Source organism: Massilia sp. UYP34 (genome assembly GCF_056279385.1).
In genome coordinates this window covers 111388-224462 of the sequence record NZ_JBWBRF010000004.1, presented here as the reverse complement: position 1 = coordinate 224462, position 113075 = coordinate 111388, and the positions used below count along the sequence as shown (strand labels likewise).

Below are 113075 nucleotides of genomic sequence, written 5' to 3'. Positions count from 1 at the left end.
TGATGGCCAAGGCCATGCGCAAGGGCTACCAGGTCAACGTCCATGCGATCGGCGACGCCGGCAACAAGCAGATCCTCGACATCTACCGGAAGGAGCTGGCTGCCACCAGGAGCGGCAAGGGCGGCGAAAACCCGCGCCACCGCATCGAGCACGCCCAGGTCGTGACGCCTGCCGACATCCCGCGCTTCAAGACGCTGGGCATCATCCCGTCGATGCAGCCGACCCACGCGACGTCGGACAAGAACATGGCCGAAACCCGCATCGGACCCGATCGCATCAAGGGCGCCTACGCCTGGCGCAGCTTCCTGCACCAGGGCTCGCGCATCGCCTGCGGTTCGGACTTCCCGGTCGAGTCGCCGAACCCGTTCTTCGGCATCCACGCCGCCGTCACGCGCCAGGACGCGCAAGGAGAGCCGGTGGCCGGCTGGTATCCGAACCAGGCGATGTCGCTCAAGGAAGCCTTCCGCTGCTTCACGCTGGATGCCGCGTATGCCGGGCACCAGGAAAAAGACCTGGGTTCGCTGGAGCCGGGCAAGCAGGCCGACTTCATCGTGATCGACCAGGACCTGTTCCGCATGCCGACCTACGACATCCACAAGACTGGCGTGCTGGAAACCTGGGTGGCAGGGCGCCAGGTATTCAAGAAATGAGTCGTAGGGTCGGCGGGTTTCCCGCCGACGCGGCGATGGTTGGCAGCGCGGTCATCCGGCACGATAGCGAAGCCGATAAATGCGTTGACTTGGTTGTATAGACAACTTAGACTTCAGAGCAGCTTTGCGGCGCGCGAGGGTAGTGCGCGCCGTATCCCCGACCGAAGGAGCCGCCATGACCACCGATTCGCCCCGCCTCGACGCAGCTGATCCAGACCCCCGTTTCGACCCTGCGCGCATCATCCAGGCCCCGCGCGGCAGCCAGCTCAGCTGCAAGAGCTGGCTGACCGAAGCCGCCTACCGCATGATCCAGAACAACCTCGACGCCGAGGTCGCGGAAAACCCGCAGCGCCTGGTGGTCTATGGCGGCATCGGCCGCGCCGCCCGCAACTGGGCGTGCTATGACCAGATCCTGGCCTCGCTGCGCACGCTCGAGGACGACCAGACCCTCCTGATCCAGTCCGGCAAGCCGGTCGGCGTGTTCCAGACCCACCCGGATGCGCCGCGCGTGCTGCTGGCGAACTCGAACCTGGTGCCGAAATGGGCCGACTGGGAACACTTCAACGAACTCGATCGCAAGGGCCTGTTCATGTACGGCCAGATGACGGCCGGCAGCTGGATCTACATCGGCACCCAGGGCATCGTGCAGGGCACCTATGAAACCTTCGCCGAGGCCGGCCGCCAGCACTTCGGCGGCGACATGGCAGGTCGCTGGGTGCTGACCGCGGGCCTGGGCGGCATGGGCGGCGCCCAGCCGCTGGCGGCGACCTTCGCCGGCGCCGTCTCGCTGACGGTCGAATGCCAGCAGAGCAGCATCGACTTCCGCCTGCGCACCCGCTACCTGGACCGGCAGGCGCGCGACATCGACGAGGCGCTCGCCATGGTGCGCCGACACAAGGACGCGCGCGAGGCGGTCTCGATCGGCCTCCTCGGCAATGCGGCCGAGGTGCTGCCGGAGCTGGTGCGCCGCGCGCAGGAGGGCGGCCTGGTGCCCGACCTCGTCACCGACCAGACCTCGGCCCACGACCTGGTCAACGGCTACCTGCCGATCGGCTGGAGCGTGGAAGCGTGGAAGGCGGCGCAGCAGGACCCGGGCCAGCACGCGCGCCTGCGCAAAGAAGCGGCGCGCTCCTGCGCCGTGCACGTGCGCGCGATCCTCGACTTCAAGGCCATGGGCGCCCATGCCGTCGACTACGGCAACAATATCCGCCAGGTGGCCAAGGACGAGGGCGTGCAGGACGCCTTCGACTTTCCGGGCTTCGTGCCGGCCTATATCCGGCCGCAGTTCTGCGAGGGCCGCGGGCCGTTTCGCTGGGTGGCGCTGTCGGGCGACCCGGAAGACATCCATAAAACCGACGCGAAAATCAAGGAACTGTTCCCGCACGACGCGCGGGTGCACCGCTGGCTCGACATGGCGCGCGACCGGATCGCCTTCCAGGGCCTGCCGGCGCGCATCTGCTGGCTGGGCCTGGGCGAGCGCCACCTGGCCGGCCTGGCCTTCAACGAGATGGTGCGCACGGGCGAACTGAAGGCGCCGGTGGTGATCGGCCGCGACCACCTCGACACCGGCTCGGTGGCCAGCCCGAATCGCGAGACCGAGGCCATGCGCGACGGCACCGATGCCGTCTCGGACTGGCCGCTGCTGAACGCCCTGCTGAACACGGCCGGCGGCGCCACCTGGGTCTCGCTGCACCATGGCGGCGGCGTGGGCATGGGTTACTCGCAGCATTCCGGCATGGTGATCGTGGCCGACGGCACCGACGCCGCGGCCAGGCGCCTGGCGCGGGTGCTGGTCAACGACAGCGCCTCGGGCGTGATGCGTCACGCCGACGCCGGCTATCAAAGCGCCATCGACTGCGCCAGGCGCAATGGCCTGAACCTTCCAATGATCAAATAAACGTAGCAATCATGAACGACACTATGCAACGCCTCACCCTGCAACCCGGCGAACTGGCGCTCGGCGACCTGCGCGCCGTCTGGGCCGGCCACCGGCGCCTCGACCTGGCCGCCAGGGCCTGGCACGACATCGCGGCCTCGGCCGCCACCGTGGACGCCATCGTCGCCAAGGGCGACCCGGCCTATGGCATCAACACCGGCTTCGGCATCCTGGCCAAGGCCCATATCCCGATCGAGCAGCTGGCGACCCTGCAGCGCAACCTGATCCTGTCGCACGCGGTCGGCACCGGCGAGCTGTTGCCCGACCCGATCGTGCGCCTGATCCTGCTCACCAAGATCGGCAGCCTGGCGCGCGGCTATTCTGGCGTGCGGCCGATCATCGTCGAGACCCTGATCGCCCTGTACAACGCCAACATCATGCCGGCCATCCCCGCGCAGGGCTCGGTGGGCGCCTCGGGCGACCTGGCGCCGCTGGCCCACATGACGCTGGCGATGCTGGGCGTGGGCCAGGTGCGCCACGACGGCGTGCTGGTGGACGCCGCCGACGCCTTGCGTACGGCCGGCATCGCGCCGGTTACCCTGGCGGCGAAAGAAGGGCTGGCCCTGATCAACGGCACCCAGGTCTCGACCGCGCTGGCGCTGCACGGCCTGTTCATGGCCGAACGCCTGCTGGAGGCGGCGATGGTCACCGGCTCGCTGTCGGTCGATGCGGCGCGCGGCAGCGATGCGCCGTTCGATGCGCGCATCCACGCGGTGCGCGGCCAGCCGGGCCAGATCGCCGCGGCCAGGATCTACCGCGAACTGGTGGCCGGCAGCGCGATCCGCGCCTCGCACCTGGTGGGCGACGAGCGGGTGCAAGACCCGTACAGCCTGCGCTGCCAGCCGCAGGTGATGGGCGCCGTGATGGACCTGATCGCCAACGCCGGCCGCACCCTGCTGATCGAGTCCAACGCCGTGACCGACAATCCGCTCCTGTTCGAGGGCGGAGAAATCATATCCGGCGGCAACTTCCACGCCGAGCCGGTGGCGTTCGCCGCCGACACGCTGGCGCTGGCGATCGCCGAGATCGGCGCGCTGGCCGAGCGCCGCATCGCGCTGCTGATCGACGCCAACCTGTCCGGCCTGCCGGCCTTCCTGGTGCGCGAGCCGGGACTGAACTCGGGCTTCATGATCGCCCACGTCACCGCCGCCGCGCTGGCCTCCGAAAACAAGTCGCTGGCCCATCCGGCCAGCGTCGACAGCCTGCCGACGTCGGCCAACCAGGAAGACCACGTGAGCATGGCGACCTTCGCTGCGCGCCGTCTCGACCAGATGGCGCACAATACGGCGGTCATCGTCGGGATCGAGCTGCTGGCGGCAAGCCAGGGAATCGAATTCCACCGCCCGCTCAGGAGCTCGGAGACGCTGGAGTCGGTGCATGCCCAGCTGCGCCGGCACGTCGCCCCCTACGACGCCGACCGCTTCTTCGCGCCCGACATCGAGGCCGCGCGCAGGCTGGTGGTCGACGGCGCGCTGTCGGCGTCGTGCAAGGAGTTGTTCACCGTGCTGCACCCGTAAATTCTTACCATAGGAGTCGCGATGGAGTTCCGGTTCAAGGCAGGCAGGCTTCCCATGCTGGTGTCGATGCCGCATGCGGGCACCGACATTCCCGACGAGGTGGCCGACACGCTGGCGCCCTGCGCCGCGGCGCGCGCCGACACCGACTGGCACTTGCCGCAGCTGTATGGCTTCCTGGACGAGATGGGCGTCTCGACCATCTCGGCGCGCTGGTCGCGCTACCTGATCGACCTGAACCGCCCGCCCGAGAACACCAACCTGTATCCGGGCCTGGACACCACCGGCCTGTGCCCGCTCGACACCTTCGACCGCGAGCGGCTCTACAAAGAGGGCATGGAGCCCGATGCGCAGGAAGTGCAGCGGCGCCTGGCGCGCTACTGGCGGCCCTATCACGAACAGCTGCGCGCCGAACTCGAACGCCTGAAGGCCGAGCATGGCCGCGTGGTGCTGTGGGAAGCGCATTCGATCGCCTCGGTCGTGCCGCGCTTTTTCGAAGGCAAGCTGCCGGACCTGAACTTCGGCACCGCCGAAGGCAAGTCCTGCGACCCTGGACTCGAAGAGGCCGTCCTCGGCGTGGCGCGCGCGCAGGAGCGTTACACGATCGCCCTGAACGGCCGCTTCAAGGGCGGCCACATCACGCGCCACTACGGCCAGCCGGCGCGCGGCGTGCACGCGATCCAGCTCGAGAAATGCCAGTGCCTGTACATGGACGAGGCGCCGCCGTTCGACTATCTGCCCGACGTCGCCGGACAGTTGCAGCCGCTGCTGCGCGACATGGTCGCGGCCGCGGTGAACTGGGTGCGTTCATGACAAGGTCCCTGTTCGCGCGCCATGCGCTGCTGCCGCAGGGCTGGCAGCGCGACGTGCTGCTCGAATGGGATGCGAATGGCGACCTGACCCGGGTGGCGCCCGGCGCCACCGCCGCCCCCGGCGCGCAGCAGGCGCAATACGTCCTGCCCGGCATGGTCAACCTGCATTCGCATGCCTTCCAGCGCGCGCTGGGCGGCCTGACCGAACGCGCCGGCGACGGGCCGGACAGCTTCTGGACCTGGCGCGAGCTGATGTACCGCTTCGCCGCCCGCATCACGCCAAGCCAGATCGAAGCCATCGCGGCCCAGCTGTTCGCCGAGTGCCTGCGCCACGGCTACACCGCGTTGTGCGAGTTCCACTACCTGCAGCGCGACGTCGATGGCGCCGCCTATGCGCGCCCGGCCGAGACGGCCGGGCGCGTGGCGGCGGCGGGGCAGGCGGCCGGCATGGGCCTGACCCTGCTGCCGGTGCTGTACAGCCACGCCGGCTTCGGCGAACAGCCGCTGGCGCCGGCGCAGGCGCGCTTTCGCACGAACGTCGACGAGGTGCTCGGCATCGTCGAGGCCCTGGGCCCGCTGCGCGGCGGCCAGCTGGAGGTCGGCGCCGCGCCGCACTCGCTGCGCGCCGCCAGCATCGCCCAGATCCGGGCGCTGGCGAGCGGCCTGCCGGCGGGGCGTCCGCTGCACATCCACATCGCCGAGCAGCAGGGCGAGGTGGAGCAGTGCCTGGCGCATGCCGGGCGGCGGCCGGTCGAATACCTGATGGACCACGTCGCGCTCGATGCGCGCTGGTGCCTGGTGCATGCGACCCATTTGAACGAGGCGGAAGTCGCGGCGCTGGCTGCCAGCCACGCGGTCGCCGGCCTGTGCCCGACCACCGAGGCCAACCTGGGCGACGGGCTGTTCCCGCTGGCGCCCTTCATCGCCGCCGGCGGCCGCTTCGGCATCGGCAGCGACAGCCACGTGTCGCAAAGCCCGGTGGAAGAGCTGCGCTGGCTCGAGTACGGCCAGCGCCTGCGGCACCAGCAACGCAACGTGGCGCACACGCCCGGCCAGCGCGCCGTGGCCGACTTCCTGTGGCAGGCTGCGCTTGGCGGCGGCGCGGCCGCCGCGGGGCGGCGCGTCGGCCGGCTCGAGGCCGGGAGCCGCGCCGACCTGCTGGTGCTGGACGACGATCATCCGAATCTCGATGGCATCATTGAGGCCGAAGTGCTCGGACGTGTTGTATTCTGTGGCAACGACAACCTGGTGCGCGACGTGTTGTGCGGCGGCCGCTGGGTGGTCGAGAACGGGCGCCACATGGCGCAGGAGGCGATCGCCGGGCGTTACCGGCAGGCGCTGAAGGAGTTGCGCGCAGTGTCCCAGGAGGTGGCGAAATGACTGTCTTGATTCCCTTTGCAGGCTTGTCCCCGGTGCCGTGGAAGAACGGCGGCGGCAGCACGATCGAGATCGCGATCGGCCCGCCTGAAGCCGGCTTCGACGATTTCGACTGGCGCGTCAGCCTGGCGACCATCGCCGAGGATGGCGCGTTCTCGCGCTTTCCCGGCGTGGACCGCACCCTGGCGCTGGTCGACGGCCATGGCCTGACCCTGCAGATCGACGGCGAGCCGACCCTGATCAGCGACGCCGAACCCGTGATCGCGTTCGACGGCGATTCCGAAGTGCAGGCCCGGCTCAATCGCGGGCCGACCCTGGACTTCAACGTCATGTCGCGCAGCGAGCGCTGCTGGCACCAGTTCGGGCGGCGCCGCCTGAGCGGCGACTCCACCTTCGTGGCGCGCGCCGAGGTCACGGTGCTGTTCCTGGCCGAGGGCGACAGCCTGCAGCTGGCCAGCGACGACGAGCGCATCGGCCTGGTGCGCTACGACGCCGTGATCCTCGACCAGGGCACGGTGTGGTCGCTGGAAGCGGGGCAGGCCACCATCTTCATCGTCGACGTCCATTACTACTCCGAGGACGACGACGAGGCGATGTATGATTGACATGGAAGGTCGGCCTGACTGCGTGTTTTCCAACGTCCACCTGGCGACGATGGAGAACGGCTACGGCGAGCTGCCGGACGCCGCGCTGGCGGTGAAGGATGGCCGCATCGCCTGGATCGGCAAGCGCGCCGACGCCCCGCAGGCCAGCCGGGTGCACGATTGCGGCGGCGCCTGGATGACGCCGGGCCTGGTCGACTGCCATACCCACGTGGTCCACGCCGGCAACCGCAGCGACGAATGGGAAGCGCGCCTGAATGGCGCCAGCTACGAGGACATCGCGCGCCAGGGCGGCGGCATCATGTCCACCGTGCGCGCCACGCGCGCGGCCGGCATCGACGACCTGGTCGCGGCCAGCCTGCCGCGCGTGCGCGCCCTGCTGGCCGAGGGCGTGACCACGCTCGAGATCAAATCCGGCTACGGCCTCGAATACGGGGCCGAAGAGCGCATGCTGCGCGCCGCGCGCCGCATCGGCGAGCTGCTGCCGGTGCGGGTGGCGACCACCTTCCTCGGCGCGCATGCGCTGCCGCCGGAATTCGCCGGCCGCCAGGACGACTACGTGCTCGAGGTCTGCGAGCGCATGCTGCCGGCGCTGGCCGCGCAAGGCCTGGTCGACGCGGTGGACGCCTTCTGCGAACGGATCGGTTTCACGCGCGCCCAGGCCGAGCGCGTGTTCGACGCCGCGCGCAAGCTCGGCCTGCCGCTCAAGCTGCACGCCGAGCAGCTGTCGGACCAGGGCGGGGCGGCGCTGGTGGCGCGCTACCGAGGCCTGTCGGCCGACCACCTGGAACACCTGGGTCCGCAGGGCGTCGCGGCGATGGCGCAAGCCGGCACCGTGGCGGTGCTGCTGCCTGGCGCCTATTACTTCCTGCGCGAGACCGTGATGCCGCCGATCGGCGCGCTGCGCGACGCCGGCGTGCCGATGGCGGTGGCCACCGACTGCAACCCCGGCACCTCGCCGATGACGTCGCTGCTGCTGGCGATGAATATGGCGTGCACCCTGTGGCGCCTGACGCCGCAGGAAGCCCTGCTCGGCGCGACCGCGCATGGCGCGCGGGCCCTGGGCCTGCAGGCCGAGATCGGCACTCTGGCGGTCGGCAAGCGCGCCGACCTGGCCTTGTGGAAGATCGCCCGTCCCGCCGACCTGGCGTACGCGATCGGCTTCAATCCCTGCCAGGCCGTGGTCAACGGCGGGGTCCTGCGCGCGCCCCATCTCCCTGCCTAGTCGGCAATATTTGTACCCTTGCCGCAACACCCACAGCCACAGTGGGTAGGCGATTGATCGCCCTCAAGTCTGGCTTTTGCACCTGGCAGATGATGGATTCAACGCGCAATAACAACGAACCGTTACTGCGACAGTTGCAGCGGTAAGCAAATGTAAGCCTTAATGGATCATTAAGAATGGCCAACTATAGTCATTCATGTGATTCCCATCTCCCCTCCCCATTTGCCAAAATGGGTTTGCCCACGGTGCCAAGGCCCGTGGGCTTTTCTTTGTGCGTCGCGTTTGTCTGCCGCCTCTATGGGACCTGGCGGCGCTGCGCGAGCGACACCAGGCTGTCGCCGGTGACGCGGCAGATGCGCCAGTCCGGCATGACGTCCGCGCCCATCGCCTTGTAGAACTGGATGGCCGGCTCGTTCCAGTCCAGTACCGACCATTCGAAACGTGCGCAGCCACGTTCGACCGCCAGCTGCGCCAGGCGTTGCAGCATCTGCGTGCCATAGCCCTTGCCGCGATGCGCTTGTTTTACGTACAGGTCTTCCAGGTACAGACCCTTCCTGGTGAGGAAGGTCGAGAAATTGTGGAAGAACAGGGCGAAGGTGACGACTTCGCCGTTTTCCGTGCCGACGATTGCTTCGCACGACGGATGCGCGCCGAACAGGCCTTCGTGCAGCAGGGCTTCGGTGGCGACCACCAGGTGTTCGAGTTTCTCGAACACGGCCAGCTCCACGATCATGGCATGGATGTGGGCGACGTCTTGCGGCTGGGCGGGACGGATGGAGAAGGCGGTATGCAGGTTCATGGCGATTCGATCAGATTGTTCAGGTTAGCGGCCTTTACGCTCCTGGCGGCAGGCGCGCGCACGGCCCAGGCGACGCTGGCCAGGCACAGCACCATGCCCAGGAATTCGAGGGGGCCGGGGCGGTAGTCTTCGAGCTGGACCGACAGCAGCACCGACAGCACGGGCGTGACGACGCCGATGTAGACGGCCTTGTTGGCGCCGATGCGGCCGATCAGCGTGAAATAGGCAAAGAAGGCGATGACCGAGCCGAAGATCGACAGGTAGACCAGGCCCGCCCAGTAGGTGGGGCTCGCGGGCAGGGTGAAGGCGTTGCCGTTGGCAAGCGACCATAGCGCCACCATCGACGCGCCCCACAGCATCGACCAGGCCATCGTCAGCGGCAGGTTGGAAGAGTGTTCCTTGACCTTGTTGACCACGATGCTGCCGGCCGAGCTGGCCATGGTGGCGGCCAGCGCCAGCACCACGCCGGCCAGGAAGTGGCCGTCGCCGCCCGTCTTGATTTCTTGCCAGGCATCGCCGATCGCGTGCCAGAACAGCAGGGCCACGCCGACGGTGGCGACGGCGCCGCAGGCCCAGGTGCGGCCCGTGACCGCCGTGCCGAAGAAGATGCGGCTCCAGATCGGCGTCCAGAACACCATCAGCGCGAACATCACCGCCACCAGGCCGGACACGATGTGCTGCTCCGATGCATAGGTGCAGATATACGAGATGCCGAAGGTCAACCCGCCCTGGAGCGCCATCCAGCGATGGGTGCGCCAGGGCAGGCGCAGGCTGTCGCGGCGCACCAGGCAGATGACGAACAGGGCGGCGGCGGCCAGGAAGAAACGGTAGGCCACCGACACGGCGGGAGCGGCATGTCCCAGCTGTAAGGTGATGGCCCAGAAAGTCGAACCCCAGATCAGCGAGGCGACGATGAAGAGGACGGGAGAGGACATCCGCGGGAGTATAGTCCTCCCGCTTTGTTCCTGGCGGCATCTTCCTTGGGGCGCTGAAATTTTGTGTCCAAATAGCAACGTCGGGCTGGCGACCACGCCGCCGACCCTACCAGCGCAGACGAACGCGCCGGTAGCAAAAGCTCAGCACGAACAATGGCCCGATCAGCAGGAAGCGCAGGTCGTCGAAGAACGACGGTTTCTTGCCCTCGATATGGTGGCCGATGAATTGCCCGATCCAGGCCAGCACGAACACCCCGATCGAGGTGACCAGCACGGCGCCCTCCGGCAGCATGTTCAGCAGCCCGAGCATCGCGGCGGCCATCGCCGCCATCCCGAGTGCGAACGGCCTGGACAGCCTGGCGTAATAGGCCAGCGCGGCGGCCACGACGGCCAGGGGCACGACCGGGTGAATTGCCCACAGGATGCCCACCAGGCTGAACACGATGGCCGGGATGCAGACCAAGTGGATCAGTTCGTTGACGGGATGGCGGTGGCTCTCGCCATAGCGGGCCAGCAGAACGTCGATCTCGCGCGGCGTAGAAGTCAATTCCATGACGGCGTCTCCGGTAGTCGTGTCGCCGATTCTACGCCCGCTTCAGGCCACCTCGTGCCCTTCAATCGCCTTGTCCGGCTGGCCGCGCGCTTGACGGCAGTGGCGGCACGGGCGCCGCGGTGTCGGCCGGCTGCAGGCGCAGGTTCGGATGGTTCGCGAACAGTTCCGAGATCCATTCGACGAACACCCGCACCTTGGCCGACAGGTGGCGGTTGTGCGGATAGACGACGTGCACCGGCAGCGGGTCGCAGCGCCATTCGGGCAGCAGGCGCACCATCTTGCCAGTGGCTAGGTGCTCGTTGAGCAGGTAATCGGTCATGTTGATCACGCCCAGCCCCGACAGGCCGGCCTGGATATAGGCGCCCGAATCGTTCAGGGCGATCACCCCGGGCAAGGTCATGTCGATCCGCTCGCCGTCGCGGGTATAGTCCCAGTTGGAGATCTTGCCGTTCTTTGCCGAGAAATAGTTCACGCAGCGGTGCCGTTCCAGGTCGCGCGGGTGCATGGGCATGCCGTAGCGTTCCACATAGGCGGGGGAGGCGCAGGTGACGAAGTTGATCACCCCGACGCGGCGCGCGATCAAGTTGGTATCGAGCAATTCGCCGGCGCGCACGGCGCAATCGACGCCTTCCTCGATCAGGTCGACCGGGCGGTCGGTGGTGCCGAGCTCGAGCGTAATGTCCGGATAGCGCTCGAAGAAATCGGGCAGGGAGGGAATCAGGATCTCGGTCGACAGGCCGGTCGGCGTATCCACCCGCAGCCGTCCGCTGGGGCTGAAGCGGTGGCGCGACAGCGATTCCTCGGCGTCGCGCACGTCGGACAGGATGCGCACGCAGCGCTCGTAATAGGCGGCGCCGTCCGACGTGACCGACACGTGACGTGTTGTGCGGTGCAGGAGCTTGGAGGCCAGCGAAGCTTCCAGCGCCTGTACCAGGGTCGACACTGTTGCCTTGGGCAACTGCAAGGTTTCGGCCGCGCGCGTGAAGCTGCCCGCGTCCACCACTTGCACGAAGACTTCCATGGCCTGGAGTTTGTTCATGTCCTGCTCTCCGGATCAAAGGGAAAAAATGCAGCGATTGTTCAGCAATCTGAACAATCAATTCGGCATTGCCATCTTTATCTGATTGTAGATGAAGACTATTATGTGTGCATCGCAACATATATTTACCAGGAAGACGGAGCAGGCCATGAGCCATCGGAACATTCAGAACGGAATCTTTACCACGGTCGCAGTCGCCCTGAGCGGCGTCGCACTGGCGGCACTGCTCTGCACCGATGCCTACTCGCGCGCCGCCGGCGCCGAGGCGCGTGGCTTCCATGCACTGTCGCTGGAAATGCAGATGAGCTGCGCGGGTGACTGCGCCGACGTCGATGAACGCATCGTCCAGCTCCAGAAACAGGGGGCCGCCCGATGAACGCGGTGCCAGCGGCCCTCGACCGCACCCTCAAGGTGCGCGAGCTCGAGGTCGGCGGCGCCGCCGGCCCGCTGGCCGCACGGCTGTATGCCGCCGGCCCGGCCGCCAAGCGCGATTTGCTGGTGGTGCACTTCCATGGCGGCGGCTTCGACAGTGGCGACCTGGACGAGTGCGACGACTTCCTGCGCAGCCTGGCCGAATGCGATCACCTGCCGCTGGTGCTGGCCTCCACCTATACGCTGGCGACCGTGCAGCCGTTCCCGGCCGCGGTCGAGGACGCCCACGCGGTGCTGCAATGGGCCAAGAAGAACAAGACCAAATTGGGTTGGAACGGCAAGCTGCTGGTCACGTCCGGCATCGAAGCCGGCGCCAACCTCGCGGCGGTGTGCGCGCTGATGTCGCGCGACCGTGGCGGCCCGGCCCTGGCCGGCCAGATCCTGGTCATGCCGATGCTCGACCCGGCCCTGTCCACCGGGTCGATGCGCCAGATGACGTATTGCGCCGATCGCGAGAAGGCGGCCGCCGTGTGCGCGGCCGCCTACCGCGGCTACCTGCCGCACGCGGCCGACCGCTCGCATCCGTATGCGGCGCCGCTGCATTCGAGCCGCCTCAAGAACCTCGCGCCGGCGCTGATCCTGTCGGCCGAGGACGATCCATTACGCGATGAGGCTGAACAATACGGGGCCAAGCTGATCAACGCCGGCATCCGTACCACCGTGCGGCGCATGGCCGCACCCGACCTGCAGGATCCGAATGGACGCAACGAGTGCGCCTGCAAGGTGCAGGCAACGCTCGAAATTTCCAGCTTCCTCGCGCGGCTGGAAGGGCGCGGGGGCGCCTGACCGCTCAGCACCAGTCAATTCCAATGCCTGGCCGCGCCGGCCGGGTAAAACCAATCGCATCGCAAGACGCCAGCGCCAAGTGCACTGGTGAGGGAATCGCTTTGACTGCGTCTTTCGCAGTTTGTGCGAGTAATTAAGCGTCAATTTTCAATGGAGGGTCGCCATGCAGCACAACGAACGGGCACGTGGCCGGCGGTTGCACGCAGCGCGCGACTCTCCCCGGGCCTAGGCCCGACGCCGCCGGCATGAACTGACCGGCTGCGTTTTACCCATTCCCTGAAATTTTTCCACGCCCAGCGTGGGGGGCTTCTTTTTGCCGGCGTTTCGCACGACACGACAAGTCGGCGACGCCGGACGGGGCTTTATTGTCTATTTAATCGTCGTTAATAAGAAAGGTTAATCATGAATAACCAACCAGAATCGGGCAGCCTGAAAGGCGACACGCGGGGCAAGCTGCGTGTGATGGTCGCCGCACTGGCGCTGAGCGGCCTGGTCGGCGCCGGCCTGACCGGCTGCGCCGACGCCAACAGCAACGATGCGCCGGCAGTGCCGGCCGCGCCGCCGGTATCGGCCGCCGTGGTGGTGCAGCAACCGGTGCTCGAGACCCAGGAATTCTCGGGCCGCCTGGAAGCGATCGAGGTGGTCGAGATCCGTTCGCGGGTGTCGGGCTACATCACCGCCGTCAACTTCAAGCCCGGCGCCGAAGTCAGGAAGGGCGACGTGTTGTTCGTGATCGACCCGCGTCCTTACCAGGCCGAGGCCGACCGCACCCAGGCCACCGCCGCCGCCGCCCGCGCCAGAGCCGACCTGGCGCGGCTGGAACTGCAGCGCGCCGAGCGCCTGCTGGCCGACAAAGCGATCGCCCAGCGCGAATTCGACGAACGTGACGCCGGCCAGAAGGAACTCGACGCCAGCGCCCGCGCCGCCGCCGCCGAGTACGAGGCCGCGCGCCTGAACCTGGCCTACACCCGCGTCACCGCGCCGATCGACGGCCGCGTCTCGAAAGCCGAGATCACCCTCGGCAACCTGGTGGACGCCAGCGCCGTGCTGACCTCGGTCGTGTCGCTGGACCGCATCTATGCCAGCTTCGACGGCGACGAAGACACCTATCTGCGCGTGAGCCGCCGCACCCACGCCGGCCAGCCGGTCGAGGTGAAGGTCGGCCTGGCCGGCGAAGAGGGCTTCCCGCACAGCGGCAAGCTGGAATTCGTCGACAACCAGCTCGACAGCCGCAGCGGCAGCGTGCGCATGCGCGCCACCCTGGCCAACGCCGACCGCCAGCTGGCGCCGGGACTGTTCGCCCGCGTGCAGGTCGCCGGTGGCGTGCCGAAGCAGCAGATCTTGATCGTCGACCGCGCCGTCAACACCGACCAGGACCGCAAATTCGTCTACGTGGTCGACAAGGACGGCAAGGCCGAATACCGCACCGTCAAGCTCGGGCCGCTGAACGATGGCCTGCGCGTGGTGCGCGACGGATTGAAGCCAGGCGAGAAGATCGTCGTCAACGGCCTGCAGCGCGTGCGTCCCGGCGCGCCGATCGCCGCGCAGACCGTGCCGATGGTGGCCCCGGCCGCGCCTGCGGCCAAGGATGCCAACGTGGCGCTGGCCGACGTCAAGGAGTAATCGACCATGAACTTTTCCAGATTCTTTGTCGACAAGCCGATCTTCGCGGCGGTGCTGTCGGTGATCATCTTCGTCGGCGGCCTGATTTCGATCCTGCAGCTGCCGATCTCGGAATACCCCGAAGTGGTGCCGCCATCGGTGGTGGTGCGCGCCCAGTATCCGGGCGCGAATCCGAAGGTGATCGCCGAAACCGTGGCCACGCCATTGGAAGAACAGATCAACGGGGTCGAGGACATGCTGTACATGTCTTCGCAAAACACCTCGGACGGCGCGCTGGCGCTGACCGTCACCTTCAAGATCGGCACCAATGTGGATCAGGCCGAGACCGCGGTGCAGAACCGGGTCCAGCGCGCTTTGCCGCGCTTGCCGGAAGAGGTGCGCCAGATCGGCGTGACCACGGTGAAATCGTCGCCCAACCTGACCATGGTGGTGCACCTGAATTCGCCGAACGGCCAGTATGACGACCTGTACCTGCGCAACTACGCGGTGCTGAACGTGAAGGACCAGCTGGCCCGCATCAAGGGCATGGGCGAGGTGCAGCTGTTCGGTTCGGGCGACTACGCGATGCGGGTCTGGCTCGATCCGCAGAAGGTCGCCGCGCGCAACCTGACCGCGGGCGACGTGGTCGATGCGATCCGCGAGCAGAACGTGCAGGTCGCGGCCGGCGTGATCGGCCAGGGACCGGCCAAGGACGCCGACTTCCAGCTGACCGTGAACACCCAGGGCCGCCTGCAGTCCGTCGAGCAATTCGGCGACATCGTCCTCAAGACCAATGCCGACGGCGGCACCACGCTGCTCAAGGACGTGGCGCGCCTGGAACTGGGCTCCAGCTCCTATGCGCTGCGCTCGCTGCTGAACAACAAGTCGGCGGTCGCGGTCCCGGTCTTCGCGGCCCCTGGCGCCAACGACCTGCAACTGTCCGCCGACGTGCGCGCCACCATGGCGACGCTGGCCGAGGACTTCCCGGAGGGCGTGGAATACTCGATCGTGTACGACCCGACCCAGTTCGTGCGCGAGTCGATCGACTCGGTGATCAAGACCCTGCTCGAAGCCGTGGTGCTGGTGGCGCTGGTGGTGATCATCTTCCTGCAGACCTGGCGCGCCTCGATCATCCCGCTGCTGGCGGTGCCGGTCTCGGTGGTCGGCACCTTCGCCGTGATGCTGGCCTTCGGCTTTTCGATCAACACCCTGTCGCTGTTCGGCCTGGTGCTGGCGATCGGCATCGTGGTCGACGACGCCATCGTGGTGGTGGAAAACGTCGAGCGCAACATCGCCAACGGCTTGACGCCGCACGACGCGACCATCCAGGCGATGCGCGAAGTCTCGGGTCCGATCATCGCGATCGCCCTGGTGCTGTGCGCGGTGTTCGTGCCGATCGCCTTCGTGGCGGGCCTGACCGGCCAGTTCTACCGCCAGTTCGCCCTGACCATCGCGATTTCGACCGTGATCTCGGCCTTCGTGTCGCTGACCCTGGCCCCGGCGCTGTCGGCCTCGATCCTGCAGCCGCACGGCGCGCCGAAGGACCGGTTGACGCGCGCGATCGACGCTGTTCTGGGACGCTTCTTCCATGTGTTCAACCGCTTCTTCGCCCGCTCGTCCGAGAAGTACGAAGGCGGCGTGAAGAGCGTCCTGCGCCGCAAGAGCGCCGCCATCGGCGTCTACCTTCTGCTTGCCGTGGGCGCGGTGTTCATGTTCAAGGCGGTGCCGCCGGGCTTCGTGCCGCAGCAGGACAAGGCCTACCTGATCGGCTTCGCCCAGCTGCCCGACGCCGCCTCGCTCGACCGTACCGAGGCCGTGATCCGGGAAATGTCGAAGATCGCCCAGGAGATCCCGGGCGTGGAATCGTCGATCGCCTTCCCGGGCCTGTCGATCAACGGCTTTACCAATGCGCCGAACGCGGGCATCGTGTTCACCAGCCTGAAGCCGTTCAGCGAGCGCAAGGGCAAGGAGATGAGCGCGGACGCCATCGCGGCCGAGATCAACAAGCGCATGGGCTCGGTTGAAGACGCCTTCGTGATGGTGCTGTCGCCGCCGCCGGTCAACGGCCTCGGGACCACGGGCGGCTTCAAGATGATGATCGAAGACCGCGGCAACGTGGGCTACGAAGAACTGTACAAGGCGGTGCAGAACCTGCAGGCCCGCGCCTGGCAAACGCCGGAGTTGGCCGGCGTGTTCTCGGGTTACCAGATCAACGTGCCGCAGCTGTTCGCCGACATCGACCGCGTGAAAGCCAAGCAGCTGGGCGTGTCGCTGTCCGAGATCAACCAGGCCCTGCAGGTCAACCTGGGTTCGGTATATGTGAACGACTTCAACCAGTTCGGCCGCACCTACCAGGTGCGCGTGCAGGCCGACGCCGAGTTCCGCTCGCACCGCGAGCAGATCGACCAGCTGAAGGTGCGTAGCGCCAGCGGCGAGATGATTCCGCTGTCGTCGGTGATGCGCGTGAAGGACACCTATGGTCCTGACCGCGTGACCCGCTACAACGGCTACGTCGCGGCCGAACTGAATGGCGGCGCCGCCCCGGGCATCTCGTCCGGCCAGGCCCAGGCCATCATGGAGCAACTCGCGAAAGAGACGCTGCCCAAGGGCGTGTCGTATGAATGGACCGAGCTGACCTACCAGGACATCCTGTCGGGGAACACCCTGATCTATGTGTTCCCGCTGTGCGTGCTGCTGGTGTTCCTGGTGCTGGCCGCGCAGTACGAAAGCTGGACGTTGCCGCTGTCGGTCATCCTGATCGTGCCGATGTCGATCCTGTGCGCGCTGGCCGGCGTGAAGCTGTCGGGTGGCGACAACAACATCTTCACCCAGATCGCCCTGTTCGTGCTGGTGGGGCTGGCCTCGAAGAACGCGATCCTGATCGTGGAATTCGCGCGCGAGCTGGAGCACGATGGCCGCAGCGTGATCGACGCCGCCCTGGAAGCGAGCCGCCTGCGTCTGCGTCCGATCCTGATGACGTCGATCGCCTTCATCGCCGGCGTGGTGCCGCTGGTGTTCTCGAGCGGCGCCGGCGCCGAGATGCGTCACGCGATCGGCATCGCCGTGTTCTGGGGCATGCTGGGCGTGACCTTCTTCGGCCTGTTCCTGACGCCGCTGTTCTACGTGCTGCTGCGCATGCTGGCCAAGCGCTTTGAAAAACCTGCGAAGGCGCCCGCCGTGGCGCGCAGCGCGGAAGGAGTACATTGAGATGAGTAAGTCAATCACACGCGGCGCGGCTCCTTTCCTGACGCCGCTGCTGGCAGCCTTGTTGTTGACCGCCTGCGCAACGCCTGATTTCGTGCAGCCGCACGTGGCGACCCCGGCCGCCTTCCGCGAAACGCAGGCCCCCAGGGCGGCCGACGTGGAAGTGGCGGGCGCCGACGGCGCGCGCTGGAAGCCGGCGCAGCCGGCCGAAGCCCAGCCGCGCGGCCAGTGGTGGCTGGCCTTCAACGACCCGGCGCTCACCGCGCTGATCGGGGAGGCCGCCGCCAACAACGCCAACCTGGCGGTCGCGGCCAGCCGCGTCAAGCAGGCGCGGGCCATCGCCGGCATCGCCGAAGCCGACCGTATCCCGCAGGTGGGCATTGGCGTCGGCGCCCAGCGCGCACGCCTGTCGCCGCTGGAAGCCGGCCAGGCGCAGGGCGCCGATGCCGAAGCGCGCACCAGCTATACGGCGCGCCTGTCGGCCAGCTACGAGGTCGACCTGTTCGGCCGCGTGGCGGCCGGCGTGTCGGCGGCGCGCGGCGACGCGGCGACCTCCGAGGCGAACTTGCGCTCGGTGCTGCTGGCGCTGCAGGCCGACGTGGCCCAGACCTATTTCAGGCTGCGCGCGCTGGACGCCGAACTCGCGACCGTGGACCAGACCGTACGCCTGCGCGAGGAGAGCGTGAAGGTGACCCAGCGCCGCTTCGAGCTGGGCGACATCGGCGAATTCGACCTGTCGCGCGCCCGCACCGAGCTGGCCACGGCGCGCGCCGAAGCGATCGGCGTGCAGCGCCAGCGCGCCACCACCGAACACGCGCTCGCGGTGTTGCTGGGCAAGCCGGCGGCCGACTACGTGGCCGGTCCGAGCCCGCTGCTCGACGCGAGCCTGATGCCGGCGATCCCCGCCGGCCTGCCGTCGTCGCTGCTGGAGCGCCGGCCCGACATCGTCGCCGCCCAGCGCGCGATGGAAGCGGCCAACGCCCGCATCGGCGTGGCGCGCGGCGCCATGTTCCCGGCACTGATCATCAGCGCCGACGGCGGCAGCGTGGGCGGCGTGTTCTCCGAAGTGTTCAAGTGGAGCAGTCGTTCGTGGGTGGTCGGCGCGCTGGCCTCGATGCCGCTGATCGACGGTGGCCGCAACCGCAACAACGTGGTGCGCAGCGAAGCGGCGCTCGAGGAATCGGTCGGCACTTATCGCCAGAGCGTGCTGGTGGCGTTCGCCGAGGTCGAGGACAACCTGGCTGGCCTGCGCATCCTGGCCGGCCAGTCGGCCCAGATCGACGCCGCCGTGGTCGCGGCGCGCCGCTCGGCCGACCTGGCGCAGAAGCTGTACGACGCCGGCCGCTCGAGCTACCTGGAACTGCTCGACGCCCAGCGCAACCTGGCGGCGGTGGAACGCACCGCGGTGCAGCTACGCGGCGACCGCGCGCTGACGACCGTGGCGCTGATCCGGTCGCTGGGCGGCGGCTGGGATGCGCCGCAGGCGGAAAGTCTTGCCCTGGCGCGGCAATGACCTGATTACGCTGGAACGTTGTTTGCCCTTTGCGGCGGTGCGTGCAAGCGTACCGCCGCTTTTTTATGCAGGTAGCAAAACTACATATTTTATGCGTGTTGAATTGACACGTTTACGGGCCGGGCAGAGACTCACGCTGTCAGCCTCGTCGGAAGAGCGATTCTTGGAACAGAAAGGTAGTTTATCTACCTGATGCGTCGCTCTTGATGAGCGTGACAGGACGATGATTTTTGAAGGAACCCATTCCAACCGAAAAAAATTGGAGGAGACAAATAATGAAGAAGAGCATCATCGCCATGCTGGCGGCGAGCGCCCTGGCCGTCTGCGCCGGCGCCGGCGCCGCCACCCCGCCGGCCCAGTCCGGCAACAGCCAGGCCGTCCTGCTGCAGGGCTTCCACTGGAACTCGTCGGGCTACCGCAGCCCGAACTGGTACAACACCTTGCAGGGCAACGTGGGCGACCTGAAGACGATGGGCTTTACCCACGTCTGGTTCCCGCCGGCGTCCGATTCCGCCGCCTCCCAGGGCTACCTGCCGCGCCAGCTCAATGTGCTCAATTCGAGCTATGGCAGCTCGGCCGAGCTGACCAACGTGGTGCGCGCCTTCACCAACAACGGCATCAGGGCGGTGGCCGACATCGTGGTCAACCACCGCGTCGGCACCACCAACTGGTCGGATTTCACCAATCCCAACTGGACCCTGCACACGATCGTCAATAACGACGAATGCAACTGCGGCCTGGGCAATCCCGACACCGCCCTCGGCTTCGACGGCGGCCGCGACCTCGACCACCGCAACGTGGGCGAAGTCCAGAACGGGATCATCAACTGGCTCAATTACACGCTCAAGCCGGTGGGCTTCAGCGGCATGCGGATCGACTACGTGCGCGGCTTCAGCCCGAGCTATGCCGGCCAGTACGCCAATGCCTTCGGCGCCGAATTCTGCGTCGGCGAGCTGTGGAACGACATGAACCTGAACAATATCGACGCCCACCGCCAGGAAATCATGAACTGGATTAACGGCACGGGCAACAGCTGCGGCGCCTTCGATTTCACCACCAAGGGCCTGCTCAACGATGCGCTCGCCAACGGCAACTACTGGCGCCTGCGCGATGCGTCCGGCAAGCCGCAGGGCGCGCTCGGCTGGTGGCCGGCGATGTCGGTGACCTTCGTCGACAACCACGACACCGGTCCGTCCGAAAGCTGCGGCAACGGCCAGAACTACTGGTCGGTGCCGTGCGGCTCGGTGATGGAAGGGTATGCCTATGTGCTGAGCCATCCGGGCATCCCGACCGTGTACTACCCGCACATCTATAACTGGAACCTGAAGACGCCGATTTCGGCGCTGATGGCGGCGCGCCGCAATGCGGGCGTGCATTCGACGTCGCCGGTGGCGATCCAGCAGGCGACCCAGGGCCTGTATGCGGCGATCATCAGCGGCAATACGCGCCAGCTGGCGATGAAGATCGGGCCGAACAGCTGGAGCCCTGCGGGCAGCGGGTGGACGCTGCAGACGTCGGGGAGTAATTACGCGGTCTGGATCAAGTAACGCCGCTTGCCGTCACCGGCTGCCGTCCATGGCGGCCGGATCGAGCGTGCGCGATGCGATCGGGCGCTAGCCGTGGAAGCCAACGGGGCAATATTGCGCCCCCGTGGTGATGCGCGACGAGGTTTGTCCGGTGTGGATGTCAAACCGACCTGGAAGCCGCGCGCAGTCGCGCTCTGACTCATCTATACAGTTAGAATCTGGAGACGAAGTGTTCATTTCGCACGTCGCTACGTTTAACTTACTACAAGCGAAGTCGTCCCTATGCTAGTTGGCTTGCCTCCCGTTCTTAATCAGCAAACCCGTATTGTTATTCTTGGAAGTTTTCCTGGGGAGGCTTCGCTTTCGGCAAAGCGATACTATGCACATCCAAGGAATCAGTTCTGGCGCCTTTTGTCTGCCGTGACAAACGAGCCTCTTGCGGAGATGGATTACGACGAGCGATTGACTCGCTTGCTCGCTCACCAAATCGGCTTGTGGGACACCATCGCTGCCTGCAAACGCGAAGGAAGCCTGGACGCTGCCATTCGCCAGGCACAGGCCAACGAATTCAGCGTTCTGCTACGGCACAGTCCTCATCTTTTCCGCGTCTGCTTCAACGGTAAGACCTCCGGCAAATCCGAGCAACGCTTCAGCGCGGCAGGGTTCGAGACCCTTGCATTGCCCTCGTCATCGCCAGCCTACGCTCATATGTCTTTTGAAGATAAGCTGGCCGTCTGGAAGAAGATCGTAGAGCCACAATGGTCGCCGCGAGATTGAGGTTCTCGGACCGACTGATCCGATTGTTGCCCGCGCACGGGTGATCCGGATAGCGATCGAAGCGAGCGAAGCGCTGGCACCAATCGCCGCGTACCATCGGGGCTGCAGCCGTTGCTGCCACCCTGGCCTCGATCCATCGATGCTTTCCCGAGTGAGCGTGGAGGATGGGGATGAAGCGCTCCACGGCGTCATTGGGCAGGACGCCAAACGCAAGCCGGAGGCGCGCATGGATCGATAGTCAGGCTCAGCACGGCTTTGCTTGCCTGGGGTCTGCTCAGCGGGTTCACAGGCAGGGGGTCCCTTCCGGCATGGAGCCGAAAGACTCAACGACGTGTATGGTTGTCGACCGTGGGATGTCGACTGTCAGTGATAAGAGGGGAATGATGGGTGTATAACGGACCGGACTGCAGTTGGTTCCTCCTTCGCAGATCCTGGCGCGCACGAAGCGGATGCAGTTAGCTGCGTTTGGATTGTTCATGCAAACCCGCCGGTTCTCTCGAGGACATGTCGGTAGTGAACCTTCTGGAATCTCAGTCAGGGTGAGGCTGCTGCCATCTCTGACCAGCGCCATGTAGTCGATCCGGACACTCTGGTCTGACACGGGAGCCCCGAAAACGAGGGACCCGGGCGAGGTCCTGAAGACCGCGTTCTGGCGAATGCGATTTAGAGCGGCAGTATCCCGATGGCTCACCAAACTGGCTGCGCTGGCTGCTCGCCTGGTCGATTCCTGGACGGTGTTAAAGACATACATCATTCGGGCAGTTTCAATGACGCCGAAGACGACCATGAAGAACACGAGGGCAAGCAAGGCCACCTCGATCGCTGCCACGCCACGTTGATGCCGGTGACCCAATCTCCTAGCCATGGCCGCTCTAGTTGCCGACATAACGCATCTCCGCTACTGCCTGTAGGGGAATTCCATACCGGCCCAGATTGAAGAACCCTGTTGGGTCGAGGAAGTCGACCTGGACAACAACCTTGACTGTCGAGGGCAGGGGGCGAGAACCAACGCCGCTGCTGCAGCTGACGTTGTTGCAGAGAATTTCAACGGCCCGCGTGGACGAGCCCCACCTCAGGTCTGCCAGTTCCTCATTTACGATGGTGCGACCGACGTTGGCCGCGGCCGTGGCAAGAGGTTGGTCGCGCATCTCCTGCGCCGAGATCGTGGACATGTATCGAGCAGTGTCCTGAGCTGCCTTTTGCGTGACCGTATAAGCCCAGAACAGGCGGCCCAAGGTAAGTGGGACGAAGATCAGCAGCACCAATATCGGAAGAATGAATGCTAGCTCGACAGCGGCTGCACCACGTTGCTGCTTGAGGGAGTGGGGAATCGGCTTCATGGATAGAGTGTTACCTGGCCAGGAATAGTGGACTCGTGTGCGATCCCCACAAATTCGGCAAACAAGCTGGTAGGTGTTGCTGGGACCGTCATAAAAAATTTGCCGACAGCTAAGGCAGTGGCGCCAACGTTGGTGCCCGCAGAGACAGGGCACGACAGTAAGGGGATATGTAGTACACGTCGGTTCTGCTCCGAAATTGATAGATGCGTCGAGCGCGGCGCCAAGTACATATTTCCTGAGGTTGCGAAATATGGATTGGAGGAAGGGTAGGATGTTGCGCTCGGCCCGGACGGATAAAGTTTTGACCAGTCTGACGTTGCAAAGCGTGGGTACCCTCCGGTTGGCTCGGCAACCCCTTCCCTGTATGTAGAGAATTTCACTGCCCGTGCATAAGACCAGAGAGGGCCGTACATGCCGGCACTGGCAGGAGCGCTCGAGGAATCGGCGACCGTTTGAAGTCTGGCTCCGTCGACCTGGGGCGCGGCGCTGTGCGATGTCGGCTTGGGATTCATCCACGGAATGCCGTTCGTGACATCATAGGCGTAAGCTTTGATGTTGAAGTCAGGCGGGGCGCCATGCGGATTGCAGCTGCCGCCGCTGTAGTCGTCAAAGCGCGAGTTGAGGTGCTGGTAGAGCGAACCGATTGGAAACGGAGAGGTAACCCTGATGGCCCCTCCCGTCACGCGCGGTGTCCACATGCGACCGGTGCAGATGAAGGGTGCGACTGTGCCAGCGCTGGTGTTGTCGGTAGCGCCCAGTCCTCCTGGCGGAGAGACGGGATCTACCACGAAGTTAACAGGAGTCGTGCCGTTTGGATTCAGTGCCATCAGATCGTAGGTGACACCTCGCCGAAACCCGTACTCGACCAGCTCACTATTACCAGTGGAATTCGTACGTCCAGCGCCAGGAACCGCCGACATGGCGCATACCGCGAAAGGGGTGACGTTGAGTGCGGATCGTCCCGCAACCGCTTTGTCACTAACCTCACCCGATCCGATAGCGCCGTAAATGACCGGCATAAAAATGGTTCCCACTGTTCCTACGGCACTATCCAGTGCTGAGGTGTCGACCTTGACGTAGAAGACTGCGGCCGGCCGCGACCTTGCGGTGGCGTCGCTTATCCATTCTGCACCCGGCCCTGGTGTAGTACTGAACGAAATTGCGCTGTCCAGCCATGGAATGGCCACACCGTAACGGTAGGTATGAGCGCTCGCGGCAGTCCTTCCTGCACCTAATGCCCTGGTGATGCCGTCCGCGGTGCCGTCCAGCTCCCGTACCGCTGCGAGCGCAACCGTCTTGGCAATCCCATGAAGCTCGACCTTCCGGTTGTAGATCATTCCGATATCGATTGCCAGCCCACACATGGCCAGCATGACCAGCATGGCTGGCACGGACATCACGGCAAAAGCCCCCCCCTGGTGTGGCCGATATCGGGGACGGCCCTGAAGTGCGCCGCCGAAGGTGCCAGTCGGCCTGGCGAGATGACGGACAATTCTTTCAGCCAGCGGCGCCATGTTCTCTCCCGTCTAGTCGCGTCACACGCTGTGCGCCATAGGTTCATTCTAGGAAGGGGGCCGTGGGAAACGTTGAGAATTCGCAGCCTTTCCGACTCACGCAGCAGGGAGGCAGTGCTCCTTCATTGATCCACATTTAGCGCTATCCCATCATTTTCCTGCTTCCAAGCTCGTTGGTTCGAGCGGGCGAGTTGGCGGCAACGTCGAGCGACACGCGCGCCCATCATCCTGAAGCTGAATGCCCGGTACTATCACGGCCGGGCGGATCGGCCAAGCGTCATACGGCAGCGGGAAGAGCGATGGCTCGCGCATGCCGCGGCCGACCCGGCGTTCGACGAATGGGAAGCGGTGGTGCTGCAATAAGGCGAGGCATCCTGTGGCGGCCAAATCGGTTCGAGGCGGCGCGCAGCTGTTGCGGTCGATAGACCACGACGCTGTTCGTCAGCCGTTCCTGGGCACTTGGATGAGCCGGCTGGAATCCACTGTGGGAGGAACAGTAACGTGTAGTCCGTGAATCGGACGCTGTTAACGAAACCGTGTCCCCGTCCCCGCCACCTTGCGCAAATGCGCCAGCTTGGCCGAATACACCTCGCGCATATCCCCGCGCGTGCTGTGATCGACCGCCAGCGCGATATGCTCGCGCGCATCGCCCATATGCCCGAGCTTGAAGTGCGCGATCCCCAGCCAGAACCTGAACTCGTCGTTGTACGGCGAGCGTTTCACCTCGCGCCCGAAGTGCGCCACGGCCGCGTCGAAGTCGCCGGCCTCGAGCGCCGCCATGCCCAGGTCGAAGTAGTGATACGGCGGGGTCGGCTCGATCGAGGCGATCCGCCTGGCCAGCGCCTGCGCTTCCAGCGGCCGGCCCAGCGCCAGCAGCAGCAGCTCCAGGTTACGCAGCACCGACAGGTTCTCGGGCTCGCGCGCCAGCGCGGCCTGGAAGGCGCGCTCGGCCAGCGCCAGCTCGCCGTGACGGTGGTAGATCACGGCCAGGGTATTGAGGGTGCTCGCCGTTCCGGGACGCGCCGCCACCGCCGCGCGCGCCCACCAGTAGGCATCGATGATGCGGCCCTGTATCAGCGCTTCGGCGGCGCGGTTGTTCAGGTACAGGGCGACGACGTCCTGTTCGTCCAGCTCGCGGGTGCGCAGGCTCGCGGCTTGCTCGCGCGGGATGAAGTCCACCACCAGCACCCGGTCGGGGTCATGGCCGCGCAGGACGTCGGACGCGTGCTGTCCCAGGCCGATGTTGATGTGGGCGCTCGACAGGTAGATGCCGGCGGTGCGGCTCCAGCTGTCGGCCACCTCCACGCTCTGGAAACGCACCGGCATCCCGAGTTCCTTCGCGAAGGCGGCCGTCATGATGACCAGCGACAGGCAGTTGCCCATGCGCGCTTCGTAGGTTTCGCTGGCGGTGCGCGTGATGCGCGACTCGTATTCGAGCTTCAGGTCGGTCTTGCTGTACAGCGCGTCCACCAGGCCATGGCGCATGCCCTTGGCGTGCAGGCGCTGGGTGAAGGCGGCGCTGTGCAGGTAGTCGCGCATCGCGGGGCTCAGTGCGAACAGGTCCTGCGCGCCGACCGCTTCGGACGGCGGCGCGAAGCGCTCGTCGGCGAACAGCGCCGATGGCGGAACGGAAGAAGGGGAGGGAGAGGTGCTGGCGCAGCCGCCCAGCAGCAGGGACAGCGACAGCAGTCCGGTCACGAGGCGCTTCATGTCTCCTCCCTGTACGCGCGGGTAGTGACTTTCCAGTATCCGCTTGCGTCAGGCAGAAGTCAAAAGGCTTCAATCCTCGTGAAAGGCTTCAGTCTTCGTGGAAGGCTTCCAGCAGTTCGTCGAGGATCTCGGCGGTTTCCTCGCTCGACAAGCCCAGGTAGGCGCAGGCCGCGGCGCCGCCCTTGTTCCACTCGGTCGATTCGGCGTGGCCCTGGTAGCGGCAGATCGCGTTCTCGGCCAGCAGCGACAGCGCCACCAGCGAGCGCACCGGCGAGGCCGTCGACGCGTCGTCGATCACGGCGTAATCGTGGTGGTGCAGGATGGCCCACGACACGTGGTCCGACAGCCCCCAGTTCCGCGCCAGCAGGCAGCCGACGGCGGCGTGGCTGGTGTCGTGGCGTTCTACTTCGAGCGCGGTGAAGGGACGAACCGCTTCGAGCGAGGCCGCGCCATAGGTGACGTTGTAATCCTTGAAGCGCTCCATCAATAGCGGCACGCCGGTATCGCAGAACAGGCCGAAGGTGTGGGCCACGTCCGCCTCGCCCATGCGCAGGCGGCGCGACAGGAACACCATCGCCTGCGCGCGGCGCGTCGAGATGTCCCAGAAGCTGGCCAGGGCCGCGCTGTTGGCCGGAATCGCGCGGCGCGCCAGCAGGCCGGTCATCAGCGCCGCCACCTGGTTAATGCCGAGGAACAGGATGGCCTGCTCGACCGACTTGGCCTTGCGCCGGCCGCCATAGATCGACGAATTGGCAAGTTTCAGGAGGGCGCCGGACATGCCGACGTCGCTCGCCACGATCGTGCCGATGGCATCCAGCGAAGGATCTTCCGCCGTCAGTTCGCGCTGCAGGTCGGCGAGCAGGCTGGGCCGAGGCGGGATGCGGATCGACTTGATCAGGGCATCGACCTGGTCGATCTGCGGAATGGGCTCGACGACGGTGTTCATGGAAGTGGAGGCGCGGATAGGCTTCGCGGAAATACGGAGGACGCTGTCACTATACCCGACTCATTTAGTTATTGCAGCAAGGCAATGCCTTCATTGCTCTGTTCTTGTATCAATTTCACCAAAACGGCGGGTCATGCTGTCCCACGCTAGAATCTTCGCATGGCTATCTCAACCATTGCAGGAATCGATTTCTCAAAGCCGGCGCACCTCGTGGCGCAGCAGCTGATCGGCGTCACGGTGCTGGTCGACGGCGTCGGCGGCCGGATCGTCGAGACGGAAGCCTATGACCACGAAGACCCGGCCTCGCACGCGTATTCCGGGCCGACCGAGCGCAACGCGTCGATGTTCGGCCCGCCCGCGCATGCCTATGTTTACAGATCGTACGGCATCCACTGGTGCCTGAACTTCGTGTGCCAGGAGCCTGGACACGGCGCCGGCGTCCTGATCCGGGCGCTGGAACCGGTGGCGGGACTGGATCGCATGCGCGCGCGGCGCGATGCGCTGGACGCACGTTCGCTGTGTTCCGGGCCGGGCAAGCTGTGCCAGGCGCTGGGCGTGAACCGTGCGCACGACGGCATGGCGTTGGCGCAGCAACCATTCGAACTGCTGCCGGCCGCACCAAGCCTGCCGCTCGTGGCCGGCCCGCGCATCGGCATCTCGAAGGCGGTCGACGTGCCCTGGCGGTTTGGGCTGGCCGGCTCGCGTTTCGTCAGCCGGCCGTTCCGCTAGCCGCGGCGCGCGGAATGGCCGCGCCGGGTCGCGCGTCAGGCGCGCCGCCGCGCGGGCGCCGCGGGCAGGGCGCGCATCGGGCCGCCGCGCATCGCGCTGCCCGAGGCGCGCCGCTCGCCCACGCCCTGGAAGCCCGATTCCGGCGCGTCTTCCGCGATCGTCTCCTGTTGCGTTTCGACGCCCGCCGCGTCGGCGTCCAGGTCTGGCGCAATGCGGAAGATCGCCACCGCCTTGGCCAGGTTCACGGTCTGCTCGTGCAGGCTTTCGGCCGCCGCCGCGGCCTGTTCGACCAGGGCCGCGTTCTGCTGCGTCATGCCATCCATCTGCCCGACCGCGCGATTGACCTCGGCGATGCCGTCGGCCTGCTCGGTGCTGGCGATGCTGATGCGGCCGATGATGTCGTTCACCTGGCGCACCGAGGACACGATGTCGCCCATGCTGGCGCCGGCCTCGCTGACCGAGGCGTTGCCGCGCTCGATGATGTTCACCGAATCGGCGATCAGGCCCTTGATCTCCTTGGCCGCCGCCGCCGAGCGCTGGGCCAGGGTGCGCACCTCGGAGGCCACCACCGCGAAGCCGCGTCCCTGTTCGCCGGCGCGCGCCGCTTCCACCGCCGCGTTCAGGGCCAGGATATTGGTCTGGAACGAGATGCCGTCGATGACGCCGATGATCTCGACGATCTTGCGCGAGCTGGCCTGGATCGATTCCATCGTCGTCACCGCCTGCTGCACCGCCTGGCCACCGCGCGATGCCAGTTGCGCCGCTTCGGCCGCCAGCTCCGACGCCTGGCGCGCATTGCTGGCATTGTCCTTGACCGCCGTGGTCAGGGTTTCCATGGTGCTGGCGGTCTGCTCGAGCGAGCCGGCCTGCATCTCGGTGCGGGTCGACAGGTCGAGGTTGCCGCTGGCGATTTCCTGCGACGCCGTGTCGATCGAACGCACCGCGTTCATCACGCTGTGCAGGGCGGCGTTCAGGCGCGCGATGGTGTGGTCCAGCGCGCGCGCGGTGTCGTCGATCTCGTCGCGGCCTTTCGCGTGCAAGGGCGGCGCGTCGAGCCGGCCCTCGGCCAGTTCGCCGACCGTGCGCGCGATCGCATTGATCCCGCCCAGCATCGAGCGCCGCACCAGCATCGTCACCGCCAGCGACAGCCCGATCGACAGCAGCACCAGGCCGGCCATGCTCAAGCCCAGGCTGCGGAACTCGGCCTTGGCGGCGGCGTGGGCGGCCTCGCTCATCTTCTTCTCGAGCTGGGCCAGGCGCGTCAGTTCGGCGTCGAGGGCGACGAACTGCTGCTCGGCCTTCTGCATCGAATTGGTGGCGATCGACTGGTCGACCGACGCCATTTCGATCGTCTCGCCGACTGCCTTGCGGTAGCGCGCCAGCGCCGCCTGCGAAGCCTCGATCGGCGCGCGCTCGTGCTGTTCGGCGGCCTGCGCGAACTTGTCCAGCTGTTCGCCGATGGCGGCGTGCCTGCGCCCGATATCGGCGGACAGGGCGGCCAACCGGTTCTGGGCGAAGCTGCCATTGACCCAGGCCAGGAACTGGTAGGCGTTGGCATGCGCGAAGCGCGCCTCGCCGGCCACGTCGGCCACCGCCTGCAGGCGCGCGGCGCGCACCTGCACCATGTGTTCGAGCGACGCGTTCTGGCGCACCATGCCGTAGTAGGCGGCCGCCGAAAGCAGGGTCAGCAGGACGAGCACGAGGCCCGGGGCCAGCAACAGTTTCTGGCCGATCCGCAGTTTGTTCAGCATGGGAGTCACTCCTAGAGGCGCGCAGCGTGGACGGCGGCGCCGTCCACGCGACGCGAACCGCAATTATTTCTTATAGATGCCGGCTTCGAGCACCACGTCGTCGACCAGCAGGATATACGTGGTCTTGGGCTCGATCTTGCCGGTGCTCGGATTCTTGTACTGGTAATCGACCCAGCCCTTGCCCTTGGCGGCGGCCAGCTCGATGATCTCGCGCCGGTATTTTTTTCCGTTCGCATCCGGCACGTCGGTCAGATCCTTGCCGACGATCGACGGGTTGTACGGGTGGGCCAGCACGATGCCGGTCTTGACGTCGCGCAGGTCGACATACAGCGAGCCCTGGACGAAGCTCGGATCCTTGGCGTTGATGAGCCTCATCATCTCGGCCTTGCCCTTGGCCTTGATGACAGCGGCGCCGCGCTCGGCCATCGCGATGGCGTCCTTTTCGGTCGGTTCGTTGGCAAAGGCGGTGGGAGCGGCCAGTCCCAGGCAGAGGGCGGCGGCGGTAGCGAACATCTTCATGGGTGGCTTTCCTTTCGGGTGTGTTCAGTAGGATATTTCTCAAGTGCACGACTAATGTACCGAGCCGCGACGGCGCCGGATTGCGTTCGCACAACGACAGAGGTCGCGAGCCCATCGCGTTGTGTCCTTGCGTCACTTCGCCGGACTACATCACAGGTTTGTTTTAAAGCGAGCCGGAGAAGCGATGACGTTGATGGAAGGCAATTCCAGTTGCATACAGGCTCCCTAAGATGAGTGCTTACCGGCAACTTGCCGCCTGTCATCTCACTGGAGAATTCTCGTGACCACGACTGCATCGACGCCTTCCAAGTTCAAACCATATACTCGCCAGTCCATCGTTACAGCGCGCCAATGGGAATGGCTCACGCCCGAGCTGCAGGAAGCCGTGCAGGTGGTATCGCACGTGCTGCCGTTTCGCACCAATGCCTATGTGATGGATGAGCTGATCGACTGGAAGCGCGTGCCCGACGATCCGATCTACCGCCTGACTTTCCCGCACCGCGACATGCTGCCGGCCCACGAATACGAGCAGTTGCGCGATCTGGTGCTGTACAAGAAGGACGACGCCGCGATCGCGCGCCTGGTGCACGACATCCGCATGCGCATGAATCCGCACCCGGCCGGCCAGATGACGCACAACGTCCCGCGCGTGAACGACGCGCCGCTCAAGGGCCTGCAGCACAAGTACAAGGAAACCGTGCTGTTCTTCCCCAGCGCCGGCCAGACCTGCCACGCCTACTGCACCTTCTGCTTCCGCTGGCCGCAGTTCGTCGGCATGGACGAGATGAAGTTCGACGCGCGCGAGTGCGGCGAGCTGGTGAGCTACCTCAAGATGCATCCGGACGTGACCGACGTCCTGATCACCGGCGGCGACCCGATGATCATGAATACGCGCTCGCTCGGCGAGTTCCTCGAACCCCTGCTGGCCCCCGAGCTGGCCCACATCCAGAACATCCGCATCGGCACCAAGTCGGTCGCCTATTGGCCGCAGCGCTTCGTGTCGGACAAGGACAGCGACGACCTGATGCGCCTGTTCGAGAAGGTGGTGGCGAGCGGGAAGAACCTGGCCATCATGGGCCACTACAACCATGCGGTCGAGCTGCGCGCGCCGATCGCCCAGCAGGCGGTCAAGCGCATCGTCGGCACCGGCGCCACCCTGCGCATGCAGGGCCCGCTGATCCGCCACATCAACGAAGACCCGAAGAGCTGGGCCGAACTGTGGACCACCGGGGTGCGCCTGGGCGCCATCCCCTATTACATGTTCGTCGAGCGCGACACCGGCCCGCGCGACTACTTCTCGCTGCCGCTGGCGCGCGCCCACGAGATCTTCCAGGAGGCCTATTCGATGGTCTCGGGCCTGTCGCGCACCGTGCGCGGGCCGTCGATGAGCGCCTTCCCCGGCAAGGTCGTGATCGACGGCGTGGTGACCATCAACGGCGAAAAGCTGTTCGCGCTGCAGTTCCTGCAGGCGCGCAATCCCGAGTGGGTGCGCCGCCCGTTCTTCGCCAGGTTCGACCCCGACGCCACCTGGCTCGATCATTTGAAACCCGCGTTCGGGCGCGACCGCTTCTTCTTCGAAATGGAAAGCGGCGGTCCGCTGCGCGGACCCGGCGGCCGCGTGATCCCGCTGGTGCCAATGGGCCAGCGCGGCGAAGCCCAGCCCGACGCGGCCTGATGCCAGGCGCGGGGCCGATGATGCAGCCGGGCGCCGTGGCTTGCGCGGCGCCCCTGCGCCTGTCCGGCGTGGGGGTGTTCGTCTACGTGTTCCTGCCGTTCGCGCTGGGGCACTTCCTGTCTTCGCTGCTGCGCAACGTGAACGCGGTGCTGGCCTCGCACCTGGTGGGGGCGCTGGCGCTCACGCCGGGCCAGCTCGGGCTGCTCACCAGCGCCTTCTTCTTCGCCTTCGCCCTGGTCCAGCTGCCGGTGGGGATGGCGCTGGACCGCTACGGGCCGCGCCGGGTGCAGGTGGTGCTGCTGCTGCTGGCCTCGTGCGGCGCGCTCCTGTTCGCGAATTGCGACGGCTTTTATGGCCTGCTGGCGGCGCGCGCCATCATGGGCTGCGGCCTGGGCGGCTGCTTCATGGCGGCGGTCAAGGCGATTTCCACCTGGATCGCGCCGAACCGGCTGCCGTCGGTGCACGGCTACCTGATCGCGGTCGGCGGCATGGGCGCCGCCAGCGCCACCATGCCGGTGCGCGCCGTGCTGGAATACACCGACTGGCGCGGCCTGTTCTGCCTGCTGGCGGCGCTGGTGGCCTGCACTGGCCTACTGATCGCGCTGCTGTATCCAAAGGCCACCGGCGCGGTCGCGCAGCGCGGCCCGCTGTTGCCGGCCCTGCGCGAAGTCTGGCGCGCGCCGAGCTTTCGCGCGGTCGCCTCGCTGGTGCTGATCCCGCATGCGGTGTTCTTCGGCGTGCAGGGCCTGTGGATCGGGCGCTGGCTGCTCGACGTCGGCCGCTATTCCGAGCCCGCGGTCGCCTATCTGCTCTACCTGGGGATGGCGGCGGTGGTGTTCGGCGCGATCGCGGTCGGCATGGTCACCGAATGGGCCGGGCGGCGCGGCATGCCGCCGCTCGACGTGGCGGCCGCCGGCATCACCTTCTTCGTGCTGGTGCAGGCCGCCATGGTCATCGGTTACCGGCCCAGCTTCGCGATGCTGTCGGTGATGTTCACGCTGGTGGGCACGATCACCGGCATCGAGTACGCCATCGTGGCGCAATCGATGCCGCGCGAACTGACGGGACGCGCCGCGACTTTCCTGAACCTCTTGATCTTCATCGGCGCCTTCCTGGTGCAGGCCGGCTTCGGGCTGGTGATCGGCCTGTGGGAGCCCGACCTGCTCGGCCGCGCGCCGCCCGAAGCCTACCGCGCCGCTTTTGCCCTGCTGGTGGCGATCCAGCTGCCCGGCCTGTGGCGTTTCGCGCGCCGGCGCACGGCCCTTGGGACTTCTCAGCCGTGACATACACGGTCGCGTTGTCATATACACTTCCCCCATTCTATTTTTGGGGGAAGTCATGCATCAACCACTGCCGTTCATGGTCGCCGGCGCCGCCGTGCTCCTGCTGGCCGCCTGCGGCGACAAGTCGACCTTGCCGGCCGGCGCCGACATGGGGTCGCAGCCGACCCTGACGGAGCCGAACAAGACGCTGGTTCCGACCGTCCACATCGCCCCGGCCAGGAGCTGGCCGGCGAACACGGCGCCGGTCGCGGCGCCGGGCCTGGCGGTCAACGCCTTCGCCACGGCGCTCGACCATCCGCGCTGGGTGTATGTGCTGCCCAATGGCGACGTGCTGGTGGCCGAGACCAACGCGCCGGAGCGTCCCGCCAAGAGCGGCATCGGCAACTGGGTGACGAGCAAGGTGATGGCGCGCGCCGGCGCCGGCGTGCCGAGCGCGAACCGCATCAGCCTGCTGCGCGACGCCGACGGCGACGGCGTGGCCGAGCTGAAACGCGTGTTCCTGAAAGACCTGAATTCGCCGTTCGGCATGGCGCTGGTGGGCGACACGCTGTACGTGGCCAATACCGACGCGGTGGTGCGCTTTCCGTACCAGGAGGGCGCGACCGAGATCCTGGATAAACCGCAGCAGGTGGCGCCGCTGCCGGGCGGTCCGCTGAACCACCACTGGACCAAGAACATCATCGCCAGCAAGGACGGCAGCAAGCTGTACGCGACCACGGGCTCGAACAGCAACGTCGCCGAGAATGGCATGGACGAGGAAAAGGACCGGGCCGCGATCCTGGAGATCGACGTCGCCAGCGGCCAGACGCGGGTGTTCGCGTCGGGCCTGCGTAATCCCAACGGCATGGCCTGGAATCCCGAGACCGGCGCCTTGTGGACCGTGGTGAACGAGCGCGACCTGATCGGCAGCGACCTGGTGCCGGACTACCTGACCTCGGTGAAGGATGGCGGCTTCTATGGCTGGCCGTACAGCTACTTCGGCAAGAACGTCGACACGCGCGTCAAGCCGCCGCGTCCCGACCTGGTGGAAAAGGCGATCGTGCCGGATTATGCGCTGGGCGCCCACGTGGCGGCGCTGGGCCTGGCCTTCTACGAAGGCTCGCTGCTGCCGGCGCAGTACAGGAACGGCGCCATCATCGGCAACCACGGCTCCTGGAACCGCAAGCCGCGTTCGGGCTACAACGTGGTGTTCGTGCCGTTCAAGGATGGACGGCCGGCGGGCAAGCCGGTGGAAATGCTGACCGGTTTCGTCAATCAGGATGGCGAGGCCCATGGCCGGCCGGTGGGCGTTGCGGTCGACCGCAAGGGCGCGGTGCTGGTGGCCGACGACGTCGGCAACGTGATCTGGCGCCTGGTGCCGGAGCCGGGTTAATTCGTAGGGTTGGCGGCTTTGCCGCCGACGCGGTGATAGCTGGCGTCAAGATCACCCGGCGCGAAACCGGGATCGTGATCGATCACCGCGTCGGCGGCGTAGCCGCCAACCCTACGCACAACCCGCCACTAACAGGACTGGAATCCCGGTCCACGCGATTGCCACGAACGCCAGCACGGAGCTGGCCGCGGCCACGTAATCCACGAATTCGGTCGACCCCTGCCGCAGTCGCTTGCCGCCGGCGGCGCCGCTCCATGCGCAGGCGGCCAGCGCCAGCAGCGTGGCGCCGCCCAGCAGCCAGGGATTCGGCCCTTCGGGCCGCCAGGCGCCCGGCGTGCACTGGGCCGCGGCCACGATATAGCTGAAGCCGAAGTGCGCGGCCCAGATCAGGAGGGGAAGCGAGGCGCGCGTGGCGCGCTGGAAGAAGCGGTCGTCCATATTCAATCCATCACCAGCAGCAGGCCGCGGATCACCACCATGGCGGTGATGCCCTGCAGGGTCACGTAATGCCAGATCAGCGCGATGTTGTCGCGCGTGGCGCGGTTTTCCGGCTTGACCAGGCCGCGCCAGGCGCGCACGCACAGGTAGGGCGCCGCGAGCAGCAGCACGAACACCATCACGCCCTGGAAGCCGAGCATGATCGAGATCGAGGCGCTCCACGCGTCGCGGGTAGAGTCCAGGTGCACCAGGCGCCAGCTGTGCACGTCGAGCAGGAAGGCGGCCGTGGTGCAGGCCAGCGCCGCAAGCGTGGTCCAGGCCATGCCGTGGCCCTTCAGGCGGCCGCTGAACCAGACCAGGACGGACCCCGCCAGCAGCAGGGCGGCGGCGCCGATGGTGTACATCCCATCGGGCAACGACGCGCCCGGCGGCGGGCAGATCTCGAGCCGCATCGACGTATGGATATAGGTGTAGGCGAACGACCAGAAGATCGCGTAGAGCACGATCAGCATGATGAAGGTGCCCCACCACGAATGCGAGGCAGTGCCGACCGCGCCGATCGGCAGCTTGATGCCGCCGCCGATCGACGCATGCGTCATGTTGACGCTGCGGTCCGATTCCCACAGCCAGCTGATGATGCAGACGATCGCGATGAAGCCGCAGATGAAGGCCGGCACCACCGCCTTCACGGTCAGCAGCAGGAAGAAGCCGGCCGTGCCGGCGGCGCCGATCACGGTCAGCCAGCTGTCGCCGGGCAGGATCATCAGGTAGTTGGGCTTCGCGGCGACCGGGCTGGTGGAGATCGTCTCGCGGCGGCCGGTGACGGTATTGGGCAGGTAATGGCGGCCTTCCGCCACTTCCTTCGACAGGGTCGGCTGGTCCCACAACGGGTCGTCGGACGTGACGATCGGGATGCTGCGGTTGCCGTAGTCCTCGGACGGCAGCCATTCGAGCGTGGCCGCGTTCCATGGATTGCCCACTTCTTTGGCCGGGCGGCGCAGGGTGCGGGTGGCGTCGACGATCATGGCCACGATGCCGAGGGCGAACATGAAGGCGCCGACGGTCGAGAGCATATTGAGCCAGTCCCAGCCCATCTCGTGCGAGTAGGTATAGACGCGCCGCGGCATGCCGTACAGGCCGGTGATGTGCATCGGGAAGAACGTGAGGTTGAAGCCGCCGAACAGCAGCCAGAAGATCCACTTGGCCCAGCGCTCCGACATCTGGTTGCCGTTGACGAGCGGCAGCCAGTAATAGATGGCGGCGAATACCGGGAACACCATGCCGCCGATCAGCACGTAATGCAGGTGGGCGACGATGAAATAGGTGTCGTGCACCTGCCAGTCGAACGGGACCACGGCCACCATCACGCCGGTCAGCCCGCCCAGCACGAAGATGAACATGAAGCCGAGCATGAACAGAGTCGGCGCATTCATCCTGATGCGCCCGCTCCATAATGTGGCGATCCAGCCGAACACCTGGATGCCGGTGGGGATCGCGACCGCCATGCTGGCCGCCGAGATCAGGCTCATCTCGAGCACGCCCAGGCCGGCGGTGAACATGTGGTGGGCCCACAGGCCGAAGCTGAAGATGCCGACGCCGACCAGCGCCACCACGATCACGCGCCGTCCCACCAGGCGGTTCTGGGCGATGGTCGGGATCATGGTCGAGATCATGCCGGCCGCCGGCAGGAAGATGATGTAGACCTCGGGGTGGCCGAAGAACCAGAACAGGTGCTGCCAGATCAGCGGGTCGCCGCCGCGCTCCGGATCGAAGAACGGCATGTCGAATGCGCGCTCGAGTTCGAGCAGCGTGGTGCCGGCGATCACGGCCGGGAAGGCGATGATGATCATCACGCCCACCACCAGCATCGCCCAGGCGTAGACGGGCATGCGGCGCAGGGTCATGCCCGGCGCGCGGGTGAACAGGATGCCGACGATCAGCTCGATGGCGCCGGCGATCGCCGAGATCTCGATGAAGCCGATCCCCAGCAGCCAGAAGTCGGCGTTCAGGCCGGGCGAATACTTTATGCTGGTCAGCGGCGGATACATGAACCAGCCGCCGTCCGGCGCCAGGCCCCAGAACAGGGTGCAGAAGAAGGCCAGGCCGCCGAAGGCATAGGCCCAGAAGGCGTAGGCCGACAATCGGGGGAAAGGCAGATCGCGCGCCCCCAGCATGTTCGGCAACAGGTAGACCGCGATCGCCTCGACGATCGGGATCGCGAACAGGAACATCATCACGGTGCCGTGCATCGTGAAGATCTGGTTGTAGGTATTGGCGGCCACCAGGTCGTTGTCCGGCACCGCCAGCTGCACCCGCATGATCAGGGCCAGGATGCCGGCCAGGATGAAGAACAGGATCGCCGTGCCGATGTACAGCAGGCCGATATTGGTGTTGTTGACCGACTTGAAGAAGCGCCAGCCGCTGGGGGTCTCCCAGATCTTTTCGAGGCGGGCCAGCTCCAGCGGTGGGCGCGGCAGCGGGTTGGGCAGTGTGTCGTCGTTCAGGGTAGCGTCGCGCGTCGTCATTTCAGGTGCTCGAGGTAAGTGGCCAGTGCGCGCAGGGTTTCGCCGTCCAGGTCTTGGGAAGGCGGCATGAACACGCCCGGCTTGATGGCTTGCGGGTCGGCGATCCAGCCGGCCAGCGTGCCGCGGTGGTTGCGCAAGGTGCCGGCCGCGATCTCGCGGCGGCTGCCGACGTGGGTCAGGTCGGGCCCGAGGCGCGAGGTGTCGGCGATCCTGGCCTGTTCCGAGAACGGCGGCACGTCGGTGACGCCGCGGATCGTGTGGCAGGCCTGGCATTGCTGCGCCAGGAAGGCGTCGCGGCCGCGTTGCAGCACCGTGGTGTCGGCCGGCAGGCTTGGCGCCGCCTGGCGCGCCAGCCAGGCGTCGAATTCGGGGCGCGGCAGGGCGATCACGTGGAAGGCCATGCGCGCGTGCTGCTCGCCGCAGTATTCGGCGCACTGGCCGCGGTACACGCCCGGCTTGTCGGCGCGCAGGGTCAGGCCGGTGACGCGGCCCGGGATCATGTCGCGCTTGCCGGCCAGCGCCGGCACCCACAGGCTGTGGATCACGTCGGACGCGCTCAAGCCAAGGTAGACCGACTCGCCGACCGGGATATGGATTTCGTTGGCGCTGATGATCTCGCGGTTGGTCGCCGGGTCGCGGTAGCGCACTTCCCACCACCACATCTTGCCGGTGACCGAGATCGTCATCGCACCGTGCGAGGTCTGCGGCGCCAGCTGCGCGCTGCGCCAGGTGCTCCAGGCGAGAAGGGCGGTGAGCACCACGACCGGGAAGGCGATCCCGGCGCCGAAGATCCAGACGGCGGGCCGGATCGGGCGCGCCTGGCGCCGCATGGCCAGCGTCAGCAAGGCCATCACGACGAGGAAGATCAGCGTGCCGCCGACGAACAGCACCCAGGTGAACTGGTGGATGATGGCGGCGTCGGCGCCTGCCGGGTGGAGGACGGATTGCAGATCGTTCATTTCAGCCGCTTCATCGCAACGTGTACATGAAGGCGGCCATGTGGCGCGCCTCTTCTTCGGAAATGCCAAGCGCCGGCATCAGGGTGCCGGGCTTGACCGCGGGCGGGTTGCGCAGGAAGCGAACCATGTTCTCGGGCTGGTTCGGGATGCTGCCCGCGATATAGCTCAGGCGGCCCATGGTTTGCAGCGACGGGCCGGCGTCGCCGTTCGTGCCCTGCACTTCCGGAATGAAATGGCAGGCTGCGCACTGGTATTGCTGGGTCAGCAGGCGGCCACGCTCCGGATCGCCGCCTTCGACGCGGCCGGGCTGGTCCTGGCTGCCACAGGCGCTCGCCAGCGCGGCGCACAGCAGCATGGCGCCGGCGCGCAACAGGTGGGGGAGGCCGTCTTGACAGGTATTCTTGCGCACGGTTGATTTTTCGTAAAAAGGCTGTGGCTTTTATAATACAAGAAATCAGATGTCATTTTTTTAACTGAACGCCCTAGGTTATGCTATCCAATCGCACACGACTTATCGTCAAGACCATGGTGCTGACCCTTGCGGGGGCAGGGCTGATCGGCGCCGTCATCGGTGCGATCGTCCTGCGCGGCGGGTTCTACAACATCGCCGCCACCCAGCAGCACTACCCGTTGATCTATACCGTGTTCGAGGAAGGCTTGCAGTACTCGGTGCAGAACCATGCGCGCGACATCCAGGTGCCGGAGGGGCTGGGCGCGCCCGAGCAGGTGCTGCGCGGCGCCGCCGTCTACCAGGCCAACTGCATCCAGTGCCATGGCGGGCCGGGCGTGGCGCCGCTCAGGCAGGGCATGAGCATGCAGCCGGTGCCGGGGCCCCTGGTCGACGCCGACGTCAACTGGGAGACGCGCGAGCTGTACTGGATCACCCGCAACGGCATCAAGATGAGCGGCATGCCGGCCTGGGAATACCACCTGAGCGACGGCGACATCTGGGACGTGGTGGCGTTCGTGTCGGCCCTGCCGACCATGACGTCGCAAGATTTTCGGCGCATGACCGCCCGCGAGGACGGCGCGCGCTCCGCAACACGAGAGGAGGCGCCATGAGCACGGCACGCATCACCGCATTGACGGCGCTGGCCATGCTGCTGGCGGCCTGCGGTCCGACACGGCCGGCGCCCGGCATCCAGGGCGATCCCGAGCGCGGCAAGATCGCGCTGACCCAGTACGCCTGCCATTCCTGCCATGCGGTGCCGAGCATCGCCGGCTCGCAGGTCTTCGTCGGCCGTCCGCTCGCCGACATGGCGGAGCGCCGCTACATCGCCGGCAAGGTGCCCAACACCCAGGCCAACCTGGTGCGCTGGATCATGGACCCGCAGGCGATCGACCCGGGCAACGCGATGCCGGCCATGGGCGTGAGCGAGCGCGATGCGATCGACATCAGCGCCTATCTTCTGAGCCGCTAGCCGATCCTTGGTATCATCGCCGGTTTGATGCGGGCCGCCAGCGGCCCCACGTTCACGACGAGGAAGACCACAATGAGATTGGTGCGCTATGGCCGCCCGGGCAAAGAGAAGCCGGGCCTGTTCGACGAAGAAGGCCGCCTGCGCGACCTGTCCGGCATCATCGACGACATCGACGCGTCGCAGCTGTCGGACAAGGCGCTGCGCAAGCTGGCGAAGATCGACCACAAGACCCTGCCGCTGGTGCGCGGCAATCCGCGCCTGGGCGTGCCGGTCAAGGGCGTCGGCAAATTCATCGGCATCGGCATGAACTACGCCGACCACGTCGCCGAAACCAAATCCGCGATGCCGACCGAGCCGGTGTTCTTCACCAAGGCGATCAGCTCCCTGAACGGCCCGGACGATGCGATCCTGCTGCCGAAAGGCGCGAAGAAGACCGACTGGGAAGTCGAGCTGGGCGTGATCATCGGCGCGCGCGCACAGTACGTGAGCGAAGAAGAAGCGCTGAAATACGTGGCCGGTTACTGCGTGGTCAACGACGTCTCCGAGCGCGCCTTCCAGTTCGAGATGGGCTCGCAGTGGGACAAGGGCAAGGGCTGCGACACCTTCGGCCCGGTCGGCCCGTTCCTGGTCACGCGCGACGACATCCATGACGTGCAGGACCTCGACCTCTACCTGGAGCTGAATGGCAAGCGCATGCAGACCGGGAACACGGGCAGCATGATCTTCAGCGTGGCGCAGATCGTCAGCTACGTGTCGCGCTTCATGACCCTGGAGCCGGGTGACATCATCACCACCGGCACCCCGCCGGGCGTGGGCATGGGCCGCTCGCCGCAGCGCTTCCTGAAAAAGGGCGACAAGCTGCGCCTGGGGATCGCGGGGCTGGGTGAGCAGCAGGCCGAGGTGGTCGCGTTTCCCAAGTAAGCCAATAGCACGTCGCTCCCGCGAAGGCGGGAGCCCAAGTTCGGGCCTCAATCCGGCATGCGCCAGTCGCCCTCTGCGGGCACGCTGGTGCGCGCCGTGTTCATCACCATCGCCAGCAGCGTGTAGTAGCCGTTGATCCCGATGAGGTCGACCACGCCGTGCGCGCCGAACAGCGCGAGCGCGTCGGCGTACACCTGGTCCGACACCGCCTTGCGCTGGTGCAGCTCGACGCAGAAGTCGTGCACCACCGCCTCGTCCACCAGCATGTCGCCAGGCCGTTCGCGCGCCGCGATGGCCGCGATGACCGACGACGGAATGCCCACCTGGGCCGCGATCGGCGCATGGATCGCCCACTCCACCTGCTGGTCCCACTGGCGCGCCGTGACCAGGATCGCCAGCTCCGACAGCCGTGCCCCGATCGCGCTGCGGTAGCGCAGGTACTCGCCCATGCGCTGCGCATGACGCATCAGCTCGGGGCTGCGCAGCAGCGGCACGAAGGGGCCGTAGACGGCGCCGCGCGGGCCGGCGATGATCTCCTGCGCGGCGGCGCGCTGGGCGTCGCTCAGTTCATGATCGGGGATGGGGCCAAGGCGCTCGCTTATTTGCTCAGTCATGTGCGCACTCATCTGTTGCTCCAATAGTGATCCCAAGAAAATATTCGCACGGCCCGCGCTAAAAATCAAAGAAAGCCGACGCATGCGCGCTTATCGTCAAGTGTCGTCCCTATCGGAGATCGGAGAAGCGTCCATGAGCCACATCATCCATCGCAGCCTGCGCCAGGTGCCGCCTCTCGCGGCCGGCGGCGAGGGCATCCTGCTGCGCGACAGCAACGGCAAGACCTACATCGACGCCAGCAGCGGCGCCGCCGTCTCTTCGCTCGGCCACGGCCACCCGGACGTGATCGCCGCCATGCACCGCCAGATCGACCGCTGCGCCTACGCCCACACGGCGTTCTTCACCACCGACGTGGCCGAGCAGCTGGCCAATCGCCTGGTCGAGGGCGCGCCGGAGGGCATGGGGGGCGTGTATTTCGTCTCCGGCGGCTCCGAGGCGATGGAGACCGCGCTCAAGCTGGCGCGCCAGTACTGGGTCGAGATGGGCGAGCCGCAGCGCACCTGCTTCCTGGCGCGGCGCCAGAGCTACCACGGCAACACGCTGGGCGCGCTGGGCGTGGGCGGCAACGAATGGAGAAGGCGCGCCTTCGCGCCGCTATTGAAGGATGCGCTGCGGGTGTCGGCCTGCTACGAGTACCGCGGCCGCGCCCAAGGCGTCAGCGTCGACGACTACACCGCCGCGCTGCTGGACGAACTGGAGACGACCATCCTGCGCGCCGGGCCCGAGAACATCATCGCGTTCGTGGCCGAGCCGGTGGTGGGGGCGACCGGCGGCGCGATCCCGCCCACGCCGGGCTACTTCCAGGGCGTGCGCGAGATCTGCGACCGGCACCGCATCCTGTTCATCGCCGACGAGGTCATGTGCGGCATGGGCCGCACCGGCACCATGTACGCGATCGAGCAGGACGGCGTGGCGCCCGACATCGTGGCCGTGGCCAAGGGCCTGGGCGCCGGCTACCAGCCGATCGGCGCGGTGCTGGCGCACGAGGCGATCGTCGAATGCCTGCGCAGCCGCAGCGGCATGTTCCAGCACGGGCACACCTATATCGGCCATCCGGTGGCGGCCAGCGCCGCGCTGGCGGTGCAGCAGGTGATCGAGCGCGACGACCTGCTGGCGCGGGTGCGCAGCCGCGGCGCGACGCTGCGCCGCATGCTGGGCGACGTGTTCGGGGTGCACGAGCACGTGGGCGACATCCGCGGACGCGGGCTGCTGCTGGCGCTGGAATTCGTGCGCGACCGCGAGACCCGGGAGCCGTTCGTGCCGGAGCGCAAGCTGCATGCGGCGATCAAGGCCGAGGCGATGGCGCGCGGGCTGCTGGTCTATCCGATGGGGGGCACGATCGATGGGCAGCGCGGCGACCATGTGCTGCTGGCGCCGCCGTTCATCGCGACGCCGGCGGATCTGTCCGAGATCGTGTCGCGCCTGAGCGATGCGGTGGAGGCGGCGCTTGCGAATTGAGGCGATCGTGGTGGGTTGAAAAGCTTAGGTTCCCGCCTTCGCGGGAACGACGTGCTAATGCTGCCGGCTACTGGAGCTTTCTACTGCCACCGCCATCGATCCGTCGTTCCCGCGAAGGCGGGAACCCAAGTCAGCCAGCAAATCAGTACCGCAAAATTACGCGACGACCTTGCGAATCCACTTGGCGATGTCCTGCACCTCTTCCAGGCACAGCGTGTGCTGCATCTGGTAGGCATGCCACTCGACCTGGTAGCCGAGCGACTCGAGCACCTTGCGCGAATCCTCGGCGCGCGCGAACGGCACCACCGGATCCTGCACGCCATGCGCCATGAAGATCGGCGTGGCCAGGCTGGCTTCATGGCGCTCGGCGCCGGCCACGCCCGCCAGCGGCAGGTAGCCCGACAGGCACATCATGCCGGCCAGCGGTTCCGGGTGGCGCAGGCCCGTCTGCAGGGTCATCGCGCAGCCCTGCGAGAAGCCGGCCAGGATGATGCGCGAAGCCGGGATGCCGCGCGCCTTTTCGCGCGCGATCAGCGCCTCCACCTGCAGCTGCGAGGCGCGCAGGCCGGCTTCGTCCTCGCGCCGCACCAGGTCGGTGGCGACGATGTCGTACCAGGAGCGCATCACGTAGCCGCCGTTGATCGTCACCGGCATCGTGTTCGCATGCGGGAACACGAAGCGGATGCCCGGCAGGCCGGCCAGGTCCAGTTCGCGCACGATCGGCACGAAGTCGTTGCCGTCGGCGCCCAGGCCGTGCAGCCAGATGATGGCGATCTCCGGGTTCGGTGCGGTGTCGATTTCGATGTTCTCAAGCAGCTGGCTCATGGCTTCCTTCAGTTAGGCGACGGGTGGACGCAATGCCGATTTGGGGCGGAAAGTCTTGCTCACGGCCGGATCGGTTTCCATGTAGGGGCCGCCGATCAGGTCGATGCAGTAGGGAACGGCGGCAAAAATGCCGCCGACGACCGTGTTGCCGGCGTCGTCCTTGAGACCCTCGAGGGTTTCCCTGATCGACTTCGGCTGGCCCGGCAGGTTCATGATCAGGGCCGCGTGACCGCCGGCGTCGTCCTGTACTTCGCGAATGACGGCGGTCTGGCGCGACAGGATCGCGGTCGGCACGAAGCGCAGGCTGATCTGGCGCATCTGCTCGCCGAAGCCGGGCATCTCCTTGGTGGCGACGGCCAGCGTGGCCTCGGGCGTGACGTCGCGCCGCGCCGGACCGGTGCCGCCGGTGGTCAGCACCAGGTGGCAGCGCGCGCCATCCACCAGTTCGACCAGGGTCGCCTCGATGGCGGCGCGCTCGTCGGGGATCAAGCGCGTCTCGACCCGAAATGGCGTGGTGATCGCTCCCGCCAGCCACTCGTTCAGCGCCGGGATGCCCTTGTCTTCGTAGACGCCGCCGCTGGCGCGGTCGGACACCGACACCAGGCCGATGACCAGCTCATGCGCCGGCATCGCTTCAAGCGTCGTCGGATTCGTCATCGTTGCCTTCTTCTTCAGGGTCGGCGTCGGCTTTCTTCTTCTTCTTGTTCAGGTCCTTCAGGATCTGGAAGATCTCGCGGTAGGCCTTCGGCGGCTTGGATTCCGCCACTTCCTTGCGCGCGTTGCGGATCAGGGTGCGCAGGTGCTGGACGTCGAGCTCGGGATTTTCTTCGAGCAGGACGGTCAGGGCCTTGTCGTCGGCCAGCAGCTTCTCGCGGCGGCGCTCGAGCGCGTGCAGGGCGGCGGTCTCGGACTTCGACGCGCCTTTCCAGCTGTCGATCGCGCGCTGGATGGCGGCGACTTCTTCCTCGTCCAGGGTGCGCATCTTCTTGCCCACGAATTGCATGGCGCGGCGGCGGCCTTCGTGGTTGGTGATGGTCTGGGTTTCGAGGATGACATCGCGCACGTCCTCCGGCATCGGCACGCGCTTGACGCGGTCGCGCGGCGCCTCGACCAGTTGCTCGCCGAGCTTTTGCAGCTCGTTCGACTGGCGCTTGAGCTCCGATTTGGAAGGGCGGTCGTATTCGGGTTCGAACTCGTTCGACTGGAAGCCGACCGAGCCGCGATTTGGATTAGGCATGATATGAATGATTTGATTGGCGCAGGGCCGATCAGTGAAAACTGTAAACGGCTGCTATGATAACTGTTTTAGGGCCTGCCAAGAAAAACACCTATGAACGACAACGCTTTTATCCACACCCAGGATCAGCTCAAACAGCTGGCGCGCGACGTGCTTGCGTTCGCCCGCGAGCAGGGCGCGACCGACGCTTCGGTCGAGATCAGCGAAGGGAGTGGTCTGTCGGTTTCTGTGCGTAAAGGCAACATCGAGACGATCGAGCAAAACAAGGACAAGGGCCTTGGCGTCACCGTCTACGTGGGCCAGCGCCGCGGCAATGCCAGCACCTCCGATTTCTCGACCGTCTCGCTCAAGGCCACCGTCGAGGCGGCCGCCAACATCGCCCGCTTCACCGCCGAGGACGATTGCGCCGGCCTGCCCGACGCCGACCTGCTGGAGCTCGCGCCGCGTGACCTGCGCCTGTTCTACCCATGGCAGATCAGCACCGAAGAAGCGGTGGAGCTGGCCAAGCGCTGCGAAAACGCCGCCTTCGAGGTCGACAAGCGCATCACCAACAGCGAAGGCGCCAGCGTCTACGTCCAGCAATCGCATTTCGTCGGCGCCAACTCGCGCGGCTTCATCGGCGGCTATCCGTTCTCGCGCCACACGCTCTCGGTGGCGCCGATCGCCGGCAAGGGCAACCAGATGCAGCGCGACGACTGGTACACCTCGTCGCGCAATCCCAAGGAACTGGCCAAGCCCGAGAAAGTGGGCCGCTACGCCGCCGAGCGCGCGCTGGCGCGCCTGAATGCGCGCAAGCTGGACACCCGCACCTGTCCGGTGCTGTTCGAAGCGCCGCTGGCCGCCGGCCTGATAGGCGCCTTCGTGCAAGCCGTGTCGGGCGGCGCGCTGTACCGCAAATCCACGTTCCTGCTCGACACGCTGGGCAAGCAGGTATTCCCGTCGCATATCCAGATCGTCGAAGACCCGCACCTGATCGGCGCGGTCGGCTCGGCGCCGTTCGACGAAGAGGGCGTCAAGACCGTGCGCCGCAAGGTGATCGCCGATGGCGTGCTGCAGGGCTACTTCCTGTCCTCGTATTCGGCACGCAAGCTGGGCATGCAAACCACCGGCAATGCCGGCGGCTCGCACAATCTCGAGATCGTCTCCAAGGACACCCGCCGCGGCGACGATTTCGAAGGCATGCTGCGCAAACTCGGCACGGGCCTCTTGGTCACCGAACTGATGGGTCAGGGCGTCAACTACGTGACCGGCGACTATTCGCGCGGCGCGTCGGGCTACTGGGTCGAGAACGGCGTCATCCAGTATCCGGTCGAAGAGATCACCATCGCCGGCAATATGCGTGAGATGTTCCAGCAAATCGTTGCCGTCGGTAACGATACCCTTGTACGCGGTAACAAGACCACCGGCTCGATCCTGATCGAAAAGATGGTCGTGGCCGGAAACTGAAACAGGAGCGCGCCATGGGCCGATTCGTCCGCATCGACAAGGAAACCAGCCCCAAGACGGTGCTGCTCAATCTCGACCTGGTGGCCACCGTCGAGCTGGCCCCGCAGTCCGACCTGCTCAGCTCGGGCGCGGACAGCCGCAAGGTGTACGCCACTTTCCTGGCGCACGATAAAACCGCGATCGCGACCCTGCATTTCGACAGCAGCGCGGATGCGAATGCCTGGGTCAACACCCACCTGGGCGTCCAGCTCTGAACGCGGCAGCCGCCGGAGCGGCGACTCAAGAGGCGGCCTGAACCTGGCGCGCCACTACCACCACCACCAACACCAGCAACAACAACAACAACAACGCCCCGCATGCGGGGCGTTGTCGCGACAGCGGAGCGTGCTTACCGTGCTTACCTGACCGCGCGGATCGCGTTCAGCACCGGCTGCAGCACCGCCGCGCCCAGGCGCGCGCTGCGCGCGCCGTCCCAGCCGACTTGCGGGTCCGGGTCGTTGGCATTGTCCTTGAACGGCAGTTCCAGCGTGAGCGACAGGCAGCCGAAGGCGTGGGTGACGTGCGGCGAACCCATGGTCAGGGTCTCGTCGGTGTACGGGGTGGCGCCGTAGCCGTGCGCGTCCTGGAAGTCCGGGCTGGCGATCTTGAAGTCGGCGATGAAGCGGTCTTGCGCTTGGCGCTGCTCGGTGGTGAAGTTCGGCAGGGATTCGCTGCCGGCCACGAACACATAGGGCAGGCCCTCGTCGCCGTGCACGTCCAGGCACAGGTCGACCCCTGTCTCGTGCATCTTCTGCAGCACCAGGAACACCTCGGGGCTGCGCTCCATGCTCGGATTGAGCCACTCGCGGTTCAGGTTCGCGCCGGCCGCGTTGGTGCGCAGGTTGCCGCGCACCGAGCCGTCCGGGTTCATGTTCGGCACCACATAGAACACCGACTCTTTCAATAGCTGGCGCCCGAACGGGTGGGCCGGATCGAGCAGCGCGTCGAGCATGCCTTCGACGAACCATTCGGCCATCGTCTCGCCCGGGTGCTGGCGCGCGATCACCCACACCTTCTTTTTACCCTCGGCCGGCTCGCCGATCACCAGCATGTTCAGGTCGCGGCCATCGACGGTCGAGCCCAGGTCGAGCATGCGCACGTTTTCCGACATCTGGGCGCGGTCCAGCAGCTCCAGGTGGCGTTCCCACGAATACGGCTCGAAATAGGCGTAGTAGACGCTGTCCATGCCCGGCGTGTGCTCGATGGTGAGCACCTGGCCGTCGTAGCTGGTCGGCACGCGGAACCAGTTCACGCGGTCGTAGCTCGCCATCGCCTGGTAGCCTTCCCAGCCGGCCGGATAGGCGGCCTGGCCGGCGTTGAGCAGGCGGATCGAGCAGGCTTCGCCCTGCGCGCCCTGCAGGCGGAAGTAGAACCACTGGATGATGTCGGCGTGCGAGTCCTTGCGGATGTTCAGGTCGATGGCGTTGGCGCTGGTGGCGTTCACGACCTCGATGGCGCCAGCGTCGAATTGGCTGCTGATCTTGATAGACATGGTGTTGTCCTGTGTTGAGAGGGTACGTTGAAGCAGCGATGATACCCGTTTTCGGTTAGAAGCTATCCCGATAGGCAAGGCCTGAGTCACCCTTCCAGGCCGCCGAAGCGGCCGTAATAAGCGGCGTCGGCTTCCGGCGTCGCCGCGTCTTCCTTGCGCAGCATCGCCAGCACGTGCTCCTGGGCGCGCGCGTGGCACAGGCGGTAGATGGCGCGCGCCAGCGCGTAGGCGTCGGTCCCTGGCCACGGCTGCGGCAACAGGGAGAGCGGCAGCATCGGGTCGTCCAGCTGCACCCGGCGGTAGGCGTGGATCAGCAGGGTACGGATCGCGAACGCATGCTCGGGCGTCACGTCGCCCTTGCCCAGCATGTCGGGCAAGGGCGCGAAGCGGTCGATGAAGCCGCGATAGGCATTGACCACCGCTTCCAGGCTCCAGCAGTCGCCCACCAGCTCGGGCAGCGGCCGCGTGCCCATGCCGGGCAGCGCGTCGGCCTGGCACACGAATACCTTGTCGGTGGCGTCGGCGCGCGCCAGGATCTCGCGCAGCGTGTCGCGCTCGGGCGCCGGATGCGCCATCACGCCGGTGGCCAGCATCGCGAAGCCCTCCCACTCGAGTTCCTTGCGCAGCAGGGCGCGCAGCTCGGCGTCGATGCCGGCGCCCTTGCCATGCGGGGCCAGCACGAAGGTCCAGCGCCCGTCCCAGTCCAGGCCCGGCGCCGAATAGATGCGGCGGTTGGCGCGCTCGAAGCGCGGCAGCGCCTTCGGCTCGATCGCATAGCGGCTGCGCCGGCCCTCGCGGCTGGCCGTCAGCCAGCCTTCCTGCACCAGCCGGAACACGCTGGTGCGCACCAGCCGGTCGCCCACGCCGAGCGGGCCCACCAGGTCGATCATGCTGCCCAGCCAGAAGGCGCCGCCGTGCGGGGCAATGGTGTCGCCGCACACGGTCACCACCAGCGACTTGTGGCGCGGCGGATCGAGGGCCAGGTCGTGGGCGATCCACTCAGCGCTGGACAGTCGTTTCATGATTAAGGTCAAGTTTTAGTGATGCAATATGATTCAAAATTATTGTGTACATCAAGTTTTTTGTATCGTATTATGATTTGGACGGGTTTGCAATTGTAGAGAACCACGGGGGAAGCGATGTACGCACAGATGGTGGAGACCGGCCTCAAGAAAGTCCGCACAGAACAGGACATGAGCGCCGAAGAGCAGGCGTTCCAGGCGCGCATCGACGCCGGGATCAAGATCGAACCGCAGGACTGGATGCCGGAAGCGTACCGCAAGACGCTGGTCCGCCAGATTTCGCAGCACGCGCATTCCGAGATCGTCGGCCAACTCCCGGAGGGCAACTGGGTGACGCGCGCGCCGACCCTGCAGCGCAAGTCGGTCCTGCTGGCCAAGATCCAGGACGAGGCCGGCCACGGCCTGTACCTGTACAGCGCCGCCGAGACGCTGGGCGTCTCGCGCGACGAGCTGCTGGCGGCCCTGCACGCCGGCAAGGCCAAGTACTCGAGCATCTTCAACTATCCGACCCTGAGCTGGGCCGACATGGGCGCGATCGGCTGGCTGGTGGACGGCTCGGCCATCATCAACCAGATCCCGCTGTGCCGCTGCTCGTACGGCCCGTACGCCCGCGCCATGGTGCGCGTCTGCAAGGAAGAATCCTTCCACGCGCGCCAGGGCTACGACATCATGATGGCGCTGGCCAGGGGCACGCCGGAGCAGAAGGCGATGGCCCAGGATGCGCTGAATCGCTGGTGGTGGCCGTCCCTGATGATGTTCGGCCCGTCGGATGCCGAATCGGTCAACAGCGCGCAATCGACGGCCTGGCGCATCAAGCTGTTCTCGAACGACGAGCTGCGCCAGCGCATGGTCGACCAGACCGTGCCGCAAGCCGAGTATCTGGGCCTGACGATTCCCGATCCCGACCTCAAGTGGAATGAGGCGCGCGGCTCCTACGATTTCGGCGCGATCGACTGGTCCGAGTTTCATAACGTCCTGAAGGGCAACGGCCCCTGCAACCGCGAGCGCCTGCGCACGCGCGTCAAGGCATGGGACGACGGCGAATGGTTCCGCGACGCCCTCGTCGCCCACGCCGACAAGCAAGCCGCCAAACAAGCCGCCGCATAAGAACAGCCTGAAATCCGTGGGGTGGACGGCTCCGCCGTCCACGCGTTCAATCCACGCCGGCGCACCGCACTAACGGAGACAGCAACATGAGCAAAGAATGGCCCCTGTGGGAAATCTTCATCCGCAGCCAGCACGGCCTCGCCCACAAGCACGTCGGCAGCCTGCACGCCCCTGACGCCGAGATGGCGATCAACAACGCGCGCGACGTCTACACCCGCCGCAACGAAGGCGTGTCAATCTGGGCGGTGCGCGCCGCCGACATCGTCGCCAGCAGCCCGCTTGATAAGGAAGCGCTGTTCGAGCCGGCCAACAGCAAGGTCTACCGCCACCCGACCTTCTTCCCGATGCCGGAAGAAGTCAAGAACCTGTGAGCGCGCCTGGAGGCCGATGAGATGGACGCGAAGTACGAATACCTGCTGCGCCAGGGCGACAACGCCCTGATCCTGTCCCAGCAGCTGTGCCAGCTGGTGGGCAAGGGCCCCGCGCTCGAAGAAGACATGGCCTTGTCCAACGTCGCGCTCGACCTGCTGGGCCAGACCCGCATGTGGCTGACGTATGCGGGCGAACTCGAAGGCAAGGGCCGCGACGAAGACCGCCTGGCCTTCCTGCGCGATGCCATCGAGTACCGCAACTGCCTGCTGGTCGAGCAGCCCAACGGCAGCTATGCCGACACCCTGATGCGCCAGTTCCTGTTCGACACCGGGCACTATTTTCTGATGGACGGCCTGACCCGCTCGAGCGACGAGCGCATCCGCGAGATCGCCGCCAAGTCGGTCAAGGAAGTCACCTACCACCTGCGCCGCAGCGGCGACCTGGTGGTGCGCCTGGGCGACGGCACCGACAAGAGCCGCGCCATGATGCAGACGGCGCTCGACGAGCTGTGGATGTACAGCGGCGAGATGTTCCTCTATGACGAGATCGACGATGCGATGGTGGCGCAGGGCGTGGCGCCGCCGGCCGACGCGCTGCGCAAGGAGTGCCTCGACCACATGGCCGACATCTTCAACGACGCCACCTTGAGCATGCCGCCGCCGGACGCCTGGATGCAGCGCGGCGGCAAGCAGGGCCGCCACAGCGAGCGCCTCGGCTTCATCCTGGCCGAGATGCAGTTCCTGCAGCGCGCCTATCCGGGGTCGACCTGGTAATGACCGCCTTGGACGTCAGCCTCGACCAGGTCTGGAGCTGGCTCGGCGAAGTCGCCGACCCGGAGATCCCGGTCATCTCGGTGGTCGATCTCGGCATCGTGCGCGCCGTGCGCCTGGAGGGTGAGGAATGCGTGGTCACGATCACGCCGACGTATTCCGGCTGTCCTGCGATGCAGGTGATCTCGGATTCTGTCAGCGAAGCCCTGCACGCGCATGGCCTCGAGCAGGTCCGCATCGAGCGCCGCCTGTCCCCCGCCTGGACCACCGACTGGATGAGCGCGGCCGGCAAGGCGGCATTGAAGGGCTACGGCATCGCGCCGCCGGTGCAGCAGGCGATCGACGTCAGCGGCCTGCACGCCGGCATCCGCCGCCGCGCCGCGCCCGACGTCGCCTGCCCGCACTGCGGCTCGCCCCACACCCGACTGACCAGCGAATTCGGCTCGACCCCGTGCAAGGCGCTGTACAAGTGCCTCGACTGCCGCGAGCCGTTCGACTATTTCAAATGCCACTAAGTTGTCACTAAGTTGCTACTAAATTGCCACTGAGGCCGCAATGACCAGGTTCTATCCACTGACCGTCGCGAAGGTGAAGCACGAGACGCGCGACGCCATCGCCGTCACCTTCGACGTCCCGCCCGAGCTGAAGGACGCCTTCGCCTACCGCCAGGGCCAGTACCTGACCCTGCGCGCCACCATCGATGGCGAGGACGTGCGCCGCTCGTATTCGATCTGCTCGGCCGTGCAGGACGCGCAGCTGCGGGTGGCGATCAAGCGCTGCAGCGGCGGGCTGTTTTCCAGCTGGGCCAACGACAGCCTGCAACCCGGCGCCACGCTGGAAGTGATGCCGCCGGCCGGCAACTTCAACGTGCCGCTCGACGCGGCCAGCAGCCGCCATTACCTGGCGTTCGCCGCCGGCAGCGGCATCACGCCGATCCTGTCGATCGTGAAGACCACGCTGCAGGCCGAACCCGAGAGCCGCTTCACCATCGTCTACGGCAACCGCGCCTCGTCGAGCGTGATCTTCCGCGATGAATTGACCGACCTGAAGGACCAGTACATGGAGCGCCTGCGGCTGGTGTACGTGATGAGCCGCGAGCAGCAGGACATCGCGCTGTTCAACGGCCGCATCACCGAAGACAAGTGCCGCCAGTTCCTGCGCCACTGGATCGATATCCGGGACATCGACGTCGCCTTCATCTGCGGCCCGGAAGACATGATGCACGGCGTCTCGCGCGCGCTGCAGGCGGCCGGCCTGCCGAAGGAGCGGATCCGGATCGAACTCTTTGCCGCCAGCGCGCCGGCGCGCGCGCGCATGCCGCGCGCCGTGCAACCGGCAGCGCGAAGCCTGACCGAAGTGACCGTGATCATGGACGGCAGCGCCGCCAGCTTCACAATGGACAAGGACAAGGAGTCGCTGCTGGAGGCCGGCCTGCGCGCCGGGCTCGACATGCGCTACTCATGCAAGGGCGGCGTCTGCTCGACCTGCCGCTGCAAGGTGCTCGATGGCGAAGTCGAGATGGACGTGAGCTACGCGCTCGAAGACTACGAAGTCGCGCGCGGCTTCGTGCTGAGCTGCCAGAGCTTTCCGGTCACCGACAAGGTCGTCGTCGATTTCGACATCCACGAGTGAGCGAATCGATCGATAGCCCGTAGCCCGTAGCCAAAAGACGACGTGCGAGCGATAACGAAAATAGTGGAGACAACAATGACCTACGAATCCATACAGTTCAAGATCGAGAACGGCATCGCGCTCCTGACGCTGAGCCGCCCCGAGCGCCTGAACAGCTTCACCCGGGCCATGCACCTCGAAGTGCGCGACGCCCTGGGCAAGGTGCAGGCCGACCGATCCGTCCGGGTGCTGGTCCTGACCGGCGCCGGCCGCGGCTTTTGCGCCGGCCAGGACTTGCTCGATCGCGCCGTCGACCCGGGCGAGCCCGGCGTCGACCTGGGCGAATCGGTCGAGCAGTTCTACGCTCCGCTGGTGCTCACCCTGAAGAACCTGCCGCTGCCGGTGATCTGCGCCGTCAACGGCGTGGCCGCCGGCGCCGGCGCCAACCTGGCGCTGGCCTGCGACATCGTGCTGGCCGCCAAATCGGCCAGCTTCATCGAAGCCTTCAGCAAGCTGGGCCTGATTCCGGACACCGGCGGCACCTGGCACCTGCCGCGCCTGATCGGCCATGCGCGCGCCATGGGGCTGGCCATGCTGGGCGAAAAGCTCAGCGCCGAGAAAGCCGAGGAGTGGGGCCTGATCTGGCGCTGCGTGCCCGACGAAGCCCTGATGATCGAAGCGATGGCGATGGCCGAACACTTCGCCGCCGCGCCGACGAAGGGGCTGGCCTTCACCAAGAAGGCGTTCCAGGCCAGTTACGCCAACTCACTCGAAGACCAGCTGCAGCTCGAGGCCGGCATGATGCGCGAACTCGGCTACAGCCACGATTACCGCGAAGGCGTGTCCGCCTTCGTGGCCAAGCGCACGCCGCATTTCAAGGGAGAGTGAGCATGTACGCCATCCCTCCAGGCAGCACGGTCGCCGTGATCGGCAGCGGGGCCATGGGCGCCGGCATCGCCCAGGTGGCGGCCACCGCCGGCCACCAGGTTCTGCTGTTCGATACCCGGCTTGATGCCGCCGACAAGGCCATCCTCGAGATCGGCAAAACCTACGCGAAGCTGGTCGCGAAGGGCCGCATGGGTGCGGTCGAATCCGACCTGGCGCGCGAACGCCTCAAGCGCATCGCGTCGCTGCGCGAAACCGCCGGCGCCGACCTCGTGATCGAGGCCATCGTCGAGGACCTGGACGCCAAGCGCGCCCTGTTCGCCGAACTGGAAGGCATCGTCGGCCGGCACTGCATCCTGGCCACCAATACCTCGTCGATCTCGGTCACGGCGATCGGCGCGCCACTGCGGCATCCCGAGCGCCTGGTGGGCATGCACTTCTTCAATCCGGTGCCGCTGATGGCGCTGGTCGAAGTGGTCGAAGGCCTGGCGACCAGCGGCGATGTCGCGAACCTCGTCCACGACCTTGCCGAACGCTGGGGCAAGAGCCCAGTGCGTGCGAAGTCGACGCCCGGCTTCATCGTCAACCGTGTGGCCCGGCCGTACTACGCCGAAGCCCTGCGCCTGCTGCTGGAACAGGCCGCCGACGTGGCGACGCTGGATGCCGTGATGCGCGACTGCGGAGGCTTTCGCATGGGCCCGTTCGAGCTGATGGACCTGATCGGCCACGACGTGAATTTCTCGGTCACCAAGTCGGTGTTCGCCGCCTTTTACAACGACCCGCGCTTCACGCCCTCGATCCTGCAGCAGGAACTCGTCAGCGCCGGCTTCCTGGGCCGCAAGACCGGACGCGGTTTCTACCGCTACGACGACGCCGCCGCCACGCCGGCGCCGCACACCGAAGCGGCCAGCCAGACCCCGCCGGCGCTGCGCCATGCGGGTGGCCTTGGTGCGGTCGACGCGATCGTCGAACGCCTGCGCGGCGCCGGGTTCGATCCGGTCGCCATCGAGGCCGCGCCCGGCCTGTACTGCGACGGCGCCGCGATCTACCTGACCGACGGCCGCAGCGCCACCGAGCGCGCCGAGGCGGACGGCCACCGCGACACGGTCCTGTTCGACCTGCTGCTCGACCCCGCAGGCGCCGCCCGCATCGCGCTGGCGCGCGCCGACCAGTGCGGCGACGGCGCCTGGCAGGCCGCGGTCGGGCTGTTCCAGGCCGCGGGCTTTGCCGTGACGCGCCTGGACGACGTGCCCGGCATGGCGGTGATGCGCACCTTGGCGATGCTGGCCAACGAGGCGGCCGACGCCGTCAACCAGGGCGTGTGCAGCGCACGCGCGGTCGACATCGCGATGCAGAAGGGTGTGAACTATCCGCGCGGCCCACTGGCCTGGGCCGACGCGGTCGGCCTGCGCCATGTCGTCGCCGTGCTGGCCAACCTGGCCGCCGCCTATGGCGAAGATCGCTACCGCGTGTCGCCGCTGCTGCGCCGCAAGCTGGCGGCCAATCCGCAGGGAGCGCGTTTCCATGCCCGATAGCGCGCAACGGCTGGCCGAACTGGCCGGCCGCACGATGTACGAACGCGATCCGGCCAGCCGGGGCCTGGGCATGCAGCTGCTCGAGATCCGTCCCGGCTATGCGCGCATGTCGATGACGGTGAGGGACGACATGCTCAACGGCCACGCCACCTGCCACGGCGGCTACATCTTCATGCTGGCCGACAGCGCCTTCGCCTTCGCCTGCAACTCGCACAACTTCAATACCGTCGGCGCCGGCTGCACGATCGACTACCTCGCGCCCGGCCGTCCCGGCGACCTGCTGGTGGCCGAGGCGATCGAGCAGGCGCTGCAGGGCAAGACCGGCATCTATGACGTCGCCGTGACGGACCAGGACGGGCGCACGATCGCGCTGTTGCGCGGCAAGTCGCACCGCGTCGCCGGCACCGTGGTGCCGATGGACGCGTGCGTCGACACGTAAGAAGGAGATCGAGATGGTGCAACGCATTCCCGCCGGCGACGAGCTGGAACCGATCGAACGCGCCAGCCGCGACGAGCTGCAGGCGCTTCAGCTGCGGCGCCTGCAATGGACGCTCCAGCATGCCTACGACAACGTCCCGCACTACCGCGCCGCATTCGACGAAGCGGGCGTGCACCCGAGCGACCTGAAGACCTTGGCCGACCTGGCGAAGTTTCCGTTCACCGAGAAAAAGACGCTGCGCGACAACTACCCGTTCGGCCTGTTCGCCGTGCCGCGCGAGCAGGTGGTGCGCGTGCACGCTTCGTCGGGCACCACCGGCAAGCCGACCGTGGTCGGCTACACCCGCAACGATATCGACACCTGGGCCGACGTCGTGGCGCGCTCGATCCGCGCCGCTGGTGGCCGCAAGGGCGACCTGGTGCAGGTCTCCTACGGCTATGGCCTGTTCACCGGCGGCCTGGGCGCCCACTACGGCGCCGAGCGCCTGGGCTGCACCGTGATTCCGATGTCGGGCGGCCAGACCGAAAAGCAGGTGCAGCTGATCCAGGACTTCAAGCCGTCGATCATCATGGTCACGCCCTCGTACATGCTCAATATCGTCGAGGAGTTCATGCACCAGGGTCTCGATCCGGCCCGGTCGTCGCTGAAGGTGGGCATCTTCGGCGCCGAGCCGTGGACCGACGCGATGCGGCGCGAGATCGAGGCGCGCGCCGGCATCGATGCGGTCGACATCTACGGCCTGTCCGAAGTGATGGGGCCGGGCGTGGCCAGCGAATGCATCGAGAGCAAGGACGGTCCCGTGATCTGGGAAGACCATTTCTACCCCGAGATCATCGACCCCGACACCGGCGCGGTGCTGCCGGACGGCGCGGAGGGCGAGCTGGTGTTTACCTCGCTCACCAAGGAAGCGCTGCCGATCATCCGCTACCGCACGCGCGACCTGACCCGCTTGTTGCCTCCGACCTCGCGCGCGATGCGCCGCATGGGCCGCATCACCGGCCGCTCGGACGATATGCTGATCATTCGCGGGGTGAACGTGTTCCCGAGCCAGATCGAGGAACTGATCCTCGGGATGCCGGCGCTGGCGCCGCAGTACCAGCTGGTGGTGGCGCGTGACGGCCACCTCGACACGCTCGAGGTGCTGTGCGAACTACGCGATGCCAGCACGCCGCCGGACAGCGTGGACGCGCTGCGCCGCGAGCTCCAGCACTGCATCAAGACCCATGTCGGCGTGACCACCGGCGTGACCTTGCTGGCGCCGCAGGGCATCGAGCGCACCCTGACCGGCAAGGCCCGGCGCGTGGTCGACCGTCGTCCCAAACAAAAATAGGAGATTTTCCATGATCGACGCATTCATCGTTGATGCCGTCCGCACTCCCTTCGGCCGCTACGGCGGCGCCTTGTCCAGCATCCGTGCCGACGACCTGGCCGCGCTGCCGATCGCGGCGCTGATGGCCCGCAACAAGAGTCTCGACTGGGCGGCGGTCGACGATCTGTTCTACGGCTGCGCCAACCAGGCCGGCGAAGACAACCGCAACGTCGGCCGCATGGCCGCGCTGCTGGCCGGGCTGCCGCAGGGCGTGCCGGCCAACACCATCAACCGCCTGTGCGGCTCGGGCATGGATGCCGTGGGCACCGCCGCGCGCGCCATCAAGGCCGGCGAAGCGCAGCTCGTGATCGCCGGCGGCGTCGAAAGCATGACCCGTGCGCCGTTCGTGATGGGCAAGGCCGACAGCGCTTTTTCGCGCGCGGCCAGGGTCGAGGATACGACCCTGGGCTGGCGCTTCGTCAATCCGGCCATGAAGGCGCAGTATGGCGTCGATTCGATGCCCGAAACCGCCGAGAACGTGGCGCGCGAGTTCGGCATCGCCCGCGCCGACCAGGATGCGTTCGCCCTGCGCAGCCAGCAGCGCTGGGCGCGCGCGAACGAAGCAGGCTTCTTCAGGGACGAGATCGTTCCGGTGACGGTGCAAGGCAGGAAAGGGGAAGCGCGCGTGGTCGACACCGACGAGCAGCCGCGCCCCGACACCAGCCTCGACGCGCTGGCCAGGCTCAAGGGCGTGGTCACGCCGGATGGTTCGGTCAGCGCCGGCAACGCCTCGAGCCTGAACGACGGCGCCTGCGCGCTGCTGCTGGCGTCCAGCGAAGCCGTCGTTCGCTACGGCTTGGGTCCGCGCGCAAGCGTGGTCGGCATGGCCACCGCCGGCCTGGCGCCGCGCATCATGGGCTTCGGCCCGACGCCGGCCGTGAAGAAGTTGCTGGCCCGGACCGGCCTCACGCTCGACCAGATGGACGTGATCGAGCTGAACGAAGCCTTCGCCGCCCAGGGGCTGGCCGTCACGCGCGCCCTCGGCCTGGCGGACGACGACCCCCGCGTCAACCCGAACGGCGGCGCGATCGCCATCGGCCATCCGCTGGGCGCCTCCGGCGCGCGCCTGGTCACGACGGCCGTGAACCAGCTGCACCGCACGGGCGGACGCTACGCCCTGTGCACGATGTGCATCGGCGTCGGCCAGGGCATCGCCCTGATCGTCGAGCGAGTGTAGAGGAATGGTGAAGGTCTACGAGATCGACGGCGTGCGGCCGGTCGTGCATCCGAGCGCCTACGTCCACCCGTCGGCGGTATTGATCGGCGACGTGATCGTCGGCCCGCGCTGCTACGTCGGCCCCTGCGCCAGCCTGCGCGGCGATTTCGGCCGCCTGATCCTGGAACAGGGCGCCAACCTGCAGGACACCTGCGTGATGCACGGCTTCCCGGGCGAAGATACCGTGGTCGAAGTCGACGGCCATATCGGCCACGGCGCCGTGCTGCACGGCTGCCGCGTGAAGCGCAACGCGATGGTCGGCATGAACGCGGTGGTGATGGACAAGGCGGTGGTCGGCGAAGCGTCGATCGTGGCCGCGATGAGTTTCGTGAAGGCCGGCATGGTGATTCCGCCGCGCTCGATGGTGATGGGCACGCCGGCCAGGGTGATGCGCGAGCTCACCGATGAAGAAGTGCGATGGAAAGGCGTCGGCACCCGCCAGTACCACGAACTGAACGTGCGCTCGCTGCAGACCATGCGCGAAGTCGAGGCGGATACCGAAGTCGCGCCGGCCAGAGAGCGCATCGCATTCGACGCCGACGGCATGCACAAGCCGAAAGCCTGAAGAGAAAACCTGAGGAGACGACGATATGGGTGACATCCCGACCCTGCAAAGCCTGATCGCCGGCCGCTGGCACGGCCAGCAAGCGCACACCGCGCTGCACAGCGCGCTCGACAACGCGCTGATCTATCACACGCACCTCGAGCCGATCGATTTCGACGAAGCCTTGAGCTTTGCCCGCAAGACCGGCATCAAGAGCCTGATGCGTCTCGACTTCCAGCAGCGCGCGCAGTGCCTGAAGGCGCTGGCGCTGTACCTCATGGAGCGCAAGGAAGCGCTGTATGAAATCTCGCACCTGACCGGCGCCACGCGCCAGGACAGCTGGGTCGACGTCGAGGGCGGCATCGGCACCCTGTTCGCGTATGCCAGCATGGGCTCGCGCGAGCTGCCATCGTCGAACGTGCTGCATGAGGGCCCGGCCATGGCGCTGGGCAAGCGCGGCGGCTTCGCCGGCACCCATATCCTGGTGCCGCGCGGCGGCGTGGCGGTGCACATCAACGCCTTCAACTTCCCGATCTGGGGCCTGCTCGAGAAATTCGCGCCGAGCTTCCTGGCGGCCATGCCCTGCATCGCCAAGCCGGCCACCGCCACCAGCTACCTGACCCATGCCGTGGTCAGGATGATGGTGGAGTCGACGCTGCTGCCCGATGGCGCGCTGCAGCTCGTGATCGGCAGCACCGGCGACCTGCTCGATCGCATGACGGGCTTCGATGCGGTCACCTTCACCGGCTCGGCCGACACCGCCGCCCGGCTGCGTTCGAACCAGAACCTGATCCGCGCCTCGGTGCCGTTCACGGCCGAAGCCGATTCGCTCAACTGCGCGATCCTGGCGCCGGACGTCACGCTCGAGGACCCCGAATTCGACCTGTTCGTGAAGGAAGTGGCGCGCGAGATGACCGGCAAGGCCGGCCAGAAGTGCACCGCGATCCGCCGCGTGATCGTGCCGGAAACGCTGGTCGATGCGGTCGGAGAACGGCTGCGCGCGCGCCTGGCGGGCATCACGGTCGGCAATCCGAAAGTGGAGGGTGTGCGCATGGGCGCGCTGGCCTCAAAAGACCAGCAGCGCGACGTCAGTGAGCGGGTCGAACTGCTCGCGCGCGGCAACGAGGTGCTGTTCAGCGCGCGCGACGGCTTCAGTCCGGTCGGCGACAACGTCGCCAGCGGCGCCTTCTTCTCGCCCACCTTGCTGCTGTGCCGCAACGCCATGGACAACGACGCCGTGCACGACGTGGAAGCCTTCGGCCCGGTCAGCACCCTGATGACCTACCGCGACATCGACGAGGCCCTGGCGCTGGCCGCGCGCGGCAAGGGCAGCCTGGTGACGACGCTCGCCACCAAAGACCCTGCGATTGCGGCCTATGCCGTGCCGGTGGCGGCGGCCTCGCACGGCCGCGTGCTGATCCTGGACCGCGAAGCCGCGGTGGACAATACCGGCCACGGCTCGCCGCTGCCGCAACTCAAGCACGGCGGCCCGGGCCGCGCCGGTGGTGGCGAGGAGCTGGGCGGCATCCGCGCCGTCAAGCACTTCCTGCAGCGCGCGGCGGTGCAGGGCTCGCCCACCATGCTCGGGGCGGTCACTGGCGAATACGTGCGCGGCGGCGCCGTCAAGGAAAGCGAGATCCACCCATTCCGCCGCTACTTCGACGACCTGGAGATCGGGCATTCTCTGTTGACGCACCGCCGCACGGTGAGCGAAGCCGACATCGTCAATTTCGGCGGCGTCTCGGGCGACTATTTCTACATGCACTTCGACGAGATCGCGGCGAAAGACACGCAGTTCGGCCAGCGCATCGCGCACGGCTACTTCGTGCTGTCGGCGGCGGCCGGCCTGTTCGTGTCGCCGGCGCCGGGGCCGGTGCTGGCCAACTATGGCCTGGACAACCTGCGCTTCGTGGCGCCGGTGGCGATCGGCGACACCATCCGCGCGCGCCTGACCTGCAAGCGCAAGGTCGACCGCAACCGCGCCGACGAGCAGGGAAGGGGACAGGGCGTGGTGGCGTGGGACGTGCAGGTGACCAACCAGCGCGACGAGCTGGTGGCCAGTTACGATATCCTGACGCTGGTGCTGAAGCGCGCCTGACCCGGCGCTTCACTCATCCAGGGCAACCGAAAGGGGCATGCGATGCCGAGACTCGATCTGAGCAGTATTCCGGTGTTGAGCGGCACCGGCTATCCGGCGCCGTTCCATGAGGCGGTGGACGGCCGCACGCGCCAGGCGCTGGGCGATGCGGGCGGCCTGACCCAGTTCGGCGTCAACCTGGTCGAACTGCAGCCTGGCGCCGCATCGTCGCAGCGCCACTGGCACTCGCACGAGGACGAATTCGTCACGGTCGTCTCGGGCGAGCTGGTGCTCATTACGGACGAGGGCGAGACCCTGATGCGCGCCGGCGACCACGCCGCGTTCCCGGCCGGGCGACCCGACGGCCACCAGCTGGTCAACCGCGGCTGGGGGCCGGGCGTGTTTCTCGTGATCGGTTCGCGCAACAAGGACGACGTGGTGACCTATGCCGACATCGACATGCGCTACGAGCAGGCGTCCAACAGCTACCTGCACAGGGACGGGACGCCTTATCCGCAACGGGACGCCTAGCCCGGCTTCACGCCAGCTTGCGCGCGTAACATTCGCGCACATGCTGGCTGATGTAGGTGGCCAACCCTTGGCCTTCGCGCGCCAGCTCGCGCATCCGCGCGATATGGTCGGCGCCGGTGCTGTCCGCGGTGTACAGGTAGCGCTCGCCCCCCGTGAATGTCACCGTGATCGAGCCGGCCCCGAGTTCATAGGCGACGACGCCGGAATGGCCGCTGCGATTTGCATAGCGCTGCATGATCGATCTCCACAATGCGGTTGGTCCCGTATGGGACCATGTCCGGCATCATGCGGGAGCACGATTCAGGAGCGAAATTCAGGAGCACGATTCAGGACCGAGATTCAGGACCGCGTGCGCTGTAGCCGCAGCAGGCCTTCCGGCGTGCGGATGGCGCGCAGCTCGTCGTAGTCCGGCACGCCGGTCACGTTCGTCTCGAGCGGCTCGTGGTGGGTGGCGGTGACGACGATGCTGTCCATTCCGGCCGCCTCGGCCGCTTGCAGGCCGGCCAGCGTATCCTCGAACACCAGGCAGTCCTGCGCGCGCATGCCCAGCTTTTCGGCGCCCAGCAGGAACGGATCCGGCGCTGGTTTACCGCGCTGGACGTCTTCGGCGGCCACCATCACCGGCGGCGTCGGGAGTCCGGCCGCGGCGATGCGCGCCTCGGCCAGCGCGCGCGGGGCCGACGTGACGATGGCCCAGCGGTCGGCCGGCAGGGTGGCGAGAAACGCCGCCACGCCGGCGATCGCCTCGATGCCCTCGACGTCCTCGATCTCGGCCTGCGTGATGCGCTGCGCTTCGGCCTCCGGGTCGATATCGGGCAGGCCGACGCCGCGCACCGTGTCGATGCTGCGCTTGCCGTGGATGGTCGGCAGGAAGACGTCGACGTCCAGGCCATGGCCGCGCGCCCAGGCGGCCCAGACGCGCTCGGCGGCGATGATCGAAGTGAGGATGGTGCCGTCCATGTCGAACAGGAAGGCGGCGTAGTCGCGTGCGGGCAGGGCTGTCATGGATTCGTTGCTGTAGAAAGGTGAACAGAGGGGAGTGGGGCCTTGGGCGAGGCCCCAGATACGTCGTTCCCGCGCAGGCGGGAGCCCAAGTATGTCGCGTAACGACGATGCTGGCAGTACTTGGGTCCCCGCCTTCGCGGGGAGTCGTTACCTCCAGTGGAGGTAACGACAAATAGCTTACCCGGCCAGCTGCTGGCGCACGCGCACGATTGCCGCGCGCACCTGGTTCGGGGCGGTGCCGCCCACGTGGTCGCGCGCCGCCACCGAACCCTCGAGGGTCAGCACCTCGAACACTTCCTGTTCGATCAGCGGCGAGAAGCCCTGCAGCGTCTCGAGCGACATCCCGGACAGGTCGCAGCCCGCCTGGTCGCAGGCGCGCACCGCATGCGCCACCGCTTCGTGGGCATCGCGGAACGGCAGGCCCTTCTTGACCAGGTAGTCGGCCAGGTCGGTCGCGGTGGCATAGCCCTGCAGCGCCGCGGCGCGCATGTTTTCATGCTTGACCGTGATGCCCGAGGCCATGTCGGTGAAGATGCGCAGCGTGTCGGTGACCGTATCGATGGTGTCGAACAGCGGTTCCTTGTCTTCCTGGTTGTCCTTGTTGTAGGCCAGCGGCTGGCCTTTCATCAGGGTCAGGAGGCCGGTCAGGTGACCATAGACGCGGCCGGTCTTGCCGCGCGCCAGTTCCGGCACGTCCGGGTTCTTCTTTTGCGGCATGATCGACGAGCCGGTGCAGAAGCGGTCGGCGATGTCGATGAAGCCGATGCGCGGGCTGATCCACATCACCAGCTCTTCCGAGAAGCGCGAGACGTGCATCATCAGGATCGAGGCGGCGGCGGTGAATTCGATGGCGAAGTCGCGGTCGGACACGGCGTCGAGCGAATTGTGGCAGACGTCGTCGAAGCCCAGCGTCCTGGCCACGCGCAGGCGGTCGATCGGGAAGGTGGTGCCGGCCAGGGCGGCGGCGCCCAGCGGCAGGCGGTTGACGCGGCGGCGTGCATCCTGCATGCGCTCGGCGTCGCGGCCGAACATCTCGACGTAGGCCAGCATGTGGTGGCCGAAGGTGATCGGCTGCGCCACCTGCAGGTGGGTGAAGCCCGGCATGATGGTGTCGGCGTGGCGTTCGGCGAGATCCGTCAGGGCGCCGCGCAGGCCGTTGAGCAGGACCAGGATGTCGTCGATGGCGGCGCGCACGTACAGGCGGATGTCGGTGGCGACCTGGTCGTTGCGCGAGCGGCCGGTGTGCAGGCGCTTGCCGGCGTCGCCGACCAGTTCGGTCAGGCGCTTCTCGATGTTCAGGTGCACGTCTTCCAGGTCGAGCAGCCACTCGAAGCTGCCGGCCTCGATCTCGGACCGGATCTGGGCCATGCCGCGCTCGATCTCGGCGCGATCGTGCTCGCTGATGATGCCCTGGGCCGCCAGCATCTCGGCGTGCGCCAGCGAGCCCTGGATGTCGTATGGCGCCAGGCGCTTGTCGAAGAACACGGATGCGGTGTAGCGCTTGACGAGATCGGATACCGGTTCGGAGAAGCGGGCCGACCAGGCTTCGGCTTTTTTGGAGAATTGTTCGGTCATGGTGGAATTCCGGTTGGGGATCCGACGATTATAAACCGCGTTGCCCGATGTCTTCCGATAGGAAGATTACCCGGAGAAAGCTCGCGAAAAAAAGCTCCCTGCCGAGCGCAATCGCGAGCAGTACGCAGGCCAATCGGCGCTAGAATGGTTTTTTTGCCAGCATTGCAAGCCCAATGATTACGAATGATTCCAGCTTCCAGGTCAGTACCGACCAATCCCGGCTCGACATCCCGATGATCTACCGCTTCCTCAGTGAACAGTCGACCTGGGCCGTGGGCATTTCCCGTCCAATCGTCGAGCGCGCGATCGAGAATTCGCTGTGCTTCGGCGGTTACCTCGACGGCCGCCAGATCGCGTTCGCGCGTGTGATCACCGACTACGCCACCTTTGCCAACCTGGTGGACGTGTTCGTCGTGCCCGAGTACCGCGGCAACGGCTATGGCAAGCAGCTGATCGGCGTCGTGCTGCGCCACCCCAGCCTGCAGAAACTGCGCCGCTTCATCCTGTCCACCACCGACTCGCACGACCTCTACGCGCGCTTCGGGTTTACCCCGCCGTTGCATCCAGAGACATTGATGGAGCGGTATTTCCCCAACATCTATTTGTCCTGAGCGGACTCAACATGGCGACGTGAATCTGGAATCAGGCTTACTCTGATGGCTCATCAGAGGAAGTCTTATGCTCCAGATCGTCGTCCATGCCATTCTCGCGTTGGCATTGCTGGCGAGCAGTGCCAGCCATGCCGCCGACGTGGAACCCAAGTCACCGAAAGGCTCGCTCGTCATCATCGGCGGCGCCCTGCGTGCCGACAATGATGCGGTATGGGAACGCATTGTCGCGCTCGCGGGTGGCAAAGGCGCCCGCATCGCCGTGTTCGCCTCCGCCTCGGCAAGTCCCGAACGGGCCGGCAATTATCTCGTCGAGCGCTTGAACCGCTATGGCGCCGACGCGTTCTTCGTCCCGGTCGCCGAGCGCCTGGATGGCGCCGACGGGCGCGCGGCGGCCGACGACCCCCGGCTGGCCGAGGCGGTGCGCACGGCCGGCGGCGCCTATTTCTCGGGCGGTGACCAGGGACGCATCACGCGCGTGCTGCGCCGGTCCGACGGCAGCAATACGCAGGTGCTCGACGCCCTGTGGGACATGTACCGGCGCGGCGGCGTGATCGCCGGCTCGAGCGCCGGCGCCGCCATCATGAGCAGCACCATGTTCGGCCACCCGCGCTCGATCCTGTCCACCCTCCAGCATGGCGTCGACGACGGCCGCCAGATCACGCGCGGGTTGGGCTTCATCGGCGACGACGTCTTCATCGACCAGCACCTGCTGGTGCGCGGACGCTTCGCGCGCATGCTGCCGGCCATGCTGGCCAAGGGCTACAAGATCGGCCTGGGGATCGACGAGAACACGGCGATGGTGGTCAATGCCAAGCGCGACGTCGAGGTGATCGGCTACCGCGGCGCGCTGCTGGTCGACCTGAGCGAGGCCGCCACCCGCGACGGCAGCTTCAATCTCGCCAACGGGCGCCTCAGTTACCTCGACAATGGCGACCGCTTCAACCTGGCCACCAAGACCTTCACGCCGGCGCCCGAAAAGGCGCACGGCAAGGTCGACCCCAAGAAGCCGTACTGGCGTGGCCCGCTGTTCTCGGCCGACATCCTCGGCAACGGCACGGTGGTCGACCTGATGGCCAAGCTGATCGACAGCGACCAGGTCGACGCGATCGGCCTGTCGCTGGACAGCCCCAACGCCGAACGGCCCGACCTCGGCTTCGAGTTCAAGCTTAGTCGCGTCGATGAGAGCGTCGGCTACCAGTCGGCATTCAGCGAAGCCTATTCGGTGTATAACGTGCGGCTCGATATCCGGCCGATCGTGGTGCAAAGGCCGCTGTATCAGTATCGATGAGCTTAGAATAGCGCGATCTCTGATTGCCGAGGAATCGCGATGCGCCGTCTCCTGATCCAGTCCTTTGCCGCGCTGCTGCTGGGCGCGACGTTCCTGCCGAAGGTAGAGGCCGCCCAGCCTGCCACGGTTCGTCTCGACTACACCCACAGCGGCAACGCGCTACAGGACAGTTACGCCATCGAGCGCGTGGTGATCGAACCGCTTCCTTGGCCGGGCAGCATGGCGCGCAACCTCGACGACACCAACCGCGGCCAGAACCGCGTGGAGGTCGTCGATGCGAAAACCGGCGACTTGCTGTACTCGCGCGGCTTCTCGACCGTGTTCGGCGAATGGCGCAGCACCGGGGAGGCGAACCGCATCAGCCGTTCGTTCCAGGAATCGGTGCGGTTCCCGCAATTTGAACAGCCGGTGCGGGTGCGCATCCTCGAGCGCGACGAGCGCAACGATTTCTCGGTGGCCTGGAGCGTCGAGGTCGATCCGACTGCGCAGGACGTCGTCAGGCGCCAGCCGCCGCCCCTGGCGACACCGGTCGCGATCCACGCCAGCGGCCCATCTCCCGACAAGGTCGACCTGTTGATCCTGGGCGACGGCTACACCCGGAAGGACATCAAGAAGTTCGAACAGGATGCGCGGCGCCTGACGAAACACCTGTTCTCGGTGTCGCCGTTTCGCGAACGCGCCGGGGATTTCAATGTATGGGCGATGGCGGTGCCGACCGAGCGATCCGGCATCAGCCGGCCGTCGACCGGCGTGCATCATCCGTCCGCGCTGGGCACGCGTTACGACATCTTCGGCAGCGAACGCTACGTGCTCACGCTCGACAACCGCGCGCTGCGCGACATCGCCCAGCACGCGCCGTATGAGTTCATCGAGATCCTGGTGAACAACGACACCTATGGCGGAGGCGGCATCTTCGGCCAGTTCAGCACCGCGGCGGCGGGCAACGACTGGGCCGATTACCTGTTCGTGCACGAATTCGGGCACCATTTCGCGGGCCTGGCCGACGAGTACTACACGTCGCCCGTGGCATACCAGCCGGCCAGCGGCCGCATGGAACCGTGGGAGCCGAACGTCACGGCGCTGCGCGACCCCGCCAAGCTCAAATGGAAGCGCCACGTGAAGGACGGCACGCCGCTGCCGACGCCGTGGCCCAAGGCCGAATACGAGGAAGCGGCGCGCGTCTTCCAGAAGAAGCGCGCCGCGCTGCGCGCAGGGAATCGTCCGGAATCCGAGATGAGCGCCTTGTTCCATGAAGACCTGAAGCGCACCAATGCATTGTTCGCGCAGCAGCCGCACCGCCATGCAATCGGCGCCTTCGAAGGCGCGAACTATGAAGCCAGCGGTTACTACCGTCCGGCCATGCAATGCCTGATGTTCGACCGTAGCGACTCGTTCTGCCCGGTGTGCCAGGACGGTGTCACAGACATCATCGATCTGTATGCGGGCCCGTTGCAGCGGTAATCTTTGCTTACAACTCTGACAATTTGACTGTGGGCTGACTAACAGACCCGGCAAAGCGATCGGCCTATTCTGGAATCACTGAACAACAACAACGACTGCACAGGCAACCCGACCCGTGCAGCGACCCACCAGAAAGGAAATACATCATGAACAAACTGATCGCTACCCTCATCGCCGGCCTGATGGCTACCGCTGCTCACGCTCAAACCACGTCGGCAACCGTCGCCGCAGACAGCCGCATTGTCAAGGCGGAAGCCAATGCCGAAAAAGACGTGATCAAGGCAGAACAGAAAGAAATCAAGACCGCCATCAAAGCGGACGAAAAAGTGAACAAGACCATGGCCAAGGCCGCCGAGACCAAGTCGAAGGCCCACGCCAACCTGGTCGAGTCGCACACCGACGCGGCTGCGAACGTGGCCAAGGCCGATCCGGAAGACCGCGCCAAGGCGATGGCCAAGGCCGAAGAGAAGGTGGCCGACGCCAACCTGAAAGCCGAAAAGAAAATGATCAAGGCCGACGAAAAAGTGCTGAAGGCACAAGTCGATGCGGCAGCCGACAAGGCCACCGCTGCGGCCAAGACCGAGCAGGTGCGTGCTGAAGCGCAAGCCGACGTGCACAAGGCTGCCGCCCGCAACTAAGCCCCGAGGTTGACACGATAATGCCGGCGCGAGCCATAATGCGGTTAAGTTAAACTGCTGAGCTAGCCGCCAAATACGTCGTCCCCGCGCAGGCGGGGACCCAAGTTGTGCAAACGTCGTCGAAACGCTTGCAAGATTGGGTCCCCACCTTCGTGGGGACGACGTTTTTACGCTAACTCAAGAAGACTTTCGCCTTCACTTAACCTCATTATGGCTCGCGCCGGCATTTTTTGTCTGAACGTCGGGAACGTTCGGGATTACGACGCGTCGGTCGCCCTCATCGCCAAATCCTGCGCTTTCAACCTCGCCGACAACGCCTTGCCCTTGCGCGCCCGCTTGCCAAAGTGCGGCTCGAGTCCCGACGCGAACAGCTCGACGGTCCGCGCCTTGTCACCAGCCCAGGTGCCGACCACATTCACACCCTTCTGCGTGATCGGTTGCGCCGCCAGCATCTTCTCCTTCGGCTCCAGCTCCATCAGGATCACGCCGCGCCCGCCATTGGTCAGCACCTTCATCTCGTCGATGCCGAACACCAGCACGCGGCCCTTTTCCGACAGGCAGGCAATCGCGCCGGCGGTGTCGGTCACGACCCGCGGCGGCAATGGCGCCGCGCCGTCGTTCAGGGTAATGAACGACTTGCCGCCCTTCAGGCGGCTGACCATGTCGCCGGCCTTGGTGATGAAACCAAAGGCATCCGAGGTCGAGATCAGCAGGCGCGTCTCCGGATTGCCCGCGAAGTAATGCAGCAGACGTACAGGCTTACCTTGCACGCCGCCCGACAGATCGACCAGCGTGGTGATCGGCACGCCGTCGCCGCGCGACCCGGGCAGCGCATTGACCGGCACCGAATACACCTTGCCGTTGTCGCCGATGCCCAGCAGATGATCCACCGTGCGGCACTCGAAGGCTTTGTACAGCGAGTCGCCGGCCTTGAAGGTGAACTGCGCCGGATCGTGTCCGATGCCGGTACGCGCGCGCACCCAGCCTTTTTCCGACACGATCACGGTCACCGGCTCGTCGATGACCTTCTGCTCGGCCACCGCGCGCTGCGCTTCCTCGATGATCGTGCGGCGCTCGTCGCCGTACTGCTTGGTGTCCGCTTCGATCTCGCGGATGATCAGGCGCTTCATCGACGACGGGTTCTCGAGGATGTCCTCGAGCTTCTCCTTGTCGCTGCGCAGTTCGGCCAGCTCTTGCTGGATCTTGATCGCTTCCAGGCGCGCCAGCTGGCGCAGGCGGATCTCGAGGATGTCCTCGGCCTGGCGTTCGCTCAAGTTGAATTCCTCGATCAGCGCCGCCTTCGGCTCATCCGAATTGCGGATGATGGCGATCACCTTGTCGATGTTCAGCAGGACCGTCTCGCGGCCTTCCAGGATGTGGATGCGGTCGTTGACCTTGCCCAGCTTGAATTCGGTGCGGCGGCGGACGGTAGTGAACCGATAGTCGACCCATTCCTGCAGGATCGCCGTCAAGCCCTTCTGGCGCGGACGGCCGTCGCCACCGATCATCACCAGGTTGATCGGCGCCGAACTCTCGAGCGAGGTATGCGCCAGCAGCATCAGCATGAACTCGCCCTGGTCGACGTTCTTCGACTTCGGCTCGAACACCAGGCGCACCGGGGCCTCGCGGCCCGATTCGTCGCGCACCGCGTCGAGCGCGCCCAGGATCGTGTTCTTTAGGGCCAGCTGTTCCGGCAGCAGCGCTTTCTTGCCGGGCTTGACCTTTGGATTGGTCAGTTCTTCGATTTCTTCCAGCACGCGTTGCGACGAGCAGCCCGGCGGCAGTTCATGGACCACCGCCTGCCACTGGCCGCGCGCCAGCTCTTCGATCTTCCAGCGCGCGCGCACCTTCATCGAGCCGCGACCGACCGCGTACATGTCGGCGATCAATGATGCCGGGGTGATGATCTGGCCGCCGCCCGGGAAGTCCGGGCCGGGAATGTGGGTCATCAGCTCGGCGTGGGTGATCTTGGGGTTGCGGATCATCGCTACCGCCGCCGCCGCGACTTCGCGCAGATTGTGCGACGGGATCTCGGTGGCCAGGCCCACCGCGATGCCCGAGGCGCCGTTGAGCAGCACCATCGGCAGGCGCGCCGGCAGCGTGCGCGGCTCAAGGGTCGAGCCGTCGTAGTTCGGCTGGTAGTCGACCGTGCCCATGTCGATCTCGTCCATCAACAGGCGCGAGATCGGCGTCAGGCGGGCTTCGGTATACCGCATCGCCGCGGCGCCGTCGCCGTCGCGCGAGCCGAAGTTGCCCTGGCCGTCGATCAGCGGGTAGCGCAGCGAAAAGTCCTGCGCCATGCGCACCAGCGCGTCGTACACCGACTGGTCGCCGTGCGGGTGCAGTTTGCCCAGCACGTCGCCGACGACGGCAGCCGACTTGCGCGGCTTGGCGGTCGGGCCCAGTCCCAGTTCGTTCATCGCGTACAGGATGCGGCGCTGGACCGGCTTCTGGCCGTCCGACACGTCCGGCAACGCGCGGCCCTTGACCACCGAGACGGCGTAGTCGAGGTAGGCGCGCTCGGCGAAGGTGGACAGGGTGAGCGTCTCGACGTCCGAGGGCTCGTGTTGTTGCTCAAAAAGGCTAGGTTGATTCGTCATGGTGATTATTCGTGTTCTGGCGGGCGTTGGAGGCTGCGGTGCCACACTTGGGTTCCCGCCTGCGCGGGAACGACGGTCTTCTGGCCAGTGGCCCAGGCACGTCGTCCCCGCGCAGGCGGGGACCCAAGTCATCTAGCAGGCTACATCCTCATCAGATATCCGCCTCCGTCTCGTTCCCGTGTTCCTCGATCCAGGCGCGGCGTGCGGCGGCTTCGCCTTTGCCCATCAGCATATTGAAGCGCGATGCCGACTCGGCCATGTCGTACTGGCCGAACGACACCGGCAGCAGGCGGCGCGTGTCCGGGTTCATCGTGGTTTCCCACAGCTGCTCGGCGTTCATCTCGCCCAGGCCCTTGAAGCGCGAGATGCTCCACACGCCTTCCTTCAGGCCCTCTTTCTTGAGCTTGTCCTCGATCGCCAGCAGCTCGCCGTCGTCCAGCGCGTACAGCTTCTGGATCGGCTTCTTGCCGCGCGCCGGCACGTCGACACGGTACAAAGGCGGACGCGCGATGCAGATGTTTCCGTTGTGGAACAGGGCCGGGAAGTGCTTGAAGAACAGCGTCAACAGCAGCACCTGGATGTGCGAGCCGTCGACGTCCGCATCGGACAGGATGCAGATCTTCCCGTAGCGCAGGCTGGAAAGGTCGGGCGCATCGTTCGGTCCATGCGGATCGACGCCGATCGCCACCGAGATATCGTGGATCTCGTTGTTGGCGAACAGGCGGTCGCGGTCGGTTTCCCAGGAGTTGAGCACCTTGCCGCGCAGCGGCAGGATGGCCTGGAACTCCTTGTCGCGGCCCATCTTGGCCGAACCGCCGGCCGAGTCGCCCTCGACCAGGAACAGCTCGTTGCGCGTGATGTCGGTCGATTCGCAATCGGTCAGCTTGCCCGGCAATACCGCCACGCCGGACGATTTCTTTTTCTCGACCTTTTGCAGTGAACGCAGGCGCGACTGGGCCTGCTTGATGACGAGTTCGGCCAGCTTCTTGCCGTATTCGACGTGCTGGTTCAGCCACAGCTCGAGCGGCGGCTTGGTGAAGGTCGACACCAGCTTGAGCGCGTCGCGCGAATTCAGGCGTTCCTTGGTCTGTCCCTGGAATTGCGGGTCCAGCACCTTGGCCGACAGCACGAACGAGACGCGCGCGAACACGTCTTCGGGCAGCAGCTTGACGCCTTTCGGCAGCAGGCCGTGCAGCTCGACGAAGTTCTTCACCGCGCCGAACAGGCCGTCGCGCAGGCCCGCTTCGTGGGTGCCGCCGCTCACGGTCGGAATCAGGTTGACGTACGACTCGCGCACCACGCCGCCTTCCTCGGTCCAGGCCACCACCCAGTCGGCGCCTTCGCCTTCGGCGAAGCTGTCGTCGCCTGCGGCGGCAAATTGCGCGCCTTCGAATAGCGGGATCAGGGTTTCGCCGCTCGAGCTCTGGGCCAGCGCTTCGTTCAGGTAGCCGCGCAGGCCTTCGTCGTAGCGCCAGGTCTGGACGTCACCGGTCTTGCCGTTGGTGAGCGTGACGGTCACGCCCGGCAGCAACACCGCCTTCGAGCGCAGCAGGCGCTGCAGATCGCCGAGCGGAATGTTCGGGGAATCGAAATACTTGCCGTCCGGCCACGCGGTGACGCGGGTGCCGTTCTTCTTGCCGCCTCGTTCGGCGGGGCCGGACGTGAGCGGCTCGATCACATCGCCGTCGGCGAATACCAGGCGGTGCTGGCCGTTGCCCTGGTCGTCACGGCGCCACACCTCGATCTCGAGGCGCTTCGACAGCGCATTGGTGACCGAGACGCCGACCCCGTGCAGGCCGCCCGAGAAGGCATAGGCGCCGCCCGAGCCCTTGTCGAACTTGCCGCCGGCGTGCAGGCGGGTGAACACGATCTCGACCGTGGACACGCCTTCTTCCGGGTGGATGCCCACCGGGATGCCGCGGCCGTCGTCCTCGACCGTGATCGAACCGTCCGGGTTCAGGGTCACGCCGATGTTCTTGCAGTGACCGCCCAGCGCTTCGTCGGAAGCGTTGTCGATCACTTCCTGGATGATGTGGAGCGGATTCTCCGTCCGGGTGTACATGCCCGGACGCTGTTTCACAGGTTCGAGTCCCTTGAGGACGCGGATGGATGATTCGCTGTAGTCTGGAGCGGGTTTCTTGGAGGCCATCTTGGAGGTTGTTTGTCGAATGCTTCGGCATTCTAACTTGTCGGTAGGAAAAGGTTTGGCTTTTTTACTGTTTAAATATACAGTAGTTTTCGCCGTGACGTGCTTTTCGCTTCGCACGTTTGTGCTAGATTAAGCTGGATAACCACGGCAATGCCAAAGAGGGGCATTAATGATGCACCCGTCCAGCTATCCGTTGTCCGTACGCCTGCTCGGGTTCACGCCTGGCGAATGCGTGCGGATGAGCGCCCTGCTGGCGCGGGCGCCGGGCGCGGGGCCGCCGTATTCTTGCCTGCATGACGACAGTTTGCAAGAGCCGGACCTGTATATCGCCAACGGCGACAGCCCGACCGCGCTGACCCGGCTCGGCTGCCTGCCGCCCGCATCGTTGCAGCCGGCGCTCGTGATCGGCGACGACCCCGGCAACCCCGGCGCCGGACCCTGGCGCACCCTGACTCGGCCGGTCGACCCCCTGCAACTGCATGAAGCCCTGGCCGACCTGCTCGAGACCCGGGTCCAGGTGCTGGTGCAGCAGAGTTGCCGCACCACCCGGCGCGTGCTGGCCGAGCGGCGCCGCCGTCCGCGCCTGGCGCCAGACTGCGAAACGCCGGCATTCTACACGCGCCTGCGTCGTGGGCCGGTAGATGGGGCGGTCCTGATCATCGACAAGGAATGCGGGCTGCGTAACCAGGTGGCGCGCGTGCTCGACCCGCGCCGGGTGCCGGTGGAATGGACCGACAGCCTGTGCGCGGCGGTGCGCCTGTGCGACGAAACGAAGGTGGCGCTGGTGCTGATCAACACGGCGGCGGTCGGCATCGAACCGTATAGGGTGTGCAGTTCGATCAAGTCGCAGGACGGGGCGCAGCGCACGCCAGTGGTGTTCCTGGTCGAGCATTCCTTTCACTACGACAGCGTGCGTGCGCGCCACGCCGGGGCGCGCGGCCTGCTCACGACGCCGGTCGCCGGCCGCCACTGGATGCTGACCTTCCAGAAGCTGCTCGACCTTCCGGTATAGCTTGCCGGTGTCGGCGGAACGCGACGTTTTGTAACAACTTTTTATTGTGCGCGACAGTGGCGAAGTTATATTAATAACCATGGCTGAAGACGATCAAATCAAGCGCAACGACGATCCGGCGGCGGACGTGGACGAGCGCCGCGAGACCCGCGTGCGGGTGCCCGAACGCCGCGCCAGCGGCGCCCAGTCGCGCGGTCCCGCCCGCTACCTGCGCGATGGCGACAATGCCGTCGCCCTGGCCGGCCGTGTCATTACCTCGCGTTTTCGCTCGCTGCGCGAGCGCTTCAACCGCGACTTCATGCAGCGCACGCTGCACATCGGCGTCTCGGCCCGCATTTTCCATCCGGAAGCCGGCGCCAAGGGCCTGCTCAGCAAGAACCTGCAGTACCTCGAGGAATCGATCGCGCAGTGGGTGATGTCGCGCGACGTGCTGGTGTTTATGATCCCCACCGTGAATACCAACGGCCTGCTACACCCCAGTAATATTACCCTGCGCCACTATGCGCGCCATCTCGACGGCCTGGTGCTGCAGGGCGGGGCCGACGTGGCGCCGCAAACCTATTCCGAAACGCCCACCCGTCCCGAATGGAGCGGCGACCGCGCGCGCGACGTCTACGAACTCGAACTGCTGCACGAATTCGTCGACGCCGGCAAGCCAGTGCTGGGCGTCTGCCGCGGCTGCCAGCTGATCAACGTCGCCTTCGGCGGCACCCTGCACCAGGACGTCGCCACCGACATGCCAGAGGCCCTGGCCCACGTGCACGACATGTACGACGCGCACCGCCACGCCATCGTGTTCCCGAAGGGCTCGTCGCTGGGCCGCATGTTCCCCAAGGTCGAGCGGGCGATGGTCAATTCGATCCACCACCAGGCGGTCAAGGATCTCGGGCGCGACATCCGCGTCGAAGCCATGTCCGAGCCGGACGGCATCATCGAGGCGATCCGCTACCAGCGCGCCAATTTCGTCATGGGCTTGCAGTGGCACCCCGAATTCCACCGCGCCGGCGGCGTCGACCTGCTCGACTGCACGCCGGTGCTCGATGAATTCCTGCGCGCGGCGCGTGAAACCCGCCTGTAACGTCCTAATGACGTCAAGTTAAGGCGAAAGTCTTCTTGAGTTAGCGTAAAAACGTCGTCCCCACGAAGGTGGGGGCCCAATCTTGCAAGCGTTTCGACAACGTTTGCAGAACTTGGGTCCCCGCCTGCGCGGGGACGACGTAGTTGACGGTTAGCTCAGCGGCTTAACTTAACGGCATTCGCTGTAACGTCCCGCATTATTGTCGCTAGGAATCATTCGTCACCCGTGTGCGTCCGGACTATGTCCATTTCCGAAAACGCTTGCTTTCGCCGCGCGACGCGTGAATAATAAATGAGAATCATTCGCATTTGTTGCGAATGCCGATATCGAATGCCGATATTCCCACGCCGGATCGTTGCCGATCGTAGCGCTACCCGGCTATTTTGGAGACGCTTGCATGACCATGTCCACCTCCCACACCACGCCGTCGGAACCGCGCAGCCCGGATACGCTGCTGGTTGCTTCGCTGTTGCACCTGATGTCCAACTACACCGCGCGCGGCGACGGCGAGCAGCCATGCGTCAAGCTGGCGTCGGTGATCGAGCGCCACCTGTGCGCGCTGTCGCGCCTGCCGAACATCGATCCGGTGCTGCGCGCCACCTGCGAACAGCTGGCCGACCAGTGGGCGGTCGTGGTCGACGCCAAGTTGCCGCCGCCGGCGCCTGCACGCCAGCCCTTGCTGGCGCGCTTCATGAAAGGCGGCTGGGCCGGCAAGGCCGCGCCGCTGGCCGGCTGACGCTGCGCCTAGCTCGTGCTGCCGCCACGGAAGTGCTGAATCGCCGCATTGACCATGCCCTCGACGCTGCCTTCGCGCTCCACGTGGCGGCGCAGGATGGTGGCGTCGCTGCCGTCGTGCACCGCCGCCGCCAGGTGCTTCAAGGCGTCCACGCTGCCCAGCGCCTCGGCATGCGGCAGCATGGCTTCGAGCGTCGCCAGGATGTCTTCGCGCATCGGCACGTTGTCGTAGGTCTTCGGATGCGTGATGCTGCCTTCCAGGCCGAAGCGGCAGGCCTGGAAGCGGTTGTAGTTGTAGACCAGGTAGTCGTCCTCTACAGGCATCTCTTCCACCGGCGCTCCTTCCTTGCGCTCCAGCAGATGGCGGCACAGCGCCTGCAGGTAGCCGGCCAGCGCCGCCGCCCGCTCCACCGTGAGCGGCGTGTCGCACACGCGCAGCTCGATGGTGCCGTACTCCGGCTTGGGCCTCAAGTCCCAGTAAAAATCCTTCATGCTCTTGACGATGTTGGTGCGTTCCATCTTGGCGAAGTAGACGTCGGTGAACTCCTGCCAGGAGAGCATGAACGGCGCCCGGCCGCTCATCGGGAAGGCGAACACGGAATTCAGGCGCGCCGATTCGAACAGGCTGTCGTGGCCCTGCACATAGGGAGAGGATGCCGACAGCGCGATGAAGTGCGGCAGGTAGCGGTTCAGCGCGTGCAGCAGGTAGAGCGCGTCGTCGCCGTTGGCGCAGCCGATGTGCACGTGCTGGCCGAACACCGTGAACTGCTTGGCCAGGTAGCCGTATAGCTGCGACAGGTATTCGTAGCGAGGCTTGGCCGAAATGCGCTGGTCGGACCAGTGCTGGAACGGATGCGTGCCGCCGCCGGCGATGCCGATATTGAGCACGTCGCTGGCCGCCACCAGGGTGTCGCGGATTTCGGTCAGTTCCGCCAGCAGCGGCGCGTAACCCGTGTGCACGCTCGAGTTAATCTCGATCATGCTCTCGGTGATCTCGGGCGTGACGTTGCCCGGGAACGGTTTACGTTTCAACAGGTGCATCAAGTCGGGACTGGCCGCGGTCAGGTTGAAATCCGACAGGCTGACCAGTTGCAGTTCGAGCTCGACCCCGAAGGTGAGCGGCTGCGAGGCGTTGAAGGCTTCAAGCGACATGGTTCGACTCCGGTGCTTCGCGCGCCCAGATCAGCGCGCGCTGGATGATGATCGGGCCGAAGACTTCGAGCAGCATCGTCACGGCCGCCATCGCATACAGTTCTTCGACCACTTTCAGGCCGGCATAGCGCGCGTGCTCGAGCAGCAGGATCACGAACACGGCCAGCGGCGCCAGCCCGAGGCCGGTGAGCGCGCCCTTGCGCCAGGTGACGCCCGACAGGTGGGCGAACGCCGTCACCCCGGCCACCTTGGCGACCATGCGCGCCAGCACCACGCTGATGGCGAGCAGCGCGCCGGCGGTGACCAGGCGCCAGTCGAGGGTCGAGGCGGCGTACACGAACAGCAGCACGGTCAGCACCTCGCCCAGCGCGCCGAAGTTGCGCTGGGTTTGGGTAAAGGCGACGCGCCGGTAGCGCACCGTCAGGCCGAAGGCCAGCGCCGCCACCACCGGCGTCAGGCCGGCGCTGTCGCATACGGCCACCAGCAGGATGATCGCCAGGGCGAAGGCGACGGTGGTGTCCTGCTGCGGATTGCCGATCGCGCGCAGCAGGGCCGGCACGATTACGCCGAAGATGGCCCCGATCAGGATCGAGGCGGCCAGCATCACCAGGCTTTGCCACAGCGCTTCGCCCACCGCGTCATAGGTGCGGAACAGCCAGATGCCGATGATGGCGTTGAAGGCGAACACCGACAGCACGCAGTTCAGGGCCGACAGGTGCAGCACCCGCTCCGTCATCTGGCCCGAGCTTTTCTGTTCATTGACCACCCGCACCACGGTGGCGGGCGAGGTCGCCATCGACAGCGCCGCCATCAACAGGGCCGTCAGGCGGCCGACGCCGAAGGCGCTGGTGACGGCATACACGAGGATGAAGGTCAGCGCCGCCTCCACCAGGCCGGCCACGCCGATCCAGGGATTGTTGACCAGCCAGCGCAGGTTGATGCGGTTGCCCAGCTCGAACAGGATCAGGCCGAAGGCGACGTTGGCCAGCAGCGAGACCGGCCCCATGTCGGGGGCGGGCAGGGCGCCGATCTGGGTGCTGCCGAGGGCGAAGCCGACCAGGCCATAGAAGCTGATGCGCGGCAGGCCGGTCCAGCGCTGGCCGAATTCGCCGGCCAGCCAGGCCAGCGCGATCGCCAGCGGCCATGCGAGGCTCGTCAACAAGGACAGCAGGTCTGGCATTCGTCTTCCCCTCTATTCTTTTATTCGGTGCGCTTGGCCCCGGCGTCCGCGGATTCTACAAGCGGACGTGGCGCGCACGATTGTTCTGGCTCGCCCGTCCACGCGCCTTGTGTTGAGGCACGGCGAGCGGCGGGCGAGTGGTTCGATCATAGCGATTCCTGCCCGGCTGTCCGTGTCCGCACTAACACAGTGCGTAAAGACATGAGTTGTTGACGGGAATTACTTGCTGAGCAGGCGCATCGCCCGTTCCAGGCCGTCCAGCGTGATCGGGAACATGCGGTTGTTCACGATCTGGCGGATGAGGGCGATCGACTGCCGGTACTGCCACAAATGTTCCGGCTCCGGATTGAGCCAGGCAAAATGGGGAAAGGTGGACACGAAGCGCGCCAGCCAGGCCGCGCCCGGCTCTTCGTTGTTGTACTCGACCGAGCCGCCCGGCGCCATCACCTCGTAGGGACTCATGGTGGCGTCGCCGACGAAGATCAGGCGGGTGTCGGGCGGATACTTGCGCAGCACGTCCCAGGTGTCGAAACGCTCGCTGTGGCGGCGGCGGTTGTTCTTCCACAGGTAGTCGTAGACGCAGTTGTGAAAGTAATAGAACTCCATGTTCTTGAACTCGCTGCTGGCGGCCGAGAACAGTTCTTCGGTGCGCTCGACGTGGTCGTCCATCGAGCCGCCCACGTCGAGCAGCATCACCACCTTGATCCGGTTCTTGCGCTCGGGCCGCATGCGGATGTCGAGCCAGCCGGCATTGCTGGCGGTGGCGCGGATGGTGTCGTCCAGCGCCAGCTCGTCTGCCGCACCCTGGCGCGCGAAGCGGCGCAGGCGGCGCAGCGCGACTTTCAGATTGCGCGTGCCCAGCTCGCGCTCGTCGTCGTAGTCGCGGAAGGTGCGCTGTTCCCATACCTTGACCGCGCTGCGGTTGCGGCCCGTTCCACCGATGCGGATGCCTTCCGGATTGGTGCCGCCGTGCCCGAAGGGCGAGGTGCCGCCGGTGCCGATCCACTTGCTGCCACCGGCGTGGCGTTCCTTCTGCTCTTTCAGCAGCTCTTGCAGGCGCTGCTGCAGCTTGTCGTAGCCGAATTTTTCCAGCTGGGCCTTCTGTTCCGGCGTCAGCTCGCGCTCGAAGCGCTTGATCAGCCACTCCAGCGGAATCTCTGCCTTCTCGTCGAACACCGCGTCGACCCCCTTGAACCACAGGCCGAACACGCGATCGAACTTGTCGAAGTGGGCTTCATCCTTCACCAGCGTCAGGCGCGCCAGGTAATAGAACTCGTCGAGCGAGGGCAGGATCACCTGGCGCTGCAGGGCTTCGAGCAGGGTCAGGAATTCGCGGATCGAGACCGGGACCTTGGCCTCGCGCAGGGCGCGGAAGAAGTCGATCAGCATCGCTTATCCTCCGGCGTGATGCGCGAGGCGCGCCTCCAGGTGCGCCTTCACGCGCGGCGCGACCGTGATCATCGCCGGTTCCGCGCCATGGCCATCAGGCGGTCGAACAGCGCGACGTCCTGTTCGTTCTTGAGCAGGGCGCCGTGCAGCGGCGGCGCCGCGTTTTCCGCGCGCAGCGCTTCGGCCGGCACGCCTTCGGCCAGCAGCAGCTTGAGCCAGTCGAGAAATTCCGAGGTCGACGGCTTCTTCTTGATGCCGGGGACGTCGCGCAGCGCATAGAAGCTTTGCAGCGCGGCCGCCAGCAGGTCTTGCCTGAGCGTCGGGAAGTGCACGCCCACGATGTCGGCCATCGTCTCGCGGTCCGGGAACTGGATGTAATGGAAGAAGCAGCGGCGCAGGAAGGCGTCGGGCAGTTCCTTCTCGTTGTTGGAAGTGATGATCACCAGCGGGCGGTGCCTGGCCACCACCATCTCGCGCGTCTCGTAGACGTAGAACTCCATGCGGTCGAGTTCGCGCAGCAGGTCGTTCGGGAACTCGATGTCGGCCTTGTCGACTTCGTCGATCAGCAGCACGACCGGCTCGGGCGAGGTAAACGCCTGCCACAGCACGCCCTTGACGATGTAGTTCTGGATGTCGCGCACGCGCTCGTCGCCCAGCTGCGAATCGCGCAGGCGCGAGACGGCGTCGTATTCGTACAGGCCCTGCTGGGCCTTGGTGGTCGACTTCACGTGCCACTGCAGCAGCGGCATGTTCAGCGCGCTTGCCACCTCTTCGGCCAGCATGGTCTTGCCGGTGCCCGGTTCGCCCTTGATCAGGAGCGGGCGGCCCAGCGTGAGCGCGGCGTTGACGGCCAGTTTCAGGTCGGGAGTCGCGACGTAGTTGTCGCTGCCTTCGAAGCGTGAAGAAGCATGCATGGCGGGTGGGGGCGAAATCGAAGAAGATGGGCCGAGTATATGACAAAAATGTGCGCCTGCAGCCGGTCCCGCGCCGGACGCCGGTTTGTAGACTGGTATCAAGTCTTCGGATAGAATCGGCCAGTTGGTAAGCCTTTGCTAAGTTTTTGTGCGGTTGCGATTTTCGACATATAACTAACGAGACGCCCATGAAAAAAACTCTGGTACCACTGGCGCTGGCGCTCCTTGCCGGCGCCGCCGGCAGCGCATCCGCCGCGGAAGTGGTCGGTAATCCCCAGGCGGCCACCGCCAAGATCGAGATGTGCATCGGCTGCCACGCCATCCCGGGCGGCTACAAGACGGCATTTCCCGAGGTGTACCGTGTGCCGATGATCGGCGGCCAGTCGGCCAAGTACATCGAATCCGCACTCAAGGCCTATCGCAAGGGCGACCGCAAGCATCCTTCCATGACCGGCATCGCGCGCTCGATGAGCGACCAGGACATCGCCGACGTGGCGGCCTATTATTCCCAGCAATCGTCGGTCCAGGCGACCGCCAAGCGATGAGGACCGCCATGAAGAACACGATGCTCCTGCTGGTCCTCGGCGCCGCGTCGCTCGGCGCGTCCGCCAACGACGTCAAGCGCGGCGAAGCCCTGGCCCAGAAATACAACTGCGCCTCCTGCCACGGCGCCGACTACAACAAGCCGATCGACCCGACCTATCCGAAGCTGGCCGGCCAGCATGCGGACTATCTCACGCATGCGCTGCGCGCCTACAAGCGCGGGGCCGGCGCCAACGGCCGCGTCAACCCGATCATGGCCGGCATCGCGCAGCCGCTGTCGAATCAGGACATGGCCGACCTCGGCGCCTATCTGGCCAGCCTGCCGTCGCAGCTGGTGGTCAAGAAGTAGCGGGGCCAGTAGCAGGGCCGCCACACGCCCGTGGGCGTCAGCTGGTAACATGCGAACCCCTTTGTTGCAGCGCAGCGAGGGGATCGTCATCTTGCCGCTGGAGCCGCCGTGCCGTCGTTTACCCCCGCTTACCTGAAGATCAACCTGCTGGCCGGCCTCACCGTCGCGCTGGCGCTGGTGCCCGAGGCGATCGCCTTCGCCCTGGTCGCCCATCTGTCCCCGCTCACCGGCCTGTACGCGGCGGTGATCGTCGCCTTCATCACGGCAAGCTTCTGCGGCCGGCCCGGCATGATCTCGGCCGCCGCCGGCTCGCTGGCGGTGGTGATGGTGGCGCTGGTGGTCCAGCATGGCGCGCAATACCTGCTGGCCGCCGTGGTGCTGATGGGCGTGCTGCAACTGCTGTTCGCCGCCGCGCGCCTGGGCAAATTCATCCGCATGGTGCCGCATCCGGTGATGCTCGGCTTCGTCAACGGCCTGGCGCTGGTGATCTTCCTGGCCCAGTTCAACCACTTCAAGGAGGCGGGCCCGGATGGGGCGCCAGCGTGGATGGCCGCTTCCGAACTGGCGGTCATGGCCGGCATCATCGTGGTCACGATGGCGGTGATCTACCTGACGCCGCGCCTGACGAAAGCGGTGCCGTCGACGCTGGTCGGCATCCTGGTGGCCAGCGTCGGCTGCGCGCTGCTCGGCATCGAGACCAGGACCGTGGGCGACCTGGGGTCGATCGCCGGCGGCCTGCCGGGCTTCGCGCTGCCGGACGTGCCGTGGAACCTGGAAACGCTGCGCATCGTCTTCCCCTATTCACTGGTGCTGGCCGGGGTCGGCCTGATCGAATCGCTGCTGACCCTGACCCTGATCGACGAGATCACCGACACCCGCGGCCAGCCGAACCGCGAGTCGCTGGCGCTGGGCGCGGCCAACGTCGCGGCCGGCCTGTTCGGCGGCATGGGCGGCTGCGCACTGATCGGCCAGAGCATGATCAACGTGAACAGCGGCGCCACCGGCCGCCTGTCGGGCATCGCGGCCGCGCTGTTCCTGCTCGCCTTCATCCTGTTCGGTGCGCGCTGGATCGAGGCGATCCCGCTGGCGGCGCTGGTCGGCGTGATGTTCGTGGTGTGCGAAAAGACCTTCGAGTGGGGCACGTTCCGCCTGGTTGGAAAAGTGCCGCGCGCCGACCTGTTCGTGATCGTGCTGGTGGCGGGCATCACCCTGGTCTACGACCTGGCGCTGGCGGTGATCGCGGGCGTGATTGTGTCGGCGCTGGTGTTCGCCTGGCAGCACGCCAAGCAGGTCCGGGCCGCGGTCTCGCACGACGAGCAGGGCCGCAAGATCTATACGCTGGAGGGCACGCTGTTCTTCGCCTCGGTGACGCCGTTCCAGGCGCTGTTCGCGCCGAAGGACGATCCGCAGGACGTCATCATCGACTTCCTGCAGGCACGGGTGGTCGACCATTCGGCGATCCAGGCGATCGACGCGCTGGCCGAGCGCTATCGCCTGCTGGGAAAGCGCCTGCACCTGCGCCACCTGGGCCCGGACTGCCGCGCGCTGCTGGACAAGGCGCTGGCGTCGTCGTAGGGTGGACGGCTCGGCCGTCCACGCGGTGATGGTTGGCAGCCAGATCATCCGGCACGAAATCGGGGCCGGTAACTATCACCGCGTGGACGGCGTAGCCGTCCACCCTGCGCATTGCATGAATTACGCGAATGCGCGCCGGCGCACGCAGTCGATATAGGCCTCGGTATCCGGCGGCACGCCGTTTCGCTGCGAGGCCCAGATCATCTCGCCCAGGCATTCCATGATCTCGTGGTGGGCGTCGTGCGCGCCGCGCCGGGCCACCAGGGCGTCATGGGCGGCGCGGATGCCGCGCGGCTGGTCGATCGAGATCTGCTCGGCGATCGACAGGTGCATCGACAGGTGCAGGAAGGGATTCGCCTTGCCGCCCTCGACCGAATAGTCGGCCGCGATCGCCGCCTCGACGTCCTCGAACTGGCCGTGGTACTCGGGATGCTGGACGATCCAGTCGGCCGCGATCGCGTCCATCGGGGTCAGGATCTCGCCGTTGCGGTGCTTGCGGTAGGCTTCGCAGAAAAAGCGGCGCACGTCGTGCGAGGACGGAGTGAACATGGCGGAATGCGGCAGGAAGGGAAGGGAGCCGGCATTGTAGCGCGATGCCGGCCTGGCGTCACAGCGCCGTGTCCGTGCCTGCGTCCTGGTACCGCTCACGGATCGCCTTGCAATCCTTGGGCAGGGCGACGCTGGCCGGCTTGCCAAGTATTTCCGCGTGCAGCCTGGCCAGGTTGGCGGCGAAGCAGGCGCGTCCCGGGGTAACGGCCGCCGCCAGCAGCGCGTCGCCGTCGATCTTGTCCAGGAAATAATCGACCACCGGACGTGGCCAGTCGCTGCGCTCCCTGAATGGCGCTTCCAGTTCGGCGCGGGCCTGCGGGTCGCCGGCGCGCAGCCGGGCCAGGTAGAGCCAGAGGGCGCCATTGCGGCCGGTGTGCCCCTCTCCCAGGCTGGCCCGCAAGAACGTGGCCGCCTGCTCCGGCTTGCCCTGCACCAGCATCCGCACGCCCAGCGACAGGCTCGCCTCGCGCTGGCCCAGCGCTGCCGCCCGCTCCAGATAAGCGATCGCGGCCGCCGGATCCTTGCGCGTGCTGCGCTCCGAAGTCGCCATGCCCGCCATCGTGTACCAGGCGTCGGCATTGCCGGCTTCGGCCTCCTGGCGCATCCAGGGCCTGACCTCGCGCCGCGAGTCGAACGGCTGGCCGCCGAGGTACGATACGTACAGCTTGCCCTGGCTCATGGCGAACAGCACGCGGTGCGCGCGCAGGAAGTCGACGCCCAGCAGCACGTCGACGTTCAGCTGGCTGTCGATCACGTCGAACTCGGGATCGTGCACGGTGGCGTCGCCGATCCTGAAGGTGTCCGCCCTGGCGATCCAGGCGTCCACCGACTGCCTGCCGACGCCGTGGGCATTGGCCACGCGCTGCGCGCGCGGGCCATCGAGGTCGATGCCGGCGCGATGCGCCGCGCGCCTGGTGACGGTCGTGACCGATGCGCCGCTGTCGATCATGGCGGTCAGGCGCGTGCCGTTGATGTGGACGAAGAACTGCGGATTCGCCGTCAGTTCATCGTGCTGGCGGAACGGGATCACGCTCGCGTCTTTGTCCCAGTAGGCCAGCCAGGTGCTGCCGCAGCGTTGCGGGCGGAAAAAGCGCAGTTCCTTGGTGGCCAGCGAGAATTCGAGGTCGCTTTGCAGCAGGAAGGCGGCGCCGACGATGGCGTCGAACGGCGGCGTAAACGAGGTTTCGCCGACGACCGACAGGTACAGGTCGCGGGCGCGCACCGGCCCGATGACGAACTCCGTCACCTTGGCGTCGTACAGACGCGACTTGCCGGCGATGCCCTGGACGTAGCTGCCGGTGGGCCGCTGGGTCAGGCCATGGCGCTCGACCCCGGTGCGGGTCAGGTAAGTGATCCCGGATCCGGTATCGGGCAGCATGGTGGCGCGCTTGCCATTGATCTCGCCGGTCATCGTCAACCCCAGACCCGAGCCGGCATAGTGCAGCGGCACCTGCGCCACCTGCAGGAACTGGCACGCCGTTTGCGCCGCGGCATGCAGAGGCAGGAGAAAGAGGAGGGGAGCGAGAAACACGCTCAGCACTGGGGCAATGAAAGTCATGCCCCATTCTACTGGCTGGAGTTGCCTGCGAGGCAATGCTTTGCGCATGAAATGACGCGCGGGAGAAATCCGGCGGAAACGGGGGCGCAGGCCACCGTTTCCGTACAGACAAAATTACTTGTTTCGCGCCAACGCCAGCGATTCCGGCCCCGCCGGACCGGCGCCGCTTGCCGCAGCCACCATGTCCTGGGCCGGCTTGGCGCCTTGCGACCTGCCATGCGGCTGGCGCAGGTAGCGCGCGCTGTGGCGCCGCTCGCCTTGCTGGCCCCGGGCAGGCCAGGTGACGAAGCGCGACAGTTCCTGCAGGGCGCGCTGGTAGACGTCGCGCTTGAACTCGATCACGACGTCCAGCGGCACCCAGTAATCGTGCCAGCGCCAGGCATCGAATTCCGGGTGGTCGGTCAGGCGCAGGTTGACGTCGTTGTCGCGCGCAATCATGCGCAACAGGAACCAGATCTGCTTCTGGCCGCGGTAGTGGCCGCGGATCTCGCGCTTGATGAAGTGGTCGGGCACCTCGTAGCGCAGCCAGTCGCGGGTTCGCCCCATGATCTTGACGTGCTCCTGGCGCAGGCCGATTTCTTCCTCGAGCTCGCGGTACATTGCCTGTTCTGGCGTCTCCCCGTACTTGATACCCCCTTGCGGGAATTGCCATGAGTGCTCGCGCACCCGCTTGCCCCACCAGACCTCGTTGTTAGCGTTCAGCAGGATGATGCCGACGTTGGGCCGAAACCCTTCACGGTCGAGCATAAGTGCACCTCGATACTTTCTGCCGGCGGATCGTCCCTTGTGGGCACGTGTCCTTATGTTTTTACCTACAAATTCTGTACGCCCGCGGGGTGTCGGCGCCGTTTGTACGGCGCATGCTGCTGGTTCCGGACCCTGTTTGTAGAAAGATTGGACGCATCAGCCGGCTAATCCTTTAAAATTAGGTCGATTATAACCCTCTCTTTTTAAAAAGAATTCACTGATATGCGCGCCTCACGATTTTTTATTTCAACTCTTAAAGAAGCGCCTTCCGATGCCGAGATCGTCAGCCATAAGCTGATGATGCGCGCCGGAATGATCAAGCGCCTGGGTTCCGGCATCTATACCTATATGCCGGTCGGGTTGCGCGTCATCCGCAAGGTCGAGGCGATTGTCCGTGAAGAAATGAACCGCGCGGGCGCGATCGAACTCCTGATGCCGCTGGTGCAGCCGGCCGAGCTGTGGCAAGAGACGGGCCGCTGGGACAAGATGGGCGACGAGTTGATGCGCGTCAAGGATCGTCACGGCCGCGATTTCGCGATCCAGCCGACCTCCGAGGAAGTGGTCACCGACGTCGTGCGCAGTGAAATCAAATCGTACCGCCAGCTGCCGATCAACTTCTATCACATCCAGACCAAGTTCCGCGACGAGCGCCGTCCGCGCTTCGGCCTGATGCGCGGCCGCGAATTCACCATGAAGGACGCCTATTCGTTCGACCGCGACCTGGAAGGCATGCAGAAGTCCTACCAGACCATGTTCGACGCCTATACCCGGATCTTCAACCGCTTCGGCCTGAAGTTCCGTGCGGTGGCGGCCGACAACGGCGCCATCGGCGGCACCGGCTCGCATGAATTCCACGTCATCGCCAGCACCGGCGAAGACGCGCTGGTGTACTGCCCGACGTCGAGCTATGCCGCCAATATCGAAGCGGCCGAAGCGCTGGCCACCGGCGCCCGCGGCGCGGCGACCCAGGCGTTGACGAAGGTCCCGACCCCAGGCAAGACCAAGTGCGAGAGCGTGGCCGAGCTCCTGAAGCTGCCGCTGTCGCAGACCGTCAAGACCATCGCCCTGACCGTCGAGAACGAAGGCAAGAAGCAGTACTGGGTGCTGCTGCTGCGCGGCGACCACGAGCTCAACGAGATCAAGGTGTCGAAGGTCGCCGGCCTGAAGGACTTCCGCTTCTCGACGGAAGCCGAAATCCTCGAGGTGTTCGGCACCGTGCCGGGCTATCTGGGTCCAATCAATACCAGGCTGCCGGTCAACGTCGTTGCCGACCGCACCGTCGCCAACATGGCCGACTTCGTGTGCGGCGCCAACGAGGCGGACTTCCACTACATGGGCGCCAACTGGGGCCGGGATATGCCGGAACCATTGGTGGCCGACCTGCGCAACGTGGTCGAGGGCGACGCTTCGCCGGACGGCCAGGGCGTGCTGGCGATCGAGCGCGGCATCGAGGTGGGCCACGTGTTCCAGCTCGGCACCGCGTATTCGGAAGCGATGGGCGCGACCTTCCTGGACGAAGCCGGCAAGCCGGCGCCGCTGCAGATGGGCTGCTACGGCATCGGCGTGACCCGCATCCTGGGCGCGGCGATCGAGCAGAACTTCGACGACAAGGGCATCGTGTGGCCCGATTCGATCGCTCCGTTCGAGCTGGTGCTGTGCCCGATGGGCCTGGACCGCAGCGAGATGGTCAAAGCCGCCACCGAAACGCTGTACGACGAGCTGCTGGCGGCGGGTGTCGACGTGATCGTCGACGATCGCGGCCTGCGTCCGGGCGCGATGTTCGCCGACTGGGAACTGATCGGCGTGCCGCACCGCGTCGTGATCGGCGAGCGTGGCCTGAAGGAAGGCAACCTCGAATACCAGGGCCGTCGCGACGAAGCGGCGAGCAGCGTGCCGGTGGCCGACATGGTCGCCTTCATCAAAGGCAAGCTGGGCAAGTGATGCGGATGCGCCTCGCCCCCTGGCTGGGCGGCGCCGTGCTCGCGTGCGCCTTCGGCCTGGGTGGGGGCGAGGCGTTCGCCGGCAACCAGAAGGAAGAAGCGCTGTCGGATTCGGTGCGCCTGGCCCTGGCCAACGCCATCGCCGACGCGCGCCCGCCGCGGCCGACTTTCCGTACCGAGCAGGCGCGGGCGCGCTATCAAGGCTGGCTCGACGCCATGTCGGGCCGGCTCGCCAAGCGCATGCCCGACGTCCAGACCCGCACCGAGTTCCTCGAGACGGTGTGGTACGAATCGACCCGCGCCGGACTCGATCCGGCGCTGGTGCTGGGCCTGATCCAGGTCGAATCGGCCTATCGCAAGTACGCGATCTCGATCGCCGGCGCGCGCGGCTACATGCAGGTGATGCCATTCTGGACCAGGGTGATCGGCGACGGCGACCGCCGTCGCCTGTTCCACATGCAGACCAATCTGCGCTACGGCTGCGCGATCCTGCGCATGTATATCGACATGGAGCGCGGCGACCTGTACCTGGCGCTGGGCCGCTACAACGGCAGCCGGGGCAAGCCGAAGTATCCGAACGCGGTGCTGGCGGCGTGGAAGAAGTGGGAATTCACGCCGGCGACGAATGCGCGTGCGCAGGGTAGTCCTGCGTCGACGGAACGCGTCGGCAGCATAGCTGCCAACCCTGCGTAGGGTCGGCAGATTTCTGCCGACGCGTTCAACCTACGCCTGAAGACCCCGCTCCCGCTGTACAAAATCTCAACATATCAGTTCACCAACGCGTCACGTTAGCAGTGTAGACTTTCCGCTTTCCCAAGCAGAGGACTGCATGCGACCGACCACTCTTGCCTTCGCCGCGCTGCTGGCGGCACTCGCCGGCTGCGCGACGCCGCCGCCCGCGTCAAACCCATCCGCCGCCGTCGCGCCAGGCGCCGCCGCCGCCAATCCCATCGACCAGCGCGCGAAGAACGTCATCTTCTTCCTCGGCGACGGCCTGGGGATCAACACCCTGACCGCGGCGCGCATCTTCGCCGCCGGCGAAGACGGCGAGCTGGCGATCGACAAGCTGCCCGAGTCGGCCTTCGTGAAGACCTTCTCGAACGATGCCCAGGTCACCGACAGTGCCGCCGCGATGGCGGCCTACATGACCGGCGTGAAGCACAATAACGGCGTGGTCTCGATGTCCTTCGGCACCCGCTCGATCGCCCCTGGCAAGGACGCCAACGGCAACGCCCTGGTCAGCCGCTGCGAGGAAGGCCAGAGCGGCGCCGCCGCCGTCACCTTGCTCGAACTGGCCAAGCGCCGCGGCATGGCGGTCGGCGTGGTCACCAACACCAGCGTCACCGACGCCACTCCGGCCGCGACTTATGCCCACGCCTGCCACCGCAGGCTGGAAACCGATATCGCCGCCAGCCTGGTGCCGGGCGGCGCCGGCTACAACGCGGCGCTCGGCGCGCGCGGCCTGGACGTGCTGTTCGGCGGCGGCGCCCGGAATTTCACGCCGTTCGACCGCGGCGGCAAGCGCGCCGACAACCGCGACCTGCTGGCCGAGTTGCAGGCCAGGGGCTTTCGCGTGGTGAACGACACCGCGCAATTGAACGCCTTGACCCCGGGCCAGCCGGCGGTCGGCCTGTTCGCACCGAACCACATGGACTTCGACGCCGTGCGCGACGCCAGCCGCCAGCCGGCGCTGGCGGCGATGGCGAGCAAGGCGATCGAGCTCCTGGCGCCGAACCCGAACGGCTTCTTCCTGATGGTCGAGGGCGGCCTGATCGACCACGCCCTGCACGCGACGCTCGGCAAGCGCGCGCTGCAAGAAGCGGTGACCTACGACGCGGCGCTGCAGGCGGCGATCGAGCGCATGGAAGCGCTCGACCCGGGCTTGAAGCACACCCTGATCGTCGCCACCGCCGACCATGACCACACCCTGGTCCTGAACGGCTACGCGGCCCGCACCGGCAAGACCACGCCGTCCAACCCCGGCGTGATCGGCCTGGTGCGCACCGCCGACGGCAAGCCGACGCTGGACGGCAAGGGCCAGCCGTATACGATCATCGGCTTCGGCACCGGCGAGCAGCGCCACGCGGGCAATCGCAGTGCGCCCTTGACCGACGAGATCGTGACGCGCGACGACTACCACCAGGAAGCCGTGGTGCGCACCCGCGCGGGCGCCGAGACCCATGGCGGCAGCGACGTCTACCTGGGCGCGACCGGCGCCAACGCCGAACTGTTCCGCGGAACCATCGACAACACCCGCGTGTTCAATCTGATCAAGACCGCCGCCGGCCTGTAAGCCGCGACCAGGAGCCACCATGACTTTCCCCCGTTTTACTCCACTGCTGCTGGCCGCCGCATGTATTCCAGCCCTTGCCGCTGCTTTCGCCACGCCTGCCATTGCCCAGCAAAAGGCGAAGAACATCCTCTTCTTCCTGGGCGACGGCATGGGCCCGTCCGTCATCACCGCAGCCCGCATTCACCGCGGCGGCGAGGACAGCCTGCTGCACTTCGAGCGCCTGATGGAGCGCACCGCGCGCATCAAGACCTATTCGCTCGACTACCAGACCACCGACAGCGCGCCGTCGATGGGCGCCTACATGACCGGCCTGAAGTTGAACAACGACGTCATCTCGCATGCCGGCGCGCGACCGATCGAGCCGGGCAAGGACGGCGTCGACCGCTGCGGCCAGGACAACGGCACGCCGGCGGTGACGATCCTGGAACTGGCCAAGGCCCAGGGCAAGGCGACCGGCGCCGTCACCACCACCGAACTGACCCACGCCACGCCGGCATCGACCTTCGCGCACAGCTGCAGCCGCGACGCGGTGTATGCGATCGCGCAGCAGATCGTGCCCGGCGGCGCCGGCTACAACAAGGCGCTGGGCGACGGCGTGGACGTGCTGATGGGAGGAGGGCGCAACCATTTCACCCCGCGCGACCCCGCCACCAATCCAAGGGGCCGCCCCGACGGGCGCGACCTGCTGGCCGAATTCGCCGGCGCCGGCTACTACGTGGCCGGCACCCGCGCCGGCATGATGTCCGCCAGGGAAGGCCGCAAGTTCGTGGGCATTTTCAGTGCCACGAGCCACCTCGACTACGCCTACCAGCGCCGTCCCGAGCAGCCGACCCTGGCCGAGATGACCGGCAAGGCGATCGACCTGCTGTCGAAGAATCCGAATGGTTTCTTTTTGATGGTCGAAGGCGGCAAGATCGACCACGCCCTGCACGACACCCGCGCCAAGCATGCGCTGGAAGAGACGGTGGCCTTCGACGACGCCCTGCAGCTGGCGATCGAGCGCATGCGCGCCATCGATCCGGGCCTGCAGAACACGCTGATCGTGCTGACCGCCGACCATGACCACACGATGCAGATCAACGGTTACCCGAAGCGCGGCAATCCGATCACCGACATCGTGCGCGACTATGCGTCGGGCGAGCCGAAGAAGGATGCGGACGGCAAGACCTTCACGACCCTGGTGTTCGGCAACGGTCCGAACCGCCCGGACGTGCGCGCCGACGTCGACAGCGTGGTGGCGCAAGGCGACGATTATCATCAAGAAACCGGCGTGCACAAGTCGTCGGAAACCCATGGCGGCGGCGACGTGAAACTGTATGCGACCGGGGCCGGATCGGCGTCTTTCAAGGGTACGATCGAGAATACCCAGGTGTTTCATCTGATGAAAGCGGCAGCGGGCTTGTAATGGATCCGGATCGGCGCGCCGCGCCGATCCCGGCATTCATTAACCACTTGCCACTAGTATTTACAGCTAAATAACAAAAGCCCCGGTTTTGAAACCGGGGCTTTTGTTTAAGCTGAAGCTTTTAAAATAAAGCTTGGCTTATTTCAGGTGATCCGAAATGAGCTTGGTCATTTCGAACATCGAGACTTGTGCCTTGCCGCCGAAAACTGCTTTCAGCTTGTCGTCGGCATTGATCATGCGGCGATTTGCTGCGTCTTGCAGGTCTTTCGACTTGATGTATTCCCAGACCTTCTTGGTCACCTCGGTGCGCGGCAGCGGCTTGTCGCCGACGACGGCAGCCAGCGTGGCGGACGGGGTCATTGCTTTCATGAAAGCAGCATTCGGCTTGCGCGCGGCTGCCGGCTTATCGGCCGATTTCGCTGCTGGAGCTGCCTTTTTTGCTGCCGGCTTGGCCGCTGCAGCAGGCTTGGCAGCGGCTTTTTTTGCTGGCGCTGCGGTGGTTTTTTTGGCTGTTGCCATCTTCGAGCCTCCTAAAACGAACACGTGGAAAAGTGCGTAATTTATCGCACGCCTATATTGGTAGCGTTTTACGGAACGTGCAAGTCTTTTTCAGAACTTTTTCACTCGTAAAACTCGCCAAATGGGCGTTATCGCACACAACAACGCATGAGAACGAAAAAACGCTGACAAGCGGCGAAAAAAAACCGCGCAAAGCGATACTTTGCGCGGTGCTCGCCGATTGGGATGCGGATTAGCGCATGCCGGGCATCATTCCCTTCATCCCGCGCATCATCTTCATCAGGCCGCCGCCCTTGAGCTTTTTCATCATGGTCTGCATCTGGTCGTACTGGTTCAGCATGCGGTTTACTTCCTGCACCTGCACGCCGGCGCCGGTTGCGATGCGGCGCTTGCGGTTGGCCTTGATCAGCTCGGGCTTGGCGCGCTCCGCCGGGGTCATCGAATCGATGATGCCGACCATGCGGCGCACCGATTTCTCGGCCTGGTCCATATTGGCGCCGCTCGCGGCCTGCTGGAACTGGGCCGGGAGTTTATCCATCAGGCCGGCCATGCCGCCCATTTTCTTCATTTGCGTCAGCTGCGCCTTGAAGTCGTTCATGTCGAAGCGGCCGCCGACCTTGATCTTGTTGGCCAGTTCGGCCGCCGCCTCGGCGTCGACGCCCTTGCGCGCTTCTTCGACCAGCGCCAGGATGTCGCCCATGCCCAGCACGCGGTTGGCCATGCGGGTGGGGTCGAACGCTTCGAGGCCATCGAGTTTTTCGGACACGCCGGCGAACTTGATTGGTTTACCGGTCACGTGACGCACCGACAGCGCCGCGCCGCCGCGCGAATCGCCATCGAGCTTGGTCAGCACGATGCCGGTCAGGGGCAGGGCGTCGTTGAAGGCCTTGGCGGTGTTGATCGCATCCTGGCCCAGCATGGCGTCGACCACGAACAGGGTCTCGACCGGATTGACGGCGCTGTGCACGGCGGCGATCTCTTGCATCATCGCTTCGTCGATGCCCAGGCGGCCGGCGGTGTCGATGATCAGGACGTCGTGGTAATGCTTTTTGGCCCAGTCCAGCGCGTTGCGGGCAATGTCGACCGGCTTGTCGGTGGCGCTGGATGGGAAGAAGTCGGCGCCCACCTGCCTGGTCACCGATTCGAGCTGGGCGATCGCGGCGGGACGATAGACGTCGGCCGAGACGGTCAGGACTTTTTTCTTCTTTTGTTCCTTGAGGTACTTGGCCAGTTTGCCGGTGGTGGTGGTCTTGCCGACACCCTGCAAGCCGGCCATCAGGATGATCGCGGGCGGCTGCTGGGCGAACGAGAGCTGGGTCGCCTCGGGGCCGAGGTCGGCGCCCATCAGGGCGGCCAGCTCTTTCTGCACCACGCCGACCAGGGCCTGGCCCGGCGACAGCGAGCCCACGACTTCTTCGCCCAGGGCTTTTTCCTTGACCTTGGCGATGAATTCGCGCACCGCCGGCAGCGCCACGTCCGCCTCGAGCAGGGCCATGCGCACTTCGCGCAGCATTTCCGCGGTGTTCGCCTCGGTCAGGCGGGCCTCGCCGCGCATGGTCTTGACGACCTTGGCAAGGCGTTGGGTGAGGTTATCTAGCATGTCGACCTAATAGAAAGAAGCAGAAAGAAGCGCAATTCGCGTTGGCGCAGGTTCGCCAACGCGCCATTTTACCTCGCAGCGCCGCCTCCCGGCACAGCACATCGCGCCGAACCAGGCCTGTCCCGACCAATTTTCGCCAACGGCGTCGCCTTTTGGCATAGCGCAAACATGACGCGCGGCCCGCATGGTGTATTGCCTACTCGCCTTTCCGGCAAGCATTAATCTTAGAAATCGAGCCAAGGAGAAAACGCATGAGGAAGATGTTCGGCAAGACATTGATCGCTTTGCTGCTCGTGGGCGCGGGTGGCACGACCGCGGCCCAGGACGTCGTGCGGCTGGGGAACCTGAAGCTGGCGCACTTCGGCGCGGTGTCCTATATCAAGGAAATCGCCCCGAGCTGCGGCATCCGGGTCGAGGAAAAAATGTTCGCCAAGGGGCTGGACATCATGCAGGCCATCATCGCCGGCGAGCTGGACGTGGGGGCCACCGCGTCCGAGGCCGCGATCCAGGGCCGCGCCGGCGGCGCCCCGGTGGTGGTGGTGGCCGGCTTCGCGCGCGGCGGGGCGCGGCTGGTGGCGCGGCCCGAACAGAAGATCTCGTCCGTCCTCCAGCTCAAGGGCAAACGCGTGGGCGTCACCCGCGGCGGCATCCAGGAAGTGCTCCTGATGGCCGAGCTGGCGCGCAACAAGCTGAGCGCCGACACCAGCGGCCGCAAGGACGTGCAGCTGGTGTACCTGTCCTATCCGGAGCTGAACCAGGCGCTGCTGGGCCGGCACATCGACGCGATGATGCAATCCGAGCCGCAATCGTCGCAGGCGATCAACATGGGCTTCGGGGTGGAGGTCATGAAGCCCTACGGGACGCCGATCGGCGAGCCGGTGCGCACCATGGTCATGACCGAGAAGTTCTACCGCGAGCGCCGGCCGCTGGCCGAGAAGTTCATGCGCTGCTTCGTCCAGGCCACGCGCACCTTCATCGACCGGCCCGACATCGCCGAACACTACGTGCGCCAGTCGATGTTCAAGGGCCAGATCACGGTGGCCGACTTCCGCGCGGCGATGGCCAATTCGCCGTACTCCTACGACATCACGCCGCAGCACATTCAGGTCACGACCGACGTCATGGCGCAGACCGGGGTGGGGCGCATGGCGCGTCCGCCGCTGGCCAGCGACTGGGTCCGCACCGACCTGCTGGCCTCGGCCAAGAAAAGCCTGAACATCAAGTAGGGGAGCATTGATCATGGAACGCATTGAACGACGCAAGGGGCCGCGCACGTCGCGCCAGGGAGCGCGCAATCAGCGACTGCGATGGAACGACGCGGCCACCGGCCTGGTGGTGCCGGTGCTGGCGATCGCCCTCTGGCAATGGGTGGCGGCCAGCGGCCTGGTCGACCGCCAGGTGCTGCCGGAGCCGCTGGACGTGTGGCGCAAGTGGGTCGACTACCTGCTGCCACTGGAGCCGTTCGCGCAGTACACCGACGGCGGCTGGCTCGCATGGGCGCTGTCCGGCGAATTGCCGCTCGACGTCGTCGCCAGCCTGTACCGGGTGGTGGTGGGCTTCGCCATCGGCGCCGGGCTGGCGCTGCCGCTCGGGCTGGCGATGGGGGCCAGCCAGCGCGTGCACGCCTGGATGAACCCCCTGGTGCAGGTGCTGCGGCCGATTCCGCCGATCGCCTACATCCCGCTGGCGATGCTGTGGTTCGGGCTCGGCGATCCGCCGGCGGTGTTCCTGATCGCGATCGGCGCTTTCTTTCCGGTCCTGATGAACACGGTCGCCGGCGTGCGCCAGGTCGACGGCATCTATTTGCGCGCGGCGCGCAACCTCGGCGCCGGCAAGCTGACGATGTTCCTGCGCGTGATCCTGCCGGCGGCGGTGCCCTACATCCTGTCCGGCGTGCGGATCGGGATCGGCACCGCCTTCATCGTCGTGATCGTGGCCGAGATGATCGCCGTAAACAGCGGCCTGGGTTTCCGCATCTCGGAGGCGCGCGAGTATTTCTGGTCCGACAAGGTCATCGCCGGGATGATCAGCATCGGCGTGCTGGGCCTCCTGATCGACATCGGCGTCAACCGCCTGAACAACCATCTGCTGCGCTGGCACCGCGGCCTGGAGCATTGACATGGACGATATCCACATCCGCATCGAAGGCGTCAACAAGGTGTTCGGCGCCGAAGACCATGAGGTGGTGGCCTTGCAGGACATCGACCTGGACATCCCGCGCGGGCAGTTCACCTGCCTGCTCGGCCCGTCGGGCTGCGGCAAGTCGACCCTGCTGGGCGCGGTGGCCGGCTTCGCGCCGCCGTCTTCCGGGTCGATCCTGGTCGACGGCCGCCCGGTCACCGGACCGGGGCCGCAGCGCGGCATGGTCTTCCAGGAGTATGCGCTGTTTCCCTGGATGACGGTCGAGCAGAACATCCGCTTCGGCCTCGAGATCAAGCGCATGCGCGCTCCGGAGATCGCGCGCCGGGTGGACGACCTGCTCGGGCTGCTGTCGCTGGCCGACTTTCGCGCCCGCTACCCGAAGGACCTGTCCGGCGGCATGCGCCAGCGGGTGGCGATCGCGCGCGTGCTGGCGCTCGATTCGCCGATCCTGCTGATGGACGAGCCGTTCGGCGCGCTCGACGCGCTGACCCGGCGCAACCTGCAGGACGAGCTGCTGCGGCTGTGGGCCGAGCTCAAAAAGACGATCCTGTTCGTCACCCACAGCATCGAGGAAGCGATCTACCTGGCCGACCGCATCGTCGTGATGACGTACCGGCCGGGCACGATCAAGCGCGATCTGCTGGTCGAGATCGCGCGCCCGCGCGACCCGGCGGCGCCGGAATTCAACCTGCTCAAGCGCGAGCTGGGGCTGATGGTGATGGAAGAGCAGGAGCGGCATCACAACGACGAGTTGCGGATGGCGGCAGTGGATTGATCTATATATGTAGGGTTGGCGGCTCTGCCGCCGACGCGTCGATCGGTAACCGTCTGCACCATCGTGCCGGATGATCTCGCCGCCAACCATCACCACCGGGCGGCAGAGCCGGCTGCGCGCCCCGGCCCAGCCTACGTCTACACCATTGGCCGCGGCCAATGGTGTAGACTCTTATTATGCAGAATTCCCTCTTCCTTGCCGCTGCCTTCCTGTACGCGGTATGCGCCCTGCTGCCGTCGCGGCTGGGCGCCGTCATCTCGGGCGTGACCGCCGCGGCCTGGATCCTGCATGGCGTCGCGCTCGGCATGGACGTGATGGTGCCGGGACGGCTGCGGGTCGGCTTCGCCATCATGATTTCCAGCGCCCTGTGGGTGTCGGTGGCCGCCTACTGGGTCGAGAACCGCAATTTCGCCCTCGACAGCCTGCGCCGCCTGGTGATGCCGTTCGCGGCGGCGGCCACCCTGTTGCCGCTGCTGTTCCCGGGCACCCTGACGCCGCTGGCCGGCAAGACCGCCGCCTTCGGCTGGCATATCGCGGTCGCGGTGCTGGCCTACAGCACCCTGACCATCGCCGCTTTCCACGCCGTGCTGATGGCGCTGCAGGAAACGCGGCTGCATACCCGCAACGCCGGCGGCGGCTGGTTTGGCTCCGCGCTCGACCAGCTCCCGGCGTTGCTCACCATGGAAAAACTGTTGTTCCGTGTGATCTGGATCGGCTTCGTCTTGCTCAGCCTGACGGTATTGTCGGGCTTCGTGTTCTCCGAACAGGTGTTCGGCCGGCCGCTGCTGCTCGACCACAAGAGCGTGTTCGCGCTGCTCTCGTGGGCGCTGTTCGCGGCGCTGCTGGCCGGGCGCAAGTGGCAGGGCTGGCGCGGCAAGACCGCGCTGCGCTTCACGCTGGCAGGCTTCGCCACCCTGGCGCTGGCCTACGTCGGTAGTCGCTTCGTGCTCGAGGTCGTCCTGCACCGGGGAGTCTACTGATGCGTATCTTGTTCTGGATTGCCCTCATCGTCCTCATCGTTTTCGCCGTGCGCAGCAAGCTGCGCGCGCTGGCAAAACGCCATGGGGTTCCGCCCGATATGGGGCGCGGCCCGGCCGCGCCGACCGGCCAGATCGAGGCCATGGCCCAGTGCGCCCATTGCGGCGTATATTTCCCGGCGTCCGAATCGGTGCACGCCGACGGCCAGGACTACTGCTCGCCAGGCCACGTGCGCCTGCCGCCCAAGTAGTTGAAGTCCGCGCCCGGCAGGCTGTCGGCGGGAGCGCGCGTGACCCTGTGGCGTTCGCTCCAGACCTTCACCGTCACCCGCATCGTCATTGCGCTGGTGCTGCTGCTGTACCTGGGCGTCGACCTGGAAAGCGGACAGCTGCGCCCGGACCCGGTCAACACCGAAACCTGCGTCGTCTATGTGCTGGCGGCGGCGCTGTTCGCGCTGGCGGCGCGCTGGCAGCAACGCTTCCTGATCCAGCTCGGGCTGCAGATCGCGGTCGATCTGCTGGTGATTTCGCTGCTTTACCTGGCCGCCGGCGGCATGCGCAGCGGCCTGGGCATCCTGTATCTGTTCCCGCTGGCCGGCGCCGCGATCCTGGCGCCGCTGTTGCTGGCGCTGTTCGCGGCGGCGGTCGCGACGCTGTTCCTGCTCGGGCTGAACGTCTGGCAGCTGGTGGTCGAGGGGCGCAACCCGCCCCTGATGCAGGCCGGCCTGTTCGGCGCCGCCTTCTTCGCCGGCGTGCTGATGGTCAACCGCCTGGCGGCGCGCCTGCTCAAGCAAGAAGAACTGGCGGCCCAGCGCGGCGCCGACCTGCGCATCCAGCAGGCGATCAACGAGATCGTGATCGCCGACGTCGGCGACGGCATCCTGGTGGTGGGGGCGGACGGCGCCGTGTTCACCGGCAACCCGGCGGCGCGGCGCATGCTGGGCCTGGCCGACACCTCGGCGTTTTCGCTGCGCGCGGCGCCCGCCTTCGATCCGGTGGCGCTCGCCTTCGATGCCTGGCTGGCCGTGCCCGGCAACGACAAGGCCTTCGTCACCCTGAAACCTTATCGCGAAGGCAACGGCGCCGGCGACGTGCGCGGCCGGCGCGACCAGCCGGTGCACCTCAAGCTGCGCTTTGCGCGCGTGGCCGACGGAGGGGACGCGGCCGGGCGCAGCGTGATCTTCATGCAGGACGTGAGCGCCATCGAAAACCAGGCGCAGCAACTCAAGCTGGCCTCGATGGGCCGCCTGACCGCCAGCATCGCGCACGAGGTGCGTAACCCGCTGTCGGCGATCGGCCACGCCACCGAGCTGCTGGCCGAAGACCTGCACGGGCCGGCCGAGGTGCGCCTGCTGAAGATCGTGCGCGACAACGTGACGCGCGTGAACCGCATGGTGGAAGACATCCTGCAGCTGTCGCGCAAGGCCCAGCCGAACGGCGAACCGGTGGCGCTCGGCCCTTTCCTGGACGAGCTGAAGGCCGAATTCTGCGAAATGCACGGCCTGGCCGGTGATATAGTCTATATAGGCGATCCGGGCGGCAGCGCGGTGCGCTTCGATCCGCTGCACCTGCACGAGGTCTTGCTCAACCTGCTGAACAACGCGGTGCGCTACGCCAGCCGCCGGCCGGCCAGCATCCGCATCTTCCCGGCGCGCGATGCCGCCGGTCGGCGCGAGCTGCACGTGCAGGACGACGGCCCCGGCATCACGACCGAAGTGCGCGACCACCTGTTCGAGCCCTTCTATACTACGTCGAGCAAGGGGACCGGCCTGGGGCTCTACCTGGCGCGCGAACTGTGCCTGAACAACGATGCGAAACTCGATTATGAATACCGGTTCGACCCATCCGCGCTGGGGCCGCGCAAGGCCAGCGGCCGCTTTGTCATCACCTTCGCGCTCGAGTAGGCCATGAGCGCGCCCCGCATCCTGGTGCTCGACGACGAAGCCGACCTGCGCGAGCTGCTCGAGATCACCCTGCTCAAGATGGGCCTGGACGTCGACAGCGCCGCGACCCTGCGCCAGGCGCGCAGCCTGTTCGAGGCGCACGACTACGCGCTGGTGCTGACCGATATGCGCCTGCCGGACGGCCTGGGGCTGGAACTGGTGCGCGAGATCGCCGCCTCGGGCAAGGGTACCCCGGTCGCCGTGATCACCGCCTACGGCAGCGCCGAGAATGCGGTGGTGGCGCTCAAGGCCGGCGCGTTCGATTACATCGCCAAGCCGGTGGCGCTCGACGCGCTGCGCGTGATGGTGCGCTCGGCCCTGAAACTGTCGGAAGGGGGCGCGGCGGCGGCCGACGGTGGAGCGATCGCGTCACGCATGATCGGTCACTCGCCGGCGATGCAGTCGCTGCGCTCGCAGATCGCGCGCCTGGCGCGCTCGATGGCGCCGATCTCGATCACCGGCGAATCCGGCAGCGGCAAGGAGCTGGCGGCGCGCGAGATCCACGCCCAGAGTTCGCGCGCCTCGAAACCGTTCGTGGCGGTGAACTGCGGCGCGATCCCCGAAACCCTGATGGAAGCCGAGTTCTTCGGCTACCGCAAGGGCGCCTTCACCGGCGCGGCCGAGGAGCGCGACGGCTTCTTCCAGGCCGCCGACGGCGGCACCCTGATGCTGGACGAGGTGGCGGACTTGCCGCTGGCGATGCAGGTCAAGCTGCTGCGCGCGATCCAGGAACGGCGCGTGCGCAAGATCGGCGCGACGGGCGAGGAAGCGGTCGACGTGCGCATCATCAGCGCCACCCACCAGGACCTGGCGCGCTGCGTCGAGACCGGCAAGTTCAGGCAAGACCTGTTCTACCGCCTGAACGTGATCGAGCTGGCGCTGCCGCCGCTGCGCGAGCGGCTGGACGACCTGGCCCTGCTGGCCGACGGCATCCTGCAGCGGCTGGCCGGGCCGGGACAGGCGTCGCTGGGACCGGGCGTGCTGGAAGCCTTGAAGGCGTATTCCTTCCCCGGCAACGTGCGCGAGCTGGAGAACGTGCTGGAGCGGGCGCTGGCATTCGCCAACGATGGCGCGATCCAGGTCGGGGACTTGTCGCTCAAGGCGGCGCGGCCGGTGGAGGCAGGGCAGGGCGGGGCGGTCGCGCCGGCTGCTGCGCCGGCGCCGGCGCCGACGGCGGCGCCCCCTGCCGCTGCTCCGGCGCCGCCGCCCGCACCCGCACCGGTGGCGGCCCCGGTCGCGCTCGGGCCGGCCGAGCTGCCGGGCAACCTGCCCGAATATCTCGCACAGGTCGAACGCGACATCATCGGGCGCGCGCTGCAGCAGACCCAGTTCAACCGCACCCAGGCGGCGAGCCTGCTGGGGATCAGCGTGCGCCAGCTGCGTTATCAAATGCAGAAACTGGACATCAGCGCCCCGGACGACTGAGGCATTCGTCCTGCAGCGTCGATCATCCGATTATGTTACTTTGCGGTAATTATTTTGGTGCATAATGCGCTGTGGCGGAGCATGCGCGCCGCGTGGTGATTCCGCGCGCAAGGCGCCTGTTTAGTGCAGATTTTCCTGATGTTAGTGCTTGCTCACCGTGTGCTCCCCTTCTGTTGTACGACGCTGAAATGTCAAGGCTGCACGCGCCAAAAAACAAAAAAAATGACCATTTATTAGCTTGCCTCGATCGCAAGCGAGGTACTACAATTAGTCTCATATCAAAGCTTGGCACTAGATGTAGTGGTAGCAGACCGAACGGCACCAGCATATTGGCCTGCAGTGAGTTGTCAGCATGTTGTCCACAAGTTGCCCACAAATTGCTCACACATTTGTTCAGCGACTTGTCTATTAGGTACTTTCTGACGCGCTGTATTTAAACGCTTTATTTATTATTCTTACCCTGCTTCTCTGGTTTGCCAGCATCGGCCACCGGCTGGCAGGGATTTGTTTTTGCTTTTAATTTTGTTGACGGACCATGGCGCCATCCGCCACCCGGTCCTCATGTAACAAAGGCGGTCCGACCGCTCATCCTGGAGGCTCAATGCAAACAGCACAGAACATCTCGATCAACCAACACGTCACCCCAGGATCGGCGTCGACCAGCCAAACCCCGGCCGAGATCGTCGCGCGCGGCGATTACCGCGTCATTCGCCGCAACGGCGCCGTCGTCGCTTTCGAGCCGCACAAGATCTCGGTCGCGATGACCAAGGCCTTCCTGGCCGTGGCCGGCGGCCAGGGCGCGGTTTCGGCGCGCATCCGCGAACTGGTGGAACAGCTGACCGGCAATGTGGTGACCGCGCTGGTGCGCCGCCAGCCGAACGGCGGCACGTTCCATATCGAAGACGTGCAGGACCAGGTCGAGCTGTCGCTGATGCGTTCGGGCGAGCACGATGTCGCACGTGAATACGTGCTGTACCGCGCCAAGCGCATGGACGAGCGCCGCGCGGCCAAGGAAGCCGCTGGCGGCGCGCCGGTCGCCGCGCCGCAGATCCACGTGGTCGATGGCGGCGCGCGCCGCCTGCTGGACATCAACGACGTCCACGCCCTGGTCAACGCCGCCTGCTCGGGCCTGGAAAAGCACGTCGACGCCGACGCGATCGTCGCCGAGACCATGAAGAACCTGTACGACGGCGTGCCGGTCGAGGAGCTGTACAAGTCCGCCATCCTGGCTGCCCGCGCGCTGATGGAAAAGGACCCGGCCTACAGCCAGGTGACCGCCCGCATCCTGCTGCACACCATCCGTAAAGAAGTGTTTGGCCACGAAGTGCCGCAAGCCGGCGCCGCCGCCGAATACCTGACCTACTTCCCGCAATACATCGCCAAGGGCATCCACAACGAGCTGCTGGACGAAGAGCTGGGCAAGTACGACCTCGAGCGCCTGGCCAAGGCCATTGTCTCCGACCGCGACCTGCAGTTCGGCTACATCGGCCTGCAGACCCTGTACGACCGCTACTTCCTGCACGTGCGCGACGTGCGCATCGAAATGCCGCAGGCCTTCTACATGCGTGTCGCGATGGGCCTGGCCCTGAGGGAAAGCGACCGCGAAGCGCGCGCCATCGAGTTCTACAACCTGCTGTCGTCGTTCGACTTCATGAGCTCGACCCCGACCCTGTTCAACTCGGGCACCCGCCGCTCGCAGCTGTCGTCGTGCTACCTGACCACCGTCGGCGACGACCTGGAAGACATCTACGACGCCATCAAGGAAAACGCGCTGCTGTCGAAGTTCGCCGGCGGCCTGGGCAACGACTGGACCCCGGTGCGCGCGCTGGGCTCGCGCATCAAGGGCACCAACGGCCGTTCGCAGGGCGTGGTCCCGTTCCTGAAAGTGGTCAACGACACCGCGGTGGCGGTGAACCAGGGCGGCAAGCGCAAGGGTGCGGTCTGCGCCTACCTGGAAACCTGGCACCTGGACATCGAAGAATTCCTGGACCTGCGCAAGAACACCGGCGACGACCGCCGCCGCACCCACGACATGAACACCGCGAACTGGATTCCCGACCTGTTCATGAAGCGCGTGATGGAAAAAGGCAGCTGGACCCTGTTCTCGCCGTCCGAGACGCCGGACCTGCACGACCTGACCGGCAAGGCCTTCGAACGAGCCTATGTGGGCTATGAAGCCAAGGCCGCCAATGGCGAGATGGCGGTCTTCAAGAAGATCGAAGCGATGGACCTGTGGCGCAAGATGCTGTCGATGCTGTTCGAAACCGGCCACCCATGGATCACCTTCAAGGATCCGTGCAATATCCGTTCGCCGCAGCAGCACGTGGGCGTGGTGCACTCGTCGAACCTGTGCACCGAGATCACCCTGAACACCAGCGCCGACGAAATCGCCGTCTGCAACCTGGGTTCGGTGAACCTGCCGCAGCACATGAAGGGCGATGGCCTGGACCACGTCAAGCTGCAAAAGACCATCCGCACCGCGATGCGCATGCTGGACAACGTCATCGACATCAACTACTACGCGGTCGACAAGGCGAAGAATTCGAACCTGCGCCACCGTCCGGTGGGCATGGGCGTCATGGGCCACCAGGATTGCCTGCACATGATGCGCATCCCGTTCGCCTCGGAACAGGCGGTGAAGTTCGCCGACGTCTCGATGGAAGCCGTCTGCTACTACGCCTACCTGGCCTCGACCGAGCTGGCCGAGGAACGCGGCCGCTACGAGACCTACACCGGCTCGCTGTGGGACCGCGGCATCCTGCCACAGGACTCGATCAAGCTGCTGGCGGAAGAGCGCGGCGGCTACCTGGAGCAGGACACCAGCGAAGTGATGGACTGGACCCCGGTGCGCGAGCGCATCAAGCAGTTCGGCATGCGTAACTCGAACTGCGTGGCGATCGCCCCGACCGCGACCATCTCGAACATCATCGGTGTGTCGGCCTGCATCGAACCGACCTTCCAGAACCTGTACGTGAAGTCGAACCTGTCGGGCGAATTCACCGAGATCAACTCGTACCTGGTGCGCGACCTGAAGGCGCGCGACCTGTGGGACGAAGTCATGATCGCCGACCTGAAGTACTTCGACGGTTCGCTGTCGAAGATCGACCGCGTGCCGCAAGACCTGCGCGACCTCTATGCGACGGCCTTCGAAGTCGAGCCGAAGTGGCTGGTGGAAGCCGCCTCGCGCCGCCAGAAGTGGATCGACCAGGCGCAGTCGCTGAACATCTACATGGCCGGCGCCTCGGGCAAGAAGCTGGACGAGACCTATAAACTGGCGTGGCTGCGTGGCCTGAAGACCACCTACTACCTGCGCACCATCGCCGCGACCCACCTGGAAAAGTCGACCACCCGCACCGGCGCCCTGAACGCCGTGCCGGTCTCGGGCGGCCTGCAGGCAGGCCATGCAGCGCCGGCGGCAGCGCCAGTGACCGCAGCACCAGCCGCGCCAGAAGCCGAAGGCGCCGCCTGCTACCTGCGTCCGGGCGACGATGGTTTCGAGGAATGCGAAGCCTGCCAGTAATGCTGTAACCGGGTGCGGGCCGACCGGACGGTCGGCGCGCACCATTCATCTCCGCTATCAACACACCATGTGACCTCACCGCGCTTGCTCGCGCCAGGCCACAAAAGAAGGAAATCACCATGCTCTCCTGGGACGACGAACCAACCAGCGCCCCGCGCGCCCCACAAGCCGCCAATCCCGACGCCGCTCCCGCCGCTGAGGTTGCGAAGCGCGTCAACGCCGACGACAAGCGCATCATCAACGGCGCAACCGACGTGAACCAGTTGGTGCCGTTCAAGTACAAATGGGCCTGGGACAAGTACCTGGCCGGCTGCGCCAACCACTGGATGCCGCAGGAAGTGAACATGCAGCGCGATATCGAGCTGTGGAAAAACCCGAACGGCCTGTCGGAAGACGAGCGCCGCCTGGTCAAGCGCAACCTGGGCTTCTTCGTGACCGCCGACTCGCTGGCCGCGAACAACATCGTGCTGGGCACCTATCGCCACATCACCGCCCCCGAGTGCCGCCAGTACCTGCTGCGCCAGGCCTTCGAAGAGGCGATCCACACCCACGCCTACCAGTACATCGTCGAATCGCTGGGCCTGGACGAAGGCGAGATCTTCAACGCCTACAACGAGATCGAGTCGATCCACGACAAGGACCAGTTCCTGATCCCGTTCATCGACGTCCTGACCAACCCGGAATTCAAGACCGGCACGACCGAAAACGACCAGAAGCTGCTGAAGTCGATCATCGTCTTCGCCTGCCTGATGGAAGGCCTGTTCTTCTACGTCGGCTTCACCCAGATCCTGGCGCTCGGCCGCCAGAACAAGATGACCGGCGCCGCCGAGCAGTACCAGTACATCCTGCGCGACGAGTCGATGCACGTGAACTTCGGCATCGACCTGATCAACACGATCAAGATGGAAAACCCGCAGCTGTGGACTCCGGAATTCCGCGAAGAGATCAACGCCCTGTTCCTGCAGGCGGTCGACCTGGAATACCGCTACGCCGAAGACACCATGCCGCGCGGCGTGCTGGGCCTGAACGCCCCGATGTTCAAGGGCTACCTGCGCTTCATCGCCAACCGCCGCGCCGTGCAGATCGGCCTGGAGCCACTGTTCCCGAACGAAGAGAATCCGTTCCCGTGGATGAGCGAGATGATCGACCTGAAGAAGGAGCGTAACTTCTTCGAGACGCGTGTGACCGAATACCAGACCGGCGGCACGCTGAGCTGGGATTGATCCGAGCCGGCATCGCAGCATCGAGACCCCGCATGTGCGGGGTTTTTCTTGCCCGCTCGTTTATTGCGACACCGGGCTAACTTGAACCATATGAAATGCCCGTACGGGGATGACTTGCCCTATGATGGCGATTTTTCCCGCCTGACCAGGAGACAACCTTGCAAGCCAACTCCCTGACGCTGCATGTCCTCATGCTCGCCAGCCTGGCGACGGTATCCGTCGCTCATGCCGCCTCCGCGCCGCAAGTCACCGCCGGCCGCACCATCTTCCAGAACAACTGCGCCAGCTGCCACACGGTCGATGCGAAGCTGTCGCCGCTGGCCGGTCCCGGCATGTTCGGCGTCGTCGGCCGCAAGGCCGCCGGCGTCCCCGGTTTCGGCTATTCGGGGGCGCTGGCCAAGGCCGGCGCCGCGGGCCTGGTCTGGACCCGCGAAGAGCTGGACGTATTCCTGCTCGACCCGGCCAAGCGGGTGCCCGGCACCACGATGCCGGTCGGCGTGCCGGACCAGAAGATGCGCGCGGCGCTGATCGACTATCTGGCCAGCCTGCAAGGACCCGCGGCCGCCGGCGCCGCAGCGCCGGCCACGCCGGCCGCAGCCGCCAGGCCGGCGGACCGCGCCGGCTCCTGGGACGATACCCGGCCCGGCAAGATTTTCCACATCAAGCCGACCGATCTGGCCAGGCCGTTCGCCACCGACAGCGCCGGCAACAGCCCGCGCGTGCAGGCGCGTCCGAACGGCGCGCTGCCAACCGTGATGCCGGGCTTCGAAGTGAGCGTGTTCGCCCAGGATGCCGACAAGCCGCGCACGCTCCTGCGCGCGCCGAACGGCGACGTGTTCCTGGCCGCCACCGGCGCCGGCCAAGTGAAAGTGCTGCGCTCGAAGAACGGCGACAAGGCCGATACCGCCGACGTGTTCGCCACCGGCCTGTCGCGTCCTTACGGCATGGCGTTCTGGCCGTCCGGCGCCAACCCGCAATACCTGTACGTGGCGGGCGTCAATTCGGTGGTGCGCATCCCTTACCGCAACGGCGACCTGAAGGCGCGCGCGGCAGCCGAGGTGGTGATTCCCTCGCTGTCCGAGACCAGCGGCGGCCACACCACCCGCACCCTGGTGTTCTCGAAAGACGACAAGACGATGCTGCTGTCGATCGGCTCGGCCACCAACGTCGCCAGCGACATCGGTCCACAACCGCCGCTGCCGATCGCCGAGTGGGAAAAACGCCACGGATTCGGCGCCGCCTGGGGCGTCGAGACCGACCGCGCCACCGTGATGGCGTTCGACCCGGACGGCAAGAACCGCCGCACGTACGCGACTGGCCTGCGCAACTGCGTCGGCCTGCTGGTGTATCCGGCCACCGGCGACGTGATGTGCAATGTGAATGAGCGCGACGCGCTGGGCGACGACCTGCCGCCGGACTACCTGACCCGCGTGAAGCAGGGCGGCTTCTATGGCTGGCCGTGGTACTACATCGGCGACAACGAAGACCCGCGCCTGAAGGGCATCCGCCCCGACCTGAAGGGCAAGACGATCACCCCGGACGTGCTGCTGCAGGCCCACTCGGCGCCGCTGGGCATGGTGGTCTACCACGCGCCGAAGGGCGCGAAGCACGCTTTCCCGAAGGAGTACGAGGGCGAGGTCTTCGTCGCGCTGCACGGCTCCTGGAACCGCGGCGTGCGCACCGGCTACAAGGTGGCGCGCGTGTTCATGAAGGATGGCGTGCCGACCGGGCAGTACCAGGACTTCATGAGCGGCATGGTGATCAGCGACCGCGAGGTCTGGGGCCGCCCGGCCGCGGTCGAAGTCGCGGCCGACGGCGCCTTGCTGGTGGTGGACGACGCCGGCGGCGCCGTGTGGCGCATTGTGCCGACCCCTGTGTCGACCCCGATGCCGAAACGCTAGATCGGCGCCAGGGCGTGCGCTAAGATGGGAAAGATGCGGCGCGGGCCGCGTCGATCCCTGGACATCCACGATCCGGAGCAGCGCATGCGCCACCCTGTCATTTTGCTGACCGTTCTTGCGCCCTTCACGCTTGGCGCCTGCGCCGCCGGGAAACCGGAGTCCGTTGCCCAGCCACCGCTGGTCCTCGCCGAGCAGGTGAAGGACGCGCCACGCGACGACGCCTGCGTCGGCTTGATCAACGATGCCGTGGCGCGCGACGCCCACGGAGTTTTCAGGCTGGCCGGCATGCTCAATACAAACACCGATCCGAAACACGGCCACGCCAAGAGGCAGGGGCCGCTGGTTCCCGCCGGCAGCCATCCGGCTGATATGCCGCGCCGGCAACTGGACGGCACCTTCCGCGCGCTGTTCGTCAACTGCGAAACGCGCCAGGCTTATGTGTCAAAGCGCGGCGCGGTCATCGACATCACTTACTGGTACGGGCCGTTCGGCCTGTGAACCGCACGTCGCGACATTCTTCAGCACATGGATCCGCTGGTTCTGTGGCCGAGCGCCGGGATGGCGGAGGGATCGTCGTGCAGCGACGTGGTTGGCATGGATGCTCCTTTCGACTGGCGGCATTGGGTGCGGAGAATGCGCTCTCGCGTATATGCAGACTTACTCGGATGACGTTGATTCAGATGCAGTGGTGCGCTGGCCGGTCTTTGCAATCATGCGACACTGAAACATGAATATGCCCCGCTGGCAGAGGCACGATGGCGGCGTGATTCCAGCTTATCGATCAGTTGAAATGCGATAGGTAAAGGCTGCAGCGCATGTCGGGCATGTCGTTGATTGGCGCGCGGGCGCGCAATTCACCGTCCAAATCACGCGACTCTTTTTGCGATTCACGGTTGCGCGCTCACAAAGAATGCGCGTACTTTACGTGATTGAATTTGTCAAATCGAGAAGATGTGATATTGTCGCGGGCATCGGGCAAAATCGATCGAATAATAGGACGCTGAACCAAACAGTATGCACGGAAGCGAAGCGAAAAGAACAAGCCGGCTTGTCTGACCAATTGCTCAGGCAAGGCGGCTTTTTCTTTTCGCACCCGCAAGGGTAGCGATGTGAAACGCTGGAACGGTGACCTGTCGATGTTGGCTGAAGCGCTGCAACTGTGAGGAGTTGCAGCAGTTCAGCCGGTGCCGGATTCATTGGCCTAAATCGACGCTTGCTTTGGTCCGATGAATAATTCGCCGGGTTTGATCCGGCGGGTTTTAAACCTCGAGCGTATTTCTCATCGCAGATGAAGGAGAACAAGAATGGCAACCGCTAAGAAACCAGCAGCAAAGGCAGCAGTAAAGAGCGCGCCGTCGTCCACGACGAAGTCGAGCGCAAAGGCTGCGGCAGAGAAACCAGTCGCAAAGAAAGTCGCGACCAAGACCACCACCAAGGCAGCCGCCAAGCCGGCAGCCAAGGCCGTGAGCAAGCCGGCAGCGAAAACCGCTGCTAAACCTGTTGCAAAGAAAACTACTGCAACCAAGACCGCCGCGACCAAAACCGCTGCTACCAAAGCAACGGCCAAAACCGCGACCAAATCGGCAGCCAAGCCGGCAGCCAAGCCTGCAGTGAAGAAAGCCGCCGCTAAACCGGCAGCCAAGCCGGCAGCGAAGAAAGCCGCCGCAAAACCGGCAGCGAAATCGGCAGCCAAGCCGGCGGCAAAGAAAGCCGCCGCTAAACCGGCAGCCAAGTCGGCAACCAAGCCGGCAGCAAAGAAAGCCGCCGCTAAACCGGCAGCCAAGCCGGCAGCGAAAAAGGCCGCCGCTAAACCAGCCGCCAAGTCGACCGCGAAAACCGCCACCAAAGCCGCCGCTAAACCTGCAGCCAAAAAAGCGACTGCAAGCAAGGCCGCCGCTAAACCAGTAGCGAAGAAAGCGACCGCGACCAAGGCAACCGCGAAACCGGCAGCGAAGAAAGCAACCGCGACCAAAACCGCCAAGCCAGCAGCGAAGAAAGCGACCGCCACTAAAACCGCCGCCAAACCGGCAGCGAAGAAAGCGACCGCCACCAAAACCGCCGCCAAACCGGCAGCGAAGAAAGCGACCGCCACCAAAACCGCGGCCAAACCGGCAGCGAAGAAAGCGACCGCCACCAAAACCGCGGCCAAACCGGCAGCGAAGAAAGCGACCGCGACCAAAACCGCCGCCAAACCGGCAGCGAAAAAAGCGACCGCCACCAAAACCGCCGCAAAACCAGCAGTGAAGAAAGCGTCGCCCGCAGCAAAAAAAGCGTCGCCGGCCGCTAATAAAGCTGCGCCGGCTGCAAACAAGGCTGCTCCAGCCGCTAAAAAAGCTGCTCCAGTGAAAGCTGCAGCAACCAAGACCGCTGTCGCCAAGCCAGAAGCCAAGCCAGCAGTAGTGGCCAAGGCCGAAGCCAAGCCGGAAGCCAAAGTCGACACCAAGGCCGAAACCAAGCCGGAAGTGAAGGCTGACGCCAAGGCCGACGCCAAGCCGGAAGCGAAAAAGCCGGCCGCCAGGAAACCGGCCGCCAAGCCGGCAGCGACCACCGCCGCGCAACCGGCAGACGCACCAGGCGCCGCTCCGGCAGCGCCAAGCGCCGCGCCGGCGAAGACCGTGCTGGCGCCGACCGCATGGCCGTTCCCGACCAGCAGCCGTCCTTAATACCGGACGTCTTCCGACCTGCCGCGCACCATGTGCGCATGGCAAGTCGGATCTGCTTCAGGCACAATGCCGCTGTGTGATTGTTCGCACAGCGGTTTTTTTTTGAGGAGAGTCCGTGCTGTTCATTCTTCAGTTTATCGTCGATATCATCGCAGGCTTGCTGGGTGGGGTGCTGCTGCTGCGTTTCTGGACGAACGCGATCCGCGTGCGTCTGCCCGACCAGATCCGCCAGTTCGTGCACACCATCACCGACTGGCTGGTGATGCCGCTGCGGCGCGTGGTGCCGGGCACCCGGGGTTACGACTGGGCGAGCCTGATCGGCGCCTTCCTGGTGGTGCTGTTGGCCAGCACGTTCGTGCTGCTGCAGGGCGGCAGCGGCGAGATGGTGCTGCTGTATGCGCTGCACCGCTTCCTGAACTGGATCCTGTACGGTTTCATGGCGCTCCTGATCATCGAAGCGATCTTCAGCTGGGTGAACCCGAACGCGCCGCTGGCGCCGTTCGTGCACGCCCTGAACCAGCCGGTGCTGCGCCCGATCCGGCGCGTGGTCCCGCCGATCGGCGGCATCGACCTGTCGGTGCTGGTGGCGCTGGTGCTGATCCAGATCCTGCTGTTCGTCCTGCGGCAGGTGTTCGGCTTCTAGTCGCTCGCAGCGAGCCGGAAACAAAGATGGCCTTGCATTCGCAAGGCCATTTTTTCATCCCGTAGGGTTGGCGGCTCGGCCGCCGACGCGGCGATGGTTGGCAACAAGATCATCCGGCGCGATATCGGCGCCGGTAACACTCAACGCGTCGGCGGCTCGGCCGCCGACCCTACGACTTACCGGGCAAGGTAAATCAGCGGAACTTGAAGCCGAAGGCGGCCTCGAATTTCTGGTCGAATTCCTGCGGCGTGAAGCTGTGGTTCTGGCCGCCCGCCGATGCGATCTTGATCGCGCCCAGCAGGCTGGCGATGCGGCCGCTGGTGGCCCAGTCCAGGCCGTTGGTGATCCCGAACAGCAGGCCGGCGCGGTAGGCGTCGCCGCAGCCGGTCGGGTCGACCACGTTCGCTGCCTGCACCGCCGGGATGCGATAGTGCTCGCCGCCGGCATGAATGTCGGACCCTTCGGCGCCGCGTGTGATCACCAGGGCATCCAGGCGCGCCGCGATGTCGGCCTGGGAGAGGCCGGTGCGGTCCATCACCATCTCGAATTCATAATCGTTGCACGCCAGGTAGCTGGCCTGGCCGATGAAGGTGATCAGCTCGTCGCCCGAGAACATCGGCAGCTGCTGGCCCGGATCGAACATGAACGGCACCTTCAGCTCGGCGCAGTCGCGCGCATGCTTGATCATGCCGTCGCGGCCGTCCGGCGAAATGATCGCCACCGCCAGCGGCCCCTGGTCGGCCACGTTGTTCTGGTGCGAGAACTGCATGGCGCCCGGGTGGAAGGCGTTGATCTGGTTGTTGTCCTGGTCGGCGGTGACGAAGCATTGCGCGGTATAGGCGTCGGCGATGGTGCGGATGCCGCGGGTCTGGAGCCCTTGCTCTTCCATGCGCTTCAGGTAGTCGCCGCCGTCCATGCCCAGGGTGCCCATGATCAGCGGTTCGCCGCCCAGCAGCCTGAGGTTGTAGGCGATGTTGGCCGAGCAGCCGCCGTATTCGGTGCGCAGGGTCGGCACCAGGAACGACACATTCACGCGGTGCAGCTGGTCGGCCAGCAGGGTGTCGCCGAAGCGGCCGTGGTATTGCATGATCTTGTCGAATGCGAGCGAGCCGCAGATCAGGGCGGTTTTGGTCATGGGTTCAGCCTTCAGGGGTAGAAAACGGCAATGTGGTAGCCGGAAGGCTCGAGTCCTTCCAGCCTGAAATGGATCTTGACCGGCTGCTCGGCGCGCGCGCCGAAGCCGGTGATGTTGCCGCCCTCGGCGTCGGCAAGCTGGGGAACGTAGTCGCGCGGACCGAACACGCGCCGCACCAGCGGCTTGTCATCGCGATCGTTCAGGGTCAGCTCGATGCTGGGCCAGGCCAGCGCCAGGTCGCCGCCGTTACGCAGCACGGTGTTCAAGGTATAGGCGTTGCCGCCCAGGGTAATGAGTTCGCCGGTTTCGATCACCAGCGCGTCCGGCCGCGCCGGCAGCCCGACCTGGCAGCCGAACAGGTCGCAGGCCGAGACCAGGGCCGGGCGCAGGCCGGGATAGCGGGCCGCCAATATGTCGCGAAAGCTCACCATCGCCTGCAGGACGATCGCCAGCAGCAGCAGGATGCTGCCGGCGATCATCGCGATGCGCACGGCCTTGCCTGACTGCTCGCGCTGGCGGCCGCGACGCACGAACTCGGGTTCGTCGATCTCGGGCACGCGCAGCTTGGGTGTCTCTTCGATCCGGGTCGGGGTCAGCTTGGAACGGCGCGAACGGGCTTCGGCGGCGCGCCCGCGCGGGGATCTGGATGGCGGCGCCGCGGCGGGCGAGACGATCGGCGGCGAGCCGCCGGCCGATTCGCGCAGCAGCAGCGGCGGCGCATCCGGCGCCGGCTGGCGCGCCACGGGTTCGGCGGCGCCCGCCATGGCTTCTGCGGCTGGCGCCGGCCCATCGTGGCTATCGCGGCCATCGGCCGGCGGCGGGGCAGCCGCGCGCTCCTCGTGCACCTGGATGTCGGCCACAGGAGCTGGTGCGGCCTCGGCCTCGACCGCCAGGTCCTGCTCGGCGTCCGGTTCGTTCAAGGCATGCGGCAGGATGCCGAACGGCGACAGCGCGCGGTCGAATTCGAGCGTGTAGATCGGCTGATCGGCGTCCTGGCCGGTATTCTGGCCGCCATCCTTGCCGGAATCTGGCGCGATCGAAGCGTTGGTCGCGGACGTGTCTTGCGTGGCGCCTGGGGATAAAGCAGCGGCGCTCTGCGCGGCGGTCAGGTCGACCAGCCCCGCATTGCCGTCGAAGACCTGCTGGCAGGCGCCGCAGCGCACGATGCCCCCACGCAGCTTGAGCTGGTCCGCGGCGACGCGGAACAGCGTACCGCAGTGGGGGCATTGGGTGGCGAGCGCCATGCCTGTCTAGCCTTGGGTGCGGGGCGGCGGCGCGCTGTCCTGGCCGAGCGTCCCGTGAAGGGCAACCCAGCCGTCCTGCTCGGCCCAGACGCCCAGCTTGATGAAGGGTAGATAGGCGGCGGCGACTTCCTCCGCCTGGCGCGCCAGCACGCCCGACAGGACCAGGCTGCCGCCATCGGCCACGCGGCCGGCCAGCATCGGCGCCATCAGCTTCAGTGGGCTCGACAGGATGTTGGCCACCACGACGTCGAACTTGCCGCCCGCATGGCGCTCGTTGCCAGACAGCGCGAAGGTGTCGGGCAGGTAGTAGTCGATCTCGACGCCGTTGCGTTCGGCGTTGGCGCGCGCGGACTCGATCGCCTGCGGATCGATGTCGACGCCGGCGACGTCGTGCGCGCCCAGCTTCTTGGCCACCATCGCCAGGATGCCCGAGCCGCAGCCATAGTCCAGCACCGACTTGCCCGGCGCCGGATGGGCCTCCAGCCATTCCATGCACAGGCGGGTGGTCGGATGGCTGCCGGTGCCGAAGGCCAGGCCCGGATCGAGCTCGAGGATCAGGCCGGATGGATCGGGCGCTTCGTGCCAGCTCGGCACGACCCAGATGTTCTTGCCGATGTGGATAGGCTCGAACTGCGACTGGGTCA

At 66.1% G+C, this 113075-nt stretch carries 103 protein-coding genes (2 of these 103 only partly in view); 64 read left to right on the top strand and 39 right to left on the bottom strand.

Going from position 1 to position 113075, the window contains the following annotated elements:
• The 7 genes from ACZ9AQ_RS09845 to hutI form a co-directional block, all read left to right on the top strand.
• A protein-coding gene (locus ACZ9AQ_RS09845; RefSeq protein ID WP_429203581.1) for an amidohydrolase crosses the window boundary here: on the top strand, positions 1–650 show its 3' end. The gene continues 1045 nt to the left of window position 1, outside the view; only the last 650 of its 1695 coding nucleotides appear in the window; its start codon lies off the left edge, out of view; the stop codon is at positions 648–650.
• A 175-nt stretch (positions 651–825) separates the two neighbouring features.
• Positions 826–2547, top strand: a complete 1722-nt coding sequence (hutU, locus tag ACZ9AQ_RS09840) for a urocanate hydratase (RefSeq protein ID WP_429203580.1) — start codon at positions 826–828, stop codon at positions 2545–2547.
• Positions 2548–2570: 23 nt separating this feature from the next.
• The gene (hutH, locus tag ACZ9AQ_RS09835) at positions 2571–4103 is read left to right on the top strand and encodes a histidine ammonia-lyase (protein ID WP_429203579.1); all 1533 of its coding nucleotides are present in this window, start codon (positions 2571–2573) and stop codon (positions 4101–4103) included.
• Between the two features lie 21 nt (positions 4104–4124).
• Entirely contained in the window at positions 4125–4913 is a 789-nt protein-coding gene (gene hutG, locus ACZ9AQ_RS09830) for an N-formylglutamate deformylase (protein WP_429203578.1), read from the top strand.
• On the top strand, positions 4910–6292 hold the full coding sequence (locus ACZ9AQ_RS09825) for a formimidoylglutamate deiminase (RefSeq protein ID WP_429203577.1): 1383 nt from the start codon (positions 4910–4912) through the stop codon (positions 6290–6292). The genes hutG and ACZ9AQ_RS09825 overlap by 4 nt, the downstream gene beginning before the upstream one ends.
• Positions 6289–6894 (top strand): HutD/Ves family protein, encoded by a 606-nt coding sequence (locus ACZ9AQ_RS09820; RefSeq protein ID WP_429203576.1) that lies wholly within the window; start codon positions 6289–6291, stop codon positions 6892–6894. The genes ACZ9AQ_RS09825 and ACZ9AQ_RS09820 overlap by 4 nt, the downstream gene beginning before the upstream one ends.
• Positions 6887–8116 (top strand): imidazolonepropionase, encoded by a 1230-nt coding sequence (gene hutI / locus ACZ9AQ_RS09815; protein ID WP_429203575.1) that lies wholly within the window; start codon positions 6887–6889, stop codon positions 8114–8116. The genes ACZ9AQ_RS09820 and hutI overlap by 8 nt, the downstream gene beginning before the upstream one ends.
• Before the next feature lie 295 nt (positions 8117–8411).
• On the opposite strand, the gene ACZ9AQ_RS09810 is transcribed toward hutI, so the two are convergent.
• The 4 genes from ACZ9AQ_RS09810 to ACZ9AQ_RS09795 all read right to left on the bottom strand — a co-directional run bounded on the left by ACZ9AQ_RS09810 (position 8412) and on the right by ACZ9AQ_RS09795 (position 11442).
• Complete coding sequence (locus ACZ9AQ_RS09810; protein WP_429203574.1) at positions 8412–8915, bottom strand: GNAT family N-acetyltransferase; 504 nt, start codon at positions 8913–8915, stop codon at positions 8412–8414.
• Positions 8912–9850 (bottom strand): DMT family transporter, encoded by a 939-nt coding sequence (locus tag ACZ9AQ_RS09805; protein WP_429203573.1) that lies wholly within the window; start codon positions 9848–9850, stop codon positions 8912–8914. Before ACZ9AQ_RS09805 ends, ACZ9AQ_RS09810 begins: the two co-directional genes overlap by 4 nt.
• A 106-nt stretch (positions 9851–9956) precedes the next feature.
• Complete coding sequence (locus tag ACZ9AQ_RS09800; protein WP_429203572.1) at positions 9957–10403, bottom strand: Mpo1 family 2-hydroxy fatty acid dioxygenase; 447 nt, start codon at positions 10401–10403, stop codon at positions 9957–9959.
• 61 nt (positions 10404–10464) lie between these two features.
• The gene (locus tag ACZ9AQ_RS09795) at positions 10465–11442 is read right to left on the bottom strand and encodes a LysR family transcriptional regulator (RefSeq protein ID WP_429203571.1); all 978 of its coding nucleotides are present in this window, start codon (positions 11440–11442) and stop codon (positions 10465–10467) included.
• Positions 11443–11590: 148 nt separating this feature from the next.
• Here ACZ9AQ_RS09795 and ACZ9AQ_RS09790 point away from each other — a divergent pair, with 148 nt between their 5' ends.
• From ACZ9AQ_RS09790 to ACZ9AQ_RS09760, 7 genes are all read left to right on the top strand, one after another.
• Positions 11591–11818, top strand: coding sequence for a hypothetical protein (locus ACZ9AQ_RS09790; RefSeq protein ID WP_005665113.1), 228 nt, complete (start codon positions 11591–11593; stop codon positions 11816–11818).
• Positions 11815–12660 carry an alpha/beta hydrolase gene (locus ACZ9AQ_RS09785; protein WP_429203570.1) on the top strand — a complete coding sequence of 282 codons (846 nt, stop codon included), beginning with the start codon at positions 11815–11817 and terminating at the stop codon, positions 12658–12660. The genes ACZ9AQ_RS09790 and ACZ9AQ_RS09785 overlap by 4 nt, the downstream gene beginning before the upstream one ends.
• A gap of 402 nt (positions 12661–13062) precedes the next feature.
• Positions 13063–14283, top strand: coding sequence for an efflux RND transporter periplasmic adaptor subunit (locus ACZ9AQ_RS09780; RefSeq protein WP_429203569.1), 1221 nt, complete (start codon positions 13063–13065; stop codon positions 14281–14283).
• Between the two features lie 6 nt (positions 14284–14289).
• Entirely contained in the window at positions 14290–17469 is a 3180-nt protein-coding gene (locus ACZ9AQ_RS09775; RefSeq protein WP_429203568.1) for an efflux RND transporter permease subunit, read from the top strand.
• A 1-nt stretch (position 17470) separates the two neighbouring features.
• Entirely contained in the window at positions 17471–18979 is a 1509-nt protein-coding gene (locus ACZ9AQ_RS09770; RefSeq protein WP_429203567.1) for an efflux transporter outer membrane subunit, read from the top strand.
• Between the two features lie 275 nt (positions 18980–19254).
• Entirely contained in the window at positions 19255–20526 is a 1272-nt protein-coding gene (locus tag ACZ9AQ_RS09765) for a glucan 1,4-alpha-maltotetraohydrolase domain-containing protein (protein WP_429203566.1), read from the top strand.
• 261 nt (positions 20527–20787) lie between these two features.
• Positions 20788–21282 carry a DNA-deoxyinosine glycosylase gene (locus ACZ9AQ_RS09760; protein ID WP_429203565.1) on the top strand — a complete coding sequence of 165 codons (495 nt, stop codon included), beginning with the start codon at positions 20788–20790 and terminating at the stop codon, positions 21280–21282.
• A gap of 283 nt (positions 21283–21565) precedes the next feature.
• Here the strand turns inward: ACZ9AQ_RS09760 and ACZ9AQ_RS09755 are convergent, their stop codons facing one another.
• The 5 genes from ACZ9AQ_RS09755 to ACZ9AQ_RS09735 all read right to left on the bottom strand — a co-directional run bounded on the left by ACZ9AQ_RS09755 (position 21566) and on the right by ACZ9AQ_RS09735 (position 26792).
• Positions 21566–22147: a TadE/TadG family type IV pilus assembly protein gene (locus ACZ9AQ_RS09755; RefSeq protein WP_429203564.1), complete on the bottom strand. Its 582-nt coding sequence runs from the start codon at positions 22145–22147 to the stop codon at positions 21566–21568.
• A gap of 7 nt (positions 22148–22154) precedes the next feature.
• Positions 22155–22622, bottom strand: coding sequence for a TadE/TadG family type IV pilus assembly protein (locus tag ACZ9AQ_RS09750; RefSeq protein WP_429203563.1), 468 nt, complete (start codon positions 22620–22622; stop codon positions 22155–22157).
• The gene (locus ACZ9AQ_RS09745) at positions 22619–24136 is read right to left on the bottom strand and encodes a pilus assembly protein TadG-related protein (protein ID WP_429203562.1); all 1518 of its coding nucleotides are present in this window, start codon (positions 24134–24136) and stop codon (positions 22619–22621) included. The genes ACZ9AQ_RS09750 and ACZ9AQ_RS09745 overlap by 4 nt, the downstream gene beginning before the upstream one ends.
• Before the next feature lie 525 nt (positions 24137–24661).
• Positions 24662–25846: a tetratricopeptide repeat protein gene (locus ACZ9AQ_RS09740; RefSeq protein WP_429203561.1), complete on the bottom strand. Its 1185-nt coding sequence runs from the start codon at positions 25844–25846 to the stop codon at positions 24662–24664.
• 88 nt (positions 25847–25934) lie between these two features.
• Positions 25935–26792 carry an HDOD domain-containing protein gene (locus ACZ9AQ_RS09735; RefSeq protein ID WP_429203560.1) on the bottom strand — a complete coding sequence of 286 codons (858 nt, stop codon included), beginning with the start codon at positions 26790–26792 and terminating at the stop codon, positions 25935–25937.
• Positions 26793–26951: 159 nt separating this feature from the next.
• Here ACZ9AQ_RS09735 and ACZ9AQ_RS09730 point away from each other — a divergent pair, with 159 nt between their 5' ends.
• Positions 26952–27521 carry a DNA-3-methyladenine glycosylase gene (locus ACZ9AQ_RS09730; RefSeq protein WP_429203559.1) on the top strand — a complete coding sequence of 190 codons (570 nt, stop codon included), beginning with the start codon at positions 26952–26954 and terminating at the stop codon, positions 27519–27521.
• 35 nt (positions 27522–27556) lie between these two features.
• Here ACZ9AQ_RS09730 and ACZ9AQ_RS09725 read toward each other — a convergent pair whose 3' ends face one another.
• Both ACZ9AQ_RS09725 and ACZ9AQ_RS09720 read right to left on the bottom strand, forming a co-directional pair.
• Complete coding sequence (locus ACZ9AQ_RS09725; RefSeq protein WP_429203558.1) at positions 27557–29272, bottom strand: methyl-accepting chemotaxis protein; 1716 nt, start codon at positions 29270–29272, stop codon at positions 27557–27559.
• A 63-nt stretch (positions 29273–29335) separates the two neighbouring features.
• Positions 29336–29791, bottom strand: coding sequence for a cache domain-containing protein (locus ACZ9AQ_RS09720; protein WP_429203557.1), 456 nt, complete (start codon positions 29789–29791; stop codon positions 29336–29338).
• Positions 29792–30071: 280 nt separating this feature from the next.
• Between ACZ9AQ_RS09720 and ACZ9AQ_RS09715 the strand changes: the two genes are divergently transcribed.
• Genes ACZ9AQ_RS09715 through ACZ9AQ_RS09705 form a run of 3 tightly spaced genes read left to right on the top strand, consistent with a single transcriptional unit; the run spans position 30072 to position 34121 of the window.
• Positions 30072–31466 carry a KamA family radical SAM protein gene (locus ACZ9AQ_RS09715; protein WP_429203556.1) on the top strand — a complete coding sequence of 465 codons (1395 nt, stop codon included), beginning with the start codon at positions 30072–30074 and terminating at the stop codon, positions 31464–31466.
• Positions 31466–32749: an MFS transporter gene (locus tag ACZ9AQ_RS09710; RefSeq protein WP_429203555.1), complete on the top strand. Its 1284-nt coding sequence runs from the start codon at positions 31466–31468 to the stop codon at positions 32747–32749. Before ACZ9AQ_RS09715 ends, ACZ9AQ_RS09710 begins: the two co-directional genes overlap by 1 nt.
• 55 nt (positions 32750–32804) lie before the next feature.
• Positions 32805–34121, top strand: a complete 1317-nt coding sequence (locus ACZ9AQ_RS09705; protein ID WP_429203554.1) for a PQQ-dependent sugar dehydrogenase — start codon at positions 32805–32807, stop codon at positions 34119–34121.
• A 111-nt stretch (positions 34122–34232) separates the two neighbouring features.
• Here ACZ9AQ_RS09705 and ACZ9AQ_RS09700 read toward each other — a convergent pair whose 3' ends face one another.
• From ACZ9AQ_RS09700 to ACZ9AQ_RS09685, 4 genes are read right to left on the bottom strand one after another with little or no spacing between them, the layout of a single operon-like run.
• Positions 34233–34559, bottom strand: a complete 327-nt coding sequence (locus ACZ9AQ_RS09700) for a hypothetical protein (protein ID WP_429203553.1) — start codon at positions 34557–34559, stop codon at positions 34233–34235.
• A 2-nt stretch (positions 34560–34561) separates the two neighbouring features.
• On the bottom strand, positions 34562–37084 hold the full coding sequence (gene ctaD, locus ACZ9AQ_RS09695) for a cytochrome c oxidase subunit I (RefSeq protein WP_429203552.1): 2523 nt from the start codon (positions 37082–37084) through the stop codon (positions 34562–34564).
• Positions 37081–38043 (bottom strand): cytochrome c oxidase subunit II, encoded by a 963-nt coding sequence (coxB, locus tag ACZ9AQ_RS09690; protein ID WP_429203551.1) that lies wholly within the window; start codon positions 38041–38043, stop codon positions 37081–37083. The genes ctaD and coxB overlap by 4 nt, the downstream gene beginning before the upstream one ends.
• A 10-nt stretch (positions 38044–38053) precedes the next feature.
• Positions 38054–38452 (bottom strand): c-type cytochrome, encoded by a 399-nt coding sequence (locus tag ACZ9AQ_RS09685; RefSeq protein WP_429203550.1) that lies wholly within the window; start codon positions 38450–38452, stop codon positions 38054–38056.
• 80 nt (positions 38453–38532) lie between these two features.
• Between ACZ9AQ_RS09685 and ACZ9AQ_RS09680 the strand changes: the two genes are divergently transcribed.
• The 3 genes from ACZ9AQ_RS09680 (at position 38533) to ACZ9AQ_RS09670 (ending at position 40385) form a co-directional block, all read left to right on the top strand.
• Complete coding sequence (locus tag ACZ9AQ_RS09680) at positions 38533–39105, top strand: c-type cytochrome (RefSeq protein WP_429203549.1); 573 nt, start codon at positions 38533–38535, stop codon at positions 39103–39105.
• Positions 39102–39464, top strand: a complete 363-nt coding sequence (locus ACZ9AQ_RS09675; protein ID WP_429203548.1) for a c-type cytochrome — start codon at positions 39102–39104, stop codon at positions 39462–39464. Before ACZ9AQ_RS09680 ends, ACZ9AQ_RS09675 begins: the two co-directional genes overlap by 4 nt.
• Positions 39465–39536: 72 nt before the next feature.
• Positions 39537–40385: a fumarylacetoacetate hydrolase family protein gene (locus ACZ9AQ_RS09670; RefSeq protein WP_429203547.1), complete on the top strand. Its 849-nt coding sequence runs from the start codon at positions 39537–39539 to the stop codon at positions 40383–40385.
• Positions 40386–40432: 47 nt separating this feature from the next.
• On the opposite strand, the gene ACZ9AQ_RS09665 is transcribed toward ACZ9AQ_RS09670, so the two are convergent.
• Positions 40433–40987, bottom strand: a complete 555-nt coding sequence (locus ACZ9AQ_RS09665; protein ID WP_429203704.1) for a carboxymuconolactone decarboxylase family protein — start codon at positions 40985–40987, stop codon at positions 40433–40435.
• Between the two features lie 145 nt (positions 40988–41132).
• Here ACZ9AQ_RS09665 and ACZ9AQ_RS09660 point away from each other — a divergent pair, with 145 nt between their 5' ends.
• Positions 41133–42458 carry an aspartate aminotransferase family protein gene (locus ACZ9AQ_RS09660; protein ID WP_429203546.1) on the top strand — a complete coding sequence of 442 codons (1326 nt, stop codon included), beginning with the start codon at positions 41133–41135 and terminating at the stop codon, positions 42456–42458.
• A gap of 156 nt (positions 42459–42614) precedes the next feature.
• Here ACZ9AQ_RS09660 and ACZ9AQ_RS09655 read toward each other — a convergent pair whose 3' ends face one another.
• Genes ACZ9AQ_RS09655 through yjgA form a run of 3 tightly spaced genes read right to left on the bottom strand, consistent with a single transcriptional unit; the run spans position 42615 to position 44520 of the window.
• On the bottom strand, positions 42615–43283 hold the full coding sequence (locus ACZ9AQ_RS09655; protein ID WP_429203545.1) for an alpha/beta hydrolase: 669 nt from the start codon (positions 43281–43283) through the stop codon (positions 42615–42617).
• Between the two features lie 12 nt (positions 43284–43295).
• Positions 43296–43940 (bottom strand): molybdopterin adenylyltransferase, encoded by a 645-nt coding sequence (mog, locus tag ACZ9AQ_RS09650; RefSeq protein ID WP_429203544.1) that lies wholly within the window; start codon positions 43938–43940, stop codon positions 43296–43298.
• The gene (gene yjgA / locus ACZ9AQ_RS09645) at positions 43918–44520 is read right to left on the bottom strand and encodes a ribosome biogenesis factor YjgA (RefSeq protein WP_429203543.1); all 603 of its coding nucleotides are present in this window, start codon (positions 44518–44520) and stop codon (positions 43918–43920) included. The genes mog and yjgA overlap by 23 nt, the downstream gene beginning before the upstream one ends.
• A gap of 93 nt (positions 44521–44613) precedes the next feature.
• On the opposite strand from yjgA, the gene pmbA reads away from it, so the two are divergent.
• Together pmbA and ACZ9AQ_RS09635 are read left to right on the top strand one after the other, a co-directional pair.
• On the top strand, positions 44614–45966 hold the full coding sequence (gene pmbA, locus ACZ9AQ_RS09640) for a metalloprotease PmbA (RefSeq protein WP_429203542.1): 1353 nt from the start codon (positions 44614–44616) through the stop codon (positions 45964–45966).
• Between the two features lie 14 nt (positions 45967–45980).
• Positions 45981–46220, top strand: coding sequence for a hypothetical protein (locus ACZ9AQ_RS09635; protein WP_429203541.1), 240 nt, complete (start codon positions 45981–45983; stop codon positions 46218–46220).
• A gap of 143 nt (positions 46221–46363) precedes the next feature.
• Here ACZ9AQ_RS09635 and ACZ9AQ_RS09630 read toward each other — a convergent pair whose 3' ends face one another.
• A complete protein-coding gene (locus ACZ9AQ_RS09630; RefSeq protein WP_429203540.1) occupies positions 46364–47497 on the bottom strand; it encodes a M14 family metallopeptidase in 1134 nt (377 codons plus the stop codon).
• An 86-nt stretch (positions 47498–47583) separates the two neighbouring features.
• Positions 47584–48519, bottom strand: coding sequence for a phenylacetic acid degradation operon negative regulatory protein PaaX (gene paaX / locus ACZ9AQ_RS09625; protein ID WP_429203539.1), 936 nt, complete (start codon positions 48517–48519; stop codon positions 47584–47586).
• A 117-nt stretch (positions 48520–48636) separates the two neighbouring features.
• On the opposite strand from paaX, the gene paaA reads away from it, so the two are divergent.
• From paaA to ACZ9AQ_RS09560, 13 genes are all read left to right on the top strand, one after another.
• Complete coding sequence (paaA, locus tag ACZ9AQ_RS09620) at positions 48637–49626, top strand: 1,2-phenylacetyl-CoA epoxidase subunit PaaA (RefSeq protein ID WP_429203538.1); 990 nt, start codon at positions 48637–48639, stop codon at positions 49624–49626.
• A gap of 86 nt (positions 49627–49712) precedes the next feature.
• On the top strand, positions 49713–49997 hold the full coding sequence (paaB, locus tag ACZ9AQ_RS09615) for a 1,2-phenylacetyl-CoA epoxidase subunit PaaB (RefSeq protein ID WP_429203537.1): 285 nt from the start codon (positions 49713–49715) through the stop codon (positions 49995–49997).
• A 21-nt stretch (positions 49998–50018) separates the two neighbouring features.
• Positions 50019–50771 (top strand): 1,2-phenylacetyl-CoA epoxidase subunit PaaC, encoded by a 753-nt coding sequence (gene paaC, locus ACZ9AQ_RS09610; protein ID WP_429203536.1) that lies wholly within the window; start codon positions 50019–50021, stop codon positions 50769–50771.
• Entirely contained in the window at positions 50771–51283 is a 513-nt protein-coding gene (paaD, locus tag ACZ9AQ_RS09605) for a 1,2-phenylacetyl-CoA epoxidase subunit PaaD (protein WP_429203535.1), read from the top strand. The genes paaC and paaD overlap by 1 nt, the downstream gene beginning before the upstream one ends.
• Positions 51284–51323: 40 nt before the next feature.
• The gene (gene paaE / locus ACZ9AQ_RS09600; RefSeq protein ID WP_429203534.1) at positions 51324–52400 is read left to right on the top strand and encodes a 1,2-phenylacetyl-CoA epoxidase subunit PaaE; all 1077 of its coding nucleotides are present in this window, start codon (positions 51324–51326) and stop codon (positions 52398–52400) included.
• 75 nt (positions 52401–52475) lie between these two features.
• On the top strand, positions 52476–53267 hold the full coding sequence (gene paaG / locus ACZ9AQ_RS09595) for a 2-(1,2-epoxy-1,2-dihydrophenyl)acetyl-CoA isomerase PaaG (RefSeq protein ID WP_429203533.1): 792 nt from the start codon (positions 52476–52478) through the stop codon (positions 53265–53267).
• Positions 53268–53269: 2 nt separating this feature from the next.
• Positions 53270–54799, top strand: coding sequence for a 3-hydroxyacyl-CoA dehydrogenase PaaH (gene paaH / locus ACZ9AQ_RS09590; protein WP_429203532.1), 1530 nt, complete (start codon positions 53270–53272; stop codon positions 54797–54799).
• Positions 54789–55238 (top strand): hydroxyphenylacetyl-CoA thioesterase PaaI, encoded by a 450-nt coding sequence (paaI, locus tag ACZ9AQ_RS09585; RefSeq protein WP_429203531.1) that lies wholly within the window; start codon positions 54789–54791, stop codon positions 55236–55238. The genes paaH and paaI overlap by 11 nt, the downstream gene beginning before the upstream one ends.
• Positions 55239–55251: 13 nt before the next feature.
• Positions 55252–56568 carry a phenylacetate--CoA ligase PaaK gene (paaK, locus tag ACZ9AQ_RS09580; protein ID WP_429203530.1) on the top strand — a complete coding sequence of 439 codons (1317 nt, stop codon included), beginning with the start codon at positions 55252–55254 and terminating at the stop codon, positions 56566–56568.
• Between the two features lie 10 nt (positions 56569–56578).
• The gene (gene pcaF / locus ACZ9AQ_RS09575; protein WP_429203529.1) at positions 56579–57784 is read left to right on the top strand and encodes a 3-oxoadipyl-CoA thiolase; all 1206 of its coding nucleotides are present in this window, start codon (positions 56579–56581) and stop codon (positions 57782–57784) included.
• A 4-nt stretch (positions 57785–57788) separates the two neighbouring features.
• A complete protein-coding gene (locus ACZ9AQ_RS09570; protein ID WP_429203528.1) occupies positions 57789–58388 on the top strand; it encodes a phenylacetic acid degradation protein PaaY in 600 nt (199 codons plus the stop codon).
• A 25-nt stretch (positions 58389–58413) separates the two neighbouring features.
• Positions 58414–60465 (top strand): phenylacetic acid degradation bifunctional protein PaaZ, encoded by a 2052-nt coding sequence (gene paaZ, locus ACZ9AQ_RS09565; RefSeq protein WP_429203527.1) that lies wholly within the window; start codon positions 58414–58416, stop codon positions 60463–60465.
• 42 nt (positions 60466–60507) lie between these two features.
• On the top strand, positions 60508–60975 hold the full coding sequence (locus ACZ9AQ_RS09560) for a cupin domain-containing protein (protein ID WP_429203526.1): 468 nt from the start codon (positions 60508–60510) through the stop codon (positions 60973–60975).
• A 7-nt stretch (positions 60976–60982) separates the two neighbouring features.
• Here ACZ9AQ_RS09560 and ACZ9AQ_RS09555 read toward each other — a convergent pair whose 3' ends face one another.
• From ACZ9AQ_RS09555 to argH, 3 genes are all read right to left on the bottom strand, one after another.
• Positions 60983–61210, bottom strand: coding sequence for a hypothetical protein (locus ACZ9AQ_RS09555; protein ID WP_429203525.1), 228 nt, complete (start codon positions 61208–61210; stop codon positions 60983–60985).
• A 104-nt stretch (positions 61211–61314) separates the two neighbouring features.
• Positions 61315–61980, bottom strand: coding sequence for an HAD-IA family hydrolase (locus ACZ9AQ_RS09550; protein ID WP_429203524.1), 666 nt, complete (start codon positions 61978–61980; stop codon positions 61315–61317).
• A gap of 177 nt (positions 61981–62157) precedes the next feature.
• Positions 62158–63555, bottom strand: coding sequence for an argininosuccinate lyase (gene argH, locus ACZ9AQ_RS09545; RefSeq protein WP_429203523.1), 1398 nt, complete (start codon positions 63553–63555; stop codon positions 62158–62160).
• A gap of 173 nt (positions 63556–63728) precedes the next feature.
• Between argH and ACZ9AQ_RS09540 the strand changes: the two genes are divergently transcribed.
• The 4 genes from ACZ9AQ_RS09540 to ACZ9AQ_RS09525 all read left to right on the top strand — a co-directional run bounded on the left by ACZ9AQ_RS09540 (position 63729) and on the right by ACZ9AQ_RS09525 (position 67553).
• On the top strand, positions 63729–64166 hold the full coding sequence (locus tag ACZ9AQ_RS09540) for a GNAT family N-acetyltransferase (protein ID WP_429203522.1): 438 nt from the start codon (positions 63729–63731) through the stop codon (positions 64164–64166).
• 67 nt (positions 64167–64233) lie between these two features.
• Entirely contained in the window at positions 64234–65454 is a 1221-nt protein-coding gene (locus ACZ9AQ_RS09535) for a cyanophycinase (RefSeq protein ID WP_429203521.1), read from the top strand.
• Positions 65455–65493: 39 nt separating this feature from the next.
• The gene (locus tag ACZ9AQ_RS09530) at positions 65494–66915 is read left to right on the top strand and encodes an IgA Peptidase M64 (protein WP_429203520.1); all 1422 of its coding nucleotides are present in this window, start codon (positions 65494–65496) and stop codon (positions 66913–66915) included.
• A 146-nt stretch (positions 66916–67061) separates the two neighbouring features.
• Positions 67062–67553 carry a hypothetical protein gene (locus ACZ9AQ_RS09525; protein ID WP_429203519.1) on the top strand — a complete coding sequence of 164 codons (492 nt, stop codon included), beginning with the start codon at positions 67062–67064 and terminating at the stop codon, positions 67551–67553.
• A 257-nt stretch (positions 67554–67810) separates the two neighbouring features.
• Here ACZ9AQ_RS09525 and parC read toward each other — a convergent pair whose 3' ends face one another.
• Together parC and ACZ9AQ_RS09515 are read right to left on the bottom strand one after the other, a co-directional pair.
• Positions 67811–70153 carry a DNA topoisomerase IV subunit A gene (gene parC, locus ACZ9AQ_RS09520; protein WP_429203518.1) on the bottom strand — a complete coding sequence of 781 codons (2343 nt, stop codon included), beginning with the start codon at positions 70151–70153 and terminating at the stop codon, positions 67811–67813.
• A gap of 151 nt (positions 70154–70304) precedes the next feature.
• Positions 70305–72302: a DNA topoisomerase IV subunit B gene (locus tag ACZ9AQ_RS09515; protein WP_429203517.1), complete on the bottom strand. Its 1998-nt coding sequence runs from the start codon at positions 72300–72302 to the stop codon at positions 70305–70307.
• 169 nt (positions 72303–72471) lie between these two features.
• Between ACZ9AQ_RS09515 and ACZ9AQ_RS09510 the strand changes: the two genes are divergently transcribed.
• The 3 genes from ACZ9AQ_RS09510 to ACZ9AQ_RS09500 all read left to right on the top strand — a co-directional run bounded on the left by ACZ9AQ_RS09510 (position 72472) and on the right by ACZ9AQ_RS09500 (position 75128).
• Positions 72472–73314 (top strand): response regulator, encoded by an 843-nt coding sequence (locus tag ACZ9AQ_RS09510; protein WP_429203516.1) that lies wholly within the window; start codon positions 72472–72474, stop codon positions 73312–73314.
• Between the two features lie 79 nt (positions 73315–73393).
• On the top strand, positions 73394–74392 hold the full coding sequence (locus ACZ9AQ_RS09505) for a gamma-glutamyl-gamma-aminobutyrate hydrolase family protein (protein ID WP_429203515.1): 999 nt from the start codon (positions 73394–73396) through the stop codon (positions 74390–74392).
• Between the two features lie 397 nt (positions 74393–74789).
• A complete protein-coding gene (locus tag ACZ9AQ_RS09500) occupies positions 74790–75128 on the top strand; it encodes a hypothetical protein (protein ID WP_429203514.1) in 339 nt (112 codons plus the stop codon).
• 8 nt (positions 75129–75136) lie between these two features.
• On the opposite strand, the gene ACZ9AQ_RS09495 is transcribed toward ACZ9AQ_RS09500, so the two are convergent.
• The 4 genes from ACZ9AQ_RS09495 to ACZ9AQ_RS09480 all read right to left on the bottom strand — a co-directional run bounded on the left by ACZ9AQ_RS09495 (position 75137) and on the right by ACZ9AQ_RS09480 (position 79762).
• Positions 75137–76279: a YbdK family carboxylate-amine ligase gene (locus tag ACZ9AQ_RS09495; RefSeq protein WP_429203513.1), complete on the bottom strand. Its 1143-nt coding sequence runs from the start codon at positions 76277–76279 to the stop codon at positions 75137–75139.
• Positions 76269–77459 (bottom strand): cation:proton antiporter, encoded by a 1191-nt coding sequence (locus ACZ9AQ_RS09490; protein ID WP_429203512.1) that lies wholly within the window; start codon positions 77457–77459, stop codon positions 76269–76271. Before ACZ9AQ_RS09490 ends, ACZ9AQ_RS09495 begins: the two co-directional genes overlap by 11 nt.
• 219 nt (positions 77460–77678) lie before the next feature.
• Positions 77679–78848, bottom strand: coding sequence for a vWA domain-containing protein (locus tag ACZ9AQ_RS09485; protein WP_429203511.1), 1170 nt, complete (start codon positions 78846–78848; stop codon positions 77679–77681).
• A gap of 68 nt (positions 78849–78916) precedes the next feature.
• Positions 78917–79762 (bottom strand): AAA family ATPase, encoded by an 846-nt coding sequence (locus ACZ9AQ_RS09480; RefSeq protein WP_429203510.1) that lies wholly within the window; start codon positions 79760–79762, stop codon positions 78917–78919.
• 188 nt (positions 79763–79950) lie between these two features.
• Between ACZ9AQ_RS09480 and ACZ9AQ_RS09475 the strand changes: the two genes are divergently transcribed.
• The 3 genes from ACZ9AQ_RS09475 to ACZ9AQ_RS09465 all read left to right on the top strand — a co-directional run bounded on the left by ACZ9AQ_RS09475 (position 79951) and on the right by ACZ9AQ_RS09465 (position 82229).
• Entirely contained in the window at positions 79951–80307 is a 357-nt protein-coding gene (locus tag ACZ9AQ_RS09475) for a c-type cytochrome (RefSeq protein WP_429203509.1), read from the top strand.
• A gap of 8 nt (positions 80308–80315) precedes the next feature.
• A complete protein-coding gene (locus ACZ9AQ_RS09470; protein WP_429203508.1) occupies positions 80316–80654 on the top strand; it encodes a c-type cytochrome in 339 nt (112 codons plus the stop codon).
• A 108-nt stretch (positions 80655–80762) separates the two neighbouring features.
• Positions 80763–82229 carry a SulP family inorganic anion transporter gene (locus tag ACZ9AQ_RS09465; RefSeq protein ID WP_429203507.1) on the top strand — a complete coding sequence of 489 codons (1467 nt, stop codon included), beginning with the start codon at positions 80763–80765 and terminating at the stop codon, positions 82227–82229.
• Positions 82230–82349: 120 nt separating this feature from the next.
• On the opposite strand, the gene ACZ9AQ_RS09460 is transcribed toward ACZ9AQ_RS09465, so the two are convergent.
• The 3 genes from ACZ9AQ_RS09460 to ACZ9AQ_RS09450 all read right to left on the bottom strand — a co-directional run bounded on the left by ACZ9AQ_RS09460 (position 82350) and on the right by ACZ9AQ_RS09450 (position 85083).
• On the bottom strand, positions 82350–82778 hold the full coding sequence (locus ACZ9AQ_RS09460; protein WP_429203506.1) for a DUF1841 family protein: 429 nt from the start codon (positions 82776–82778) through the stop codon (positions 82350–82352).
• A gap of 58 nt (positions 82779–82836) precedes the next feature.
• Complete coding sequence (locus ACZ9AQ_RS09455) at positions 82837–84336, bottom strand: aspartyl protease family protein (protein WP_429203505.1); 1500 nt, start codon at positions 84334–84336, stop codon at positions 82837–82839.
• Between the two features lie 114 nt (positions 84337–84450).
• The gene (locus tag ACZ9AQ_RS09450; protein ID WP_429203504.1) at positions 84451–85083 is read right to left on the bottom strand and encodes an RNA pyrophosphohydrolase; all 633 of its coding nucleotides are present in this window, start codon (positions 85081–85083) and stop codon (positions 84451–84453) included.
• A 222-nt stretch (positions 85084–85305) separates the two neighbouring features.
• Between ACZ9AQ_RS09450 and ACZ9AQ_RS09445 the strand changes: the two genes are divergently transcribed.
• The 4 genes from ACZ9AQ_RS09445 (at position 85306) to ACZ9AQ_RS09430 (ending at position 90721) form a co-directional block, all read left to right on the top strand.
• The gene (locus ACZ9AQ_RS09445; protein ID WP_429203503.1) at positions 85306–87024 is read left to right on the top strand and encodes a proline--tRNA ligase; all 1719 of its coding nucleotides are present in this window, start codon (positions 85306–85308) and stop codon (positions 87022–87024) included.
• 5 nt (positions 87025–87029) lie between these two features.
• Positions 87030–87716, top strand: a complete 687-nt coding sequence (locus ACZ9AQ_RS09440; protein WP_429203502.1) for a lytic transglycosylase domain-containing protein — start codon at positions 87030–87032, stop codon at positions 87714–87716.
• A 136-nt stretch (positions 87717–87852) separates the two neighbouring features.
• Positions 87853–89316, top strand: a complete 1464-nt coding sequence (locus ACZ9AQ_RS09435) for an alkaline phosphatase (protein WP_429203501.1) — start codon at positions 87853–87855, stop codon at positions 89314–89316.
• Between the two features lie 19 nt (positions 89317–89335).
• Positions 89336–90721: an alkaline phosphatase gene (locus ACZ9AQ_RS09430; RefSeq protein ID WP_429203500.1), complete on the top strand. Its 1386-nt coding sequence runs from the start codon at positions 89336–89338 to the stop codon at positions 90719–90721.
• Between the two features lie 138 nt (positions 90722–90859).
• On the opposite strand, the gene ACZ9AQ_RS09425 is transcribed toward ACZ9AQ_RS09430, so the two are convergent.
• Positions 90860–91240, bottom strand: a complete 381-nt coding sequence (locus ACZ9AQ_RS09425; RefSeq protein ID WP_429203499.1) for an SWIB/MDM2 domain-containing protein — start codon at positions 91238–91240, stop codon at positions 90860–90862.
• Between the two features lie 232 nt (positions 91241–91472).
• Positions 91473–92840: a signal recognition particle protein gene (gene ffh, locus ACZ9AQ_RS09420; RefSeq protein ID WP_429203498.1), complete on the bottom strand. Its 1368-nt coding sequence runs from the start codon at positions 92838–92840 to the stop codon at positions 91473–91475.
• A gap of 251 nt (positions 92841–93091) precedes the next feature.
• Between ffh and ACZ9AQ_RS09415 the strand changes: the two genes are divergently transcribed.
• The 11 genes from ACZ9AQ_RS09415 (at position 93092) to ACZ9AQ_RS09365 (ending at position 107244) form a co-directional block, all read left to right on the top strand.
• Positions 93092–94066 (top strand): ABC transporter substrate-binding protein, encoded by a 975-nt coding sequence (locus ACZ9AQ_RS09415; protein ID WP_429203497.1) that lies wholly within the window; start codon positions 93092–93094, stop codon positions 94064–94066.
• 13 nt (positions 94067–94079) lie between these two features.
• The gene (locus tag ACZ9AQ_RS09410) at positions 94080–94958 is read left to right on the top strand and encodes an ABC transporter permease (RefSeq protein ID WP_429203496.1); all 879 of its coding nucleotides are present in this window, start codon (positions 94080–94082) and stop codon (positions 94956–94958) included.
• 1 nt (position 94959) lies between these two features.
• A complete protein-coding gene (locus tag ACZ9AQ_RS09405) occupies positions 94960–95757 on the top strand; it encodes an ABC transporter ATP-binding protein (protein ID WP_429203495.1) in 798 nt (265 codons plus the stop codon).
• 176 nt (positions 95758–95933) lie between these two features.
• Positions 95934–96737, top strand: a complete 804-nt coding sequence (locus ACZ9AQ_RS09400) for a cytochrome C assembly family protein (protein WP_429203494.1) — start codon at positions 95934–95936, stop codon at positions 96735–96737.
• Positions 96737–96985 carry a PP0621 family protein gene (locus tag ACZ9AQ_RS09395; RefSeq protein ID WP_429203493.1) on the top strand — a complete coding sequence of 83 codons (249 nt, stop codon included), beginning with the start codon at positions 96737–96739 and terminating at the stop codon, positions 96983–96985. The genes ACZ9AQ_RS09400 and ACZ9AQ_RS09395 overlap by 1 nt, the downstream gene beginning before the upstream one ends.
• 39 nt (positions 96986–97024) lie before the next feature.
• Positions 97025–98638: a sensor histidine kinase gene (locus ACZ9AQ_RS09390; protein ID WP_429203492.1), complete on the top strand. Its 1614-nt coding sequence runs from the start codon at positions 97025–97027 to the stop codon at positions 98636–98638.
• Positions 98639–98641: 3 nt separating this feature from the next.
• On the top strand, positions 98642–100102 hold the full coding sequence (locus ACZ9AQ_RS09385; RefSeq protein WP_429203491.1) for a sigma-54-dependent transcriptional regulator: 1461 nt from the start codon (positions 98642–98644) through the stop codon (positions 100100–100102).
• A 601-nt stretch (positions 100103–100703) separates the two neighbouring features.
• Positions 100704–103622, top strand: coding sequence for a ribonucleoside-diphosphate reductase subunit alpha (locus ACZ9AQ_RS09380; RefSeq protein ID WP_429203490.1), 2919 nt, complete (start codon positions 100704–100706; stop codon positions 103620–103622).
• A gap of 119 nt (positions 103623–103741) precedes the next feature.
• Positions 103742–104845: a ribonucleotide-diphosphate reductase subunit beta gene (locus ACZ9AQ_RS09375; RefSeq protein ID WP_429203489.1), complete on the top strand. Its 1104-nt coding sequence runs from the start codon at positions 103742–103744 to the stop codon at positions 104843–104845.
• Positions 104846–105003: 158 nt separating this feature from the next.
• Complete coding sequence (locus ACZ9AQ_RS09370) at positions 105004–106746, top strand: PQQ-dependent sugar dehydrogenase (RefSeq protein ID WP_429203488.1); 1743 nt, start codon at positions 105004–105006, stop codon at positions 106744–106746.
• Positions 106747–106770: 24 nt separating this feature from the next.
• A complete protein-coding gene (locus ACZ9AQ_RS09365) occupies positions 106771–107244 on the top strand; it encodes a hypothetical protein (protein WP_429203487.1) in 474 nt (157 codons plus the stop codon).
• A gap of 781 nt (positions 107245–108025) precedes the next feature.
• Here the strand turns inward: ACZ9AQ_RS09365 and ACZ9AQ_RS09360 are convergent.
• Positions 108026–109057: a hypothetical protein gene (locus ACZ9AQ_RS09360; RefSeq protein WP_429203486.1), complete on the bottom strand. Its 1032-nt coding sequence runs from the start codon at positions 109055–109057 to the stop codon at positions 108026–108028.
• Positions 109058–109088: 31 nt separating this feature from the next.
• Here ACZ9AQ_RS09360 and ACZ9AQ_RS09355 point away from each other — a divergent pair, with 31 nt between their 5' ends.
• A complete protein-coding gene (locus ACZ9AQ_RS09355) occupies positions 109089–109409 on the top strand; it encodes a hypothetical protein (RefSeq protein WP_429203485.1) in 321 nt (106 codons plus the stop codon).
• Positions 109410–109524: 115 nt separating this feature from the next.
• Positions 109525–110052 carry a YggT family protein gene (locus ACZ9AQ_RS09350; protein WP_429203484.1) on the top strand — a complete coding sequence of 176 codons (528 nt, stop codon included), beginning with the start codon at positions 109525–109527 and terminating at the stop codon, positions 110050–110052.
• Between the two features lie 193 nt (positions 110053–110245).
• On the opposite strand, the gene ACZ9AQ_RS09345 is transcribed toward ACZ9AQ_RS09350, so the two are convergent.
• The 3 genes in view from ACZ9AQ_RS09345 to prmA are tightly spaced (at most 11 nt apart) and all read right to left on the bottom strand, a layout consistent with a single transcriptional unit that may run on beyond the window.
• Positions 110246–111187: a carbohydrate kinase family protein gene (locus tag ACZ9AQ_RS09345; RefSeq protein ID WP_429203483.1), complete on the bottom strand. Its 942-nt coding sequence runs from the start codon at positions 111185–111187 to the stop codon at positions 110246–110248.
• 11 nt (positions 111188–111198) lie between these two features.
• On the bottom strand, positions 111199–112431 hold the full coding sequence (locus ACZ9AQ_RS09340) for a DUF3426 domain-containing protein (RefSeq protein ID WP_429203482.1): 1233 nt from the start codon (positions 112429–112431) through the stop codon (positions 111199–111201).
• A 6-nt stretch (positions 112432–112437) separates the two neighbouring features.
• Positions 112438–113075, bottom strand: partial view of a 50S ribosomal protein L11 methyltransferase gene (prmA, locus tag ACZ9AQ_RS09335; protein ID WP_429203481.1) — the 3' portion only. The gene runs 313 nt beyond the window's last position; 638 of the gene's 951 nt are visible here — the last part of the coding sequence; its start codon lies off the right edge, out of view; it ends in the stop codon at positions 112438–112440.

Excerpts from the sequence above, each read along its gene's own strand:
- hutU (WP_429203580.1), top strand. The coding sequence starts at position 826 with ATGACCACCGATTCGCCCCGCCTCGACGCAGCTGATCCAGACCCCCGT.
- hutH (WP_429203579.1), top strand. The coding sequence starts at position 2,571 with ATGCAACGCCTCACCCTGCAACCCGGCGAACTGGCGCTCGGCGACCTG.
- hutG (WP_429203578.1), top strand. The coding sequence starts at position 4,125 with ATGGAGTTCCGGTTCAAGGCAGGCAGGCTTCCCATGCTGGTGTCGATG.
- ACZ9AQ_RS09825 (WP_429203577.1), top strand. The coding sequence starts at position 4,910 with ATGACAAGGTCCCTGTTCGCGCGCCATGCGCTGCTGCCGCAGGGCTGG.
- ACZ9AQ_RS09820 (WP_429203576.1), top strand. The coding sequence starts at position 6,289 with ATGACTGTCTTGATTCCCTTTGCAGGCTTGTCCCCGGTGCCGTGGAAG.
- hutI (WP_429203575.1), top strand. The coding sequence starts at position 6,887 with ATGATTGACATGGAAGGTCGGCCTGACTGCGTGTTTTCCAACGTCCAC.
- ACZ9AQ_RS09810 (WP_429203574.1), bottom strand. The coding sequence starts at position 8,915 with ATGAACCTGCATACCGCCTTCTCCATCCGTCCCGCCCAGCCGCAAGAC.
- ACZ9AQ_RS09805 (WP_429203573.1), bottom strand. The coding sequence starts at position 9,850 with ATGTCCTCTCCCGTCCTCTTCATCGTCGCCTCGCTGATCTGGGGTTCG.
- ACZ9AQ_RS09800 (WP_429203572.1), bottom strand. The coding sequence starts at position 10,403 with ATGGAATTGACTTCTACGCCGCGCGAGATCGACGTTCTGCTGGCCCGC.
- ACZ9AQ_RS09795 (WP_429203571.1), bottom strand. The coding sequence starts at position 11,442 with ATGAACAAACTCCAGGCCATGGAAGTCTTCGTGCAAGTGGTGGACGCG.
- ACZ9AQ_RS09790 (WP_005665113.1), top strand. The coding sequence starts at position 11,591 with ATGAGCCATCGGAACATTCAGAACGGAATCTTTACCACGGTCGCAGTC.
- ACZ9AQ_RS09785 (WP_429203570.1), top strand. The coding sequence starts at position 11,815 with ATGAACGCGGTGCCAGCGGCCCTCGACCGCACCCTCAAGGTGCGCGAG.
- ACZ9AQ_RS09780 (WP_429203569.1), top strand. The coding sequence starts at position 13,063 with ATGAATAACCAACCAGAATCGGGCAGCCTGAAAGGCGACACGCGGGGC.
- ACZ9AQ_RS09775 (WP_429203568.1), top strand. The coding sequence starts at position 14,290 with ATGAACTTTTCCAGATTCTTTGTCGACAAGCCGATCTTCGCGGCGGTG.
- ACZ9AQ_RS09770 (WP_429203567.1), top strand. The coding sequence starts at position 17,471 with ATGAGTAAGTCAATCACACGCGGCGCGGCTCCTTTCCTGACGCCGCTG.
- ACZ9AQ_RS09765 (WP_429203566.1), top strand. The coding sequence starts at position 19,255 with ATGAAGAAGAGCATCATCGCCATGCTGGCGGCGAGCGCCCTGGCCGTC.
- ACZ9AQ_RS09760 (WP_429203565.1), top strand. The coding sequence starts at position 20,788 with ATGCTAGTTGGCTTGCCTCCCGTTCTTAATCAGCAAACCCGTATTGTT.
- ACZ9AQ_RS09755 (WP_429203564.1), bottom strand. The coding sequence starts at position 22,147 with ATGGCTAGGAGATTGGGTCACCGGCATCAACGTGGCGTGGCAGCGATC.
- ACZ9AQ_RS09750 (WP_429203563.1), bottom strand. The coding sequence starts at position 22,622 with ATGAAGCCGATTCCCCACTCCCTCAAGCAGCAACGTGGTGCAGCCGCT.
- ACZ9AQ_RS09745 (WP_429203562.1), bottom strand. The coding sequence starts at position 24,136 with ATGGCGCCGCTGGCTGAAAGAATTGTCCGTCATCTCGCCAGGCCGACT.
- ACZ9AQ_RS09740 (WP_429203561.1), bottom strand. The coding sequence starts at position 25,846 with ATGAAGCGCCTCGTGACCGGACTGCTGTCGCTGTCCCTGCTGCTGGGC.
- ACZ9AQ_RS09735 (WP_429203560.1), bottom strand. The coding sequence starts at position 26,792 with ATGAACACCGTCGTCGAGCCCATTCCGCAGATCGACCAGGTCGATGCC.
- ACZ9AQ_RS09730 (WP_429203559.1), top strand. The coding sequence starts at position 26,952 with ATGGCTATCTCAACCATTGCAGGAATCGATTTCTCAAAGCCGGCGCAC.
- ACZ9AQ_RS09725 (WP_429203558.1), bottom strand. The coding sequence starts at position 29,272 with ATGCTGAACAAACTGCGGATCGGCCAGAAACTGTTGCTGGCCCCGGGC.
- ACZ9AQ_RS09720 (WP_429203557.1), bottom strand. The coding sequence starts at position 29,791 with ATGAAGATGTTCGCTACCGCCGCCGCCCTCTGCCTGGGACTGGCCGCT.
- ACZ9AQ_RS09710 (WP_429203555.1), top strand. The coding sequence starts at position 31,466 with ATGCCAGGCGCGGGGCCGATGATGCAGCCGGGCGCCGTGGCTTGCGCG.
- ACZ9AQ_RS09705 (WP_429203554.1), top strand. The coding sequence starts at position 32,805 with ATGCATCAACCACTGCCGTTCATGGTCGCCGGCGCCGCCGTGCTCCTG.
- ACZ9AQ_RS09700 (WP_429203553.1), bottom strand. The coding sequence starts at position 34,559 with ATGGACGACCGCTTCTTCCAGCGCGCCACGCGCGCCTCGCTTCCCCTC.
- ctaD (WP_429203552.1), bottom strand. The coding sequence starts at position 37,084 with ATGACGACGCGCGACGCTACCCTGAACGACGACACACTGCCCAACCCG.
- coxB (WP_429203551.1), bottom strand. The coding sequence starts at position 38,043 with ATGAACGATCTGCAATCCGTCCTCCACCCGGCAGGCGCCGACGCCGCC.
- ACZ9AQ_RS09680 (WP_429203549.1), top strand. The coding sequence starts at position 38,533 with ATGCTATCCAATCGCACACGACTTATCGTCAAGACCATGGTGCTGACC.
- ACZ9AQ_RS09675 (WP_429203548.1), top strand. The coding sequence starts at position 39,102 with ATGAGCACGGCACGCATCACCGCATTGACGGCGCTGGCCATGCTGCTG.
- ACZ9AQ_RS09670 (WP_429203547.1), top strand. The coding sequence starts at position 39,537 with ATGAGATTGGTGCGCTATGGCCGCCCGGGCAAAGAGAAGCCGGGCCTG.
- ACZ9AQ_RS09660 (WP_429203546.1), top strand. The coding sequence starts at position 41,133 with ATGAGCCACATCATCCATCGCAGCCTGCGCCAGGTGCCGCCTCTCGCG.
- ACZ9AQ_RS09655 (WP_429203545.1), bottom strand. The coding sequence starts at position 43,283 with ATGAGCCAGCTGCTTGAGAACATCGAAATCGACACCGCACCGAACCCG.
- mog (WP_429203544.1), bottom strand. The coding sequence starts at position 43,940 with ATGACGAATCCGACGACGCTTGAAGCGATGCCGGCGCATGAGCTGGTC.
- yjgA (WP_429203543.1), bottom strand. The coding sequence starts at position 44,520 with ATGCCTAATCCAAATCGCGGCTCGGTCGGCTTCCAGTCGAACGAGTTC.
- pmbA (WP_429203542.1), top strand. The coding sequence starts at position 44,614 with ATGAACGACAACGCTTTTATCCACACCCAGGATCAGCTCAAACAGCTG.
- ACZ9AQ_RS09635 (WP_429203541.1), top strand. The coding sequence starts at position 45,981 with ATGGGCCGATTCGTCCGCATCGACAAGGAAACCAGCCCCAAGACGGTG.
- ACZ9AQ_RS09630 (WP_429203540.1), bottom strand. The coding sequence starts at position 47,497 with ATGTCTATCAAGATCAGCAGCCAATTCGACGCTGGCGCCATCGAGGTC.
- paaX (WP_429203539.1), bottom strand. The coding sequence starts at position 48,519 with ATGAAACGACTGTCCAGCGCTGAGTGGATCGCCCACGACCTGGCCCTC.
- paaA (WP_429203538.1), top strand. The coding sequence starts at position 48,637 with ATGTACGCACAGATGGTGGAGACCGGCCTCAAGAAAGTCCGCACAGAA.
- paaB (WP_429203537.1), top strand. The coding sequence starts at position 49,713 with ATGAGCAAAGAATGGCCCCTGTGGGAAATCTTCATCCGCAGCCAGCAC.
- paaC (WP_429203536.1), top strand. The coding sequence starts at position 50,019 with ATGGACGCGAAGTACGAATACCTGCTGCGCCAGGGCGACAACGCCCTG.
- paaD (WP_429203535.1), top strand. The coding sequence starts at position 50,771 with ATGACCGCCTTGGACGTCAGCCTCGACCAGGTCTGGAGCTGGCTCGGC.
- paaE (WP_429203534.1), top strand. The coding sequence starts at position 51,324 with ATGACCAGGTTCTATCCACTGACCGTCGCGAAGGTGAAGCACGAGACG.
- paaG (WP_429203533.1), top strand. The coding sequence starts at position 52,476 with ATGACCTACGAATCCATACAGTTCAAGATCGAGAACGGCATCGCGCTC.
- paaH (WP_429203532.1), top strand. The coding sequence starts at position 53,270 with ATGTACGCCATCCCTCCAGGCAGCACGGTCGCCGTGATCGGCAGCGGG.
- paaI (WP_429203531.1), top strand. The coding sequence starts at position 54,789 with ATGCCCGATAGCGCGCAACGGCTGGCCGAACTGGCCGGCCGCACGATG.
- paaK (WP_429203530.1), top strand. The coding sequence starts at position 55,252 with ATGGTGCAACGCATTCCCGCCGGCGACGAGCTGGAACCGATCGAACGC.
- pcaF (WP_429203529.1), top strand. The coding sequence starts at position 56,579 with ATGATCGACGCATTCATCGTTGATGCCGTCCGCACTCCCTTCGGCCGC.
- ACZ9AQ_RS09570 (WP_429203528.1), top strand. The coding sequence starts at position 57,789 with ATGGTGAAGGTCTACGAGATCGACGGCGTGCGGCCGGTCGTGCATCCG.
- paaZ (WP_429203527.1), top strand. The coding sequence starts at position 58,414 with ATGGGTGACATCCCGACCCTGCAAAGCCTGATCGCCGGCCGCTGGCAC.
- ACZ9AQ_RS09560 (WP_429203526.1), top strand. The coding sequence starts at position 60,508 with ATGCCGAGACTCGATCTGAGCAGTATTCCGGTGTTGAGCGGCACCGGC.
- ACZ9AQ_RS09555 (WP_429203525.1), bottom strand. The coding sequence starts at position 61,210 with ATGCAGCGCTATGCAAATCGCAGCGGCCATTCCGGCGTCGTCGCCTAT.
- ACZ9AQ_RS09550 (WP_429203524.1), bottom strand. The coding sequence starts at position 61,980 with ATGACAGCCCTGCCCGCACGCGACTACGCCGCCTTCCTGTTCGACATG.
- argH (WP_429203523.1), bottom strand. The coding sequence starts at position 63,555 with ATGACCGAACAATTCTCCAAAAAAGCCGAAGCCTGGTCGGCCCGCTTC.
- ACZ9AQ_RS09540 (WP_429203522.1), top strand. The coding sequence starts at position 63,729 with ATGATTACGAATGATTCCAGCTTCCAGGTCAGTACCGACCAATCCCGG.
- ACZ9AQ_RS09535 (WP_429203521.1), top strand. The coding sequence starts at position 64,234 with ATGCTCCAGATCGTCGTCCATGCCATTCTCGCGTTGGCATTGCTGGCG.
- ACZ9AQ_RS09530 (WP_429203520.1), top strand. The coding sequence starts at position 65,494 with ATGCGCCGTCTCCTGATCCAGTCCTTTGCCGCGCTGCTGCTGGGCGCG.
- ACZ9AQ_RS09525 (WP_429203519.1), top strand. The coding sequence starts at position 67,062 with ATGAACAAACTGATCGCTACCCTCATCGCCGGCCTGATGGCTACCGCT.
- parC (WP_429203518.1), bottom strand. The coding sequence starts at position 70,153 with ATGACGAATCAACCTAGCCTTTTTGAGCAACAACACGAGCCCTCGGAC.
- ACZ9AQ_RS09515 (WP_429203517.1), bottom strand. The coding sequence starts at position 72,302 with ATGGCCTCCAAGAAACCCGCTCCAGACTACAGCGAATCATCCATCCGC.
- ACZ9AQ_RS09510 (WP_429203516.1), top strand. The coding sequence starts at position 72,472 with ATGATGCACCCGTCCAGCTATCCGTTGTCCGTACGCCTGCTCGGGTTC.
- ACZ9AQ_RS09505 (WP_429203515.1), top strand. The coding sequence starts at position 73,394 with ATGGCTGAAGACGATCAAATCAAGCGCAACGACGATCCGGCGGCGGAC.
- ACZ9AQ_RS09500 (WP_429203514.1), top strand. The coding sequence starts at position 74,790 with ATGACCATGTCCACCTCCCACACCACGCCGTCGGAACCGCGCAGCCCG.
- ACZ9AQ_RS09495 (WP_429203513.1), bottom strand. The coding sequence starts at position 76,279 with ATGTCGCTTGAAGCCTTCAACGCCTCGCAGCCGCTCACCTTCGGGGTC.
- ACZ9AQ_RS09490 (WP_429203512.1), bottom strand. The coding sequence starts at position 77,459 with ATGCCAGACCTGCTGTCCTTGTTGACGAGCCTCGCATGGCCGCTGGCG.
- ACZ9AQ_RS09485 (WP_429203511.1), bottom strand. The coding sequence starts at position 78,848 with ATGCTGATCGACTTCTTCCGCGCCCTGCGCGAGGCCAAGGTCCCGGTC.
- ACZ9AQ_RS09480 (WP_429203510.1), bottom strand. The coding sequence starts at position 79,762 with ATGCATGCTTCTTCACGCTTCGAAGGCAGCGACAACTACGTCGCGACT.
- ACZ9AQ_RS09475 (WP_429203509.1), top strand. The coding sequence starts at position 79,951 with ATGAAAAAAACTCTGGTACCACTGGCGCTGGCGCTCCTTGCCGGCGCC.
- ACZ9AQ_RS09470 (WP_429203508.1), top strand. The coding sequence starts at position 80,316 with ATGAAGAACACGATGCTCCTGCTGGTCCTCGGCGCCGCGTCGCTCGGC.
- ACZ9AQ_RS09460 (WP_429203506.1), bottom strand. The coding sequence starts at position 82,778 with ATGTTCACTCCGTCCTCGCACGACGTGCGCCGCTTTTTCTGCGAAGCC.
- ACZ9AQ_RS09455 (WP_429203505.1), bottom strand. The coding sequence starts at position 84,336 with ATGACTTTCATTGCCCCAGTGCTGAGCGTGTTTCTCGCTCCCCTCCTC.
- ACZ9AQ_RS09450 (WP_429203504.1), bottom strand. The coding sequence starts at position 85,083 with ATGCTCGACCGTGAAGGGTTTCGGCCCAACGTCGGCATCATCCTGCTG.
- ACZ9AQ_RS09445 (WP_429203503.1), top strand. The coding sequence starts at position 85,306 with ATGCGCGCCTCACGATTTTTTATTTCAACTCTTAAAGAAGCGCCTTCC.
- ACZ9AQ_RS09440 (WP_429203502.1), top strand. The coding sequence starts at position 87,030 with ATGCGCCTCGCCCCCTGGCTGGGCGGCGCCGTGCTCGCGTGCGCCTTC.
- ACZ9AQ_RS09435 (WP_429203501.1), top strand. The coding sequence starts at position 87,853 with ATGCGACCGACCACTCTTGCCTTCGCCGCGCTGCTGGCGGCACTCGCC.
- ACZ9AQ_RS09430 (WP_429203500.1), top strand. The coding sequence starts at position 89,336 with ATGACTTTCCCCCGTTTTACTCCACTGCTGCTGGCCGCCGCATGTATT.
- ACZ9AQ_RS09425 (WP_429203499.1), bottom strand. The coding sequence starts at position 91,240 with ATGGCAACAGCCAAAAAAACCACCGCAGCGCCAGCAAAAAAAGCCGCT.
- ffh (WP_429203498.1), bottom strand. The coding sequence starts at position 92,840 with ATGCTAGATAACCTCACCCAACGCCTTGCCAAGGTCGTCAAGACCATG.
- ACZ9AQ_RS09415 (WP_429203497.1), top strand. The coding sequence starts at position 93,092 with ATGAGGAAGATGTTCGGCAAGACATTGATCGCTTTGCTGCTCGTGGGC.
- ACZ9AQ_RS09410 (WP_429203496.1), top strand. The coding sequence starts at position 94,080 with ATGGAACGCATTGAACGACGCAAGGGGCCGCGCACGTCGCGCCAGGGA.
- ACZ9AQ_RS09405 (WP_429203495.1), top strand. The coding sequence starts at position 94,960 with ATGGACGATATCCACATCCGCATCGAAGGCGTCAACAAGGTGTTCGGC.
- ACZ9AQ_RS09400 (WP_429203494.1), top strand. The coding sequence starts at position 95,934 with ATGCAGAATTCCCTCTTCCTTGCCGCTGCCTTCCTGTACGCGGTATGC.
- ACZ9AQ_RS09395 (WP_429203493.1), top strand. The coding sequence starts at position 96,737 with ATGCGTATCTTGTTCTGGATTGCCCTCATCGTCCTCATCGTTTTCGCC.
- ACZ9AQ_RS09385 (WP_429203491.1), top strand. The coding sequence starts at position 98,642 with ATGAGCGCGCCCCGCATCCTGGTGCTCGACGACGAAGCCGACCTGCGC.
- ACZ9AQ_RS09380 (WP_429203490.1), top strand. The coding sequence starts at position 100,704 with ATGCAAACAGCACAGAACATCTCGATCAACCAACACGTCACCCCAGGA.
- ACZ9AQ_RS09375 (WP_429203489.1), top strand. The coding sequence starts at position 103,742 with ATGCTCTCCTGGGACGACGAACCAACCAGCGCCCCGCGCGCCCCACAA.
- ACZ9AQ_RS09365 (WP_429203487.1), top strand. The coding sequence starts at position 106,771 with ATGGGAAAGATGCGGCGCGGGCCGCGTCGATCCCTGGACATCCACGAT.
- ACZ9AQ_RS09345 (WP_429203483.1), bottom strand. The coding sequence starts at position 111,187 with ATGACCAAAACCGCCCTGATCTGCGGCTCGCTCGCATTCGACAAGATC.
- ACZ9AQ_RS09340 (WP_429203482.1), bottom strand. The coding sequence starts at position 112,431 with ATGGCGCTCGCCACCCAATGCCCCCACTGCGGTACGCTGTTCCGCGTC.